Below are 115,343 nucleotides of genomic sequence, written 5' to 3'. Positions count from 1 at the left end.
CAAATAACGTACAATAAAATAGCCGACAGCCGTAAACACAATACTGTTCAAGACAGCGCCGATGACAAAATCCATACCCATTTGCTGCCAAGAATGTACGGATTCGGCCGCCTCCTGATACATGCCTTCACCCGGACGCACATCCGGAACCTCCACATTGACGCCCTGACTCGTCCACAAAGAACCTACAGCGTAATTCAAGTAGAACAAGAGTGGCCAAACGAAGGAGCCGACTCCCGCCGCCAACAAAGCCCCAGTAACACTGCCTCGCACCAGCTTCGTCAAACCGATCGACATGGCGGGACCGATCCCGAATGTCGGAAACCAACAAGGGAAAAATCCAAATACGATTCCTAATGCTATTTTTGACGCCCCTTGCTTGGAACGCAACATTTGAATCATCGTAAGACGAAATTTACGTGTCCATTTCATGCTCAGACTCTTTTTCCTATCCATAATGTGTAATATACCTCATGCAATCTTTTTTCTATGCAATCTTTTTTCTATACGCAATTTCTATTATAGCGCTCCCCGCTTTGAGTTATCTGACAAAATTGAAAGAATTGACCGTGTACCCGTTATTTTTGGACGGGTTCGGTTATATTCTGTAATAGTAAGAGATGGTGAAGGGGAAGATATGCAGTTGCGAGGAGGGATTAAATTGCGCACTTTTAACTACAAATGGCTTAACATTCTCGCCTTTGCCGCCGTCCTGGCTGTGAACACTCTGGCCGAGACCGTGCCGTTAGGCGGTAAGACGACAGGAGAAATCTCCGCCATGTTTCCCGTGCTATTTACACCTGCGAGCTATACCTTCAGCATGTGGATATTGATTTATTTGTTGCTTGCCGGATTCGTTGTTCATCAAGCGCTTCCCGGAAAGGACGACGTCACGCCTACCATACGATCCATCGGCCCTTTATTTGTTTTCAGCTGCCTGTTCAACATCGGCTGGATACTATTGTGGCATTACTTGTACACGCAAGTATGGGTGTCTCTCATCGCCATGATTGGATTATTAACGAGCTTAATTTTGATTTATAACAATCTGCGCAAAGCGGGGACATTCACGACGGTGGAACGCTGGCTGGTGCGGCTGCCATTCAGCATCTACTTGGGCTGGATCTCTGTAGCGACGATTATCAATGCTGCAGTCGTCCTGTATGATACGCAGTGGAACGGCTTCAGCTTCAGGGAGGAGGCCTGGACTGTCTTGATGCTGGCGGTCGGCGCGCTGCTGGCTTGGGTCGTCGGCGGACCGAACCGCGATCCGGCGTTCGTGCTCGTCTTTGTGTGGGCTTATATCGGCATTGCGATTAAGCAGCAGGACATCGCTACCGTTGCCTATACCGCTTATGGTCTTGCTGCCTTGTTGACGCTGCTCGCCGTATCCCTGACGTTCAGCCGGCGCGCCGATACGCATTCAGCCAGTTTGCAATAGACCGTCCCGTTCTAGCACAACTCGGAAATAAATAAGACCTCTCATCAAGACAAGGGAAATTCCCCCGTTCATTGTCCTGGGGAGGTCTTCTGTTTTGAATCGTATATACAACTTGATGTTTGCCGTTCGTCAACGAACTCCGTTTACGTACTTGCATTCTTCTGTTCCGGAAGCGGATGAAGATGCCTTCCGTCACGCAGCAGCACACGCCGGCCAAGCGTCCCCGCAAGCAGCAGCATCAGCAGCCCCAGCACGGAGGCAAGCCCCCACGTCTGAACCCATGTCGGCGTTCCTTTCATCCATTCAAAGACCAATCCACCGAGAATCGGGCCCAAAAATGTCGCAAAACCGGTAATTGCTGAATACATCGCAATAAACATCGGCCGCTCACTCTTCGGCGTGTCGCCGATAATGAAGTTAAATGCAAGTTGGTTGAACCCGCCCGTACCGATGCCGACCAGCGCATGTGCAACAATAAGCGCCACAAACGTCGGAATGATTGCGATCAAAGACCACGATACAGAGGACAAAGCAATAATCGGCAGCGTCCACAGCAGCAAATATTTATTGCTGTATCGCGCATTCAAGGTCCCCCATAAATAGAGGCTGCACATACTGACAACCGTCTGCACGACGGTAATGATCGATACGCGGTCATAGCCTATTCCGAGCAGTTCAAGCATCATATAGGAGTAGAACGGTAAAATTGTATTTTGCAAAAAAAGCCACGCTGACAAAAAAAGTACCGCCTTCATAAATCCCCTGTCCCGAAGCGGCTTCTTCAACATGGACACCATCTTGCTCTCCGTCGAGCGCGCGAGCGGCAAATTCGGATAGAACATGAACATGACGATATTCCATAAGCTGAACACGAATATAATCGTAAACAGAATATGAAATCCCGGACCTCCAGGGTATGCTTCAAGCACTTGCCCCCCGATGAATAACGTGAGGCTTCCGATAGCGCTGACAATCGTATTGCGAATACCGAAATAACGTCCTCGCACCGAGGCAGGCACGATGTCCCCCATTAAATTCGTCCAAATGATCCCCGCTCCTGCGTTTGCCAAAAAAGCTATCGTGTACATAACGATAAATGCAGTCACCCATACACTCTTGTCGAATAGAAACGGAATAAGACCAGTAGCGGTCCACATGAGACGGTGGATGGCAACGAGTCCAACCATCGTCCATTTCGGCGAACGAACGTGCTGCAGCACATAGGCGATTCCAAGCTGCGTAATATTGACGATGCACTCCCCTATTCATGATGGCAAACCGATCAGGAAACGGTTTCAAGCTATGGAATTAAGGTCATTCTACATCCGGCCTCATACATCGTCAATCGATATTGCAAGGCTATAACTATGAAATACAGTCGTTATTAGAGCGTACGCCTTGAAAATAAAATGTGTTCGCTTTTTAGAACTTAAAATCGGAGCATTTCGAGCAATTGCATCGCCTTGTTGATCAGAATGTCACTGTGTTTCGTATGAGGTCGCATACATATCGTATAGCAGGAAAATTTACGCAGAAAAGGCGGCTTATCGACATGTCACGACGGAAAGTATGCCCTATCCGATCCTCGAAATTTGATTGATCAACTTCCGCCGTTAACCCGTGCTCATCCGCAGCTTCTAGGAAGCGATCCAAAGAGGCATCCAATCGCAGCGCTTACGAAGCAGACGATCTATTTTTGGCGTCTTGGCCACCGTTCCGCCTATGCTTCCACCAGGCAAGCAGCAACAACAGTGCTGGATATACAATCTGCACCGTTCCTGAGAACAGCGGCTCGCTCGTCATGAACAGATCGTTCATCTCTTGAATGCTGTCCGCTATCCAGAAGCTCATCGCGATGATAAGAATCCCGATAGGGAAGACGAGGGGGCGATAATCGCTCAGCTTGAAGCACTGCGCCGTTCCTATGACGAGCGCATAGTACCACACTGCCATCTGGACGAACCCGCTCATGACCCACAGTACCATCACAATCGCTTCCACGTGCTCGAAGAAATTACCCAGACTAATATAGCGGGAAGCCACAAAGATCGGAAAGGTGAATAACGACGTCAAGTTGCCGAACAGAAACAAGCATGTCAGGTTGGTAACGAGCATAGTTACAAGCATTAACACGATGGAAATAATAGTCCATCTCCACTTGTTGCGCTTCCCGGTCGCATAAGGAATGACGAAACCGATGAGCGCAAATTCCATAAACCAGACAAGCGGAGTGACCGCCCCCTCGAATACCGGCTTCCAGCCTTTCTCAAGCACCGGTGTAATATGGTGAACGTCGAGTTCGGGGAGCAGCAAGACCGGAGTCAGAAAAATAAATCCCGCAAACAGCGGAGCGATCAATAAAGAAAACTTTCCAAGTACTTCAATTCCTCCGCGAATCGCTACAGCGCACACAAATGTGAGACAGATGCTCACTACGAATTCCGGAGTCCGCAGCAGCACCGAGCCGACGATGAATTCCCCGTATTCCCGCACGATAAGCCCCGCGCCGTGCCAGAGGAAAAACAACCATACGAGATTGGCCGCTCCACCTATCCATCTGCCAAGCAACCGCTCTCCATACTGTATAATCGTCTGCTCCGGATAATAATGATGAAGCTTAAGCAGCAGGAACATCGTGAGAAACCCTGTGCTGGAGCCGATGATGGGAGAGATCCACAGATCATTCCCTGCAAATTTCGAGGTAATGGCAGGAATGATCAATACAGACGTAGAGCCTACCGCCAAATACATGAGCATGCACAGCTGCGGCCATGTAATGCGCCCCTTTTCCACAAGAATTCACCTCACTATCGTATCGTCCAATTTAAGTAACAAGCGTGCGCTCGGACATATCACCGCATTCTTAATGACGCTGGACGGATGGCTGCCATTATGGTCCACTATGTTGCCGAGGGCGAATCGGGCCGTTCTCGATACTTCGTTTCTCCGGTCTTATGCTTCCACCATGCGATCAACAGAAGCAGCGCCGGGTAACAAATCTGTACCACAGCGGCAAACACCGCCCCGCTTGTCGCGAATAGCTTCGTCATCTCCGATAGATCATTCACAATCCACAAGCTCATCGCCACGATAAGAATGCCAATGGGAAACACTAGCGGACGGTAATCACGGATATGAAAGGACTGGGCCGTTCCGATGACGAGTATGTAGTACCATGAGCTAATCTGCACGAATCCGCCCATAATCCACAGCACCATTACAATCGCTTCGATATGTTCGATGATGTTGCCCAAGCTGATATATTTTGCCGCATTGAATACGGAAAAGGTATACATGGAAGTCAAATCGCCGAACACGAACAGGCATGTCAAATTCAGCAATACCATCGTGCCGAGCATTAGAATAATCGGCAGGCTAAGCCACCTCCATGGGCTCTGCTGACCGGTCGCATATGGGAGCATGAAGCTGACGAGCACATATTCCATGAACCACTCCATCGGCAGAATGGAGCCTTTCAGCACCGGCTTCCAGCCGTTCTCGAGCACCGGAGTAATTTGCAGGACATCCATTTCCGGCGTCAACAGCAGCGGAATGAAGATGACAAATCCCAAGAAGAGCGGGGTAATCAGCAATGCAAACTTGCCGAGCACCTCAATGCCCCCGCGAATGGCCAAGGCGCATACGAAGATGAGGCAGATGCTCACGACGCTTTGCGGCGTGCGCAGCAGGACCGAACCGACGATAAATTCCCCATATTCCCGCAAAATGACCCCTGTATTCTGCCAGAGGAAGAAGAGCCATACGAGATTGGCCGCCCCGCCGATCCACTTGCCCAATAAATGCTCTCCGTACTGAATGATCGACTGATTCGGATAATACCGATACAGTCTGAGCGCCATATAGATCGCCACAAAGCCAACCACTGAACCGATGAACGGCGTCATCCACAAATCCTGATGAGCATACTTAGCCGTCACCGAAGGAACGATAAGCACGGAAGTGGCTCCCACCATTAAATACATCAACATGCCGAGTTGCGGCCAAGTAATGCGACCTTGTTCCATAACTCCCTCCTCAACCATTCAGCCACAAGTAGACCGGCATAAAGATGAAATCGATTAAATCACGCGGTGTCGGGCCCTTGTAAAAAATGGCCATATATAAAATGACGATCCAGCCCAACGCAGATAAGACGAAGAAGGCGCGCAGCTCTCGAATAGGCGTCTTTCGCCGTCTCTTCCACTCGAACAGGCCGTTCAATAATAGGAGAATGCACATGGCTACGAAAAAGGGGTACGTCATTTAGCGCTCACCTATCTTTTTTAACTTTTCCCTAATGCTCCCTGGGTGGACGATAAGCGACTCCACAGTAATCTCCGTATCCATATCCTTATAGATTCGTTCCCAATTCTGCTTTATCGTCCGGTTCCACTCCTTCGCATATTTACGGTGGACATCTTTTGCGAAGCCGAACACATCCGCCTGCCATTGTTCCTGCGAAATCTTAATGGAATGCTCGATGATGCGCTTAATCTTCTGGTTGGTCTTGAGCTGTGCCTGATGCGTCTCTTTAGCGTTGGATACGTCAAACCGACTGTTATTCTGTATGGCGTCCATGTACGGAAATACTTTGACGCGCATCGTCAGCCTGCGTCCGTCCCAATGCGGTTCGATATCGATCTGGTTCTGCCTGAGGCGCAGCGTCAAACAATCCTGAGGGGTCTCTCCTTCCTCGCAATACGAGACATTCAGCCGTTTTTCACCGCGCAGCAGCATAATCCCCAGCATATCATTTCCAGCCATTCCGCCGATGTAACGGTCTTTTTTAATGATGGCCAGCTTCTTCACGGAAGGGATCTGGACCCCAAGCTCGCTGCTGCTCCATTCAACAAATGGCGCATAAGCCGTTCCTGAATCTCCGCTCAGCATTTTGACCATTTCCAGCAAGCTGATCTTCCAGACGGCACGTGATTTCCCCAAATCCTCGAACAGCTCGGCCACGTTGTTTTGCAGCTGCGGCAGTGATTGGAGGAATTCGCTCGCCTGACCGTCGGCGACGAAGATAAGCGCACGTTCGCGCGGACTCTGGAATCGCTGGAAGAAATCGAAGTGCTCCAACACCCCCTTGGATGCCAAGTCTTTGCTAACGACGTACACTTCCGCATGTCCCCAAAAGATATAGCGCGGCATTTTATTTTGCAATTCGAACAACACGTGACCCAAAGTAGGTCCCGATGCAGAAAAAACCGTTGTCTGTCCCCCGCCTTCACCGCCCTTTTTCGGCTCGCTGCCGGACTGCTGTCCGCCACCTCCGCCTTCCTTCGGCACGAATACCTGGAGCGTCATTTTCACGCCGCCGTTTCCGTCCGAATCGAGACCGGCAGCCAAAATAATAGACAGCTGCTCCAGCTCGGTGCGATCCCAGCAACCGGTAAGCGTCGTTAGCAGCAGCATCGCGATACCGAATGACACCATGCACCGGCACGGCACACGAATCGCTTTACGCATCATGCAACCCCCTCCATTACAGGTTCAGCCCAATCCATTCCCTTGATTTGCTTTGTCTGATGATTGCTCTGCGTTTTGCATCTGATCGGTTTCTTTGGTCATGTTCTCCACCCATACCGGTTGCCGAATCAAGATGTCCTTCATCATGGAAGATCTAAACGGAGCGACGCCGGTTAAGTAAGGCACGCCGAACGATTTCAACGTCAGCAAATGCGTCACGAGCAAAATGAAGCCCATCATCGTTCCGATGAGACCGAGAAATCCCGACAGCAGTATAATCGGGAACCGAAGAAGCCGCACGGAGATGCCTAAGTTGTAGTGCGGCACAATAAAGGAAGCGACACCCGTAATCGCCACGACCATGACCATCGGAGCGGATACGAGTCCAGCCGATATCGCGGCTTGACCAATGACGAGCGCGCCCACGATGCTTACCGCAGAGCCGACCTGCTTCGGCAATCTGGCCCCGGCCTCACGCAGCGCTTCGAACATCAGTTCCATCAGCAGCGCTTCCACCAATGCGGGAAACGGCACTTGGGCTCGCGCCTTTGCCATCGTCAGGATGAGAGCAGTCGGAATCATTTCCTGATGATAAGAGATGACGGCCACATATATAGAAGGACCGAGAAGAGCCACAAATATACTAGCGTATCTCAACCATCGGACAATCGTCCCAAAGAAGTGGCGCTCGTAATAATCCTCAGGAGACTGCAGGAAGGACACCCACAAGGCCGGAGCGATAAGCGCAACCGGGGATCCATCCACCAGAATGACGACTCTTCCTTCCAGCAAGTGAGACGAAGCAACATCCGGACGCTCAGTCGTCAGGAGCTGCGGGAAAGGAGAATACGGATTGTCCTCCAGACATTGTTCTACATACCCGCTGTCCAAGATGCTCTCCAGCGTGATGTTATCCAGACGCCGCTTTACTTCTTCCAGCAATTGCTCGCTCGCCAAGCCTTCCATATATACAAGATTGATCGTTGTATGGGTCAGTTTCCCCCGTTTAATCGGTTGTATCTTAAGCTTCGGAGAACGGATGCGGCGACGCAGCAGACTCGTATTCGACTGCATCGTCTCGACGAAGCCATCCCGCGGCCCCCGGACGACGGATTCCGCATCCGGTTCTGTCACGCTGCGCTTGTCGAACTGGATCGCTTCGATTGAGAAAGCAGTGTCGCTCTGATGCGGAATAAGGATCGTCATGCCAGACAGCATCAGCTCGACTACTTCCTGCATAGTCGTATGGGTCTTCACCTTCACCGCCGTCAACGTTCGCCGGACACTCTCGACCGTGACCCCGTCCTCCTCCGAATCTTGCTCATAACGAGTAACGAGCGGCTCGATGACATGCTCGTCAATCTGTAAATTGTCCACCATACCGTCGACATATATTAAAGAAGCCTGTTGTCCGCCCTGAAATGAAAAGGAAAAGAACACAATATCCGAACAATGATGAAATATATTTTCTAAATTTTTTACATTTTCTTTCCCTTCAGAGGACCAGACCATATTCGCATCCGAAGCCTCTTGCAACGGCATTGCCGATGGCACAATGATCACGCCTTTCCTTGTCATCCTTTCATTTCCATGATAGGGTTCCATAAATATCCGCAAATTATAAGTTGACAGCTTGAGCGTCATATGATAAATTAATCTCGTATTCAAGATATTATTATTCGAGACATTAGCAAGAGCAAGTATAAAGGTGGTGAATAACCATGCATGAGAATCGATTGGAATTGATGGATGCCGATGTGCAGCAATCCCTTAAATTGTTCGTCGTGCTCTCGCGAGCTTCGAAGACGCTAATGGATTATGCGCAGCATGACATGAAGCATTATCAGCTTAATCCGTCAGAATTCGCAGTGATGGAAATGCTGTATCATAAAGGCTCCACCCCCATTCAACAAATTGGCGGCAAAGTGCTCTTAGCTAGCGGGACGATGACTTACGTAGTTGATAAGCTTGTGAACAAAGGATATATCAAGCGACGTCCTTGCGAACAAGATCGCCGGGTCATCTATGCGGAATTAACGGAAGAAGGCGAACGTGTCATGACAGCCATTTTTCCAAAGCATGCAGCAGCCATTCATGAATCCATGAGGGGATTGACGGCAGACGAGAAGCAGCAGTTAATTGAGCTTCTGAAGACGCTGGGTCAGAGCGCAACCTCTCCTGAGTAGCCCTTCTTTTTCACAGAGGGCTCTTATTAGGCACAATATCTCGAATTCAAGAATCTTTATTTAAACAAACTTTGTTTGATACAATTTGAGGAGGAACATAATGATGTTGGCAGATTACGGTTTATTGCTTATACGAGTTATTATCGGAGTAACGATGATGGGGCACGGCGCGCAGAAATTGTTCGGCTGGTTCGGCGGTTACGGTGTAAAAGGCACTGGCGGTTGGTTCGAATCCATCGGAATGCGGCCGGGTGTCGCAATGGCGCTGCTGGCCGGAATGACTGAATTGATTGGCGGCCTTCTGTTCGGTCTCGGGTTATTTACATGGGTCGGCGCCGCGCTTATCGTCGGCACGATGTTGGTTGCGATTGTGAAAGTTCATGGGGCCAATGGCTACTGGGTCACTCAGAACGGGATTGAATACAATGTCATCCTCACTGTAACGGCCATAGGAGTCGCTTTAATCGGGGCAGGTTCTATTTCTTTAGATGCTTTGCTGCAAGGGTGATTGGGAATAGCGGATGAACCGTTCCCAACTCGGAAACTCTATAATTTTCAGGAGGCATCGTTATGAATGAAACAATGGATCGCTCGATTCGACGGGCGAATGAACGCTATCACAATGACCATGGATGGTTAAAGACACACTTCAGCTTTTCTTTTGCCGATTACTATGATCCAAATAATATACAGTTCAGCGCGTTACGGGTATTGAATGATGATAACATTGCCCCGGGAACTGGCTTCGATCTTCATCCGCACCGGGATATGGAAATTGTTACCGTCGTGTTGAAAGGCCAACTGGAACATCGGGATACAACAGGTAATCGGGAAATCATCGTACCGGGCCAAATCCAGCGCATGAGTGCCGGCACCGGCATTTATCACGGCGAATTCAATGCTTCGGACACCGAATCGCTGCAGTTGATGCAGTTGTGGTTTCTGCCGGAAAAGATGGGACTTCAGCCATCCTATGAGACGTTCACCTATGGCATGGAATCGATACAGAATCGACTAGTTCCGGTCGTGTCTAATCGCGCGGACGAACTCGGAACTGCACGAATTCATCAGGATGTAACGCTGCAGCTAGGACAATTCGCGGCAGGCCAGGAGCTTGCCTACGACACGAAGCCCGGCCGTTCTCTATACTTGTTCATCATCGAGGGAGAAGTCCGATTCGATGACGGCATGACACTTCATCGCCGCGATGACGCCCGCATTCGGAACGCTCATTCGCTTAAGCTGCAATTCGAGCAAGACTCTCATATCATGCTCATCGATTTGTCGTAACGTGAACTGCATTCTGCTTACCACATAGTCCACCTGTCTGCAGATCTTTCCATCTGCAAGCGAGTGGTCTATTTCTTTTTTGCACATCATACATGCAGTCATATAGCCGTACCCCGACTGCGTACGATAGAATTAGTGCATGATTTTTCACATGCAGAATGCTGCAAATTCCAGTACAATAGATCAATGCACAGTAAGATGAATTGAAGGAGGCAATCAACGAATGGATACTGCACTTCGTGCGCAACAAAATTACGACGCGTGGTTACACGATCCTCATATCGACGAGACGACAAAAGCGGAACTGCAAGGCATCGCCGGCGAGGAACGCGAAATTACGGATCGCTTCTATAAAGACTTGGAATTCGGCACAGGGGGGCTTCGTGGCGTAATCGGGGCGGGCAGCAACCGCATGAACGTCTATACGGTCGGCAAAGCGACACAGGGACTTGCCCAATACTTGAAGCAAACAACGGCTTCTCCATCAGCTGCCATTGCATATGACTCCCGGCATTTCTCACCAGAATTCGCGCTTGAGGCGGCACTGGTACTGGCCGGAAACGGTGTAAAGGCATATGTATTCGAGAGCTTGCGTCCGACACCGGAGCTGTCGTTCGCGGTGCGTCAGCTGCAAGCAAGCGCTGGCATTGTCGTTACCGCCAGCCACAACCCGCCGGAATATAACGGCTATAAGGTGTATGGCGATGACGGCGGACAGATTACGCCTGAGACTGCCGCCCGTGTCATTGCCGAGATTCGCGGCGTGACTTCGTTCGCCGATATCCGTAAGTTAAGCCGCGAGGAAGCAGAAGCACAAGGCATGCTCGTATGGCTGGGTGAAGACATGGATGAAGCGTACATATCGGCTGTTGCGCAAGTAAGCCAGAATGAAGAGCTAGTGCGCAAGACAAGCGATCAATTCCGCGTCCTCTATACTCCTCTGCATGGCACAGGCAACATGCCGGTGCGGCGTGTGCTGGAGCGCATCGGGTTCCAGCAGGTGCGCGTAGTACCGGAACAGGAGCAGCCGGATCCGAACTTCTCTACTGTGAAATCTCCGAATCCGGAGGAGCGTGAAGCATTCACCATTGCCATCGAACAAGCGAAGGCTTGGGATGCTGACATCATTATGGGCACAGACCCGGATGCCGACCGAATGGGTACCGTCGTGAAGAACGCGAATGACGAGTATGTCGTCCTGACCGGGAACCAAGCTGGCGCCATTATGGTACATTATTTGCTCGATGCAATGAAGACGAAGGGCACGCTGCCAGTTAACGGCGCGGTTATCAAAACGGTCGTAACGAGCGAGCTTGGGGCGTCCATTGCAAAATCATACGGCATGACCGTATTAAATACGCTGACTGGCTTCAAATATATCGGGGAGAAAATGACGGCGTTCGATCAAACCGGCGAGCATACGTTCATCTTCGGTTACGAAGAAAGCTACGGCTACCTGGCCGGCAATTATGCACGCGACAAGGACGCGGTCATCGCCGCCATGCTTATTAGCGAGGCGGGCGCTTACTATAAAGCACAAGGCAAGACGCTGTACGAAGTGCTGCAACAATTATACGCCCAGCATGGGTATTACTTGGAAGGCTTGCAGACACGCACGCTGAAAGGTGTGGAAGGCGTGGCCGTTATCGGCGGCATTATGGAGAATTGGCGAGTCCAAGCACCAGACACGGCCGGTGGCATCCGAATCGTGCGCACGGAAGACTTCGCTCAAGGTCTGTATGATCTGCCGAAGGAGAACGTGCTCAAGTTCCACTTGGAAGACGGAAGCTGGTTCTGCCTGCGTCCGTCCGGAACGGAGCCGAAGATTAAGATGTACTTCGCAGTGAAAGGCACATCCGGAGAAGACGCGCAAGCAAGATTGCAGCGCGTTACCGAAGACGTCATGTCCAATATCGACGCCTTCATTGAAGCCCAGAAATAATCTGCTTGCACAAAGAGGCTGCCGACATATGTTCGTAACGTTGGCAGCCTCTTTTTTGTTAATGAAGGTTTGGAGGCAGGCGGTTATCCTTGTCTATGCATAGTATCTGCAAGCTCCTAATCGCGTAATTCAGGAGATGAGATGGAGGGCCAACTCCCCCTTATGCGCACTCTCCCCTTTAGTCAGGGTAATATTCAGATGAAATCACCCTTTACATAAAAATGGCAGCGTAACCGCGAACACCTATACTTGCGCATTGGCCGCCGACAGCTTAATTCGAAGCTTAGCGGCATAGCTTTCGACATTGCTGCACATCTTGATGCTTCAATATGGCTTCCTCACTCTGACGGAACGGTTCACAATGGACCCCGACCTTAGCCGATCACTTCACTACGCTCATCTTTTGAGCCATCTGCTTCACTGCAGCCCCGGCTCTGATCTATCCCAATCACGCAGCCCGGGCCCATCCCCTCAAGAGGACTGCATTCACAGTTCCTGATTGATTGGGATAATGAGCATATGAAAGCAACCAACGAATGACTTCATCTTTTGCAGCATATATTTCGTCACCCTTCTTGTGTTCCAACACCAAGCATGACCTCTACCCTTACATCGAGCTTTCCAACTACCGGTTAAACGGACAAAAATGACGGCGACAAGCAAAATGATCTGCCAGATGTTCATCTTCATGATATGCGTGTCCTTCAATGTCGGTACGACCACCCCGAGCGAGATCGTCGAAATGATGAGCGTCATCAGAAACACGCTGCTAATTAAGCCTGCCCATGATGCAATAAAGTTCCTCCTTTATATCCAGCTCTTATTTTTTTGTTCTCATCATGCACCATCATGAAATTGAAATAAAAATCAGGTTTCTCCTTCTCATTTCAAAGGCTTGCATCCTCAATTGGATCGGTTCATACTTAGGTTACATAATTATGCGTTTATTACGAAAGGAGCATCATTCAATGCAGCAAGAAACGTTAGATTTATTCCGCACCTTAACAGAGTTCCCTTCCGCTCCCGGCTTTGAACGAGAGCTTCGTGCCTTAGTAAAGCAAGAACTGTCCCAATATACGGATGAATTCGTCCATGATGCGCTCGGCAGCATCTTCGGCGTTATGCGTGGCGATGAGCAAGGCCCTCGCGTCATGGTGGCTGGCCATTTGGATGAAGTCGGCTTCATGACGACCCAAATCACACCGAACGGGATGCTGAAATTCACACCACTCGGCGGCTGGTGGGGGCAGGTCGTTCTCGCGCAGCAAGTGGAAGTCATTACGCCGAACGGCCCGATTCCGGGTGTCGTAGGCTCGATTCCGAAGCATTTGCTTGATGAAGCAACGGCGAACAAGCCTGTCGACACGAAGCATATGTATATCGATGTAGGTGCGGACAGCCGTGAAGAAGCGGAGCAAGCCGGCATCCGTCCAGGACAGCAAATCGTTCCGGTCTGCCCGTTCACCCCTCTGCTCAATCCGAAGAAAATTATGGCCAAGGCATGGGATAACCGCTATGGCGTCGGCCTCGCGATTGAGCTGATGAAGGAACTTCACCGGGAGCAGGCTAAGCTGCCGAACATCTTGTTCGCCGGCGCGACCGTACAGGAAGAGGTCGGCTTGCGCGGAGCACGCACGGCGGCGAACCTGATCCAGCCCGACATTTTCTACGCGCTTGATTGCAGCGCAGCGAACGATATGACTGGCGATCCGAACTCGTTCGGCCACCTTGGCAAAGGCGCATTGCTCCGCATTTACGACCCGACGATGATTACGCATCGCGGCCTGGTGGAATTCATCCAGGATATTGCGGATACACACAAGATTCCATATCAATACTTCGTTTCCCCAGGGGGAACAGATGCGGGACAAGTTCATTTGAGCAACAAAGGCGTGCCTTCCACCGTTATTGGAGTATGTGGACGCTATATCCATACTCCGGCTTCCATCGTTCATACGGACGACATAGATGCGGCGAAGGAATTGCTTATTCAGCTTGTGAAGCACACAGACCGCACGACGTACAACACAATTGTGGAACGTGCGTAACGAATAGATGAATTAACGGATATTTTCAACCCGCTCAGCCGGGATTCAAACAGCGAATATCGAACACAGAGCGCGGCCCCTTCCAGACGGAAAAGGGCCGTTCTCTTTATTTTGAGAAATCAACATCAACAGTTCTTGGCAGCCACTGCCGCTCGCGTTACACTAATAACACAATCTATGATTTTTCCTAACAAGGAGGCTAACACTGATGTCTTATTCACAATCAACGAACACTTCAGAGGAGAACCGTGCGCCTGGTCCATCGACATGCATTGAGGCAGCGACGTTCGCTGGCGGCTGCTTCTGGTGCATGGTTAAGCCGTTCGATCAATGGGACGGTGTGCACAGCGTCATATCCGGTTATACGGGAGGACACGTTCCGAACCCGACATATGAGCAAGTGAAGTCGCAAACGACAGGGCATATCGAAGCGGTGCAGATTACATTCGACCCTGCCGTCATAACATACGAACGTCTGCTTGAGCTATTCTGGGGACAGATCGACCCGACAGACGCCGAAGGTCAATTTCAAGATCGGGGCCATTCGTATACAACGGCCATCTTCGTTCATTCGGAGGAGCAACGGCGCAAGGCCGAAGCCTCCAAAGCTGCACTTGCTGCGTGCGGCGGCTTCGACAAACCGATCGTCACACCGATTGTAGACGCCAAGCCTTTCTATCCGGCAGAAGATTATCATCAAGACTATTACCGCAAAGAGCCGGAGCATTACAAGGAGGACCGCTCCAAATCAGGCAGGGATGAATTCATTGCGAAGCATTGGGAACCGTAAAAGACTCCCGTTCGTCGCTGCGCAGATATCGCCTGATACTGGCTGAAACAAAACAAGCTGACGTCTGTACTGGACAGACATCAGCTTGCAGCCAACAGACCTATATCGGCCGGATCGCTTTCTACATGTGTTCGGGATACTTACAGCAGTTCCTTGCGCAATTGCTCTGGCGACTTTGGAGACATCAGGCCGAACGGAATGTCGAATTATGTACAGGGTTACGATTAGCTAAGAAAATAGCAGTATGATAGGGTGTTTCTCGTTTGGATTAAGATTATTTCGGATTAGTTCAGTTACAAATATGGTCAAAAATATGGTCACGAATGAGTACAAGGAACAGGGCGTGTGTTGAATCGAAAAATAGTTTGATTTTGCTGGGCCTCGGATTACTCCGGGGCCCACCCATTTTACCATTAATTTCATAGAGTTTGCACCCTCGAAATGATACAATACGACCAGATAACAATTTCTGGGAGGTTCTACGATGGGTGTCGATAAAACTAAAAAGCCTGTATATAAACGCTGGTGGTTTATAGTGATTGCTGCCTTTTTTATTCTTGCTGTGATCGGCGCGGCGTTAGATGATGGAGAGAAGCCGAAGGTATCGAAAGAAACCCCAGCCGTTGCGCCAGTGGACGACGGAACGAAGGAAGAGAAGATGGAAGAAAAGAATAATGAAATACTTGTTACACTGGATGTAAAGGAGAACGTCGAGGCTGGAAAGGTAGGATTTGAAGGAACTACAAACCTGCCTAGCGGCACGGAATTAATGTTGTCTCTTACAAACGACAGCGGTTATAACGCCCAAGCAAAAACAGCAGTAAACAGCGGTGAGTTTAAAACAGAACAGTTTTCTAATAAAGGAGAAGCGTTAGAAACAGGTACTTATAGTGTGAATATCACAATGCCGATCGCCTCTGTACAACCTGAGGACGTGCAAAAAGTTATTGGTGCGGACTTAGAAAACTTAAAAGGCGATTTGGTTAAAGATGATGATTTCGGAAAAGTGGTTAAGTATTCAAAATCTATTGAAATTGAAGGCGCTGAGAAAATCGATCATAGTGCATTAATTAAAAGCTTCAAAGAACAAATAAGTGCATATTACAATGATATTAACAACGAGTATGATAAACATAAAAAATCATTAGACCTTGCAACTTGGGGCGAATTTGCACGGGGTTTTAAAGAAGGCACGACAGAATTGAGAAATGAAATAGACCAATCCGCTTTAAGTCAGATCGAGCAAATCCAATTAAGTCCAGCTTGCGGCGATCTGCAAATACTCTTAACTTCTTATGCAGCGAGTTTACAAGGACGCGGCGATGACGAGGATATTAAGAGGTTAAAAAAACAAATAGAAGAAGCAATAAAATGATGTAGTCTTAGAAAAAGCACGGCCCCGGAGCAATCCGGGGCTCGTCTTTTTCCATGTGCTAAAATGAATACAAAGGAGGCACCTATGAAAAAGCATTTATACATAGTGATTGGGCTTATTTTGGTGCTGCTGCTCGCGGCCTGCTCTCCAACCAGCCTACCAACAGCAAACCAGACCACGCCACCGCAGCAAGCAGCAGCTGGCACGCTCCAGGTTTACTATCTGGATGTCGGCCAGGGCGATTCCACACTAATACGGACACCAAAGAATCAATTCGTACTTATTGACGGCGGGTATAACAGCCAAGGCAAAAACGTAGTGAAGTACCTGGAACAACTTGGTGTGAAAGAACTGACAGCTGTGATCGCAACGCATCCTGACGCCGATCATATTGGTGGACTGGACACGGTAATAGATGCAATTCCGGTCAAGTCCGTATATGCTCCGAAGGTGAGCCACACAACGAATACATACAAGGATTTTCTGATGGCCGTCAAAAATCGGGGGCTAAAAATCAAGTCAACAAAGGCAGGCCTTCAGATACCACTTGATGGGGTCACAGCGGAATTCGTCGCTCCGGTCGGTGAATATGGAAAGGATCTAAATGCATGGAGTGCAGTATTACATCTGTCATTTGGCAATACATCCTTCCTTTTTACCGGAGATGCTGAAAAGAAAAGCGAAACGGATATGCTGGCGCATCCGAATAAGCTGCGCGCCGACGTGTTAAAGGTAGGGCACCACGGATCGGACACGTCCACATCGCCGAAGTTCCTGACTACGGTAAATCCCAAGTATGCGGTCATTTCTGTCGGGGAAGGAAATAAGTATGGCCACCCGAAAGAAGCGGTAATGGAGCGTCTAAAAAAGGCAAAAGTATCTGTATACCGTACTGACAAGAACGGAACGGTAACAGCAATCAGTGACGGAACAAACATCAAATTCGAGACTGTGAGGTAACGCTAATGATAAAAGGAGTAATCGATCAAATCGAGTGCGATATCGCCAAGATCGAAATGGAAGACGGGCATACAATCGAATACCCGAAGCATCTGCTTCCAACCGAAGCTGAAGTTGGCGATGTGGTTCAAATCAGTGGGAACGCTATAAGCGTTGATAAACAGGCTACTGCAGCACGTAGGAGCGAAGTGAACAAATTGATGGATGAACTGTTCGAAGATTAACGGATAAGAGCCGTGGGATTCTTCCCCAACGGCTCTTGTTCTTTCCCTTTTAGTTGATGCATCCGCTAACCTTTTTTGAATCAACCCACTCATAAGTATGTGGTTGGCCCTTGTCAGAATAACACGTTTGCTTATAGTAAGTATTGGTAATAGTATATCCAGTGCTGTGATCGCAGAATGTTTCTGTTTTTGCTATATATTTGGAATCACATTTTGCTGCCTCTGTTTGACTAGGGAAGCTGAGTAAGATAAAAGATGCACTCATAAGAATTCCAGTGAATTTAATTAATTTTGACACAATTATCACCTCCTTTAATGTATATGTTCTACACACAAGTGCTAAATCCTCCCATATAAAGAAAATATATTTATATTAAATCATAATGTGGATATCACAATCACACTCCAAACCACTGATTTATCGATGTCTAATCAATATAAAAAGAGCCGTGGGATGCCTTCCCTACGGCCCTTTTCTGTACCAATTCTTTCGGATACAATTCCAGTATACACCATTTAAATTTTTTTCGAAATGGTTACCTTTCGCTCCTTCCCATTCCACTGTACCTTTGCGTCTGCTGCTTCCGCAACGGCCCGTACTGGAGCGTATGCATTACCATTGATCATTTGGCAACCTGGTACGGGCTTTCCTCCAATGGTGGCAGATTTTCCGTCCCAGCCTACTCGACAGCCGAGTGCTACCCCGACCGTCCTAACCGGTGCAAATACATAGCCGTTTATAAGCGGCCCTTCGGCAATCTTTTTGCCGTTGACCTCTATGCTGGCTTGCTCCACCTTGCCCATCGTGTCGTACTTTTGCAGACCATGCTGCTCGATTAGATCAATGAGCAGTTGCGGATACCCGGGATCCGTTGCATATGTCCCGCGCCAAATCTCGTAACAGGCCGTTTTATAATCGGCGTGCAGCACCCCATGATAACGCTTCGGCTTGTCTTTCGTACCGTTTAGGATCAGCTGTGAATGGTCCGCAATACTCTCCCCCCAGTTGTTGTACTTTCGGAAATCGGCTTCAATCTGGTATGATGTCCCATCCGGTCGATACTCTTTTGTAAGCATCCTCACCGATCCTGCTGGCCCTCGTCCTTTGATGCCGAACAGGTTTTTTGCCTTCGTAGTCAGTCCACTTTCGCCCCAATTACTTTCCAGTGCCGCCTGCGCGATAGTTAGGGATGCAGGTATGCCTGTCCGCTTCATATCTTCAACAGCAGCTGCTGCAATCTTTGAAATAAAGTCCTTTTGTTTCACGTTCCCCGTCCCCTTTTCTTGATTCAGATGTTTTGCCAAGTATTCACCGGGATTCGTGTGACAATCGAAACCGAATGACGGTGCCGATTTTGTACGCACTTCGTAGTGCAAATGAGAACCCGTGCTGCGCCCTGTCGTGCCTTGCTTCCCGACTTCCTGCCCTGCTGCTACCTTCTGGCCTACCTTTACGCTGCAGCTATTCAAATGGGCGTAACAGTGCAACGCACCGCGTTCATCCTTCAAAGCTACTACAATCCCAAAATTACCGAAGCCCGTGCCCGTCTGGCCTTCTCGTGCATGTACAACCTCGCCGCCCATAAACGCAAAAATAGGCGCTTTATGCGCCTTTACAAGGTCAATGCCTGTATGAAATGTTGGTTTCCCATTAAAGGGATCCTGACGCGTTCCGTATGGGCTTGTAACGCGGAATCCATGCTTGCTCCAGTCAAACATCTTTCTCGCCGCCCTTCTTGGCTTGCTTTATCGCCTGATGGCCAAACACGGCAAATGCCCCGGTCAGAATGCCCTGTATCAGCGCCTCTACACTCCAACCGAGCAATCCGATCGTAAACAACACTGCCAGTGCAACAACGATATATACAATGCTCCAATCAGGTACAGCAGGTGTTTGCTTGAGGATGTATCCTATCACCCAACAAGCGCCTACAACGATAAATAAAGCCGGGTCAATCAGTTCAAAAATCATGTTCCATTCCATAGTTCAACACTCTCCCATTAAGATAATTTGATAGCTGTCACAATCGCGGCAGCAACAATAGTAATCACAGAAGCGACAACGGTACGCCGAAACCACTTCTGGCCGTCTTCGATACGGTCTAGCCGATGGTGCGCCGCCTTTGCTGACTGTATCGCCTCAATCGCTACATCACGGGCATTGATCGCCGAGTCCAGTTTTTCTTCGATGTTGTCTATCTTTGTTTCAACTCGCGTCATGCGCTGCAGCGTCTCAACTTGTGGATCTCCCACGCCCACTCCCCCTAAAATTCAAATAGCCCCCACGCTGCCGTGAGGGCAAAATAAAAGCGCCTGCTCTAAGGCTAGACGCTTACTTAGTTTCTGCCGGATACTCTTCGCCGGTAATGTCCTGGTATTGCTCCGGTGTTATCTCCCCGAAAGGATTGGTTTCAGTCTTCACCGCCGCACACAACCCCTCAGCGTCGATCCACCGACATTCAAAAGCAAGTTTCCAAAAATTCATGCTGTTTGCTCCCCTTTCATGGCTATGATTTCGAGTTTAGCTTTGGTTAGCTCTTTCCCAAGGCCGTCTATAACCGCTTGCTGCTGGATGCCTTTCAGCTTCATTTGCGTTAGCTCTTGGCCCAGCACATCAGTCTGTGAGGGCTCGGGCTTCGGCTGCAGCGCGTCGATCTCGTCTTGCGTGAGGCCGTTGCGCCAAAACGAAGGGCCGTCTACAGGGCTCGGCGGCTGCGGTTGCGGCTCCTCTCCTTCTGGGTCATACTCGGCCATGGCCGCGATATATTCGGCGTATGCGGCCTCGTAGTCCGTCATGGCTTGTCTGTATCCTTGTACGTCGAATGTCGGTTCATAGAGTCCAGCAGGCAGTGGCACGGCGACCATATACCCGACATGGACGGTCTCCGGTTCATTCGGCTGCTCGTCGTCCTTCTGCGGCAATTCCTGTGGCTCTTCCTCGTTCGACTGGACAGGTTCCCGCCGATCAAAAACGCCCGTCACGGAGTCCGCAACAAGCGTGGGTTCAATGTATCGACCGTTAAGGTCGGTTATATACGCGTATTTCATGATTTTTTCACCTCCAGTCCTTCAATTAGTAACCCTACTCCGTCAAAAGATATATACGTATCTGCTGTTCCGGCATTAATCCTCATTATGCCACTAGTCGTTATAGAGCATTGCAAGGGCTGTACTGTATTCGCTCCAGTCCACGTTATACAGTTCAACCAGCAACCATAAGCTGTTTTAAGAGTGATTGGCAAATTAAAAAGCTGCGTAGTGGTGGCAGTTGTGCCACCCTGCAAAATGCCTTCAATGTATAGTAGGTTGCCTTTTACTCTAAATCGCAGTGGTTTTGCTGCGTAATGTATCCACCCATTTAAAGGCGGAACCTTTATCCAACCTGTATCCTCTACCGCATCTGCCTTCTGCATCTCCACCACGGATAGCCGCCGCTCCATGTCTCCCGAATACTGCACCAAGTCCGATACAGTACCGCGTAGGTTGGTCGCTATGCTGCCGCTTATAGGAGCCGCAAGCGTTGGTTCTAGCATCGTGTATGTTACGTGATAGACTGCGGTAGGGTCGTAGTAGGAGTTGCTTAGATAGGCCCTTTCGTTACCATAGGCGAGACTTATGTTTTCTACCGTCCACCTCGAATCCTTGGTTGCACCTTCGTAGATATTTATAATTTTGTTTGCTTTATGCTGAAAGCGCGTAGATTCCCAAGTAACAACCCCGTTATTTATAAACCAACTATCATTCTCCGAATAATACGAAGGGTTCGCCTTCTCCCGCAGCACAATACCGCTTCCTACCTCGACCATGTTCGATCCTGCGGAAAGTGTCGCGCCCAACTCGTAATTCTGGACGGGTTCGACGGTTGGCTTCGCTTTGAGATATTGTAGACGGTAAGGGGTATATAGTCTCCCATTGGTATCGGTTCCTGCTGGCACCGTGGGAACTGTTGTCCGTGCGTCAGATGTCTGGGTAGCCCAAGTGCCATCAGCGCCACGACAGGTCAGCTTAACCCACGCTTTTCCTACGCCTGTATGTGGATTGCTAGGGTTAATGTTGTCATACATCTTCCAACCCAAGAAATACGCCTTAATCTCGTCTGCATCCGGTGTATAGTCTGGCCCCCATCCGCTGTCTGTGTTGGCGATAGAAAAGTACACATTCACATGGTTTATACGAACTAAATCAGCGGCTAACCAATTCGCTATTGGAATGTCTGACACAGTAAGCTGTTTGCCATCAAACTTAGTAGCGAATAACTTACCGTAATCATCGTCGTCCCCCGGGGAGGCGCTACCACTAGCAAGGTTGCTTATCAACACAGACTTAAAACCTGTATTAGTGACTGTAGTTTTTTCATAAGTGTACCGGCCATCTAGAACAAGCGTCCTCCACTTCTCCAGCACATATTGCAACCCATCCTCACCGACGAACAATAAGTCTGGATTCGTACCGTCTACCGGATTAGCTGCTAGTTCCGTCTCGAAAGCGATCATGCTGCGTTGCTGTGGAGTGAATGGTATTGGTTTGTCACCAGGAACGACCAGCGGTTTTTTTATCGTGTATATCCCGGCCTTGTCGAATCGAAGTCTGATCGACAAATAATGCGTTTGTGCTGTTGTGGTAAAAGTAACAGTCCCTACAGCCACTCCGCCGGGGACGCTACGCCAGTACCCGTCTTCGATCTCTCCAGCAGGATCACCGTCTTTTCCGTCTTTGCGTTCGATGATTTGCAATCCATTGCCGGGGATTGCGTTACCCTCACTTGATATGGTGTATGTCGTGTCAGGCAGTACTGGTATGATTGTCCTAAGCGGTGCTTTCGTACCGTCTGATGTAATTTCGGCAACCGCTTCGTATGGGCTTACCGCTTTTGCCATGGCGTTCGGCTCGGTTTCCCACTCCGTAAAAGGCGGCAGCAGATTACCTCCCGTTACGATGGCATAGGGGTTACGGACGTTTGTCATGCTGTCTACGTAGGGGTAGAGTCTATCAACTTCGTCTCTGTCCATGTTGTTGATGCTGTCTATCAAGGCATTGTCTATCGTATCGGCTATTCGGTACACTCGAATGCCGTCAACATAGGCTGTATCACCGTTCTGACCTGTGACGCGGATATGCATGTCGAACGTATTAGGTCCATTTTTCGATCGCGAGAAGGCTTTTCGTACCGTCGTAAACTTACTGTCCGTAACCGGGAGATCCCCTATAAAGATGCCTGAAAGAATCTCTACGCTCGCCCTTGTGGCCGTTCCATTCCGTACCCGGGCGACGAGAAGAAAAGAGGCTCCATCTTCCCCGATGGTACCAAAATTGATTCTGTCCCGTAGGTTCCACGATGCCGTATACTCTCCTGGTGTCGAGGCCTTTACCGTTGCCTTTAGGCTCGCTGATCCTTGGTCGGTTACGTCCGTGACCAGTTCCAAGGCCGCACCGGTTGTATTGACCTTCCACCGTTCAAGGTTTCTCAAACCCGTTGACAGGTTTATAAGTGTACGCCCCTTGACTTCGCCAAAATTAAACGGCGTGTCATTATCTACCTCAACCACCTGGACGCCGGGGGATAGTGCCAGATCCTTTGAGTGCGTTTCGGCAACCGCGACGGCTGCGCTGTTCCATTTAGGCCGCTCTGTATCGGATACGTGTTTTTGGGTGTCAGATACGTGTGTGTCTAATTCCTCCGCGCTAGCGTCCTTCGCCCTCTGTTCTGCTTGATTGGCGTATGATTTTGCTTCTTCCAAAACAGTTGTAATGTCCGTCTTTTCTGCTGCCTTCTCTTGTAACTCTTTCAAAGCTTCAAAGGTTCGGTTAGTCTGCCAGTTTAGCCAGTCGGCCGGCGGTCTGTCTTCTATTTCCCACCCCTTCACTCTTTTGGATTCGGGTGGCTGTATACCTGCTGCTTTCCATTCGGGAAGCTCTTTCTGAAATGCCATCGTGTAAACCCTCCTCAAATCGGCAACTCGTAATCATTGCCCGGCATAAATACAGTGCCGAGCGTGCCGCCCGTTGTCATTTGGATATCTGCAAGGCCAAACTTGCTCTTTTCTACTTCTGAACGTTTCGAAGAAAGCAAGAACGTTCCTGATAAATCAATTTGTGCAACTCGCACGCCTGCAGCAACCGTCTTTTGAATTATTTGCGCAAACTGATATGGCGACATCCCGACTTCGTTTAACCTTGCTATAGGGACGCGCATAAGGGAAAGCGCAGCCGGTTCAGGTTCGTTCGGGTCCATATACTTCTCTTCAATGCGGATTTCTGAAAAGTCACAATCGAGCGCCAATGCCAAAACTTCAATGATCGTGTTTACATCCGTCTTTGATAGATTACGAGCGACTTTGGATTTCAATAATATCCTGTACACCTCGTCCGTCGCCTGTCCGCGCGGCTGCACTACGTTTTCCCCAATCCTATCTAGCGTCGTTCCTCGCGCCCGATCAATGTCCCGCCAATCTTGTATGGTCTCAAGAGTATTTTCTACACTCTGTAATTGCTCGTGAAGGATTGACACCAATTTTCCTAAGTTGCTATCAGGCTGTTTGTTATAGGCATCTGTGAACCGGCTGAGCATGTCTTTTAAGCTAAACATGGCTGCTCACCTCAATATCAGCAGCGCTAATACGGGCCACCTGATAAGGTGCTATTTCTATATTTTTCGAATCCCCTGAAAGAGTTAGTTCGACATCATCAACCCCTGATACTTTATATACTGCGCTTATGGTCTTGTTATAGACAACTTGCGCGCCCATGGATAAACCGTTGAAATAGCTACCTTCATATTCCCCACCTATATAACGGATGATTTCGGATTTTACTTGTTCATCTCCATCTGATGGATATTGAGATGTTCGTTTTATATTCGCATGAACTGATATGTTAACCACTTCGGCGCGGCTGAATTTTACATTGTGCCTGTAGCCTGCTATATCCGTTACTTCGCGGGCAATATCTCCATGGGTCTCTATCCCTGCTGCTTTTGTTTGAAAAATTGCATCCGCAATCTCCTGTTCATCACCGCCCAATACATAGCATTGAAACGATTTCCCCGGCCTTCCTTCGGTGTCGCTAGTCAGAGAGGTATTTTCTATCACGGCCACCGCGCGGACGCTTGGAAGCCGCAACAGCGTCCCGCGCAAAGCGTCCACCGAGGCCGCGCCACCGCCCGCGACCGACTGCTGAAATCGAGCGCGAAACTCCGCGTCCGTCTCCCGTTCACGTCCACCTGCGATCGGGGCTGGATTGGTGATGCTTGTCACATTGGCATCTGGATTCAGCAACACCGTGATTGTACGAGCTGCCACATTCCAACCGCTGCCCGCTTCCTGCGCCGTGATATCTGCTGCCGCTTTTCCATCGTCATCCAGAGTCACATCATCGTTTAGCACAAAATATCTGGTACCTGTGCCTACCACGGTTCCCTCCGTTAGGGTATGACCAGGTGTTCCTACAATGGCTATTTCCCCAAAAGAAAATTGTTCTTGGAACCGTTTGATACCGACTTGCGGCGCAATGCGGTCCAGACTGATACCGGTAGCTGTATCGCGGTATGCGCTATAGTATACTTGTTCCACCCCTTGCCACACGTAAGCCAGAAAAAAGGCGAATATACGCAAAAGAATACCTAGCGGAGATAGGGCAGAAGTGGAGACGTTCTCCCCATACTTTGCCCGAGCCTGCTCTTCCATCTGTTCGAGCAAGTCGCTATACCGCATCCTTTTGAAACCTGTTGCATCAAGCATCCAAACTCACCTCGCTTTCTACCTTTTCCCCATCTACGGCAGTAGCTGTAAAGGATATATAGAGCATCCGATTTTCACGGTCAAAACGGATATCCAAAGTTTCAACCTTTCGTATTTGTTCCACCTGTTCTAGTGCTGTATAAACCACCTCGCGGATCGCATCTTCGTTTGGTTGTTTCTGCAGCAAAACATCATAGTTCGTGCCAGCGTCCGGGTCCAAAAACCACTCGTTTAGATTGGTACCAAGTATCACTCGCGCAGCTTGCGCGATTTCTTCTTGCCCGGAGACCATTTTTAACTCTCCACCTTCAAAAACAAAGTCCCCGCTGCTATCCAATAATAAATTCACGATGTAATCACTCCTACCACAACCGCATCCGTAAGGCTATGCCTGCGCCGTGAATCCGGGAATGCCATTGCTCCATTAAGGCTCTGATCCATGGCGCGCTCCGAACATACGAGCAACACCACATCGCCTGTTTTCAGTATAGGGATATACTCCTTTTCCACGCCGTCCACCTCAAAACGCTGGAACATTACAGGAACGTCCGTCATCACCGCGTGCGGGGTTGGAGGCTTCCCCATCACCTTCTGCATAATGAGGGGCTGCACGGTCGCCCGACGACGTGATTGGTCATATGACTCCACCTTTCCAATGGTTGCCGTGTGAAGTTGTCGCAAGGCGTTTTCGAGCCATCCGCTCAAAGACTTATCTAGTTGGGCCACTACACAAACACCGCCTCTACATCTGTTGTAAAATCCGTCCCGCTGGATGAATGTCGCCCGCGCCGCACTCGAAGAGAGGCCTCAACAACGCGGCTTTCTAAGGTAATCAGGCTGCCGGTAGTCAATCGGTGATTAAGTAGGCATTGGGCCTGATACCCCGCGCTGCTGTCATCTGAAAAAAATGAAGGCGATCCAAGCAGTCCGGTTTTTGGGGAAAGGACAAAATTCGTTCGGTCCCCTTGGGATAGAGGGCGTATATACAGTTTCCCTTGCAAAATGTAGAAGGATGTCTGACAGTCTGCAGCCACGTTTTTTATGGCATCAACAACGGAGCCCTCGACCGTCATGCCCTCCGTGTAAACGACATCTTTGACCAAACTCATAACCGCTACGCTCAATTTCCCGCGCTTTAGCAAATCTTTGATAATCGTTGATGCCTTCGTATTCTTCGCATACGAAACGCTCGGGATAGTCCGTTCATCCAGTGGTTCGGAATCCAGGACGCTAAACGTTGTGATCTTATCAGGCCCATCCCAACGGGTTTCGTAAAATGAGATGTACCCAGAAAGAATGGTTCCGACATCGCCTTTATACCCGGCATTTAGCACTACCTTCGAATGGTGAGTGATATTATTTACCGTGTTATCGCTTAGGTTGTAAATCTCAATCCTCGCCTCGTTCGGGTCCGGGTCGTCATCGAATGGTACGTCAAAATGAATTTCCAGATCGGGCGTTTTCAAGGTCTGTCCGCCCACTATTAACTCCGTCACGCGGCCATAAGATTCACTCATCCTCATCCCCCTCCCCTTCGCCATATGCGAGAAATACAGTCTCCCCAAAGTTATCCCAGTTCACCGTTGATTCCCGGCCAGCTTCATCCACCGGAAAGATAAGCGGCACAGGAAAACGGTGGTCCTCGATGCCTTCAAACACCGGAACGCCGTATACAAGTTTCGCTCCCTGAACCAGCACTTGATCATCCTTGATTAAATCGATAGTAAAAAAATCAAAGCGCTCGTTGTAGTTCACTTCGATTGTGAAAATGTCTACTCCGAGCGCAATATCAAATTGATATGGAATGTTCTCTATCTCAATCGGTATAAATTCCATAGGCTCCTCCTAGCCGACGATGACAACCATACCGGCCTTGAGCCTGGTTCTTTTCGGTATTTGCGGATTCCACGATCTCAAGGTTTTTAAGGCTACTTTGTAGGTATACGCAAGCGCCTCCCATGTTTGGTTCTCTCGCACAGTGTGCTTCTTCCCAGTCGGGCCTTTGTTTTTAGGTTTCTTTCCTTTACTCTTACTATTCTTTGTCGTCTTCACTTGTTTTCTACCGGCCGTCGTCATCACCTTTACAAGAGTTTGTGTTTTGACCGGCAGTTTCTTTGAAAACAAGGGCTTGACTTTGCGAATCTCTCGAAGTTGCATCGTAAATGACATGCCGTTCGATGTCTTGTACTCGTGCCCACTCTCAAAGGACTCTATAATGCAACTCACAAAGGAGTTGCGCCCGACATACTTGACCATTTCCCCGGCGTTCATTCTGTCGAGGATTTCTTTTCTCTTTTTCGCCGCATCGTTACCGACTAATAGTCCAGTAAGATGTAGCGTGACAAGCTGCGGCTCGACGTGATCCGTTATGGCCGCCCCGCCCTCAATAGGGTAGGATGATACCCGGACGGAATACGATGGTCTTTCGTTTGTCACATGGATGGAAATGCCGTCGATGGTTGCGATCTTTCCTCACCCCTACCCCTCGATAAATTGCGGATTTTTCATGCCAAACGAGCGGAACAGATTTTCCATTTCTTTTTTAACTTCTCGTGCAACATCTTTCGCTGCACTTGTCCCGTCTCCGCCTTGAATCGTGATTTCAATTTTAGGTGCAATCACGTTTTTACTCTGCACTGAATTATGGCTGTAAGCTGGCGCTAACCCTTGCTGCTCTGGTTGTGGCGCTTCTGGTGTTGTGGTAGCCGTCGCCATGCTGTTGATAGCATGTGAAATTTCTGGAATTTTGTCCTGTATACCGATTGTAAAACCCTCGGTTGTAAATCTACCAAGTTCCTTCATGACGCGGGAAGGAGAGCGTATATCCAGCGCATCCTTTATTCCGTTCGTCACGTTGTTGGCGACGTTGGTAACCGAATCCCCCACAGCATTAGCGGCGTTTTTGATGCCATCGACAAAGCCGTTGATTGCATCTTTCCCGTACTGCAACATGCGCCCCGGTAGGTTGGCTACCCAATCCAACGCTTTCTGGATGCTTTCTATCATGGCATCCCATATAGTGCCCGCCAAGTTCTTGATACCATTCCATGTGTCTGAGAAAAATGTTTTCATCCCATTCCATGCGATTTCTGTGGCGGTCTTCATCGTTTCCCACCCCATCGTGAGATATCCGCCAACCGCCTCCAGCGCACCGGAGAAAATCATTTTGATGCCTTCCCAAACCTTTCCCAAAGCACCCTTAATGTTGTTCCAAATTTGGATCGCATGTTCTTTCATACCGCTAAAATTCCCGGTGAAAAGGTCTGTAATAAGAAGAATCGCACCTAAGAAGATATTCTTAATCACTTGCCATGCTCCGCTAAAATAAAGCTTTAACCCTTCGAAAATTGTCGTTACACCGTTTTTGATTCGCTCAAATGAAGCTTTGATGTTATCTATAAACGGAGCAATGATTGCCATTACCGTGCTTACAATTCCATTCCACAAGGAAACCGCAGTCGTTTTAATGGCGTTCCACGTATCCGTGAGAAAACCCGTGATAGCCTTCCATGTGGAAGAAAAAACTTTTGTAATAGAACCCCATAGCTTCTTGAAAAACGCCGTAATAGGCTTCCAATACTTTATGATAAGATACACCGCAGCAGCAACTGCCGCCACCGCTGCAATAACGCCTAGCATCGGGCCAGATAGCCCCATAATTAACGGGCGTACCGCTGACAACATTTTGAATCCAGCCACAACATTGGGAATAAACGAGACGAGAACTGTTAAAGCCCCACCTAGCAGCAGCACCGCACCTGCTATCGCCGTAAAAATAGCAATAGCTTTTTTGGCCCCGTCCGGCAGTCCATTGAAAGCATCAACTAATTTATTAATAAAAGTTGCCGCATCCGTAAGGATAGGGATAAACGTATCACCCATAGCTAGCTTTGCGCCCTCCATGGCTGAGTTCACTTTCTCCATGGCTCCATTCAAGTTGTCCAGTTGCCGATCCGCAATGTTTTTTGCGACACCGCCGCTTTTTTCTAGCGATGCCCGAAATCCTTCTAGAGCCGGTTGCCCGGAATCCATCAAGGCCAAGAAAGCGCTGGCCGCTTCCGTTCCGACAACGGTTGATACTGCGGCAAGTCTTTGCGCGTCTGTCAGTCCTTTTGTCTTCTCCACAAACTGCCCAACGACATTGGAGAGCGGCAATACCTTACCTGACTGATCCGCAATGCTAACACCCAACTGATCAAGTACCTTAGCTGCCTGTGTAGGAGGTTTCGCAAGGCGAATCATGGACGCGCGGAGTGCAGTACCCGCTTCACTACCCTGTATCCCCGCATTCCCTAGCATGGCAGTTGCAGCGGCCATTTCTTCAAGCGATTGTCCTGACGCTTTCGCAATTGGCGCTATATACTTCATTGTGTCGCCGAGCATATTAAGGTCTGTATTAGAGTTGGTGAAAGTTGCAGTCAGAATGTCAGCAACCTTTGATGTATCCTTTGCCGCGACACCAAAGCCCGTCAGAATGTTCGACGTTATATCTGCCGCGCGGCCAAGGTCAATCTGACCTGCCGCCGCAGTATCCAGCAGCCCCGGCATGGCCTCAATCATGTCGTTCGTTTTGAATCCAGCCATAGACAAATACTGCATGCCTTCTGCAGCTTGGGATGATGTGAACACTGTTTCGGCCCCAAGCTTCTTCGCCGTATCCGAGAGGCGTTTCATTTCGTCGCCAGTTGCCCCAGAAAGAGCGCCTACCCGCGACATCGAGGATTCAAAGTCTGCAGCCAGCTTTATTGACGAACCAATTCCAGCCGATAGGAGACCACCAGCGGCCCCCATGGCAACACCAGCCGAGCGTATATTCCCAGACGCTTGGTCGATTTTATCTAGCGCCTTTAAGGAGCCATTCGAGAACTCGCCGTACTTTTTACGGAGTTGGTCAACCTCTTTTGCTGCACGCTGAACGGCTTTACTTTGCCTATCAACGGCCTGCGAAACACCAGTTGATGCCTGTTTAACCCTATTTCCTGCAGCGGCGGCGGCCTCTTGAGCGATCCGAAATTTTTCGTCCGCTTTCTGAGCCCGTACCGCCGTTGTAATCGCCTTTTCATTGGCAGCATGGGCGCGCTGCATAGCCTTGGTAACTTTGTCTTGAGAACTGGTTGAAACTGCGGCAACCTCTGCAGCGCGCGCCGTTGCTGCCCTTGCTCTCTCAGTCGCCTTGGCGGCTGCATCATTGGCCTTCTGCAGCCGTTCGGCGGCCTTCGTCATCCGATCGTTTGCTACGGTGGCCTTGTCAGCAGCTTTTGCCGCCTGTTCCGTCGCTGCTTGTGACTTGGAAACGGTTGAGGCCATGGCACCTGATTTACTCGCCACACCCTGCATGGCCTTCCCAGCCTTGCCCATGCTCATTTCCATGCGATCAAACACTTTTGAATTTGTGCCTGATAGCTTGTTCAGGCGTTTATCCAAGGATTCAAGAGGGCTAGTGCTTATGTTGTATCCTACATCAACTGTCATTTTGCGGAGTGACACGCAACCGCCCCCTTACTTATTCCTAGTTTTTTTGCCTTTGCCTTTTTGACTTTGTTGCGCCTGTAGGATATCAATGGCGGCGTTAGCTTCGTTCAACTCGTCCCAATCCATTTCACTTGCGTCACCATAGGTAATTCCTCCATCGGACAAAACAACGCGCCAAAAGGACCAATTATCCTTGGCGCGCTGTTTGTATTCCGCATTACTTGTCGCTGGGCGGGTTTAGGAATTCGACCGCCGCTAACATAACGTCGTCAAACGCTTCTGGATACTCGTCAAAGTAATCCCAATTCACCTTTGGTTGCACGATAACGTGCGTCATCAGCTCCTGATAGTATTTTTCCTCGACGAGCTGGCCATTTTTATTTTTGGACCGATCCCGTAGGCGGACGGACTCGCGAACGCCGGGATGCTGGAATGTGTACTCTGTACCTTGAATTTCCGTTGTCATTTGTTTTTTAGCCATGTTTAATCACTTCTCCTCGAATGTTTTTGGATATAAAAATAGCCGCCTTGGTTGGCGACTTAGGACTCAACTGTATAATCAAACACCTGTAATTCAAACTCCCGATCCTCAGCCTCATCCGAATAGCTGGCCGTGGCTGGCTTTTTTATGCGGGCTCGACTTCCGCCGAATTTTTCCTTTGGCGTACCTCCGTATATCACCCAGACAGGCACCGTCTTTTTAGAGTTCGCCAGTTGGTTAAGGAACGAAACAGACGGGGAAGTTTGCTGCAAAGTAATTGTGATAGTGCCGAGCGGATTGTTTACCTCGGACACGACCACATCCCCTTGCGCTCCGACAGATGCAGAAAAGTTTTCCTCGTCCTTTTCCCCTTCCACCATAGAGCCCTCTGCAAAGCCGGTGATAAAGGTACCATCCACCGTAACCGTGACATCCATTGCATCATAATTCGTTGACGTTGACATGTTCTATCACCTCACTTTTAGAATCGAATAGCGCCTTTGATTTTAACGCCATGTACTGCACCGGCCAGCTCGAATTCAAAGGAGCCTTCGTTATATTCTCGCTTGGCTCTATCTGCTGCCGAAATCTCAGCACGCTTTTTGAAATGTACGGAATAGAGCGGCATTCCGTTCTCGTCTGCCGCAATAATGCCATTGTTGAACGCATCTTTAAGCACACTCGTACATTGCCCCTCTATAAGGGCGATCCCAGCATCTGTGAATGGGATTTTCGGTGTATTGTTCAGAAGCTGCTGCAATTGGTACTCCATATTGAACCGTACGTAGTCCTTGGCGTGAATGATGTCGATGTATACCCCTGTCGAAGTTTTTCCTTCGCTCGTTCCGCCTCGCCCGGCTTTCTGGACATATGTCACTGCCCCAGCGTCATGGATCTCCTGTAACTCCGTAGCGGAAATCTCAAGGGGGCTCAAACCTTTGATTTCTTTAAACTTCCACGTTACGGAACCGACCGGAGCCGCCGCGACAGCGCCGATCCAACCGGCTTCTGGATAGGCGTTTATATCTTTGTGGTAAAAGACAATGGTTCGTTCCTTGTCTGCGGTCTTAATTGCCTTGGCATCTTCCAGATTGTCGGTTCTTGTAAGGAACATTCTCGAACCGTCCAACTCGATTGCATCCGATATTTTTAGTACTTCTTCTTTGGCATTGCTCGTGCAAATCAGGAAATACCAATCCTTATCCATCAACTTAGAAAGATGGTCCGCAAAATACTGCTCTTCTTCATTGGCCGTATCCCGACATGCAATTGCTATCTTATCTGGCCGCTTGTCGCCTTGAGCAAAAATCATCTTGGCGGCAAGGTATTCAGGCGAATTGTCTTGAAAGTCCTTCTTCACCGCCTCGAGCTCGTAATAATATGTGAAATCATGCCCTTTCGCCTTGGCCCCATAAATCAATGGCGTGCCAAAACCCAACCGGCCTATGGGTTGAATTAGGTCAATGCTGACCGTGACATCTTTGAGTGCGCTCAATCTACCTCACTCCTTCATTTGAATTTTTTCGATCATGTCTTCCTCGTACTCAATCACATCCGCAAGCCGCAGATGAACATCAAAACCAACCTTGCGCTCGTACTCATACGTAAGTAGCGTATCCCGTGCTGTTGTTGCTTCTAACCGAACGACAACAATGCCAGCATCTTTCAACAGAATACGGCCCGCGCCTTGAAACCAATCCCGCGCCCGCCCTGATAGCTGGTACGCTTCCGCTCCTGACTTGCTGTGACAGGTCATAGAAAGCGTCACCGCAGCCATTTTTTCGATTCGATGCCGCTCACCTACTACCGAGTGGTTACCATATGGAGACTTATCGACGTATGGCGCGACAAACGTAACACCGATGAACGGGTACGGAGGTTGTGGGGCTGCTTGGTCTTGCATTTGAATCGGTATTCCAAGGTGGTCATGCAGTGGTCCAACAAATGCAGTCTTTAGTTTTTGGTGGTCAATCAAATAAACTCACCCACTTTAAAACATAACGATTTACGGTTGTGTAACCGGCGTAATCATTTTTATCATGCACCTGGTATTTCACGCCGCCATGGATTACCTCAGTTTGCATCGGAATAACCCGTTTTGTATACAGATGACGATCTTCCTCAGTGTACATGCCTCCAGACTGGACTACGGTTCGCTGCGGCAGGGCGACAAAGGCCCCATAGTCCGTAACTGTCTTTTCATCCTCGCCAGGAATCCAGTCTCCCGTTGTTTGGTCCCAATAGCCCTTGGATTTCACAACCACCTGAAATGGAACTTGGAAGCGTCGCAGCAGCCCTTCGAATTGCCTTGGATTCACTTCATATGCACCTCATATTCCAAAGTATCCATAAGCGTTTTTTCGTCGATAAGAGGATGATTCCCGCTCTTCAACTTCTGCGTTAGTTTAGAATTGGGAGCGAATGAACCTTTTTCGATGTGTGACTGAATATGTTTTTTAAGTTCCTTGGCCGCACGCTCCAACGCTTTCTCTGGCGTTATTGTCCCAGCGAGAGATTGTTCAACAAGCCGTTGCATGAGTTTGTTCAACGCTCCCTCGTACGCGTCATAGCCTGCCCGCAGAAACGGACGCTCCGGTACAGAAATGAAATGGGTGTCATCTCGCAGATGAACACCCATGGTAAGCAGCTTCTTTCGCATCTTGTCGGTGACGGGTATGTTCGCGCCATACTCATTAAAGACGGCCTTTAGAACCTGTTCCCGGTCTCCTATCCATCCAACTTCTGCACGGGAACTGGACAACCTCTCCGCTTGCCTCTTATGCTTCCGAAACTGCTTCTTGTCTTCTTTAATTTTGAACCTAATTTTCATCAGTACCACCGCCCCACATAGGGATTGATGAGCGATATTACCGTAGGCGGCATGTCCTTCTCTGATTGTTGATGAGCGTACGTCACAGACATTTCCCCTAATCTCTCTGTCTGTACGCCAGACGGAATGAATTGACGATCATGCAAGGATTGTGCATACAGGATGCAGGCAAACTCCAATGTTTCAGGCAACGTTCTCGGTGCCGTATCGGTCTCTTCTCCGGGCAGAACGTATCCCCCAACGTAAGTAACGGTAAGGTTATGCTTGCCGTTCGGCCATCCATTGGATCGGAACAGCCGGCCATCCCCTACGCTTTCGTAGTCGGTGATTTCTCCATGTCGTGACATGATGGAAATTACCTTATGAATGGGATAGTTCCTTAAATTGACGTAGGGAGAATCGTCATACCCGTTTAATTGCTCCGTATATGTTTGCTTGCGAAACGTGCGTTTGCAGTGTTTCTCGATGCTCTGAGTCGCGACCATCAGATACAGACGCAATTCATCATCCATGCTCTTGTCGTCTTCCGGGATGCTCATGTGGCGCTTAAACCGTTCAAGGGTGCAAAGCATGGCTTATCCCCCTTTTCCCAACTCATCCCGCAACTTCTGAATTTCCTGATTGACATATGCTTTGTCCACTAACTCAATAACTTTTCCGTCCTTGGTGATTTTCCCATCCTTACTGACGGCCAATTCCCCACCGATTACTGTCTTATCTCCGGTGGAGTAATTTTTGGTCACATATCCCACGGCGATAACCTCCTTTCAGGGAGGGTATACCCCCCCACGTCATTTATTCTGTCACTGGCACGTCTGTCAAGATTACAACGGCATCCTCGTTTGCTGGCTTACCATCAAAACGCTGAATAATCCGCGTCAGCGTCGTATCGTTATCAAAAGCGTCACTGCCTTCATCCGTTCTCTTAGCTTCAAGCAATTTGCGGTCGAAGAAGTAATAACCGACCTCAAAGTTACCGAATGCAATTTTTGTCTTGCCAGTTTCATTTTTGATATCGTCATAGATTTCAACAGGGAAACCAAACAAGGTAAATACGTCAGCTTTCGTCGGATCGGGAACAAGCACACTCTTGCCATCCGCATACTTCATGTCCGCAAGCGTCTCGGTTGCCGATGTATTCATAATGAATTTAGCCCCTGCTCGATACGAAGCATCAACCATATTTTTCAATTTGCGCAGCGTCTTGATGTCAATTTCTGCAGGACACTTCAATGTACGATATTGAGTAGTTGTAAAGATACCTTCGCAATCGTCATCTCCGCCCGGACCATAGAACACCTCGTCATTTTCCGTATTAAGTGAAATTTCGCTGTACCAATCCCGTAGTTCAGAATCAATACTTACCGCACTATCCGCCAAAAGCTCGTTTGTGACTTCAAACTTACCAGCGTATTTATGCACCTTGTATTTCACTTCACTGTATTGAGGCGTATCCATTCCTTCAATCTTTTTCTTTTCGCCAACCTTGTTCATACGCATGTCTGTGCCACGACGTTTTGGACGGCTACCGGAAAGTGTTCCAACCGGCTTTATCCCAACCAAGTTACGGACAGAGCGCTTCGTTTTCTTTTGCTTGATGATGTCAAAAGTTACGTCCTCTGGAACGAGGATGCCACCAGAAGCCTTATCCCCTTCCGCCATTGAACGAGCTTCTTCTCTCATTTTTTTCAGTGCTCGCATCTCATCATCGGATAACTCGGCCTCTCTGCCGTACTTGACGTACTTTTCAAATGCGCTGCGGTACTCTTTTTTCATATCGAAAGAGCGCTCTTCCTCAGCTTCTGGCTCTTTGACAGGCGTTGTTTCTCCGGTCGTGTCCGTTTCGCGCAGCTCCACCATCAAATCAATTTGCTTTCGCAACTCCTTTGCGGCATCAGCAGCCGCCCGGGCCTCTTCCAGTTTTCCGTCATTCGTCAGATTCCGCGCTTCATCCAATTTAGCCGCCAGTTTCTGGCGCAGTTCACGTTCTTTTTCGTCCATTTCAATTCCTCACTTTCGAATTTTGGGTATAAAAAAATCGGCCTCTTAGATTCCCAAAAGGTCGATTTCGAGTAACAATTTTTCTTTTTCTTGCTTCCTGCGCAACTCATTTTGATAGCTTTCTAAGCTGCGGCTTGATACCAACGAATCCGCCTGTACATACGCTGGATACGTGACGACACTAACATCAAAAACACGCTTGATTTTACGAATGGTTCGTTTGTACAGGCCAGATTCCTCCTCATAAATCCACTCGTCACCGTCATTTTCATAGTCGATCCTGAATGCAAAACTGGATTGATTGATGTCCCCCCGTTTCATTACCTTGAGCAGGTCGTTGGCGTAGGTGGTATCTGGCGGATCGGCGTCATAGCGTAGCCCAAATTCATCAACAGATAACCTTAGCGTGCCGGACGTTGTTCTTCCGAGAATTTTGCCACTCTCATGGTCAATTAGACAGCGAACGTCAGACACATCAGCCCCATCCAAGGCACTTGGTTCTATCCGCTCGATGAACCCGCCCAAGTCCTGCGACCACACGCCGAACCGCAACCCGTACCCAATAATTTTTGGGGCTTCATTCTCACTTTCGGCTCGCACTTCAACTTTGTTGTTCAGCAACCGCATTTCCTTGTCCTTCAACATGATCACCTCCTTCTCCCGCTTCATCTTTAGACTTCATCCCCGCCTTTAAAAGCTGGTACGCTTCCAAGATGTCCAACGTCGTGTAGTTAAGACTCATGTAGTGCTTGTCTCCCAACGGCCCTATATTATCTTCGTCTTCCAGTTCGAGCACTTTATTTATTGAAAACGGGCCTAATTGGATCATGTTTTTATAGAATTCTGAACGACTCTTCGAATCTCCACGCAGCTCACTAGTCACATTGAATTTTGAATAGAATACGCGCCGCTCGGATTCGGTGAATAGTTTCCAATCAATTTCCTGTTCCCAATTCGTTATGATTGGCTGCAATGTGCTTTTTACATATTCGAGAGACAGATTTTCCATATTGCTGTATTTCATATCAGTAAGTCCGAGTTTGTAAGGCGGGATCTTATAAATTTTTGCCACTTCTGAAATGCCGAATTTCGCTGTCTCAATGAATTGCGCATCCGCCAGCGGCATACCGATACTTTGATAGTCAAATCCAGCATCCAAAATAGCCACACGATGGGCGTTGGTCAGTCCCGAGTTAACCTTTTGCCATTCGTCCCGTACTATATCCTTTGCTGGTTTATCCAACGGACTTGGAGTTTTAAGAATGCCCCCGGTGGTAGTACCATTCCCATAAAAACTACCAATAAATTTCTTTTGGGATTGCTGTGCACCAATTTCCTCACGAATAACCTGGATTGGAGTAATACCCTTCAATCCTGATTTACTAATGGATTTAAAGTGAAGGACGTCCCAATGCTTCAACTTACGCGTTTCGCCACTCGGCAATGTTGTAACATACCATAGTTCACCCGTTACATTGTCTACATGAACATCTGTTTTAGATGGATCGAGAGGCCATAACGCCTTGGGTTTACCGTTATTTTGTCCACTTGTATGCCATTCGATGTTGGCGTAACCGTTCCCCCAAGCCACGACATGAACCATCATGAGTTCCTTGAATGTGTATGCTGACATGTACGGATTAGATCGAATTCCAAGTATCTGTGAAACAGGATGATTTTTATCTCTTTTGCGCCCGCCTTGTCTCTTTTTATAAACCTGTATAGGTAACTTTCCAATGTCTCCGCCTAAGATGCTGGCGCAAGTATAAACATTACTGTTCATAAGAGCTGATTCACTCGTTACTCGCTCGCCGCTAGATGTCTTGTTACCCCTAAAGAAATCCAAGAACCACGACTTAGGATTTTTCCAATCCGATGTGTCCGATCGTTTTTGCAAGAAGGGGAGCCATCCCATTCGGAACAATTTACTTTTTCGCAAACTTTCACCCCCTCCCTAGAACGAAAATTCCCCGCTTTGAACGTGCTTATTCAAATCCTGATGACTTCCTGAAGCATACACTCTGACATGTGCATTTATTAATGCAGCTGCAGGGTCGATTCGTTCGACACTCTTAGCCTTATCAAGCATGATATTGCCTTGTGCGTCTTCCTTAACAATCGCATTAGCCATAGCCCATCCAAGTACAGGGTCATTTTCATGGATTACTGCGCCTTTATAAACTCGTTCACGGAAGTTTTTCGTTGGCTCGTTTAGCGTTTTGATTCCCTGCCTTATTTCAATCATTACGAATCCTTCATTTGTCATTGTTGTTGAGAAGTGCGTTGCATTGTATGGGTCATAACATATTTCTTTGATGTTCCAGCCTCGCCGCTCTGCTTCTTGCGGGATATAGGCCATAACAAAGTCATAGTCAACTACTGCACCAGGTGTCACCGTTAACCAATCTTGCTCTATCCATAAATCATATGGCATCTTGTCCGACTGTTTCCGTTCAGCCAACTTTTCCTCTGGAATAAATGAGTGACTAAAGACGGCTATACGTCCGTCCGACAACTCTATATCGAAGCTGCAGCTGGTTAGGTCAGTCGTGCGTGACAAGTCGATTCCAACAACCGCATCTAGTCCGCTAGTATCTGGCATCGGATTCTCCTTCGTAGCACCGCATGCTTTCCACTTGCCCATGTCCATGTAGCCACTCAACTTGGCATCTACCCAGACATTCATGTTTTTAATTTTAAAAGTGACCATCTTCTCAGGATCAGCCAGCGCCATTTTTAATTCGCTTCGCAGCATCTTGAGTCCAGCCGGATAACTCGCAACGATAGGGTTTGCTTTTGACCAGTTGCGTTCATCGGTAATGTCGTCGTCTTCGTCTAACTCGTTAACCATGGCAAAGTATTCGTCGTTTTCAAGATCCACATTAGGATCTAGTAACTTAGAAACAAAATTGTACTCTATCCGATAACATGGATAGTTCAGATGGCGCCCGGCAGTCGTAATAATCATGAGCAATGGCTCTTCACGAGCGACCATACCGGATGCTAGGACGTCGTAAAACTCTGTGGTTTTGTGCAGGTGATATTCATCTACAATGCCGCATTGTACATTTGTCCCGTCGCCTTCCTTGCCGTCCTCTTTCGACAGAGCTTCCATAAAGGATTCTGATTTCAGGTGCTGAATCTGACCATTAGCTATCTTGATGGTCCCTCGTCTGGATAGTTCTGAGCAACCTTTTAACATTGCGGCGGCTTCGTTCCAGACAATCTTGGACTGTTTCTTTTTAGTGGCAGCACAATAAACCTCAGAGGCATACTCCCCAAAGGCGATCGTTTCATATGTTCCCACGCAGGCGAGGGATTGTGACTTGGCATTCTTACGTGCCACTTGCCAGTACGCTTTGTTGAATCGGCGTAAACCAGTGTCTCGGTGAACCCATCCGTAAATATTACCGAACACGAATTCCTGAATGATATGAGGTTCGATATTCTGACGCGCCAATGCTCCTTTACGGTGCTTGAATAAGCGCATCCAATCAAGAAACCGTTCGGCATAATCTTCAATAAATACATACGGGAATTCATCTATATCTTGCCGCGCTAGATCGTTCAGGAATCGTTGGCAGGCTTGTTTGTGTTTCTTGCAGGCTACGACTTCACCACTCAAAACTTGCTTTGAGTAATGAACTAACTCTTCAAGAATCATATGTCACCAAATCGTTTTCCGATTGAGTCTTGCTCCTTCGGCTTTTCATCCTTGAGCGCAATCTTTGTTCGGTCGTAAATGGTGAATCCGAATTTGCTTTCGTATGCCTGCAGCAACTTAATAGTCGAATTTAGGGCCGTTAGCGCTGGGTTAGTGACGTAGGTAATCCCGCCCCGTGAGTTTTTATTAACAAAAGTGTAGCCGTTTTCCTCAACCTCTTTACGTAGTCCCAGCATTCGGGAATGAAGGTCGCAATAATGAGCCAACCCATTCACATCAAGATTCGTCAACAGTTCCGTTTCTTCTAGTTGTTTGACTAAGTGGCGAAACATTTTTTTAGCCTGATCGTCCAACCATGTTGGCGGTCTAATCTTGTCCCGTTTCAAGCGGCTGTTCATTTCCTGCTCTTTTTCCTCGCGCTCCATACGCTGCCGTTTAGTCAAATTCCCTTGAATCAGGTGCAGCGGCTTCGGATTTCTCCCCATCGTCACATCACCTCCTTGCGTACCCTAAATTTGATTTCAGGAATTTTTCGTGCGCTTGAGGGGGCAACGCTCAACGCCTCAGAGCCCTACGTTTTTGCCCATAGGGGGGGTGTTCTGCATCTGCTTGGGCATTCGGTACTACTCTACCTTCAACGCCCCTACACCCCCTCTACGTTCGCCTGATAGATTGCAAGCTTATGGACGCTATCTCCCGAACCCTCCATCTTCTGTTGCTGTCTTCTTATCATGACAACGCTTGTTCATAGGCTGATGGTTAGCAGGAGCCCAGAACAATTTGTAATCTCCCTTGTGCGGTTGGATATGGTCCACTACATCAGCCGGTAGTGGAACCTCTCTCCTCTTGCATTCGTCGCACACGCATAGCGGATGTTTGTCAAGGTATTGCTCTCTATACTTGCGCCAGCGCCGCCCGTACATCTTAGCGTATGACCGACTTGGTATTGCTTGCGAAGCGGCTGCTTGATGCTTCTCGCAATATCTTTCTCTTGTGAGTTCTGGACACCCCGGCTTGCTGCATGGACGTTTAGGTTTAGGTGGCATTGGACTCCGCCTCCTTTACGCATTTTGGCATGAGACAATATTGCTTCACTCCATCCCATCGGCCCCATACACAACACTTGCATTTGTTTGGCTGCTCCCATTCCTTTTTAGTGAGCAGCGGCGCTTCATGTCTTCCTTCCATGCCTACGTTCACCTCGGTTCCTTGCTTCCTCTGTCTCTCGATACGCCGTCAATCGCACCAACCATGTAAGGAGTCTCATTGCCTCACCTTCCTTCTTGGCAAAATAAAAAGCCGCTGAATGTTCAGCGACCACATATCATGTCATATTCTTAAATGCGGTATTTACATAGATATCTATTTGCGGTTCCGAATTCTGGAAGTGCAATGCTCTCATATATAAGTGGCTTTTGTATGTTGTGGCTCGTTTATGTAGGACTTATTCGATTATAGACACGGGCAAGGATTTGCACCTTGCATGACATGGGCGGTCTGATAGCGGGCTGCACCCTTACCATGTCCGTTATTGCCCTTTAAAATCAGTTGTGCGTCTACCTATTCCGCCACCGTGTCCACAGACTCCGAGATCAATAATCCTGTATCCAGGTCTTGTTGTAACCTCGCGCAGGTCTGTATAGCGTGATTACCTAATGGTATCACTGTGACAGCGCCGTTCCCATACATAAACGACATCATCACACTAACACCATTAATCCCCCGTATCACACAATCGCAATACAGCTAAGGTTGCATAGGCTGCAACCATTCAGCGTGACCGAGTGCCTACGACGATGATAAGGGTACAGTAGACATCACCCAGAGCATGTGTTCCCTTGCTCTGTTTCTACTGTACCTCTCAACCACCGACAAACAGTGGACATGAAACCGACATACTACAGACAGGTTTCGTCTACTTGTCCAATCAGCTTCAAGGTGTTCGCCACTGATTCAATGCCAGCATTGATATACCTGTCTACCGTTCGATCCGTCACCCGATTCCATCGCATTAATGTCTGCTGCCGTGTATGGTTCTTTATGAACCTATATTCTGTAATCGCCCTTACTTCATCATCCTGAATAAGCCTTACAGCCATTTCGATGTTTTCGACCTTTCGCTCGATGCTCTCCTTAACTTGCTGCTCTCGCTGCGTGAGCAGCTGTCTGGCGGCCAGTTCTTTCAAAGTCTTAGACAATCTAGGGTATTGGGTCATGAGCGCTTTAACGGCGTTTTTCTCGCTCTCTGTAGCTAATGAATAAAATTCAGCTTGTCCCATGCTCCCCCTCCCCATTTACCCGCTCCTTATCAAAAAAGCATCTCCTAAGCCCCTTTTAATGTGAATGGCAACTTCATGCCTGGTGGTATAATCCAAATGTGATACATATTAGCTCCGTCCACTAGCTCGCTTTCTGACGGGAACACTTCAATGGCCGTTCTGCTACTACCAAACAATTCATTCTTGATCCGCTGCTTTTCCGCCCAAGGAATGTCAGTACCGCTGATATTACGAATGCACGCATGAATGACTTCTCCCCACTCTGTAGTTACTGGCCTTGTCATTACTGCGTATTCGCCATCGATATAAGCTCTGTTCAGTTCTCTATACCATCCTGTCCCGACATGCATGCTCTTTGGTGATGGTTTGCCGACCCATTTACTCATCCCTGCGCCCTCCTCTCGATTGCGCATTACACTTCTGCTGGACGGTCAGCAATGAAGAAGTTTCCCCACTCGTCCCGCTGCATTCTTATTTCAGTTGCTTGACGGACGAACAGACGCTGACCGCACTTACGGCATTTTATCTCCGGTTCATGCCCTTCGATGTAATCGTTGCTCTTGTCCCGGCAGTCCGGGTTTTTGCACCAGTACCGGCAACGGTAATGTGGAACGCCTTCTTTGTACTTGATGCCTGTTTTATACCACTCTGGCTGTTGTTCCGATGATTCAGCAGCTGCAACTAGTTTCTCACCGATTGGAACGGTAAGGGAGCGATCCGAATTGAGAAGCGGAGGCTTTATCACCTTTGGGGGCTCCGTTTTCTTTTTGATTGCTGTCCCGATGGTCTTTCTGATTTCCGAAGAAGCAGGCAGTTTCGGCTTAATCTCATCTATGGATACAACCGTTTGGCTGCTCTTTCCCTTGCCTGCCCAATCAATACCGACAACCTCCTGTTTTGATTTAGATATCCCGAATACTTCGAAGAATCCCTTAATCAGATCTGCCTTGTGTTCGTGGCTCGCCTGATCCATCTCCATCTCACCGTTTAATGCTCCATTTTGAATGTTCATTCTAATCCAACTCATTGAATACCCCTCCAAATTAAGAATGTATGTTCGATTTTTGGAATAGACGTGTGCGCACTCTACGGCCTCGCAGAGCCTCTATGATGTCTGGATGATAATTTATACTAGAGTGAATTTTAAATCGCTAGAATGAATCGTTATGTCCGTCTGATGATGATATTCGTGCCTTGGCCCGTTGGAATGCATCTTGCATATCTGTCCGTACCCGTGGTGTATATATGCGTTTGGATTGTGTCTGAATGGTCTGCTGCGCCTTTGCTTTTATTTTCCCCATCTCGGCCATCAATGTTTTTTGCCGAGTGATAAGCTCATATAATGGCTTAATCAACTCGTTCTCTTCTTTGGCCTGCCGCCGCTTCCTGCGGTTCTCTTGGAGCTGCTGTGCGAGTTGAAAACCCTCTTCTGGGCCAAGCTCCATAAACTCCAGCGCGTGGGTAAGATCCAAGTATTCGTTCTCGTAATAGGCCATGTCGCCTTCGTTCTGCTCATAAGTGAATATCGTCCATTTCATGATTTCATGTATCTTGTGGGTGGCGTCTTGCGCGTTGACATCTATTGTTCTCGCCCCCAATTCACGCCAGATCAACGAATTTGCTGTAGTTTTTGAAGTACACCATTTCTAACAGGCCGGTTCCCGTATTCCTGCCCTTGGCAACATTGATTTCGACAATGTTCTTTTTCTCGGATTCTGCGTTATAGTAATCATCCCGGTACAGGAACATAATTTGATCCGCATCAAATTCAATTTGCCCCGACTCACGTAGGTCAGACATCATCGGCCGTTTATCTTGGCGTTGCTCGACGCCACGACTTAGAGAACTAATGACAACGACAGGACAGTCATTCTCCCTAGCAATCTGTTTTAACTGTCCACTTATATATCCGACCTCTTCCGTCTTATTCCCGAACCGCTTCCCGCCATGAATCAATTGCAGGTAGTCGATGTAAATTATGATTCGTCCATGTTTCTTCTTAAAAGCTTGAACCTTGGCCCTGATTTCTTGAATGGTCGCCCCCGGGGAATCGTCGATGTAAATAGGCAATGAGGCGATCATGTCACGCGACATCGTGTATTTACTCCAATCGTCATCTTCAAGAAAGCCTGTTCGAATTTTCATTCCGTCAATGTTCCCTTCGGCTGTTAATACCCGCTCTGATACGGGTAAGTCTGGCATTTCCAAGCTGATAATACCAACCGCGTCCACAGTTCCCGACTTCGCCGCTTCCCGTGCATCATTCAGCATAAACGCGGTTTTCCCGACCGAGGGGCGAGCGGCGATGATAATCAAGTCTTGATTCTGATAACCGCCTGTTAATCTATCAAGTACCGCGCTCCCCGTTTTTACGCCTGTCAGACCCTTTTTACTTTGCCGCTCAATCAGCCTATCCTCATGGTCGGTTAATATCTCACCAATAGGGCGGAATGTCCTCTCGGGCGCGATTTCCTTCAAGAGCACAGATGCACTTTCCTGAATCGTCGCTATAAGCTGTTCGGCGTTGTCGGCTGACTCACTCTTGTTTAGCAGTTCTTTAAGCGTATTAACGGCTGTCCGCCTAATGCTTGCTTCCCTGACTCGCTCGATGTAAAAATCAAATGTCAGAATCGAAGGCACGGCCGCCCTCAACTGCAAGAGATACGAGACGCCGCCAACGTCTGTAATCCGTTCTCCAAGATGCTGGGCTATGGACATAGGTTCGATAGGCCATTCATTCTCTTGCATCTCGAGCATTGATTCGTATAATACTTGGTGTCCGGCGCTATAGAAGTCCTCGACCTTCAACTTGCACTCATTCAGCAGTTCTGCTTTTTTCAGAATGCTACCTAACACAAATTGTTCGGTTTCAAGGTTCACGATTTCGTTATTCATTCCTGTTGCCTCCCTGCCGGTAAGGATGCTTGATTTCCCCATTTAGTCAGTAGCGCCACCCGCTCCGCCGTCTCTCGCTTCTTCCTTTCGGCCTCACTATGACCACCCTGAACAATCTCTGCAATAGTGGGCGCATACTTGCTTGTCAGTATGTGTTTGTGAAGGGCTTGGCTGGCATCTTTGAAGTCAATATTGCGCAGCATGCTTTTCCATAGCTCCACATATTCATCCGTGATTTCTAGCATCGGGTAAGCTGTTGATATCACTGATAGAAGCTCTATCGTTTGTTCCTCGTTCATGTAGCACCTCCGCCATTTTGCGTTGTAATAATTCTTTATTGCTACCCGCTCGACTTGTCGAAGATTTTTGCTTAACTTTCATTTTCATAGCCAGGTCTGTGTATTTGTCACGAAGCTTTTTAGGGCTTAAAATGTTTGTTGACCAAAATGAATCGGTCGTACACCAGTCAATGACTTCTCTTAACTCCTTCGGGTCCCGTTTATCTAGTTCCATGATTTTGCGGAAATCATCTGCCCATTTTTGAAAATTCGGCTCTTTCACAAGATGAGCAACCTTATTCGCTTCTGCATGCTCCATGACTTTGTCGTGAAAATAACGTGCCATCTTCATGTAGCGATCATCCTCGTCATACCGTTGACGAGTAAGGTTATTAATTACTTTACTTTCCTTTACTTTACTTTGTGGTGTTACTGTATCACCTGCGTTGCATTTATCAGGGTTAATGTATACATTAACTTCCTTACCGTCAGCATTAACTACTTTTATAGGACTATTGACCTGTGTCTGTGCAACTACCGGATCGAGTAGTAAATACTCCTGAATGAAGGTGATGAATTTACGTCGTTTAGCTGCTTCAAGATAGCGTTTCTGGAATCCACTTGAGGTCAACACCTGCTGAGATGATAATAAATCTTTATTAAAGAATCCCCACGCTGCGCACTCGTTTACGACATCGTTAATTAAGTTAATGTCAACATTTACTCGATTCGAGAATAAATACTGTTCGCGTAGACCCCACGGATAGAAGTATCCGTTTTTATAGATTTCAGACATGAGCCGAATAATAATTCCTAACCCTTGCATTCCGAATTTACCAAGCGGCACGATTAATTTATCATCTTGGTCAAAATCTACATCAAGCGGAAAGTAATCAAGACCTTCCTTTGCTGGCCGTGCCATGTCCGCCACCTACCTATTTCTGATTGATTGTTCCTAGTAAATCATTGATAAAATCCAACTCACGGTTAAGCAGTCTATGTTCCAACGCCATGAGCCTATATACACCTGTTCTGGTAACGTCGTTATCATCATTATCAACCTGCTCCAATTCGAGCATAAGGTCATTTAACTCCCGCGCCCGGTCCTCCAAGTCAGACCATCTTGTTTGCAAAGTTGCACAAATTTGCTCTTCACTCACGACCTATCCCTCCCCCGAACGCAGCGTCTAAGAACCGTTCTAATGCATCGTCGTTGTCTAATATCCGGTAGATGATCTGGGCATAGCAGTCATGCCGCTCCTCTTCGTCAAAGCCCTGCAAGGCGGTAACGATAGCGCGACTAAGGGCATCAGATTTAAGCGAATACTCTCGCCAGTTGAATCCAAGGTGATGATATTTGCCCTGGTATTCCTCGGTGTCCCGCTTCGATATCTTCCCTATGAAATTTAGCAGTTCCCTCGTATCCGTTTGCGCTTGAGTTATTGCCAAAACGCCCCCCCTTTCGATATCCGTCATTTATGAAAGTCCATGCCCGCAAGACTTGTCTATTTGCTTTAGGAACCTGCAACCGGCTACAAAACCACGAACATATTTTTCTTCAGCCTCTAAGCTCGATGCAACATTCATTTTGTCTTCCAAATCAAAAAGCAGATCTTTATACTGCATCCCTACAGAGTTAAGCGCAGCCTGAAAAGCATCACTTGCAGCGCTCAGGGCTAATTGCATTTCATCTAGGTAGTCATTCAGTGTTTCCGGCCTTTCTTCCAAGTATTTAACACTTGCAATCTTCCGGATCACTTCCATCACGCCTTGCTCTAACTGACTATCTATAGACATACCGATCTTATGTGCCCCCATGTTTGCTTCCATACTTTACACTCTCCCGTAATGGCCCCTTGCGCAACAAGAATCAATTATGTATAATGATGCGCAAAGGGCACCTAAATTTGTTTTTTTCTTCCTTAACGTCCCGGCCAAGGTTGGTTAAGGTGAAGGGTTCTATACGCTTACTTCTGCAGGTGCTTCTTTTCTTTTTAATTCAATGGTGTACCAAGCACCGCCCGGATAAGTTATTTTCTCGACTTGATAACCCGCCTTCAAGTGTGAATCAAGCTCTTCGAGGGCAAGTTTTAAATTCGATCCGTCAGCTTTAACCTCAACAATTTCCTCGTTCCGTTCTGAATCATACATCTCTTTGAAACGTTCGTATTCACTAACAATCATGCACATCATGTCACGGTACATAGCTGGTTTCTCCTCAGCAGCATATTCCAGTACACGGCCGACAATCGGTGATACATAGTCTTTAACGTCGCCCCAAAATACGTCATCTCTCTCTGCTGCATGAAGCAGGTTCTTTATGTCGTTATCAAACAGAAATTCATCTGAACACCCCGTCATGAAAGAATTGAATGGAACTGGCTTTCCTCCTTCGGTTATAGTTGGAACAAGATTTTCTAAGTCGATGTAAGCTTTAGTTGTGGTTGGCATGTCCTTTCCCTCCTAATCTAAATTCGTTGTCATTTGCTATCATCAATTGGGATGCTCATTCTTTTACAGCCTTTAAATTTGGTTTATTGGGTGTCATACTAACCACGTCGCCATATTCATCAAATTCGGCCGTAAATGTCTGCACTGGCTTACCAGTGATGTCCTCAAGGACTTGGAATGGATCTATTGCCTTCTCACCTGTTTGTCGTTCATATTCCTCTTTAACTTTGAAGAAATGAATCATCCAGCTATCATGGAGATAATCGTCATAATCCGCTTCAATTCGCTTTTTAAGAATGAGATCCTTGAAGGTATTGAAATCAATCTCTTCCGGAATACCTGCAACTCTCTTTTCATATGGCTCTATTAGGCTGCCGTCCCAGCATTTCCGAGATTTATCTATCGTAATTACCTGTAAAAAATCATCCCGCTTCACTGTGCGTCCGCTTGAAAATAACACCTCAACAAGTTCCCAGTGATCCAAATCGTTACTAACCAACCCCTGAGCCAGCAATTCTTTAATACTATCCCTGTATACGACGATTGATGGTTCGAAATCGACTGAATATTCAGGTTGTTCCCTTGCCAATAAATCGATTTCCTTCAACTCTCTCAGTAACTTTCTCAGAGGCTCTTTAGCAATGTGAAATCCTGAACTCAATTTACTTAGCTTTCGATGGTGAATACGAAGTACTGCCAACGGATCCAATGCATTGTAAGATGGCAAGCTGCGCATTTTCTCGAAATCGTATATTTCATTAAGATGTTTAGTATGCGTATCTGCAAGAACAGCCTCGTCTGGCGACAACGATCTAACAAACACAGTGATGAATGAGCGAAGAATGTTAATGTTAGAAACACAAGCTTTCAGGCTCGCCTTATCCTTATGCTTCAAGAACTCATTTCCTTTCTCATTTGCTTGTTTAGCCCATGCCGTTAACTGCATTTTCAATTCAGCTTTCGATAGTGTTTTCATGCATTTCGTTCCCTTCGAATAATATTTTTGACGATGATTGTATGCTGCAGAGGACTACGGTCGAACCAAATGCGGGCCAGGTGTTCAAGTGTCATTCCCTAGCGACTTCCCGTTTAGGAGACCAGCCGCGAACAAAATCCGAGGCCACAGCAAAATCCTTACGTGGTATTTTGTCGTATTTCCCAACTCCAAAGTGAGTGTTCAACGCGCTGTATAATCCTTGGTAATGAGCAGTTTCATATCCCATTCTTCTGAGTGCTGCAATTCGGGACATGACAAGCCTTTTGATTTCTGATTTTTGTATCTCGGTCAGCCATACTTCACTATCCACCACATGCTTAATTTCGCTCACTTCTTGCCGGGTTTCAGCTATTTGGGCTTTTACTTCTTTAAGGCCCTTCATAGAAGCAATTACTGCATCCTCGATTGCATAAGGATTATATGTCTCCTGCGGCAAGAAAGCGGCCGCCAGTACATCCTTTGCCTTCAATTGGTACTCAATCAAGCGGTCTGCAACTTCTGGTTGTCGTTCCTGCATGTTCGGAGTGATTGAAATCTTAGCCAGCCACAACGGAAGAAATTCAAGCTCGATAACTAAAACATCTTGATTCCCGCCGTTTGTAGGGAGGGTTAAATTTCGCCCCCCTTTTTGAAGGACAACATCTCTCTGAATTCGGCTCCGCTCATTCCTTGCTTGATCCTCTGTGAGGCCGATTCCGTTACAAATCCAACGAACGCCTATATATACCTTTCCATCATTCGCTTTAACTCCTAAAATCTCAGTTCCGTTGAATGGAACCATCTTTTGCTCAACCGGATAAATACTGCTTGCTTGTTTCTTCTGCTTGTCCATCCAGTTATCCATGGACGTATTGAATTGATCTTTGTTCATATCCTCTCTCCTTTCTGCTTGGTAAGGGCCTCCTCAAAATTGAGGACACCTTATTTCATGGTCTGTCCAAGTTTGGACACCCCTCTTGCCATTAGTCCGCTATCGACCAAAACGATAGCCATTTATTAAATGTTCACTTATTCAGATTCACCCCACACCTGAACGTCGTTGCTTGCCATTAAGCTCCTGAAAATGCTTGTCCAAGAATGCCTTCATTCCTGCAGCCCTGAACATCCAGCGGCCACCTTCTCGGCCGTTTGAGATAAGCTTCATCTCTTCCTTGAATTTCGGGTTCAGAAGAATGTTGTCAATAAGCCAGTCCCGTTTACGGCATGTTTCTGCTTCGAGCCGCTTTAAATCCCACCACGTACCGCCGCCAGCTTCTTCGACAATGCGTATGACCTCTTCTTTCGCAAGTCGTTGAACAAAGGCTTGGTCTACAATCACTTTAAATACAGGAGATGATTCCAAGGTTACACCCCTCCCTCTTATGGCTGTAACTACCAGAACTATTCGGTGACAACTTCGAATACATCATCAAATGCCACTTTCAATTCTTCACAAATTAGCTTTGCAATTCTCGGACTCGGATTCCTTTTACCATTACAAATCTGAGACATTGTAGTTGAGGAGACATCTAAAGCAATACCAAATGAACGTTTAGAAAAGCCGTTAAGAACTAGAAGTTTATTAAGCAGTTTGAAATCCTTCACCAAAATTTTCATAATACCACCTTTCACTTTGCAACATTGTTACTGTGTTACATTATAGATCGGAATTTATCACTTTGCAACATCCAGCTAACATTTGTTTTACTTTGTAACATTTTTGGTTATAATAAAAGTGGGTGATTATAAATGGAACATAAAAATATTGACGAAAATTTAAAAGAAATATCAGAGGAATTTGGGAACTTTATAAAACAAAAAAGAAAGGAGAAGGGACTTACATTGGTTCAATTAGCGCAAGAGTCTGGGTTATCTCATTCTTACTTATCCCAATTAGAAAACGGAAAAAGAAATCTTCCACCGATGCCAACCCAAATAAAAATTTGCCGCGCCCTCGGTGTATCAATTTTAGAACTTCCAACTACAGAAGAGCATTATTACAGTCACGAAGAACTAGAGCGTTTTTCTAAAGAAGTAGAATATGAAGAAATTGCAAAAGACATTAAAATCTTGAGTAAAGATGCTGATAATTTTCGTGATGAAGTAATCGGAGATCCAAGCTTCAAAAGGGCCATGCAAAATTTTGTAAACGAAGTTGGAATTACAAATTATATTGTCACTCCTTCGAGCTTACTTGAAGACTTGTCAGAAGTAAGCGAGGATACATGGAATTATTTAAACGATGTTAGAGACCAAATAGCTGATTTAGCAGAAAGGTTCTCTAAATATAATCAGTATGTAACTGTTGAGACAGGAGAAATACTAGAGTTTATGAATAGACCAAGTATTAAATTTGATGGTAAGTCACTCACAACCGAGGAAAAAGAACGAATAGTTAACATGATAAAGCTAATGTTTCCAAACAAATAATTATCACGCTAATAAGGAGTGAGCACATTGGCCAGCTTCCAAAAGTACAAAACAAAAGACGGTTACAAGTGGTTGTATAAGTATTATTCAACCGTCAATCCATCAACGGGTAAAAAGAAACAAACTACTAAGAGAGGCTTTAACACAAAGAAAGAGGCACAGCTAGATGCGGGACAAACAGAGCAGGATCTCGCGAATGGAACATTCGTAGAAGAGGCCGAGAGCTTAACCTTTGAAGAGGTTTATAAGCAATGGTTAGCAACGCATTCACCAACAATAAAGCCAAGCACAAGAAAAACAGAGGAGTATAAATTTAACAAGCATATCCTGCCCAACTTCGGCAAATTGAAGATCCGAGATATATCAAAACCTTACTGTCAAGAAATAATAAACAGAATCGCTAAAGAACTTAAAACAGCAGACGCCATGAAGATGTACGCAAATCAAATTTTCAAATATGCCGTTAAGATGGATATTGTCCTCAAAAATCCTATGGAACATGTTGTTGTCCCAAAAAATGATTCTGATTTTGTTGTTAGTGAAAGCACTGAGAAAAGAAACTATTGGGAAAAACATGAGATTAAACAGTTCCTTAGCATTCTAAAGGAGGGACAGTCATTCATGGATCATGTGATGTTTCATTTGTTTATTTACACGGGTGCTCGCAAAGGGGAAATCTTAGCGCTTCACGAGTCGGACATAGATTTTAAAAACAAAATACTCACATTAAACAAAACTCTGTATCATGAGAACAAAGCATTTTCTTACCAGACGTCCAAAACAGCCGCATCTAAGCGTTCTATAAGCTTAGACGATGTAACGCTCCGCTTATTAAGAAAGTGGCTTACACATAATAAAGAACGGCACTTGTCGGAAGGTATGAGAACAGACTCAGATAGTTTATTATTTGCGCGCTTCGATGGTACCCCACTTAGAATGGCATATCCCAATGATAGACTGAATGAAATTATCACAAAACACAATCTACACAAAATAACAGTTCATGGTTTAAGACATACGCATGCATCATTATTATTCGAAGCAGGAGCCAATATAAAAGAGGTCCAAGAACGCCTTGGTCACTCTGACATCAAAATGACGATGAACATTTATACGCACGTTACAAAGACGGTCAAAGAACAAACTGCGCAAAAATTTCAGAAGTTCCTTGAACTGTAGAAAATATATGGTCAAAATATGGTCACGAGGATTTTTTAATGAAGTAAAAGCCCCAAACCAAAATTCGATTCAGGGCTGTAAAACCTTGATATATAAGCTAAAGAAGTTCCTTGCGCAATTGCTCTGGCGACTTTGGAGACATCAGGCCGAACGGAATGTCGAATACCGTACGCGCCCCGGACTCTCCACGCGCAGCCAGCTTAGAGACAGCACGTGCGTAAGCTACGAGCACACTTGCGGTAAACTCCGGATTGCTGCCGAGGTTCAGGCCGAACTCCATAATTTGCGCAGTGCCTTCACCCGTCATGCCACTGCGGAATACGAGGCCGCCGTGCGGCATCGCAGAGTGGTTCATCTTCAGCTCTTCCTCACTGATGAAGTGTACGATCGTGTCGTAGTCAGCGAAGTAGTTCGGCATCGACTTAATTTCTGCTTCAATGCGCGCTTGATCCGCATCTGCTTCCGCCACGATGTAACATTCGCGTACATGCTTGTCCCGTGTCGTCAGCTTCGGATTTTCCCCAGCACGGACTTTCGCTACCGCCTCATCGGACGGAATCGTGTATTGCACGCCGTTCTTGACACCTTCCACCCGGCGGATAGCATCGGAGTGCCCTTGGCTTACGCCGCGGCCCCAGAACGTATATTCATTGCCTTCCGGCAAGATGGATTGGAACAAAAGTCGGTTAAGCGAGAACAAGCCCGGATCCCAGCCCGTCGAAATGACGGAGACGTGTCCGTTCGCTGCTGCTGCGGAATTCACGGATTCGAAATATTCTGGAATGCGTGCGTGCGTATCAAAGCTGTCGACGGTGTGGAACATACGGGCAAGCTGAGGCCCTTGCTCCGGCAGATCCGTTGCCGAACCGCCGCACAGAATCATAACATCGACTTTACCTTTGTATGATTCGGCCTCGTCCAACGAAACGACCGGAACGTGCGCTTGAATAGATTGCGGATCGCGACGCGTAAAGATGGCGACGAGCTCCATATCTGAATTTTGGCGAATCGATTTCTCGACCCCTTTGCCGAGGTTGCCATAACCTACGATACCAATGCGAATTGCTGTCATGTGGTGTTGCTCCTTTCCTAATCACAGATCTTTCTCTAGTATAATATGGATTTCCACAGTCCGACATAGATTATTGGAAGAACATATTGCACTTCATGTGCACTACACGTTAAGACTGCACCGTCTCCCTGGCCGGGAGCGTGACCGTCACGCAAGCTCCGCCTACGTCGAGGTTGGATGCTAGGATAACGCCGCCGTGCTTCTCTGTCAGCAGCTTCGCCATGTACAGGCCTAGTCCGGCGTGACCTTTATGGCGCGAACGCGACGTATCGCCTTGAACAAATTTATCGAACACGATGTCCAGCGCGTGCGCCGGGAATCCCGGCCCGGTATCCATAATTTGCATAACAAGCTTATGCTCCGCTAATTCCGTTCTCCATGAGATGGTTCCTCCTGCCGGCGTAAACTGCACGCTGTTGGCAAACAAGTTATCCAACAATTGCGACAGCCTGTCCGGATCGAACAGTACGGAAGCCTGCTCTTTGCGTTTGTCCTCCAGGTCATATGTGAAATGAATGTGCTGCTCCCCGCACAGCCGTTCGATGTCGGACGCCTTCTCTTCCATAAACACCCTGACGTCCACAGCACGCCGATTCAGCCGGAACTCCGGCGTCTCCATTGCCGATACCGTATTCATCTCCTGTACTAACCGCGCCGCGCGCTTCGTGTTTTTGTCAATCGTCGCCAAATAGCGATACAAACGATCCGGGCGCTCCGCCCCGCCTTCCAGCAGTCCTTCCACATGGCCTTGAACAATGGCAAGCGGCGTTCGCAGATCGTGGGCTAAGGCGGCTACCATGTCGCGCCGCTCTTGCTCGAGCTTCCATTCGCGCTGCAGCGATAAATACAGTTCCCGCCGCATCTCATCGAAAGCTTTTACAAGCTGGGCGATCTCGGACGTGCCTTCATAAGAGAAGCTGAAGTCCAAATCACGCCGCTGCACCCGCTTCGTTCCCTCGATCAGCTCTTGAATCGGCTGGTTCAGCTGTCGGCTGAATCTCCTGCCGAACATCCAGGTAAATACAATAATAAGCAGAAATGGTAAAAGTATAATAAGCGTTCCCAACAGGCTGACGTACGGATTGCTTGCCTCATCGGTCGCAGTGACCGCAAGCACATAAGTCAGTACGACCGCCCCTTCGAACTCACCTGCCGCATTCACGATTGGCATCATTGTCCGCGCATGATTGGAATCAATCATTTTGGTGGAATTGAGCCGTTCAATCAATTCGCGGCCACTGTCGATTCGCGGGTCTGTCAATGTGCCATACACAGGTGTCCCGTATCGATCAACTATCGCGTAAGATATCCCTGTGCCGTCGATAACCTGCTCTAACGCTGACCTACCGCCCTCTTGCAGCAGATTGTCTCCCTCCGCCGCCACAACCTGCCAGATGCCCGGTATCTTCTTCTCATAATAATTAGCAGGTCTAATCCAATCCGCTTCTCCCTGAAACATCAACCACACGACCAGCCCCCATACGGCAGCAGTCAAGATAAAGCTGAGTCCGATAACTAGACTGAAATAAAAGATGAATTGGCGTTTAATGGAGCGTGTCTTCACGAACGGTCCCCCCATTTGTAGCCAACCCCCCACACGGTTTCGATCCAGCGCGAATCCGGATCGGCGGCAGCCATTTTGGCCCGGATATTTTTGATGTGCTCCGTTACGGTAGCATCATCTCCGAACGCATCCATCCCCCACACCTGCTCATAAATGTGTTCGCGCGCGAATACTTGTCCCGGATGCAAGGCAAGCAGCTCTACAATGGCAAACTCACGGTTCGTCAACGGCAAGGTCTGTCCTTGGCAGCGCAGTTCATATCCCCTGACATCGATCGTATAGGAGCCGAACTTAAGCAGTCCGCTGTCCCGGCGCTGTATGCTGCGACGTTCCCGCCTGAGGTGCGCTTCAATGCGTGCCTTCAGTTCCCGTAGGCTAAACGGCTTGACGATATAGTCGTCGCCCCCTGCCGCCAGTCCGTAAATCCGATCGGCTTCGCTCTCCCTTGCGCTAACAAATATAATCGGGCAATCGACACTATCCCGCACTTGTTTGCAAAATTGAAACCCGTCCGTGCCCGGCATCATCACATCCAGCACAATCAAATCCGGCAGCCGCTCTGATATGAGCCGTTCCGCTTGCTCCACGTTATAAGCTGCCCTCACCGCATAGCCCTCATCCTCCAGCGCATCCCGTACGAACTCAGTCATCTCTTCTTCATCATCAACAAGCAAAATGCTCGCTCTCATCATATCCTCTGTCATCCCCCGCCGAACGTTCTCCTTCTGTTCAGTGTAATCCAAACTTCTTCTGCGGGGCAAATGAGCGCGGACTTTATACTTTCTTGAGAAATGCGTTGTAAGCTGACAGATAGACACTGCAAAATGTATCTCTTGTGCACATGAAAGAAAGGACGATATTAAATGAATTCAACCGCAAATGCAATTTTGAAAAAAGAGGCCTTCTTGTACTGCGTGCTTGTGCTCGGCTTAACCTTGGCCGCGAACTTGAGCGGCGTGTTCGAGCTTATCGCCGTCAGCCAAGCCGCACCGCTCATCACAGTGTTGCTGCTGCTTCTGTTCCGTCCAAAGCGGAAAGAGACACTCCTATCCACTGGCATGACGAAGCTCGGCGGACTTCGCTGGTACGTGATTGCACTGCTGTCCGGCATTCCGGTCATAATAGGTTTTGCCGCAGCCTGGGGACTCGGCTTCATCGCGTTGCCGTCCGCCCATGAATTTAGCAACGGCATGACCATGGCCGCCTACTTCCAAGTCATCGCTCAGAGCTTCTTCAGCCCGAACATGCTCATTGTGATGACATTGTTCTCCTTCGCCGAGGAGATCGGCTGGCGCGGCTACTTGCAGCCGAAGCTGACGCAGGCTATGGGTGCAAAGAAGGCGATTCTGATTACAGCGGCCGTGTGGGCCGTATTCCATTACCCATTCTACTTAAACGGCTACAATGAGGACGGAATTCCGCTTGTGACGATTGCGCTATTCACAGCGATGATATTTCCGTTATCCGTCGTAATGGGCTAGGTCCGGCACAAGAGTGGCAGCCTATGGCCTGCCGTCATCATACATACGGCTATCAACCATAGCCGCAGCTGGTTCGAAGCGTTGTTCTATCATAAGCAGGAAGGCTGGACGTATGTAGCGGGTGAGTCCGGCATCGCCACGCTTCTCCTGTGGATTATCGCCGCCGTGCTCGTGTGGCGGTCGCTATCCGGTTCCGGAGCGGATGCCTCCAAGTCCGGACAAATCAACGATGTCGCCCTATAGTGGATGCCTAATCCACCGCCATGGATTTAATATGGGGAGACGATGCACAGCACCTTGTATTGAACAAAAAAAGTGTGTAGATCTAGTATCTTTCGACACCTTATCTACACGCTGAATGCTATTTTAACACCACCAACCCACCCAGCATATTGTAATGAAAAGGAGTGGGGTGTTATGCCACAATATCGAATCATTGTCGATTTGTCGGATCGCAAGCTGTATCTCTTGGACGGAAATATCGTAGTCAGAGAGTTCCCCGTCGGAATCGGAAAGATGCTCACCCAGACTCCGACAGGCGAATATACCATAATCAACAAGGAGCCCAATCCGGGCGGACCATACGGTGCGTTCTGGATGGGCTTGTCGAAGCCGCATTACGGCATTCACGGAACGAATGATCCTTCCTCGATTGGAAGACTGGTATCTCACGGATGTATCCGAATGTTTAACGAAGATGTGCTTCAATTAGCTTCGCTTGTGCCCATACACACCAGGGTAACCATTCGACCGTAGATAGTTCCAATTCTATCAGACCTTTTTATCAATCCTCGAGAAATTCTATACTCCATAACAACTGTAATTCCTATCGTCTGCCTCAGGCAAATCGTCATGTATTCCATCATCATTATCAGCACGTCAGTTGGAGTTGTATGAATTTTATGTTACCCTTGCCATCCCCACTGATGAAATGATAGAGTGATTGGACGGCCTGCCCGCACAGGAATCCACCTATAGACAATTCGGTTTCCATCCTGGCTTTTTTCCTCGACGTCGCTTTTTTCACCACCGAATTCCTTTTTTCGGAATTAGGGATTTATTTCTGCTCCCCTTCTTCATATGATCAATTGAGGGATATGGGTGTAACACATCCCTTTCCTTATGGCGCGGGATATCGGAAAGTGCATTAGATTACTTAGGTTTTTGTTTGCAGTGAAAAGCCTCGGATTACTCCGGGGCTTAATTTGATAAGAACATGGATTTTTTCGGTTACCGCTCAGGCGCTGCCGATCTTTTACAGGTGCAGTTGGATGCTGATTGTTTTCTCTTTTCCATTCCAGTTGACTTTTGCACCGGCTGCTTCTGCTACTGCCCGTACTGGAGCATATGCCTTCCCGCCGATCAATCGCCCACCGGCAACATTATTTCCGTTTATTGATGCTGTTTTACTGCCATTGTCCCATACGACTGGCGCACCGATCGCCGCACCGATGTCCCGTATTGGTGCAAAACAAGGTTGTTTACGAATATGCTCTTCCTTAACCATATTAATGAACTTGCTCCAATACGGCAGCAGTTGCGACGGGCACAGCTTGCCCGACCACTTCTGGTGCGGAACTACGTGCTCAGCTGTTAGCTTATGACGATTAATGAGAAAGGCTGCCAACCAAGCTGCATTCCGCCAGGCGACCTCCGTCTTCATACCGATGAACATGCACACTTCCATACCGAGGCTCGTCTGATTCCCTGGGCCGTCACCATCTCCAGCATGCCACCCCTGTTCGTTATCGCGCAGGTGCTGGAAAATATCCACATCGTCCACTGTGTAGTGCCATGATGCCTGCCTGCCGCCGCTGCCGTCCAAAATGTATCGCGCATGCGACTCCGCCGTGCCTGTGAGATTGTCCGTATTATGGATGGTGATCCATCCCGGAACCATGGGCTTGTTAGGCTTGTTCGGACGTCCGTCCGGAAGCAGCCGTTGTTTAATCTCGATGCTCATTCTCCATCAACTCGCTTCTGAAAAAGTATGTGGTTGTCCTGACTGGATTCCAATAAGTAGCCGCCAAATCAAAAAAAGCGTTCAGTAAGTTGAACGCTGCAGCGATGACTAAATATGCGAGGAATAGTGTTGTTTGAATTCCAATTTTATTTTAGAAGCAGCTGCCCTCTGCAAGGAATATCAGTAACTAATCCCCTGTCAATTGGCTCAGTTCAGGTCAGTTTCTACCGTACTATAGTAAATGTTATGATAGCTAGAATCACAGTGCCAACTATAGCTGTACCGGGGCAAAGGCTTGTTTTAATAAGAGTTCAAAAAAGTTGAAGAATTCATGAGGCAACGAACGGGAGACTTGCTAATCTAGTATAAGGAATTATTGTTGCAGCGATTAGAAAAAATTGAGAACGAAAGTTAGTGCGTCTCTATACTTCTCCAGAACAACGTTATTCATTTCCTTTTATGTTGTACAAAGTGGATAAATAATACCTCCTAATCATCATCCCACCTCTGCTTATTATCTAAGAAAAGCCGTCGATTACTCGACGGCTTAAATGCATATACAGATTGTTAGTGATTAAAACAATTTAGGCTCTGCAACTGCTGCATATGTAGAATCATATCCTTCAAGGAAATACCCGAATTCGCCGAGAAAATCTGGAAAGACGGGACGCATGACCGGATTAACGAGGCGACCGGCAGATCAGCCGGTATGCTGCTCTACGGCTATCATTTTGACTTCAAAGAGGATGGGGGCAGACGTTATATGATGGGATTCGATCTTCCAGTAGGAAGCGATGCCCCGCCTGAGTTCACCGTTCTGCACGTGCCGGCCCGAACGTACGCGGTATTTGAAAGCCGAGAGACGTTGACAGAGGACGTCGATAGCGGCCGGGAAATCCAGAATGTGTGGCGTCGTATTTATTCCGAATGGTTTCCTTCGACAAATTTTGAACAGGTAGAAGGTCCATGCATTGAAAAATACTACTGGGTGGATGATAGACAGGTCGAATCGATTTGCGAGGTATGGATACCAGTCAAAAGAAAAAGCTAAGGATATAATGTGTAGCCGCAGGATACCTTCCTGCGGCTTTTCTCATATTTTCTTTTTAAAGAGACGATAATCACTCCATGAGGGAAATTCTGGTATGATGGATAGGCGATAGGATGGCTTTATGGGCGGTCGGCTACTCTCCCGGAAGGGAGGTGAATGCCTGTGGAGGTTAAAGATGCTTTGCTTATCATGATTGGTTTCGGTTCGCTGATTGTCGGGCTACTGGGATTAGTCTTGACGATCATTGCTCTTGTCCTGCACCAAAAGAAATAGGCCGCCCCAGCGAAGGAATCGGCCTATCTGGTGAAACTTTCGTATTGAGCCACCGCCTTTGAAGCGGCTGTTGCACTGGAGTCGTGTTACCCGCACGGCTCCTTTTCTATTTATATCTTATCATGCATGGTTTTATACGTCTACTTTGATGCTACGGGGGCTTAGCGGCCCCCTCCTATACGCTCCTTGGCGATGCAATTGACTCGCGATGGGCAAATATTGGCCAGTCATGTTACTCGAAAAAATAAAAAACGGACCGGCCACAGTTTGTATCTTGGCCGATCCGTCTGATGTCTTTAGCAGACATTTAAGCAATGAGATGAAAGAACTTCCAGTCGGCCAGCAGGACGATGAAACCGACAAGAAGCACCGCTGTAGCCATTCGGAACACTTTTTGGACTTTGGATTGCGGATGGTGTCTGCCTTTAAGGATAGAGATCACAAGCAGCAAGCCAGCGAGCATTGCCAGTATCCAGTTCATAATAATTCCATAATTCAGCTGATTAGTGGTCACGTTTTGATTGCCGATGGCGTTCAGGAGCAGGAACAAGACGTTTAATACCAGGGCGGTTCCGCACACAATGACGCCTGCGGACAAATGATTAGCTGTGCTTGAAGACGAAATTCCTTTTCTTTTCCACTGGAGCAAGCGAATGATCAGCACAAGCGGAGCCAGCAAAAAGAATACAATAGCTATTGCGGCAACAATCAGATAGGAAATCAATGCCGGGACGGAACGGCTTGGCTTGAGCGGAAGCATGTCCATCGCTTGTCCGCCGCTTAACCGCGTTACTTTTCCTTCTGATTTTTCAGCATACAACATAGGCGCACTCATCTGAATACTCTTACTGTTGGTTTTATCCAGTTTGTATACATAGGGGCTGATTTGTTTATACTCTCCTGATATTCCACGCCCGGTTAAGGTAAGGTCATGTTCGCCCTTCGCTTCCAGATTAACCAACGTCAGGTAGCCCATAAACTCCTGGACAGTGGTAAAGGTATTGCGTGATAGTACATAGTGTCCGGCCACTTCGCTTGACGGCGGCAGGTTTTTACTTGGCTGCACGAGCTCCTTTGCCTTATTCCGAATCAGCAGGTCAATCAAACTAGGCACAATATCGCGTTCGCCCTCTGTGTTGGTTAATACGACAACACCAAGCTTTTCTTCAGGAACAACAGCAAAATTACTTGAAAAGCCCATGGTGCCTCCACTGTGTCCAACAGTACGGGGCTGTGCGTTGTATTCCCAGAATCCATGCGCATTGGAAAGAAGGTCCTTGTGTGGCGTATAGCTTTGGGTAAGCATCGTTTGCAGCGTCTGCTGCTTGGCGAACAACGGGCTGTCAGCGGTTGTCAATGCTATGGCAAACCGTGCGAGGTCTTCCGCCGTTCCTTTCATTGCTCCTGCAGGATAGAAAGGAATATAATAATGTGCTCTAGGTTCGAAGCCTCCTTTCGCTGTAATCGCATAGCCTGTAGCTTCTGCATCCTGCAAATCCCGGTGATCAGCCAGTGTCGGATGGCCTGAGGTATGATTCATCTCCAGCGGGCGTAAAATCCGCTTCATTTCGTAGTCGGAAAAAGGTTCCCCACTTACCTCCTCCACCGCAAACCCTGCCAGGGCTGTGGCAAAGTTAGAGTAAGACATGACTTTGCCAGGCTCAAATATTTGCTCGGGTTGAGAAGATAACAGCACTTTTTCCAGTGATTCCAGCTTCTCCGATGACTTTATAAATAGGCCGCCCGAATATTCCTCAAAGCCAGCGGTATGGCTCATTATATCCAGCAGCGTAATCGGTTTGTCGTAGCGAAGCTTCTCTGCAAACTCCTGCGGAAAATACGCCCTGATGTCTTGATCCAGCTCCATCTTTCCTTCTTCTACCAATTGCATAATGGAGGCCCAGACAAATAGCTTGTTAATTGAACCGTAGCCAAACACAGTGTTGGCGGTGTCCACAGGGATTTGCTTCTCCATATTGGCGTAACCATAGCCTTTGGAAAAAATAATCTCGTCGCCTCTGGTTACCACAACCGCAGCACCGGGAGTTGATTTTCCGATATATGAATTCACATAGTTGTCGATCTCTTGCTCAAGCTGGGTGTAGGGAATACCGGAAGGTGTCCGATCTGAGCTTGCTTCCTCTGCGTAGACAGGGATCGAAAAAGCAGTAAAGAATAGCGCACTCATCAAGAGCGCGATTATTTTGTTCCATTTTTTCATGTTCATGCTAGTGTTCCCCCATATTTTACAAATAGATAGATTAAATTACATCTATCTATGAGCTGATATTCAAAAACATCACAGTTCGTCTGTGGCCTTTAATAAGCTGCTGCCTATCTACTCCGTAATCAATCCATACGCTGTGATTCTCTTGATTCTGCGCGACACTAACATCGATACGAGATAGACCAGTACAACAATGGCGATGCAGAGTGTAACAATAAGCGGAACATGTATGATGAATTGCACATTGGAAATGCCGGCATCTGAGAGCAGCAGCTCAAGCACGGAATTGGTGTACAGACTGCCCAGCACACCGCCGACGATTACGCCTGCAATTACAATAGGAACAAAGCTCAGCGCGATCTGGGTCATAAGCTGGAACGTGGTATAGCCTGTCGCTTTTAGAATCCCCAGTTCCCTTTTTCGCTTGAGAATCGTCATTTTGATGACCAGATAGAGAATCAATACAACTACCAGCACGGTTATCGCCAGGATCACAACCATGACAGCAAATACTGCCGATATATATACCCGGGTTCCGCTCTCTAGCGATTCATCCACATCCGTTATAGTCTGAATCATGCTTCCGTACTCCGCTTCGACATCACGGATAAAGTCCGATTTGTTGACACCTTCCAGGTATACATTAATGGACATTCCTTTATGGTCAGGAATCAGGTGATGCACACCTGCCATGGTTAAAGATGCTCCATTCCGCCCCGCATTAAACGATTGGTTCAGCCCGGTTATCAGAAACGGATGGGAAGCACCTCCCACCCCCACTTTAATCGTATCGCCAATGTTTTTGCCGAGCAGTCTGGCTAGTCCTCCGGTAACAACAATCTCGTTGTCGTATTGCGGATAGCGGCCTTCATAGACCGATTTGTTTTCCAGCTTTCCGTAATCATCAGAAAAATCCGTATTCACCAACTGGCCATCAATCGTCGTTGTAATATAGTCCAGAATATTGGCCTTTTCCACACCTGTCATCTGTTGAATCTGCATAAGCAACTGCTCGCTGTCTTTACCGGGTTCAACCTGAATTCCGACATTAGGCGTTTCGGCACCAAGCATTTGGAAAAACGCCGTTTTATCTTCAGCAATATTGTAGTACAACACAACCGAGAAGACCGAAGCAAAGGTAATCGCGACAATAATGCTGCCGATCATTAGGTTCTGCCGGCTGTTCGCAAGCATTGTTTTGCAAGCAAGCACGAATTGGAGGCCGCCTTTGGCCTTGTCCAGCGGGAGAAGATTTCGTCTGAAATTATGGGTCATGATTCCTCCCCGCAATGCTGCGACAGGGGAAAGCTTATGGATGCGCATGGAAGAGAGCAGCGCCACTACCAGCACCAACAGGGTTACAATCAGGACACTGGCCAGATCTGTTCCCATGTGGGCGTCCCCCGTCCATAGCAACCCCGCCAAAGAAGAGATCACTCCACCGAACGCGGGCATTACGGCATAAGAAACGGCTGCACCTGTGACACTCGCGGCAACTGCGATCAGCATAAACTGCAAGACAATTGATGTGTGAATCTGCAGGCTGGTATAGCCCACCGCTTTAAGCACGCCAATGTTCACCATACCATCGTCGATGCTGTATGATATACGGAACTTGATCACAGTAAGCGACATCAGCACGATCATTGCCGCAAACGCGACCAGAATCATGGCGACAATATTAACGATTAAAGCGCTGCTGCTTTCTGCCGTCTGCATGTCCGCCCCCCAAAAACTGGGATCCACAGCCTCATTGGATTGTGGAAATTGATTGTTATAGTCACTTAATAAGGCGCCTGATTGTTCACTATCCGTAAAAATTGCAGATATAAGGGTGCCATCGGCCGCAGGACCCAGTTCCTCAGACAATTGACGGTAGGCCGCATCCGGCAGATAAAATTTCAGCATGGCGAGTTTGGATGTGCCCATCAAAGTCGACTCAAAAAAACCGGTTACACGGTAACTATATTTCTTATTTTGATAAGTAAGGGTGAAATTGTCTCCTAGTTGGTAGCCGTTCCTCACTTTTAAGCCATAAGGGATATAGATTCCCTCTCCTTTGTCAGAAGCCGACTCCTCAATCAGCTTCAGCGGCGCAACGGTCCGCTCTGCATCCGCATTCAGCAGCGCAGTGCGAATACTAAAGTCGCTCTTGTCGAAACGAATCGTGGCCGTGGGCAGCAATATCATTTGTTCCGTTTCTGTCTCTTTCACTCCTGAATAGGATTTGAGAAAATCTCCATAAGGCTGCTTATAGTTTGCGCTTTTCATAACGATGCTTACATGCGCATCGTGTAATTCTTCGACCTTGTCTTCATAAAAGGTGCTCATTTTAGACATAACCGTCGTGCCTATGTTCAGCAGCAGTGCGGCAATAAAAATCAAAACAAACAGGGAGAAGACCGCGCTTTTTCCTGTTTTGATATTGGCTATGGCCAGGTTAATAATTCTCATCTTACCATCCCATTTCAGACAGGAACGCATTTAGCTTCTCATGCCTTGCAAGGTTGTGATCCGCATGAAAAGCACCTAGATCCAGATCTCCACAAATAATGCCGTCACGCAGGTAAAGGATTCGGTTGCCCCGCAAAGCCGTTGTGATATCATGTGTGACCGTGACTATGCTCTGTCCATTCCGGTTGACCTCGGTCATGACGTCCAGCACACTGTCGCTTGATGCGGAGTTGAGTGCGCCGGTGGGCTCATCTGCGAACACCATTTTCGGACTGTTGATCAGGGCGCGCACGATCCCGGCCCGCTGTGCTTCACCGCCGGATAACTGGGAGGGGAATTTCCCCCACAAGGTTTCATTTAATCCCACCTGGGCAAGCAATTGTTTGGCTTTGGCAGCAACAGCCTGCTTGTTCTTGCTCACCAGCAGACCGCTCGCCAGCGCATTATCCAGTACGCTCATGTTGTCCAGCAAGTGGATTTGCTGGAACACAAACCCGCAATTATTTCGGCGAAAAATGGCAAGTTGGTCATTATTCAGCTTGGAGATATTTTCACCCTCAAAATGAATTTCCCCGAGCGAAGGTTTGTCCATGCCGGAAAGTGCATAGAGCAGTGTCGATTTGCCTGAACCGGAACTGCCCATAATAATCGTAAAGTCTCCTTCCATCAGGCTGATGTCCAAATTTTTCAGCACATGCTGCTGAATTCCGCCAGTGGAGAACGTTTTGCATAATTTCTCTGTTCTAAGTATCGTATCTTGCACGAGGTGATCATTCCTTTGTTGATAGATTGCAGAATGGATTACAGTCCTATCATACAAAATCAATTCTTATTTAATCTTTGTCCAATCCTTAACCGTTCCTTAAATCGTTAGACGAGCTTGATTCGGAGGGCGACGGTAAAACCGTCATCGCGATTATGGCATTCAATATCGCCCTGCATGCTCTGCATGAGATAATTGGAGATGAACAGTCCAAGCCCTGCTCCGGTTTGGCCCGCGATGTTATTGCCCCGGTAGAATTTGTTGAACAGCAGCGGCAATTCATCCCGGCTGACGCCATTTCCATAATCCATAATCTCTATTTGCAAATGGGTAGGGGTAATAAAAGAAGAGATTTTAACAGCGGTACCCGCATATTTGTAAGAGTTGCTCAGGATATTATCGAAGACTTGCTGTAAGCGTGTGACATCGGTGAGGATAATACAATCCGGGATGGGGTCACAGGTAATTTGGTCATCGTAGTTCACATTCGCGATAATTCCCTTCAGAACACCGCTGTATTCCTCAGTCACATTCACCTTCAGTTCTTTCAACTCCTCAAGCGTCGCATGGAACATATCCGTCACCAGCAAGTTAATTTGCTCTGCCTTGGAATAGATCATGTTCAACTGCTTGATTACTTTCTCATCGTTAGCTCGCAGCAGCATCAGTTCGCTAACCGCCTTAATGGAGGCGACCGGTGTTTTGACGTCATGGCTTAGGCTGGCCACGAGCTCTTTCTTACTGCGGTTGGCCTCATATTCACTCTGCCGCGCCGCCGCCAGCTCCTCGCGCATCATGTCGAAGCTTTCGGTGAACGCGCCGAACGGATTGTTTTTATCCATGTTTAAAGGAATATCCAAGTTCCCTCTGGCCACATTCAGGGCAAAGCTTTGCAGCTTTTTAAACGGCGTGATTACGGCACGATTCAAAAATATAATATAGAGTACGCATAGCACGGTTAACACGGTAAAAGTTATCAAGATTACGGTCACAAGCTGTTCCTTGTTGCGCTGCATCTTTTGGTCATAATCATCATGGATGATGAGCTTTCCTGCGGGAGTTCCTTCCACCATAACATCCAAGATCGAATCCCTGTTCCGGATGGCATCATTAATGGTCATGGACAGTCCGTCTGCCGTTTGGTAGCGTACGTTCCCGCTCTGATCCAGAACGACAAATTGCTGCGTGATGCCGCTGTAATCGCCTTGCTCAATCTGCTCCCAGTGGCTTTCAACCGTCTTCAGTACCCTGTTGGCCATGACAATATCCACATCCGTATTTACTTCGGTCCCAATCACCTGCACAGAAAGAATAATACCTGCAATAAAAACAACAAGCATCGTCAAGAGCCTTCCCTTGGCTTTCATCGCTTGCCATCCTCTAGAACATATCCCGTTCCCCACACCGTTTTGATATATTGCGGTTTGTTGGGATTGACCTCTATTTTTTCACGCAAATGACGAATATGTACGTTTAAGGTTCCATCTCCAGTAAAAGAGTCACCCCACACCTTGGCGAACAGCTCTTCCTTGGACACCACCCGGTTTTTATTTTGTGCCAAATAGCAGAGCAGCCTGTATTCCAGCGTTTTGAATTTGATCTCTGCACCGTTCACGCGAACACGGGAAAGCATACAGTCGATCTGGACCTGACCGAACTCCAGCATTTCTGCCGGACTTTGTTTTCCATATCTTTTGAGCACAGCTTTAACCTTGGCTAGCAATATGCTGAGCGTATACGGCTTTTGGATGTAATCGTCTCCGCCGATGTTGAGGGCAATCAGAATATCGTCATCGCTGGAGCGAGCACTGATGAACAGAATTGGAATCTGCGTAGTTTGCCTCAGCTTTTTGCACAGATCAAAGCCCGAGCTCTGACCCAGATTGATATCCAGAAGAATCAGGGAAGTTTCATTCTCCTGCAAAAAATGCTCGCACGCTTCCGCGCTGGTCACATAAGCTGATTGGACCTCGAACATATTAAAATACTCACATGTTGTTTCCGCAAGAATACTCTCGTCATCCACAATTAAACAATCATAGTTCATACATATTCTCCATTTGATCACCAGAATTAGAATCGATCCGTTCCACCCATAAGATACCATGAAAAAGGAGCATGTGGTAATTTGCTTGCATCATCCATAATAGAAAGGTAAATGCCTTCATCACCTGGCACGAAAATAAACAAGCCGGCGCAGGAACAGCATCCCATGCCATTAACAAACACAACAATAACAAAGGACCGTTCAGCAGTCGTAAAGACTATGTGATTTTCGATAAGATTTTATCGTTTGAAGTAAACGAGTATTCGATAAAGTAGTGCAAAAAAAGCCGTGGGAACTATCCTGCGGCTTTTCTCATATGTCTTTTTTAAAGAGATGTTAATCTCCTTCTTAAGTGAAAAATATGGTAAGATAGTTAGGCAATAGAATGGCTTTATGGGCGGTCGGCTAATCTCCCGGAAGGGAGGTGAAGCCTGTGAGCGTATACGAAGCACTATCCGTTATGTTCCAATTTGGACTTTGGATATTCGCGTTATTGACGTTTGTCGTAATGCTGCTGATATACATGCACAAAAAGAAATAGACCGCCCTCACTAAAGGTATGCGGTCTATTCGTGACACCTAATTAAAGCCTGCCGCCCTTAAAAGCGGCTATTGCACTGGAGTCGTGTTCACGCACGGCTCCTTTTCTATTTATATCTTATCATGACGGAAAATATACGTCTACTTTCTTTGGCATCTGTCCCCTACGGATCTTTTTCCGTGTAGCTATCGCTAAAAAAGGCGGACGGTTCTCGTGGGGTATCATGCGTTGTTAGAAGTTACGTTAGAAGAAAATTCAATTAAAAAAGCCCCGGATTGCTCGAGGCTTTAATAATAAACTTTATCGGGTTTATCCCACAACATACGCATTCACATCAGTTTAAATTTATCTTCGATGTATGCTTACTCTCCCTGAGTAACGCTGCTTTCCGAAAACGTGAGCCGCACGAGTGAAGCTTGGTCTTGGGCGTTGTGAGGAAGACCGGGGCGATTCGCTGCCCACCGAGGTCTAACTATAGTTATAAGTTCTTTTTAGAATAAATGCGTATAGATACAGTCATAGATATTAGGCCTATTACCAACGCTAGTAAAAAAGGAAACAAATCTTGAACGATTTTCGGAAAAGGAAGCATCATTTGGAAACTAATATTATTGGCTTGCACTACCTTTATTATGAAGGGAAATACAAACGGTGTTATAAAAATAAAAAACATGAATATATATTTGGATTTTTCATAACCGAAGTAGTATTGAACCGGTATAATTGCCCCAAAAATAATAGATAAGATTAATAATGATAATCCAGATTCCGAAATGCTCAGCATCTCTATCTTTCCCGCAATAAGTAAGGCAGTAATTGTGTATACGATATAACAGCACACAAAAATGGCCAATATAAATAAATACTTGGATTTTACTAATGCCTTGCGTGTATAAGGAGTTGCGCATAGGAGCGCAGAACCTTTGTATTTATATTCTAACATCGATACTGAATTGAACAGCAGATACTGAATATAAAGAGTGCTTAGAAAAAATGGAAAAAAACCTCCGCTTAGAAAATCAACTTTGAAGGTCATAAAAATGGGAATCGCAAATGAAGCGATAAGCATCACTTTCATATATCTTTTCGAGAGTAGGAAATCCTTTTTTACAAGATGCAACAACATCTCAATTACCTCCTTACATAGCCCAACATAATATCTTCAATAGTCGGCTTTTCTATTAGCACATTGTTCATTTGCTGCCTTACGGCATGTTTGCTGTTTGTCAATCCTTCAAACCCATAATTGGTTTCGCGCAACGTTAAAAATAATTCTCTTGTTTGGTCATTAAGCGCCATTTTTTCTCCTTTTACTAAGCCATGCGTGTCAAGCAATACATCCTTTTCCTCACTCAATATGATTCTGCCCTTATCAATTAAAATCAGTACATCAGCTACTTTCTCGAGATCAGAGGTAATATGGGAAGAAAAGAACACACCTTTTCCGCCATTCCCCATAAAGTCCAATAATATTTCCATCAATTCACTTCGTACCAGTGGATCAAGTCCGCTTGTTGGTTCATCCATAATCAATATGTCGGCATGATGGGAAAGCGCTAATGCTATGGCGTACTTCATGCGCATGCCTTTGGACAATGTAGAGATTTTCTGATTAAGTGGCAACCTAAAGTGTTCCATGTACTTATGAAAAACGGATTCTTCCCAATTTGAATAGGCAGGTGCAATAATGCTTTTCATTTCTGCCAATGTCAATTCTTCATAGAAATATCCCTCATCAAATACGATACCAATATGATTCTTTAGTTCCCGTTCATTCAGGTTCATGTCTTTGCCGAAAAATTCAATGCTTCCCGAATCCTTCAACACCAGCCCAAGGATTGTTTTTATAGTTGTGGTCTTACCGGCCCCATTTAAACCAATGAATCCAGTAATGCAACCTTCTAATAAAGAAAAGCTGACATCCTGCAAGCTAAAGGTACCCAAATCTTTTTTTAGTCCCTTAACCTCTAAAATCTTATTCATTTTCGCCCTCCTCAAACAGTAAGCCCATCATTGAAATCAATTCTTCTTTGCTAATCCCGAGCGAACAGGCCGCATTCCAAGCCTCGGTGAGCTTTACTTCGACCATATGCCGCCTTGATTCCAACAGAAGTTCCAGGTTTTCTTTTGCCACAAATGAGCCTTTGCCCGCTTTGGTTGTAATAAAACCCTCTGACTCAAGCTCGTCGTATACTCTTCGGGTTGTAAGAACGCTCACTCGCAGATCATTGGCTAGTGCCCTGATAGATGGAAGCAGTTCGCCCTCTTTCAATTCACCATAAAGTATCGCATCCTTTATTTGTTCTTTTATCTGCTGATATATAGGTGAATCGGATGTATTGGAAATAATAATTTTCATTTAACCTCCACCAAAATTACAACTGTGTATTTCATACATACACATCATATACAGATATTTCATCACTGTCAATAATACAACATCTGAGTTTATATTCAGGCAGAAAGGGTGCAACTGGACCAGAGCCGGAATGCTGCGTAGTCCTGTCTTTGTGGATTTTGTAGTATGAAGAGAACCGCGGGAGCTATCCTGCGGTGTTTTAATAAAAAAAATAACCTGCCATTATAACAGGTTACTCGTCTTCCACATATTCGATTAAACCTCACCGCCGCTGAATGAATTAAGCAGCAGGACACTCGGCAAAGAATTCTATGATATTGACTTTATCCACCCGAAGATCGTTCAAGAACGACTTGGCCACTCTTCGATACACGTAACACTTGATACCTATTCTCACGTTATTCCAAACTTGCAGGAAGCGGTACTGCGAAACGTTGGAGACTAGTATCACGGGAGGAAAAATTGAGAACGGAAGTTCGCTTTATCTGGATAAAGGTTAGAAGAATGTTAGAAGTTCATGTTTTTACACAAGAAAAGCGCGGCCCCCGGATCCCCGGAAGCCGCGCCGTTATCGACATGTAAGTGGTGCTGGTGAAGGGAATTGAACCCCCGGCCTACGCATTACGAGTGCGTTGCTAAATGGTTTTGTTGGGTTTTATATGGTTCTGTACGGTTTTCGTGGGTATCCTATGTCGGTAGATGATTGGGTAGATGTGCATTTACTAATTATTATGGGAAATCATTAAATAAAAAGCCTCGGATTACTCCGGGGCTTTACCTATTGATGCATCATATTTCGATTTACTTCGGTTATTAGAACCGATCAACACTTTCGACTTTCATGACATCAAGAAAAGGTATTTTCGTTACCTCTCCTCCACCCATGACGTGCACCAACCTTGTCCGTGAGTCCAATTCAGTAACCCTACCGCATACGCGTTCATCCCATCCCCACACGGTCAAGGCTACCTCTGTGTTCTCCTGTTTCGCTTCTACTAATTGGTTACCCAGTTCCTCAAGTTCGAACTCATCTCTGGTTGGTCTTTTTGGTACAGCTTTCTTCGCCATGTCTGTCCCCCCAGTAACCACAATATTACTTACATTGTATCCAAATATATGTTCTCATACAAGAATAGAAGCCTCGGATTACTCCGGGGCTTTAACTGAATGCATCATATACCCTTTTATCACATCGGATACACATATATACTCCCTGTACCCATTTACCCTTCATGCCTGCTTTACAGTTACACAAATGAGGCTGCTGCTCGGTAATGATTGGTTTATATACCGATTTAGACGCGTGCTGCAGCCCCTCCCGCCAATCATTCATACGATTCCCACCTTGAAACGTCATCTTGAAGCAGTTTGACTCGTTTTCCAATCATGTCTATGTCCACAACGACGCCGATCTCCTCGCGCCGTTCGAACGGGTCAAACAAATCCAACTCAACAGGCTCTCTGTCCTCCATGGAACGCTGAAGAAGGTGACCTATCTGTTCCCACTCTTGCTCATCGAGTACAGGACGCGGCTGACGGTTCTGCTCATGCTGCTGTTTCATCCACGCTTCACGGTGTTCCGGCATGATGAATCTGGAACCTTCCCAAAGCACATTCCCCGAAAGTTTCCCTTTCACGCTGTTCTCCCCTTAACTGGCTGCCAAGACAGAATTCTCTCCAAACGAAACGGCCGCCACGCCTTCGCTGTCAAACACGTTGCGTGAACCACGTCGTCCCGTACACTTCGGACCACAATGCGCCGCTGCGTAATCTCGCCATTCCTATCCTCATATATGATCTCAACTGTTCGCCCAATGTAATGTTCCAGCATTATCCTCACCTCGAACATTTGTTTGGTTATATTATATGCGAATATTTGTTCGGTATACAATGGAAAAAATAACTGAATTATTCTACATACTAGTTCAAAACGGATAAACTTCTGAAAATTTAAAGACATCAGTCCAGCAACTTTTTCATTGCGCAGGAAGGAACTTAGATGCCCTACAAACCAAACGGATTTATTTGATCATGTTCATTTCTATAAAAGTCACTCAATAAATCCGATATAAAGAGTTGTCCAAAATATAAAGGAAAGGGTGTTTTACATGAGAAGATATAAATATTTGTTTTTAATCTTTTTATTTACTGTTGTAAGCTTTTCAGTATCAAATGAAACAAATGCAACTCCGGAGTCAATTAGTCTTATACCTAAGATGGAGTCGGCTAATTCACCATCAGGTAAAGCTACAGCTAGTGAAGAGTTTAAAGGCCTCCCAGCTTATAAGGCTTTTGACGGTATTCCTCACTATAGTGTTGATGGAATATTTACTTCATGGGGAACTAGCTCACAGACAGGTTGGTTAAAATATGAGTTTGATACTGAAAAAGTTGCAACTAAGTATGTTTTATACAAGGGAGGATATGGAACTAACAACGCGTTCCCAGACGTAGTGCAGCCGGCTAGTTGGACTTTTGAAGGGTCAAATGATGGGGATACTTGGATAATTCTTGATGATATAAAAGAATACACTAGTTGGATAGAAGGTCCAAATGAATTTAGCATTTCAAACGATAAAGCATTCAAACACTATAGACTCAATGTATCGAAAAACACTGGGGGTGCTAATTATCAAGTAAACTTATCTATACATGAGATGGAAATATGGGGGTACAGTCCTGAACAAGTCCCTGATCCTAAACCTGACCCAGAAGAACCAGAACAGCCTAACAGAGCAATTCTTGTTGTTACAATGATAACAGGCTTAGAAAAAGAATTCGATCTTAGCATGGAAGAAGTTAATGCCTTCATTACCTGGTACGAAAGTAAACAAGCCGGCTCAGGAACAGCATCCTATGCCATTAACAAACACAACAATAACAAAGGGCCGTTCAGCAGCCGTAAAGACTATGTGATTTTCGATAAGATTTTAACGTTTGAAGTAAACGAGTATTCGATAAAGTAGTGCAAAAAAAGCCGTGGGAATTATCCCGCTATCTTCTTTTAAGAACCACTTCTAACGAAGAAAAATATGGTATGATAGTTAGGCAATAGAATGGCTTACAAGGGCGGTCGGTGATCCTTCCGGAAGGGAGGTGATACGATGGAGACATACCAAGCTTTGACGCTGATGATTTCATTTGCGACACTGATTGTGTTGATCCTTTCATTTCATAAAAAGAAATGAGCCGCCCTTGGAGTAGGTTAACGGCTCATTTATGCTGTTTAACACCAACCGCCCTTAAAAGCGGCTATTGCGTGGGAGTCGTGTTAGCCGCACGGCTCCTTTTATTATATGATAGCATTTTGCTTTCTAAACGTAAACTTGAAAAAGATTGTCTTTTTCAAGTACCGTACGAGCTCATCTAAAGCTAGTGCTTTCCCAACGGCTCTTTCGGTGATCACCGGAAAATCCAGCTTGACAACAGTATACCAAATAAAACCATGGAGCTAAAGTCCTTTAGAAATAAGAAAATGGCCGTCCAAGACGGCCCGCTGATAAGGAGGCAAGGAACTCGTCATAGTATGCCCTTGTATTATTGAGGCACCAATACAAGAACCTTAAAACTAAAGAGTCATTTAAATGCCTGAAATAATTTGATTTTATTGGTATTTGTTATATTTAACTTCCTTATTTTTTCAATTAGTGATACAATAGGGATTAATAATATATTTTATAATAATAAACTAAATATTTCTTCTCTAGATAGTCATAATGATAGCAACAAAAATCAAATTATTGAGAGTTGAAAAGGTAGAAGTCATATTCCTGTTTCTATCATTTATGAACTATAAATCAGCGTTAGTTTTTCTTCGAAAGCTGAGTTCATGGATATAACCTATTTTCTTTACAGCCTTGATCTAACTTTATGGTTAGCAAGTTTATTCCTTGAGTCCGGGCGAATCTGGCATTCAGAAAAACAAAACGCTAACAAATTATAGGAGGTTATTAAGCGTGAAGAAAATTATGGGACTTTGCTTGGCCATGGTATTGATCTTGTCCTTCTCCTCATCTGCTTTTGCATCAGCGATTTTGATAGACAATTTAACACACCGATCAACATCTGATTTCAAGGATTCTTTCACATTAAACGAGAAAAATGGCAAAACATTGAATGTTCATGTGAAGAATAGACATTCTACAGACCCAGTCTATCTGACTGTAACAGGTTCATCAGAAAAAAAAATTAGAGCAGAAGAAGAAATAACAGTTCCAGTAGAAGTTAAGGGAAAGGAAAAGAAGATCAACATCAAAGTGACCAACAAGACTGGGCATAGAATGGACCTCTTTATTCATGCAAGACAATTTTAAGACCCTAAGAAAGTTGTCTCTAAATGGGAAACGTATGCTGTAAGTAATTAATGATAAATACGACTTTCATTCATTGTTTTGAATGAAAGTCGTATTATTTTACCTACAGACCCCGCAGGTTAGTCCGATATAAGTACCTTCCGTTCCTTTGTATCCCATTTAACTATTGCCCCTGCAGCCTTCGCAACTGCCCGAACATAAACATATGCGCTGCCGCCAATCAACTCTCCCGGTACAGTCACGCCATTGATTGATGCCGTTTTGGTCTGCTGGTTCCAACCTACTCGGCAGCCAAGCGCTTCGCCTACCGCTCGGACCGGTGCGAGGACCGTTCCATCGACTAGCGGCCCCTCGCCAATCTTTTTACCGTTGACTTCGATTGAAGCCATTTCCGCCGAAGCTCCTGGGGCATCCGCCTTCATCCCCCGCATCTTCGAAAGCTCGTCCACCAGCCGCGAGCCGTATGTCGGAGACGGAGCCCATTTTGTGCCCAGAGACTCCACCGTCCGCGCTGTGCCATGCAGATAGGCAAAGTGCCACGGATCGGGAGTATTGGCCCGCGGATATCCGCCTACACGGTGGTAAACTTCACAACTTTTTAGGTGGCTGGGATATTCGGAAACACTGAGTCCGCTCAACCTCGAGAGAAGCTGAGAATACTATCCATAAAAGTACAGGTAATACAAACATATACTTGTATTGATGGAGAAATAATATTAAAATACCTAAAAAATAATTATTTTATATATTAATATCCAAATTGTATTGACAAAATATATTATTATAGGTAATATCAGGGTGATTCATCATACAGACACATAGCTATTCTACTAAAAAGTGGTGAATTAAACTTATCATTTTTTGGGAGGTAATACTATGTTAAAAGAGCTTTCTGTTTCAATCCTTGCAGCAACTACGTTGTTCTCTGCTGGTTCTGGTGCAGTTCTTGCGGAGCCGCTTCAAGCCTCTACTGTTGAGGCAAAAGCAGTAAGTCAAGCCGCAAGTTATGAAACCGCCGAGGTTAGGTGGAGCTCAGTACCCGGTGCTGCTTATTATAAAATTGCCATCAGGGATTTAACTACCAACCGACTAATTGTAGAAGTGCGCCAAGATTATGGTAATTATTACAAAACACCTTTCCTGCAAAGTGGTCATAGATTCAGATTTTGGGTTGGTGCATATAATAATAATGATGTATTGATAGATCATGGCCAAACAGAAGCTTGGGTGTATGGAGGTGAGGATATATTGGTTTATATATGATCGAAAATAATAGGAATTATGCCTTGATTGGCCTCAATCCTCTCAAGGTTTGGTGCTAATAATTCTTTTTTTCAAGGTAAGAGCCGCAGGAATGATCCCGCGGCTCTTATCGTATAACAGGGAACAGACTCGGCCTAAGCCCTTATTTCCCCATCTGCTTCAATACCCGATCCACCACCACGGCCACCTCAGCCCGAGTAATCGGCTCGTTCGGCGCGAATCCAGTGTTACGACCGCCCATGATCCCCGCGTCCATCACACGCCGAATAGACGCCTCGGCCCAGTGGTCAGCATAATCCGCTTGCTTCGGCTGTTCCATTGCTTGTACCTCCTTTAAATACTGCACTAATTTGTGTCCATAAGTTGACGATGGGGCCCATTTACCGCCGAGTGCTTCCACCGTCCGCGCCGTACCTTTGAGGTACGAGAAATGACGCGGATCGGGAGTGCTATCCCGATATAGCGCGAGGTGGTCAAGGTGGGCCGTTATCCCCTCACGCCAATTGGCAAAGCGCTTGTGTGCGGCGGCCTGCGTATCGCCGCCGCCAGCGGTAACCTTCAAGCCGCATGGATTGCAGTACGTGGCGTCAATCCCCGCCGCGCTCAGGCGCAAGTAGCCAATATAGATCGGCGAGTGCAACCAATTCAGCGGGAGCATTCTTCGATTTCGCCCATGCTTTGGCCTGCTCGACCGTAGCCGATGCTGGGCCAAGGATGTTGGTCGCTCCGCTCGCTGGCGGCTGCTGTGCTTTCTTCGGCTGCAGCTTCAGATACTTCGCAACCCCGGCCACATGGCCGATAACAATCGCCTCAATCACTTCTGGCCGCTTTAATCTGGCCGCATCAGCAGCCACATCGACGAACAGATTTTCAGTGAGTACGGCCGGCATGAGCGATTCCCGGCAGACATGTAGATCCTTCTTCTTCTGCCCCCGGTCCCGGACTCCGAACGGTTTTAAGCGGTTCATGATTTCGGCGTGCAGCACGTCTTGAAACGCCGCTGTAGCAGCATCTTTCGTCCCGATGTACGTGAATGATTCAAACCCACCAGCGCCGCCGCCCGCGTTGCAATGGATTGATATAAATAGATGGGCCCCTGCTGCATTCGCTTTGTTGGTTCGCTCTGAAAGGGATAGATAAACATCAGAAGAACGGGAAAGAAGGCATTGGACACCTTCGTAGTCCCGTTCCAATCGCTTCGCCGCTTCTGTTGCGACTTGTAAGGCGATGTTCTTTTCAACGACTCCATTCCCACTGGACCCGGGATCTTTTCCTCCGTGGCCGCCATCCCATAATACCTTTTTCACTTCCTCAATCGCCGCTACCATTACTTTTCACCGCCCTTCTTCGCTTGTTTCACAGCTTGGTGCCCAAACACTGAAAACGCCCCCGCTAGAATGCCCTGTATCAACGCCTCTACGCTTCAACCAAGCATTCCAACAGTAAACACCACCGCCAACACAACGACGATGTAAACGATGCTCCAATCGGGCACAGCGGGCGTCTGCTTGAGCATGTACCCAATCACCCAACAAGCGCCGACAACGATAAATAAAGCCGGGTCAATCAGTTCAAAAATCATGTTCCATTCCATAGTTCAACACTCTCCCATTAAAATAATTTGTTATTCCTCAATCCGATCCAGACGCTTATGCGCCTGCTTCGCCGATTCCTCAACCCGTGTAACGCGCTCTGCCAAAGAATCAAACCGTTGTCCTTGCGTCTTTTGTTCAATCCTCACGTCATCAATCCCGCGCTTGATGTATTCCATATCAGTGCGTAGGCGGGCGTCGTTCCCGGCTTCAATTGCTGTATCCTGTCTAATTGTGCGAGATCTACCTAGCCAGCCTAAGAAAATACCGGAAATGGCCGCTGCCACGGATATTAGAGCCGTGATCGTCCCTGCATCCATCTCATCACCCCTATAACTCAAATAGCCCCCGGACTCCCGAGGGCATAAAAATAGCGCCTTCCGATTTACGGGGCGCTTACTCTGTTGTTCCGTTGATCACTTCGCCAACAACATCCTTAAGATTATAAAGCTTGGGTACTTGCTCGTATTTGTATGTGCCCACCATGACCAATCCAACCCAAACTTTTACCAATCCGCTGTCCCTCGTAAATACCATTTCGATCATCCTCTCTTATTGTTGTGGCGTTTCTATCAATATTGTAAGTTCAGCAACTGATTGTTTCAGCTCGTCAACCTCTTCACTTAGTGGCTTCCCCTCACTCGGCGGTTCTGGTGATGCTACATAGTCGTAATAAAGCTCTTTATTTTCGATCAACACCATAAGTAACGGTGTCAGGCTATCAATTGACTCGTATTGAGGAATTTCAAGAAGAGCTTTACAACAAAATTGGCGTTACGGAACCTTCACAACTCACGATCGAGGATATTTCTTTTCGTATGAACGTTTGGATATATTATGGAAGTTTCAGAAGCGAGGCGTTAGAAGTGAAGTCAGGAATGTACACTATGAACATTGATTCGCGTCTCGAACCCACTCAGCAATGGTTAGACTTCCTGCACGAGCTATGTCACTTATTGAGGCATGCTGGCGATCAAAGTACTATGCCCGAACAGTTCACCCAGGCGCAGGAAGACGAGGCCGATGCATTCGCATTGTATGCCTCGATGCCGTTTGGTGCTGCGTAACGTCGGTGATTCGATAACCGGACACCAAATCGACAGAGAAAATCCGCTTTATCTGGATAAAGGGTAGATGATCGGTAGATGAAGCCCCTAAAAAGGAAAAAAGCACGGCCCCCCGAATCCCCCGGAAGCCGCGCCGTTATCGACATGTAAGTGGTGCTGGTGAAGGGAATTGAACCCCCGACCTACGCATTACGAGTGCGTTGCTCTACCCCTGAGCTACACCAGCAGTTTAACAATGAAAAATTATATATAATTTTGCGGAAAGATGCAATACCTAGATCGTAGTTTCTATATTTTGCATAATGATAAAGTGTATCTGCTGCAATCTATGCAAGCCGGAGCATTTCCTTCATATCCTCCTGCGCATTGCCAATGAGCTTTAAGCCGAACAGATCAGTAAGCACGTTCATTACGCCCTCTGAAATAAATTCCGGCGGCTTCGGCCCGATGCGGATATCACGGATGCCCAAGCTGAACAGGCCGAGTAAGATGGCGACCGCCTTCTGCTCGAACCACGACAGCACAATCGACACCGGCAGCTCATTCACGCTGCAGCCGAATGCGTCTGCGAGCGCTTGAGCGATCTTGACGGTGGAGCCGGAATTGTTGCATTGGCCCAGATCGATGTACCGGGGAATGCCCGTATCCGCGACCGTTCCATATTCCACATCGTTGAAGCGGAATTTGCCGCAGGAAGTCGTGAGAATAACGGTATCGTTCGGTAAGGACGTCGCCAATTCGCGGTAATATTCGCCGCCTTTGCCCGGCGCATCGCAGCCTGCGATGACGAAGAAATGCTTGATCTTCCCATCCTTGACCGCCTGGATAATTTCCGGCGCAAGCCCGAGCACCGTCTCGTGATGATACCCCGTCGTCAAGGTTTGTACGCTGTCCACGTCCGCCGCAGGCAGCGCAAGCGCCCGCTCGATGAGCGGCGTGAAGTCGTCGTTTACGATTTTGGCCACTCCTTCGAGCCCGGCCACCTCATAGGAGAAGAACCGATCGGCATACGTGCCTTTGATCGGCATGACACAATTGGTTGTAGCCAAAATAGCGCCCGGATATTGCTCGAACAGACGGCGTTGATCGTACCACGCTTTACCGATGTTGCCCTTCAAATGCGGATATTTTTTCAACGCTGGGTACCCGTGTGCTGGGAGCATCTCAGAATGAGTGTAAATGTTGATGCCTCTGCCCTCCGTCTGCTTCAGCAGTTCCTCCAGCGCATACAAGTTATGTCCCGTCACGACGATAGACTTGCCCTCAATCTTGTTCTGCGGGACGGTAACCGGTTCAGGAATGCCGAAATGCCCAGTGTGAGCCCGATCCAGCACATCCATAATGCGTATGGCTGCGCCTCCTACCTTCATCGCCATTTCGAGATGCTCCTGCACATTGAAGTTAGAGTTGGTCAACGTCATATAGAGCGCTTCATGCGTAATCCCGTCAACCTCCTCATCGATATAGCCAAGCTGTCGCGCATGCGTCGCGTAAGCCGCGATGCCTTTCAAAGCAAACACAATCGTATCCTGAAGACTTGCAATCGTTTCATCCTTGCCGCACACTCCGACGACCTTGCAGCCGCCCGTAGGCGTCTGTTCGCATTGATGACAGAACATTCGCGCTTCCCCCTGTCAAAATGGATTTCTGACTCCAACATACTAAATATGGAAGCCCCGTCGTGTGAGCACGATCACAAAAAAGATGAACAATTTAGCACGGAATCCCCGGATTTTCTATACAGGCATACCGTTACTCTTATTTTTGAATAGTCAGTCCTCCAATTCGAATGCGGCTGCTCCATTGAACCGGATATTCCTTCTCCAAGCTACACCAATTCCGACATAATTGCTGCGACCATCTTCTCTAACGCTACCTGATCGTCTTCGTTGAATCGATCTGTCAGCGGGCTGTCAATATCAAGCACGCCGACCAACTTGCCATCCTTCACCATTGGGACGACGATTTCGGAACGAGAAGCCGCATCACATGCGATGTGGCCTGCAAAAGCATGCACGTCGGGAACAATGAGCGTGCGCTGTTCCTTGGCCGCCGTGCCGCAGACACCGCGCCCAAGCGGAATGCGCACACACGCAGGCATACCTTGAAAGGGTCCGAGCACAAGTTCACCTTTTGCCACGTCCATCAGATAGAACCCTGCCCAATTAATATTCTTCAAGCCTTGCCAGAGCAAAGCCGATGCGTTCGCCAGGTTCGCAATGAGATTCGGTTCCCCATCAATCAATGCGGATAATTGCTGTGTTATTACCGGATAATCCTTCTCTCTGCTTCCGGTGTACATTGTTGGTGTAAACATGTGTCCAACGCCTCCTCACTGCTTGTCATGCTGTTCCATAGATAGATTATAACGTATCATATCACAAGAGATGCCTCCGGCGAATAGCTGACTCGCACGGAGATGACACAAAACTATTCATAGCTTTATCGATATGTCCCTCACTATAATGAAAGTAATAGGAGCAAGGACAGGAGGCATCTCTCATGTTAACGAACACGTTTACGTTTACCGATCCACAGCGTGTCCATGTGTATGTGTATTGCTGGACGCCAGAGAATGCGAATGAAGCGAAGGGAGTCGTGCAGATAGCGCACGGCATGACGGAAACGGCGCGACGCTACGAACAATTCGCCGAAGCGCTCACTTCTGCTGGATATATCGTATACGCTAACGACCATCGAGGTCATGGGAAGACTGCGGCTTGCGAAGAAGATTTAGGCTATGTCGGTGAAGACGGCTTCAACTGGATGGTGCGCAACATGGTTCAACTGACTGAAATTATTCAAAAAAACCATGAGCAGCTGCCAATCTACTTATTTGCCCACAGCATGGGCTCTTTTCTCGCGCAACAATACATATCGGAGCATGCAAGTCATATCAACGGCGTCATTCTATGCGGCAGCAACGGGCCACGCGGCCCAGAACTATTGGCAGGCGTCGGGGTGGCTAATCTGCTATCCGGCGTACGCGGCTCACGCCACCGCAGTTCATTTATCGACAAGATGGCCTTTGGAGCCTATAACCGCAAATTCAACCCTAGCCGCACACCATATGACTGGCTAAGCCGGGACGAAAAAGAAGTCGATAAATATATTGCCGATCCGCATTGCGGCTTCTTAAGCACGGTCGGCTTCTATCGGGACTTCTTCAAGCTGCTGCGACATATACATCGACCGGAAACGATGGAGCGAATTCCAAAGGGACTGCCTATCTTCCTCATAGCAGGAGATGCCGATCCAGTAGGCATGTACGGCAAAGGTGTGCACAATCTGGCGGACCTCTATCGCCGCATCAATCTGAAGCACGTCGAATGCACACTATACCCGGACGCGCGCCATGAATTGCTAAACGAGACAAACCGCGAAGAAGTAACGGCAGACTGCATCGATTGGCTGGACCGTGTCGTACAAAACCACGGACAGCAGCAGCTCGAATAACTGCATCGTAAAGCATAAACAGCAAAAACGCAGTGCATACAGCTGTCCTATTTGTTTCATGCATACATGCAGGGGTATAATGGGATTGGAACAATAACCATGAACATATGGAGGGATTTTCCATGCCCCGTTTATTTGAACCATTAACTTTACGCGGTATGACGATACCGAATCGAATTGTGATGTCACCAATGTGTATGTACGCTTGCACCGAAGAGGACGGCAAGGTGAACGATTGGCATCTCGTTCACTATACGTCCCGGGCAGTCGGTCAAGTCGGACTGATTATGGTAGAAGCGACAGCCGTCACACCGGAGGGACGCATCAGTGCGCAGGATTTGGGCATATGGAGCGACGAGCATGTCGAGGGACTGCGTCGATTGACCGACATGGTTCATGCCCATGGCAGCAGAATCGGCATTCAGCTCGCCCACGCAGGACGCAAGGCGACCGTGCCGGGCTTAATTGCGCCTTCTGCCATTCCGTTCAGCGAGGATTATGCACTGCCGGAAGAAATGACGCAGGAGGATATACGGCGGACGATTAAAGCATTTGCGGATGCGGCGCGGCGCGCCGAGGAAGCCGGATTCGACATCATCGAGATTCATGGCGCGCACGGATATTTGATTAATCAGTTCCTGTCCCCGCTCACGAATCAACGGATGGACGGTTATGGCGGCAATGCAGAAGGCCGATACCGCTTCTTGAGCGAAATTATTGATACGATACGCGTAACATGGAACAAGCCGCTCTTCGTGCGAATTTCCGCGAATGAGTATGCAGACGGCGGCAACGCCCTTGAGGCATACATCGACTATGCTCGACGCATGAAGGATCAGGGCGTCGACTTAATCGATTGCAGTTCTGGCGCAGTCGTTCCGCATCCAATCGACGTGTTCCCAGGGTACCAGATTCCGTATGCGCATGCCATTCGCCAATCGGCGGGTATTGCCACAGGTGCCGTCGGGCTCATTACTGAGCCTGCACAGGCCGAAGAGATCGTGCATAACGATCGGGCGGATCTCGTGTTCCTCGGACGCGAGCTGCTTCGCAATCCGTATTGGCCGCGACACGCCGCTCAGGTTCTGCGGGCCAAGCTTGCAGCTCCGAAATCGTATCAACGCAGTTGGTAAGCAGCCGTTGCTATTAAAGTGATGAACAGCATGCATTGCGCGTTAAATTATGGAATCAAAGACGAAGGGCGGCCTATGGCCGCCCTCTTTTGTATGCGATATCGTACTAATAGACGTACCTTCTAATGGTTCGTCAGAACATACGGCCCTTCAACCTAGATTGCTTGACTGCCACAGCAAGCTGATGTCACTACATGTTTTTGACGGTCTTGACGATGTCCGCTCCAATTCCCAGCTTATAGCCCTGAGATTGATAGCGAATTCGATATTGTTGATCCACAATGAGAACGAGCGGATACTCTTGGCCGTTCCATTCCGTTATGGAGGGTTGAATGGCTTGCAAGCACGCTCCCTCCGCATCCTCATCGTAAGACGTGCGTATAGGCAAGCCTTCCATGTTGAATTCACCACGGTTCCGCTGCTCTTCAACCATCAGAGCAATCCGACCGCCCCACTCATCCAGCTCCGACTTCAGCTCGCGCAGCTCGCGAGCAATGTGCTTCGAAGGCTCCCGTTCCGGATCAAGCCACGCCAGCACGAGGCCTTGCTGCGGAATCTCGAGTGCTGCAGCTTCCGTGATTACTCTCCATTGTTCTTCGGTCACCGTTCCGAGCACCGGAACGTGCACCTCTTCCTTGCGGAACACGATCGGCACCAAGGCTACATCTTCGACCGGTACCGTGAAGCAGGACAGGCGGACCAACACAGTTCCGTCCGACAGGCGCGTACCCGTCGTCAGCCGGTACTCCCCGCTCATGACCTCAATTGGCTTATCGTATACGTCCTTCTCCCCGAACGGGAATGTGAGCGTTCGATAAACACCATTTTCGAGCCGCGCAATCGTAAAGTTCTGATAATATGCTGCCTCTTGTTCGCCCTCGTTGTCACTGCGGCTGAATTGAATACAGCCACCCGCCGCTTCTACCGGGGCAGCACCCGCTTCCTGACGTTCAGTATGGAAGCTCGCATCATGCCATTCACCTGCTTGCCAATATTGCGGAAGGGCGTTGAGCGGCTCTAGACGAGCTGGAATTCCCAAGCTTCTCGCCATTGCGACGAAGCAGATATCGCGACTCAATCGATCGGCGCATTTCAATGCAAAGGTGCCCTCCGGTGCCGCCATGCCCGTATATCTGTCCAGATCGTTAACGATCTTGATCTCTTGTGCCAGCCGCTCCGCCAAGGCCTGTGGCTTCTCCGTGTACAACACTTTATCCGCATCGGAAATCTCCTGTTGGAAAAACGTACGGTAAGGCGCAATCATCTCGAAATGAACCCGCGGACAAAGCACATAAGGCACAAACAGTGATTCCTCCATTGCGCGATCACGATATGGGAGCGCCCCTTCCAAATGATCGACCAAGGACGGAACCATCGTGTCTTGCAGGTCCTTCTCGCGCAGCGACTCCAACAGCTTGAGCGCCCATTCACCATGACGAGGCGTCTGCTCCTGTAGGAACGAAGCGATTTCAGGACAGTTTCCCCTTGCTGTCTGCAAAATCTTCCACACCCGTTCAGCCGGCAGCCCCAATTCTTGAGCAAGCGCTTCGGCCTGTTCAGCATTCCAGAACGTATCTACGAACGCTGCGCGTGTCGCAGTACCGTGCTGCACCCGGTTGTCGTTGCTGTGACGTTCTTCGTCCGTCATCATGTCATCGCTCTTATCCGGGATTTCAGGCGGCGGCACCATGTCCCAATCCAGTGCTCCCGCATGATCCAGATTCGATTCAATTGCAACCTCGAACACATCCGCCTCACCGACCGAGATTTTTCGATAACTGTATCCTTGATCGTTCCGAACATGAATAAGCAAATCTCCATATCCCGTCGTGAACTTGACTACCCCATTTTCATCCGTTGGCAATGTCGAGACAGAGTAGAACTCAGCAAAATTATACATTTGAAAATGCACTTCGGCTGGTGTCGGCTTCCCTTTTTCATTAACGACCTTAATCGTTATCGTTTTATGAGGAGCGTAATTGCCGAGAAGATTGATTTCCGTATACCAAGGATGATTCGAGCACGTTTCTTCTGGCCCGTTATAATCGGCGGACACGCGCGTATTGACGAGCATAGCCCGGCGCGAAGGGGCCTTGAACCAGCCTTCATTCAAACGTCCTTCCGGTTCACAGGCGCCGAGGAAATACCATTCTCCATCCGCCCATGCCTCGACCCACGCGTGGTTCGAATCGCAATGGGCCCAACGCGGCGTATAGCATTGGCGTGCCGGAATTCCCATACTGCGCAGCGCGGCGACGGCAAGTGTCGATTGTTCTCCGCAGCGGCCCAGTGCCGTTCGCATCAAAGTCAGCGGCGAGACGGTGCGTTGGTCCGTTCCGACATAAGTCGCCTTTTCATGACACCAGTAGTTCGTTTCCAGAATAGCATCCTTCATAGACTTGTCTTTGACGCGGCCATACAGCTCGTGGAAGATGACTTCCCGGTTGCCGTCGATATTCTCGTTATTCACACGGTAAGGCAGTACAAAATTCATGAACATGTAATCTGGAATCCGGCTTCCCCAAGGTACTAGTTCACGTGTCTGCAGGGTGCGGCGCACATGCGCCAGGAAGAATTCACCGTCATAATCCGCCAGGTCGTGAAGCGGCATATACGCATATAGAAACTTCAACAGGACGCACTCTTCATCTGTCAGTGCTTGCTCGAAGACACCGAACAACTCCCGTTCCCGGTGCTTAGCCAAGTTCCGTTTATATTGAAACTTTTCTTCGATATGTTGAAGCAATTGTTCATCTATCGTGCTTGTCATCATTTAATTCACCAGCCTCATACGTAAAATGTCAATCATGACAATATCCGTTCAACCATAGGCAGCAACACGTCAGCTCTATGCAAGCTTCGTTATTCGTGCCACACTTTCCCGTCTTCCTGAATCCGAATCCAACGCTGACCGTCATGTGAACGCGCGGAAATTTGGAACATACCGCCCGTCGTCTCTATAATCGGATCGATGCTCCACGCATCGTCATGCTTCAGAACCGCAAAATCATTGCAGTAGCATCCATGTTCCTCAAAATGCTGCCGCTCCCGGTAGTAAAGCTTGCGCAGCTCCCATTTAATAAGCTCGTCCTTTGGCATTTCGAACTCCAGTGGCTCATCAGCAAACTGAACGAATCCCCACAGCTCAGGATAATGCATATTAATAATTCCTTGCGGGCTCCACACCCAGTTATCTTCCGGGTACGGGGCATTCGTCTCCGGATTGAGCGTCTTCACATACTTCCCGTCCTTGACCTCAGCTCTCCACTCGACACGTGAGAAATTGATGCGCCAATACTCCCCGTGACGCGGCTTCCGTCCCTCTGGCGCACATTCTTTCAGCACGCTCCAAGGCATGGCAACCTCGACGCTCCAACCTCGGTTGTCCACATCGGGATTGTTGACCTCCCCATCGATGTGCACCGCGGTCTTGATGCCTCTGATATCCCAAGAGTTAATAGGCGGTCCTCCGTCCCGATAAGGCTTCGGCAGCAGCAGATCCCATATCGTATTGAAGGCATTCATCTCGAACTCATAATAGTTATGGGTATCTCCATCAGGATCGATGAAGATCTCAAAATCGTTATCGTAAAAAATGACAGAATCCCGCTCCGTCAACGTCGCCCAGATCTGATCCTCTTCCATATCAGCGCCGAAATACAAATACTCGTTATCCCAGAGCATTTTCACGCGGGTCCGCTTGTTCGGCAACGGTTTCAAATCTCCTTCGATGTCGACAAAGTCATCGGTCCAAGGGGCTTGCTCCCAGAACGGCTTGTTCAGCCGTCCATCCAATTCCAATGGCTCCGTGGCTCGCCGGCATACATAATGCTTCGGCATGAACGCCGTTATGGGCTCGGGTACACCGCTTCTATCCATCGCTAAATCCTCCTCAAGGCTGAATAAATGTGATGTGTTGGAGAAAAAAATATTGCTAATTCACCTTAATACTAGATGGATATGAAAGCATATTCAATAGAATGAGGCACATTTCCAGAAAAAAAGTTATCGATAGCTCAAATTGTAAAAAGCATACACTCTTCACATTATGATGAACCGTACTCATCAGCAGGTTATTCCTTATTTCGATCGACAGCTAGTAAATTTCCAGATTATCATTCCTGCCCGGAGCCTCTCGAATCCAAGAATCCAAGGGCTGCTCTCATCCCCTATACTGTGCTTTCCAGAGACATACTATCACTATAGCAGCCCTTATTACTACTCTCCCAATGACTCAGAACGTCGAGTACTTTCAAATTAAGCGCCCCTGTCGATAGAGCATCCGGTAAAAAAGATAACAATAAAGTGATAATTCCTTGAAATGGGAACTTTTGTTTGTTATAATGAATAAAAGAACGTATGTTCTCATTTTATTTAAGGGGGATGTCTTTATGGATGCGTGGCTATCTGTCGACACACTGGAGGAACTGCAGCGTTATTTTTCTACGGAATCTTCGTGTGTGCCCTTCCTGTTTCAGTTGAAGTGGCCGCAAGGCTTTGCATGCCCGCGCTGTCGGCATCCCCATGCCTATGTCATCCGTACACGGCGGCTTCCTCTATATGAGTGCCGCGCTTGCAGCCATCAAACCTCACTGACTGCTGGCACGGTTTTGGAGGGCAGCCGGACTTCCCTACGCAAATGGATTTCTGCGTTTTGGCTCGTTTCACATACCAATGCCGATAATGGGATAAACGCCGTTAAGCTGAGCTCTCTCATCGAGGTGACGTACAAGACCGCTTGGTCTATGCTGCACAAGATCAGAGCAGCCATGAGCCATGGCGAAGCCGATCGGGTGCTTGAAGGCGAAGTTCATGGCTTCGTCGCTTTTTATGGCCATTCATATCGCTCGAGGACAGACCTAACAGACATTCATCCCCGGGAATATCCCCTCATCATTGCCGAATCCCTCACTCCAGACGGACAGGCTATGGGCGTGAAGATGAAGCTTGTAGATCGGGATCACGTTTCTCACAAAATGCTGCTGCGTCCTGCATGTGACCACTTTATTGATCTTCATGTCTCGCAGAGTGCTTCCACGATATCTCTCATTAGGCAGCCGTTTCGGGTTCATCGCGGCGGACGCCTCTATAATACATTCAACCGAGCACGACGCTGGATGAATAGGACGTTTCACGGGATAGGGATTACGTATCTGCAGAAGTACTTGGATGAATTTTGTTTTCGCCAAAATGCGGCTGCCTGCCTTACATCCGTATGGGAGCAGTTATTGCACTTGTGCATGTCTTTTTCCTCTGCCCACAAGCCTGGTCTCTCCTTCTATCACACTAACCACCGTGTTGCTGCATAAATGATATCTGGACGAATTTGGCTATAGAATGTAACCCAAATGCAATTATACCGACTTCGATCGCAGCACAGTGTCTGCCCTATGTGCGCGGTTAATTGATCGTCTAATCATACGATATTTCATGAGCTTATACATTCATAGCGTATCGAGTGCTTCTGTCATGCAGTGCATGTCACATTTATTTGTGTGCATAGAAGATGCTCATTCAGTATGCAATTCCATTCTTCACATCGTAATCTAATCGGATTCACATTCATAAAAGCGGGATTCGATCAATCACTCCTGTAACGCACCTGAGCTAATGGGAGAATGGTACTAAGCACTTATTGCTAAGGTTATCTCTACGATAATGAAGCAATCATAATATAAAAAAGCCCCGGTGTTGTCCGGGACTCTGCGCAACAAACTACACAGGCTATAGAGCTTAATGAGCTACATAGATTGCATGGGATGAACCGACCCGGCCTTAATTAGGGTCACATAGATTCGTTCATGCTCTACCGGTTCATCCGTAATTAATTTCAACAGCTGCTCGGAGGCGAGCGCCCCCCATTTGCGCTTGGAATAATCAATCGTAGCGAGACGCGGCTGCACGAATTGTGACAGCTCCATATTATCGAATCCGATGACGTGAATATGCTCGCCAATCCGATAAGACGAATCCTTCACCACATTGTATAATCCGATGGCCATTTCGTCATTAAGGCAGAACACGGCCACAGGCTCCGTATATTCTTTTATAATCTGTTGTGCTGCTTCTTCTCCGCCAGTTTTGTCGAAATTGCCTTGGATTTCAATATATTCGATGGACTGATCCCTTTCATCCGATTCGAGAGGCTGGTTCCGTTCGATCGTTTGCTTTGCAGCCTGCAGACGTTGATTGGAATCGAACGATCCCTGAGGTCCCGTCACGACGTAAATTTTCCGATAGCCTTCCTCAATGAGGTATTCCATGGCCAACGTGGCTCCCGCTTTGTTATCAAGCAGCACCTGGTTCACATTCGGGTGGTCCAACTCCCGGTCCAGTACGACCAACTTATGCCCACGATCAGCATATTGCAGCAGTTCCTCACTGGAGAATGACGCGTCCAGCACAATCGCGCCATCAATTGTCCGTTCCGGCAGCAGTCGATGAGACTGGGAGCCACTGCATACAATCAGGTCATAGCCTTTCTTATTCAGCACTTCCTTCATTCCTTGCAGCAATTGACCGTAAAACGCCCCGTCAAAGTCCGTCAAAAAGGCGCCGATGATTTTCGTTTCCCTCTTCTTCAGCGTTCTTGCCGCGGCATTCGGAACATAATTTAACTCTTTGGCTACAGCTAGTATTTTGCTGCTCGTTTCTTCCGTCACTTTGGGGCTCCCGTTCAAAGCATAAGATACTGTCGAGATTGAAACCCCGGCTTTCTTGGCGATATCTTTAATACTGACCACAGCACTCGCTCCTATCGTTCACTCCATCATTTCCCTTACTATAACAAATCATGCGGCGACCCCGAAAGATCGCCGCGCATTCGATTACATATCTATAACAATGACATTATGTTGATCGGTGAGATATTTGTCTAACTCTTGCCGATCGATACGCACGCCTCCCTGACGGTAACGGTTCGCTGTCGTTGTTGTCTTGGCTTCCTGTCCATTGATGATGATACGGCTGACAGACCGACCGCTAAGGCGATATTCAAATTGAATGGAGCGTCCCATCATCGTAAAATCGAACCGGACACCGTCCAAATTCAATGGAAGTACCGGATCGATGACGAGATCTCCGCCTTCTTGACGTATTCCGAGGCAATTTGAAATGAGCTGATTCATGTAAATCCCCGGGCCACTGGAGTAAATTCTCCATCCGCCTTTGACCGGAACAGTTCCTTGCCGCAGCTCGTCGAACCGGCGGTGGGCATCATAGCGGGAGTTGAACTTACCGTCTGAGCTGCTGAAGTAAGCATTGCTTTGTCTCAGTTCGGCATTCGGCACGACATCCCGGAGCCCGATCGGATTAATCATCTGCAGTCCATTCCACGCCTCGTCCACCTTGCCAAGCTTGGCCATCGCCTCGACATAACGAATGTGGGCGTGAACATATTGCAAGCCGACTTCTCGGCCGAAGTTGGCCGCCTGCTCTGCACGCTTAAAATGGATGCTGACGCCGCCTTCATATTGGGCAGGCCGATTCATTAAGCGGACGCCGTCCGGACAGAACAATTCTCTCTTAATCAATTGATAATGGGCTTCTGCCTGTTCTTCGGTCAGCAACTCGCTAATCATGCTGCGCGTCATGGGAAGCAGCCGGTATTGAATGCCAGTTTTCTTATCCGATGGATGCAGCATCAGTTCCGCCTTGCCCGGTTCTTCCATATAGACGAACCCAGGAATGACGCCGGTCGGCAGCATGTAGCGGTTGAAATCCTCCCTTATACCTGATGCCAATTCCTGAAGTTCGGTCGCTGCAGCTTCGTCGTAATCCGTCAGGACTGCGGATAAATTATGAAACACTTGATAGGTCAGCGCCACAGTCCAGCTGCTTGCCATATATCGTTTGAGCTGCGCATTGGCAGGCTGCAGCGTATCGTCCCAGTCTCCATCCCCATACGATGACAAATACGTATCATGCAGAAAATGACGTTTCATATATTCGATTTCTTTTTTGGCGTGTTCAAGCAAGGTTGCAGTGGTGTCCGTAAATTCGAAGCCGTCTCGCTTCGTATACGGAACCGCTTCTTCCAGAATGCCGTAGTCCCGGGTTGCGTGCAAATAATCGCTCAACACTTTCAGCGGCCATACGATAATGTCGCCATGGCTTTCTTCTTGTTGAATCCGATAATATTGATCGAACATGAACCATTGCGGCCAATTTCCGTCGTCCTCATATTGATGAGCGTATACCATCTTAAGAATATCACGCACTTGATCATATTTTTGCGTCGCCATGAAGTATTCTGTCGGTCCCTGACAGACATCGCGCGTCCCCCATGCAGCGCCTCCGTATTGTTCGAGACCGTGTGGTACGGAGTAATGAACCAGCATATTGTGGGTATACCACCAAGCAAGTGTATTTACCTTGTCAAGCTCAGACTGCTTCGCCCCTTCACGATGGGACAAGCGGAAGCTGTTCATTATGGTCTCATAATAAGCGCGGTAACGTGGAATCTCGGATGCTGCGTCCAAGTCCCGGATCGGCAACTCTTCCCCCTGAAGCAATCCTTGCACCGTGAGCTTCCATTCACTGCTCTCACTCAATTGGAGCACCACAAGCGATGCCGCCCCCGGGTGGACATAATCGGCCAACGCAGCTTCGTCCTTCACCGTCACATCCGCTCCAATTACATTCATACGATAGCAGAGATGAGGCAGCGTAGAGGCGCTGTCTGATACAGTGTCCGCATGGAACGACAAGAAGGTTCCATCTTGTCGCATGTGATACGGCGCCTCATATTCATTGTTGTTCATCGTGATTTGGTTAGTAACGATGAATCGGTACGACCGGCCGCTGTCAGAACGGACATGAAGTTGCAATTCCGGCGTATCCAAAGCCGTAAAGTTCGTAATGATGATCGTATCATCGGCTGTCTTGTAGAACCAACGGGCGTAATTAAAGCCCATCTCGAACATGGACGGCATCGTCAACAGGCGGTATGTGCCGTTCATGTCGACATAGATGCGCTGTCCCGATGTTTTTATCACATTGAGCGCATTGCGGGCATTGGACAGCATTTTGTTGAACGAGGTGTTCCCTAGTACCAGTTGGGAGTTAAATATCCCGTACATATAGGAAGTAGATGTGAGAACTTGTTCGTTCAAGCGAGCATTGTGGCCCGTCATGACGATATGACCGTGCGGGCGTTCAACCCGCAGCTCTTTTTCCTTCAGCACGACATGCTCATGCGTTTCCGTGAAGAAAGAGAGCAATTCCTCTCCATCCCATTCTTCTTGATGGCGGTTCGGAAAATATCGCCCGATGTCTTTATTCGTCATCGATTCAGTATGCAATGGCGCTCCAATATGCGCGGCAAGGCTGGCCTTGTCGATATGCCGCCCCATCGCTGCCGGTTGCGCATCCGCTTGCTTCCATGCATGCAGCACTTCCGCTTCGAACTCCAACGATGTAACCGCAGCCTGATGATCCGGCTTGAACAAGCCATAAAATACGAACCGCGCCGAACCATTCAGGCGAATTCGCTCTGACTGCAGTGCAGTGTACGCGAATTCGTATTGGTACACTTCATTGCTCAGTACATCTCGAGTCAATGCTTCCGGTTCATTCGTGTCCTTATACGACAAGCCGAAAAATTGATATCCATCCGTGGAGTATGCGACCGCCTTGGTCAAAGCACCCTGCTGCAAATAAGGAAATGTCCCCTGCTGCGGTTGATTCTGCCGCGAGCAGACGACATAGCCCTTCTGTTCGTCTTCGAACACGGCATGGTCGATATATTGGGATAGATATGCTTCATTGCTGCGGACAGCCCCCTTATCCGCCAGACCGAGATCTTGTCCGTAAATCAAATCTACTTCCACGTCATACCCGTTGAGGCTAACATCCCAAAACCATATGTCATTCGGAGTCAATGTAAAGGTCACTTTATACCGAAGCCCCTCCACTTTGCCTTCCCACATCACTTTAGAATCTGAGTACCGTAACTGGCTGTCTGATCGCAGGCCCAGCAAAGGCACGACTTGAATTCCGCCGTCCCGGTGCAGACGCAAGTATAAGTTGTTCATTGAGCCGTCAATCGGGTTGGACACCACTTGGTTAATCATCGTAGTGCCATGGGTAATATCCCGGATATCACCGCTGTCCAGAAACGTGAATCTCAAATCACCCGTTTGAATCGGGACAAGATGATTCGTCGTCGTTGTCATGATTTCCACTCGCTTTCTTTACTTCATCAATGTAAATCGAAGCTCCTGTACATCCCGGCTGTTCGGACCAACATAGACGGCAAACTCACCGGCATCGCTTATATATTGCAAATCCGCATGGTGATAGCGGAGCTGGCGTTCCGTTAAGGAAAATGAAATCTCATGGCTCTCGCCCGGCATTAGTTTTATTCTGCGATAGGTCTTCAGTTCTTTCACAGGCCGAACGACTTCTCCCGCCATATCGCGCACGTAGAGCTGCACAATCTCTTCTCCCGGTTGATTCCCTGTATTGGTCACACGTACTTTTATATGAAGAGGCTGCTCTACGGTCATCTGTTCCGAGGAAAGGCTAATCTCGCCATATGAGAAGGACGTGTAGCTCAGACCGAACCCGAACGGCAGCAGCGGTTCATTCGGTATGTCCAAATATTGCGATACATAACGCACTTGGGCGTCAGGCGCTCCCTGCGGACGACCAGTGTTGAAATAATTGTAATAAACCGGCACCTGGCCGACAGCATAAGGAAATGACATCGTCAGCTTCCCAGACGGGTTGGCCAAGCCATATAGCAGTTCCGCAACGGCTGTCCCGCCTTCGCTTCCCGGGTACCAGGCTTCCAGAACTGCACCCACCTGATCATGGATACCGTGCAGGTCAAGCGGTCGTCCGTTAAAGAGCACGGCAACCATCGGCTTGTTCAGCGGCTTCAAGGCGGCAATCAGTTGCCGTTGTATTTCCGGCAAGCGAATATCGGCCCGACATCCGGCCTCACCGCTCATGTCAGAGTGTTCGCCTAACGCGAGCACAATGACATCGGCGTTCTGCGCAGCTTCGAGCGCAGCCTTCCATTGCTCCTCCGAAGCGCTTTCAATGCCGCAGCCTTCCGCGACGGCAACCTGTAACGGCTCAACGATTCTCGTGAAGCCTTCATATAACTGTACAGCTTCCTCCTGGGAACCAAGCCAGGACCACGGGCCAAGAATATCGCCGTTTTGGGCAAACGGACCGACAAGCGCAATTTTCTGCTCTTTCGCTAGCGGCAGAACGCCTTCGTTCTTCAATAGGACGCAAGACTTGACCGCAGCTTCTCGTGCCGCTTGGCGATGTTCCCCGCAGAACAAAATCTCTCGCTCCGATTCGACATTGGCCCCCCGTAACGGATTGTCGAACAGTCCCAGCTTCTGCTTCAGCTTCAAGATGCGAAGCACCGCTTCGTCAATTAAAGCTTCGTCCACCAAGCCGCTCTCGACAAGCTGCTGCAAATGATTCACATAGCAAGAGGTCATCATTTCGATGTCAACTCCTGCGTGGATAGCCTTGCTCGCAGCCTCCGCTTCATCTGCCGCCACACCGTGGGGAATCATTTCCTTCACTGCGCCCCAATCTGAAATAAGAACGCCGTCAAACCCCCATTCATTCCGCAATAAATCTCGCATCAATCGTTTATTTCCGGTCGCCGGAACACCATCCACCGTATTGAAGGACGTCATGACCATCTCGCAGCCTTCCTCCAGCGCCGCTTTGTACGCCGGCAAATAATACTCTCGCAGCTGCCGTTCCGACATGTCGACTGTATTATAATCACGTCCGCCTTCCGCAGCTCCATACGCCGCAAAGTGTTTCACGCAGGCTGCAACCCGATCGGAATCCCCGCTCAAATCACGGCCCTGAAACCCGCGCACGAATGCCCGGGCGAATTCCCCGTTCAAATAAGGGTCCTCTCCGGTTGATTCCATCACTCTTCCCCAACGCGGATCGCGAACGAGATCCACCATCGGCGCAAACGTGACATGCACGCCGGATACCGCGGCTTCTTTGGCTGCGATTGCCGCGCATTTCTCCGCGAGCTCTGCATCCCATGAACACCCCAGTGCCAATGGGATCGGAAATATGGTCTTATATCCATGAATAATGTCCGCCATGATGAGCAATGGAATTCCGAGGCGATTATTCCGCATGTGCGCTTGCTGGACGGAAATGACCTCTTCTGCCCCTGTCAGACCTAAGATGGAGCCTGTATTTCGCACCATGTTCTCCGTAATGCCCATGGATGCCATGGGACCGGTGATTCGGCCTTCGCTCTTTGCTCCTTCAAAAAACGGAGTTGCCAGCTGCAGCAGTTGAGCGATTTTCTCTTCCAGAGACATCTGCTTCATCAGTGAAATCAATTGCTGTTCTGTCAATTGAATAACCTCCATGTCATGGCTTGCTTCCATGCGACATTGATTTCAGATATGAATCAATAACAGTTCTATCATGCTTACAATCTTATTCGAAACGTTTCTATTACTATAAATCGAATTATAATGTTCTTTCATTTTAGAGTCAACAGCAGTTAATCGGGTGCTTTATTCATATTCGAAACGTTTTTATTATAGAAAAAAATCCGCTTGAATACGATTACATGATGGTATATAATGTGTATCGAAACGTTTATAAAACAATAATAACACCTAGATTTTCTCTTTTTTGTTTTATTCGAAACGTTTCACATAGGATTGCTATTTCAATCCTGCTGTTATGTTTAAGCATGATAAGGGGTAAAGATTTTGAAGATACGGAGGTGTGGTGTTTTCTGTCGGTTGGATTTACACGCACTGCGCATGAAAAGGGTTGAGAAAGACCCACCATATTCAGAAGGAAGCCTTGGGAGGAGTAGTTAAGATGCGGAAAACATTAGCAACCGTATTGGCCACCACTTTAATCGTTATGGGAATTCTGACAGGCTGTTCATCATCTTCATCATCTAATGAAGCAACAAGCAGCGGCAAGAACGGACAAGAAGAAAAGGTTGAGATCAGTGTATGGGCCATGGGCAATCAAATGAAAGAGTTCGCTCAACAATTCGAGAAAGAGAACCCGAATATTAAGGTCAACGTGCAGACCATCCCTTGGGGCGCCGCTCATGACAAGCTCCTGACAGCCGTCGCTTCGAAGAAAGGTCCCGATGTTGTCCAGATGGGAACGACTTGGATTCCGGAATTCGCGACTGCCAAAGCCTTAATGGACTTAACTCCTTATCTTGATAAATACCCTGAATTCGGTCCTGACAACTTCTATCCCGGCTCAGTGGAGACGGCGACATTCGAGGGAGCGTACGTAGGCGTTCCTTGGTATATCGATACCCGCTTCCTATACTACCGAACGGATCTGTTGAAAGAAGTCGGTTACGACCACGCCCCCGCTACATGGGAAGAACTGCAGGATGCCGCACTTAAGCTGAAGCAGCGCGGGGATAACAAATACGGAATCCTTCTAGACCCGAAGGAATCATCACTCGGCTTTATGTTTGCGCGTCAAAACGGTTCCAAGCTGATTGACGATACCGGTAAACCATTGTTCAACGAGCCTCAATTCGTCGAAACCGTTGATTACTTAAATAGCTTCTTCAAAAATGGATCCGCGCCGTTAGATCTTGGCATCGACATGATTCAAACCTTTAAGGGAGAAGGCGTTACCCCTATGTTCATCAGCGGTCCTTGGATGGTGAAGATGGTCCAAGATCAAGCTCCTGAATTAGAAGGCAAATGGGCTACAGCGGTGCTGCCTAAGAAAGAGAACAATATCTCCACATTGGGCGGCTCGAACTTGTCAGTGTTCCAGTATACGAAACAGCCCGAAGCTGCCATGAAGTTCGTCGCATGGATGAGCCAGCCGGAAACCCAGCTCAAATGGATGGAGGTTGCATCGGAAATGCCTGCCGCGAAGAAAGCGTGGGAGACCGAGAAGCTGCAAAGCGACCCCAACTACAAAGTCATTGGCGAGCAATTGAAATCGGCTAGACCGCTGCCGCTCATTAAGCAGTGGGAAGAGATTGCTCAGAATTACATGGGCAGCTTTGAAAAGGTTATCCGAGCCGGCGACGATGTGAAGCAAGAGATGGATGCCTTCAATCAGAAGGCCGATCAAATTTTAAACAAATAATAGGGTCTAGCGCGCTAACCGGCCTGAAGCCAGTTAGCCGATATCCGTCCACTTGCGATGGGCGCAAGAGTAAAGGAAGTGATGAATCGGTATGAAAAGTTTCTTTAACAACAAGGCACCTTACTTCTTTATAACTCCAACGTTGATTCTGCTTGCCCTGTTCTCCCTTCTGCCCATCGCGGTAGCGTTGGTGATCAGCTTCACCAACATGGACTTGGCAGGTCTGGCAGACTATTCGAACATTAAGTTCGTCGGATTCGAGAACTATGTAAGCGTCATTTCAGATCCTGTCTTTATGCAGTCGATTTATAACACCTTATTTTATGTCATTATCGGCGTACCGCTTGTCATCGTATTCTCACTCGGTATCGCTCTATTGATTAATATTGGCACACACCGTATATTCAAGGCGTTCCGGGTCGTATATTACTTGCCATCCATCACCAACGTTGTCGCGGTTGCGGTGGTCTGGAGTTATCTGTACAATCCGAGCTTCGGTCTGTTCAATTACGTGCTTGAACTGCTCAATCTCCCTGCCATCCCTTGGCTGACTGAGCCGACTATAGCCAAGATCTCGCTTATTATGCTGGCTCTATGGAGAGCGATCGGCCTGAATATGATCATATTCATCGCTGCGCTGCAAGGCATTCCAAAGAGCTATTATGAAGCTGCACAGCTTGACGGCGCCAATACGTGGCAGCAGATTACGAGCATAACGATTCCGATGCTGCGATTCGCCATCTTCTTCGTATCGATTACGACCATGATCGGCTGGCTGCAGTTTTTTGAAGAACCGTTCGTGATGACACAGGGCGGGCCGCTTGACGGCACCACCTCGGTGGCTCTGTTCATTTACCGCAACGGCTTCCAATTGAGCAACTTTGGATATGCAGCGGCAGGATCCTTTGTCCTGTTTATCGCGATCATCGCGATCACGCTGTTCCAGTTCTCTCTGCAGCGCAAAGAATCGGATCTAACGTAAGCAGGAGGTGTACCGATGAATTCAACTACCGCATCGTCCGCTAAGGTGGGCAGCAATGTGACGCACAAGTGGTTCCAATGGATTGCAGGTACGCTGTTGACCATTGGCGGCATTATCTTTATGGTGCCGTTTATATGGATGGCTCTATCTTCATTCAAGCTGGAGAAAGAGGTTCTGCAAATTCCGCCGACACTATGGCCGAACGAGTTTACATTAGACAACTTCAAGTACTTGTTTAACAACATGAACTTCGGCGTATATTTGAAGAACACGCTTATTATCGTGTTGTGCTCTTTCTGCGGCTTGTTCCTGAACGCGATGGCCGGATACGGCTTTGCCAAATACCGCTTTAAAGGCAGGGACTCGCTGTTCATACTCGTATTGGCCACGATGATGATTCCCGGTCAGGTGACGATGATTCCTGTCTATCTCATTCTGAACTCAATGGATTTAACGAATACGATGCTTGGGATTGTGCTTCCGGGGCTTGCCGGCGCATTCAGCATCTTCTTGTTCCGCCAATTCATGTCGACGATTCCGAGCGAGCTGCTTGAAGCGACCCGTATAGACGGCGCAAGCGAATTGCGCATCTTCCTGCAGATCGTGCTTCCGATCTCGAAGTCGATTATCGCCGTGCAAGCGATTTTGGCGTTTATCGGGGGCTGGAACAGCTTCCTATGGCCGCTCATCATCGCGAATGACGAGAGCCTCTACACGCTGTCTGTCGGCCTCTCCTTGTTGAAAGGGCAATACGGGGGAAACTACGCGCTTCAGATGGCTGGCGCGACCTTTATGGTGGTGCCGGTCATGGCGATTTTTATTTACTTCCAGAAGCATATTATTGATAATTTTACGATATCGGGGATTAAATGATGAGTCTGTAGTTCTAAACGATCAGTAGTCCACAACAGGGAAGCATCCTAATGAAGGTGCTCCCCTGTTCTCATTTTTGGGCATAGGGTCAACCCATCTCCGCATACTCCTAAATCGATGGAAACAAGAACTGCTGAGTCTGAAGCCAACAGCATCGAACGGGCATCCGTATCCCGAAGGAGGGAGAACATTGTTTAAACGCATCAATCGATTGGTTATTGATCTGCCCGCGCCGAAGCATGGCGATCCCAATGCCGCTGCCGCGGTGCAGGAGCTGCTAGGCGGTCGGTTCGGGGAAATGTCCACGCTGAACAACTACATGTTCCAGTCGTTTAATTTTCGGCAGAAAAAAAAGCTGAAGCCGTTCTATGATATCGTCGCCAGCATTACCGCCGAAGAATTCGGTCACGTGGAGCTTGTCACGAACACGATTAATCTGGTGCTCGAGGGAACGACCCGTCCAAGCGCTCCGGATACGACACCGCTTGCTCCGGGAAAAAATGTGCGCAACACTTATCACTTTATCGCCACGGCGCAGACCGCCGTCGTCGGCGACTCCATGGGCAGGCCGTGGGCCGGAGACTATGTCTTTAACAGCGGCAACCTTGTATTAGATTTGCTGCACAACTTCTTCTTGGAATGCGGTGCGCGCACTCACAAAATGCGTGTCTACGAAATGACGGATCACCCGACCGCGCGGGAAATGATAGGCTACCTTCTTGTGCGCGGGGGCGCACATATTCTTGCTTATGCCAAGGCGCTGGAAATCGCGACCGGAGTAGACATGACGAAGCTGATCCCGATTCCGAATCTGGACAACCGCGCATTTGACACAACACGCAAATTCGAGGATATGGGGCTGGGTCGCAAGCTGTATACTTGGAGCGACAACGATTACCGCGATATCGGGCTGATTTGGCGCGGACAGCACCCGATCGACGGCGGACCGCTTGAAGTCATAGAAGGCACACCTGCCGGTGCGCCGATTCCCGATTTCGACGACTTGCCTGAGGAATTCGCGCCGGGCATCTCACAGGAAGACTTTATGGCGATTGTGCGCCGGCTGCAGAAGTCAGCCGGTATGTAGAACACCGTTACCGCTATTCCTCGTGCAATTTCGCGATGTTGTTCACCCTGACGATGTTATTCACCTTGTTGCCGCATAGCCACATAGCCGCTCATCGCGCCCGTGATTACGGGCGTTTTTTGTATATATCTTAATGCCAATGTGAATCTCCCGCTCGCACCGCAGCAATTCCGGCACATGAATGTGGTATGCCGGTGTGACATGTGTGCGTGTTTTCGGCCATCCGGCCTTATTTCTTACAATTTCCCCCTTCCATTTCACCTTTTTTTAATGAGTTCGTTTGATCTTATTTTAAGAGAATGGCCTCCTCTTCACCATGGCGGATCTTTTCATGCGTTGGTGTTTTTTTAAGGTGAAATCAATTAAAAATCTTGTCTATTTCTCGTGAGATTTATCACCTCAAGCCTATTTACATACCCTATATGTTGTAGTATATTTACATATGCACAACAACATATAGAATATTGATAGGTTCTAACGTTCAACACCCCCTCGTGGATTGAACCGGAGCTTAATAGGGAAGACGATGCAATTCCGTCGCGGTCCCGCCACTGTAAAAAGTGCCGAAGGGTGCCTTTTGGGCCCTTGGCTACTGCCCAGGTGTCGGCCCAATCTATACGATACATACGGCATGCTGCCGTTCCTAATCCTATTCCGGTAAAGGGACGGTTTTTTCATGGACGCGGAACAAAAACAATATAGACTGATGGATGTTCGAGGAGGAAGAACACGGATGAATACGACCCCAACTCATACGGTTCAGACCGTTTTGAAACCCAACAATCGCTCGCTAGCCTTCGATCCGGAGCGAATTATGCGCTACGGCGAGCGAATTATGAGCCCTTATCCCCATCTGAACCGCGAACGCTGGCATCGCGGCGTGCTCTCCAAGCTGCGCCACAGCACGGTTCAAGCTGCCGAGATTACGCAAACATGCATCATGACGGCTCTGGAAATGGTCACGAAGGAAGAAGCCGAATGGAAGTTCGTTGCGGCGCGTTCATTGATGACGAAGCTGTATAAAGAAGCCGCTTTGCACCGCAATTACAAGGCCTATCCAGACAAGCCTTACGGAGATTTCTACAAGCTCGTCAAGCAATTGGCGGACATCGGCATTTACCGTCAGGAACTGCTCGAAGCATACACGGCAGAACAAATACGCGATCTCGGCCAGGCCATCACACCTTCCTGCGACGAGTTGTTCGATTATATCGGCCTCTTAACCTTGGCAGAACGCTACTTGGCGACGGATTTCGAGGGCCGCACGATGGAGCTCCCGCAGGAGCGCTATATGATTATCGCCATGTACCTGATGCATCAGGAGCCAGTGGAACGCCGCATGGAATTGACGAAGGAAGCGTATTGGGCAATGAGCAACCTGTACATGACGGCGGCGACACCGACGATGGCGAACGCGGGCAAGAAGGTTGCCGGGCAATTGTCGAGCTGCTTCATTGATACGGTGGACGACTCGCTCGAGGGCATCTTCGACTCCAATACAGACGTAGCCCGCTTAAGCAAGATGGGCGGCGGCATCGGCGTCTATCTCGGTAAAGTGCGGGCGCGAGGATCTGATATACGCGGTCACAAAAATACGAGCTCAGGCGTCATTCCGTGGATCCGCCAGTTGAACAATACAGCTGTAAGCGTAGACCAGCTCGGCACGCGCAAAGGCGCGATTGCGGTCTACTTGGACGTGTACCATAAGGACATTCTGTCCTTCCTTGATTTGAAGCTGAACAACGGCGACGAACGTATGCGCGCACACGATATTTTCCACGGCATCAGCCTCCCCGACCTGTTCATGGAAGCGGTGGAGCAGCGCGAGGATTGGCATCTGTTCTGCCCGCATGAAGTGAAGAAGACGATGGGCTGGAAGGATAAGAACGGCCGCCCCCTAGGCTTGGAAGACTTCTACGACGAAGCGCCAGGCCAAGGCTCCTTCCGAGAGAAATATGCGGAGGCGGTGGCGAACCCGAATCTGTCCCGCATTACGCTGCCGGCCATCGACATTATGAAGCGAGTCTTGAAATCCCAGCTTGAGACGGGCACGCCGTACATGTTCTACAAGGATTCGGCGAACCGCGCCAACCCGAACAAGGGACACGGCACTATTTTCTGTTCGAATCTCTGTACAGAAATTATGCAGAACATGTCACCGACAGTCATCGAGCAAGAAGAGCTCGTTACGAACGACGGACAGACACGCATCATCATTAGCAAAATTCCAGGCGACTTCGTCGTCTGCAACTTGAACTCGATTCACTTGGCGCGCGCTGTTCGCGCAGACGTGCTCGATCGGCTCGTTCCGATTCAAGTGCGCATGCTCGATAACGTAATTGACATCAACAATATCGAAGTGCTGCAAGCACAGTACACGAACCGCCGCTACCGCGCCATCGGACTAGGCACGTTCGGTCTGCATCACCTGCTAGCGTTGGAAGGCATCGCGTGGGAAAGCGAAGACGCCGTGAAATACAACGATTATTTATATGAACGCATTAGTTATTTGGCAATCCAAGCAAGCATGCAGCTCGCACAAGAAAAAGGCGCTTATCCGCTCTTTGCAGGATCGGAGTGGGAGAACGGCCGTTACTTCACAGACCGTGAATATACGACAGGCACCCGCCCAGGTCCAAAAGTGACGACCGAACAATGGCGTGAGTTGGCCGAGCAGGTCAAAACGAATGGCATGCGCAACGCTTGGCTGATGGCTGTCGCACCGAACGGTTCGACGTCTATTATCGCAGGCTCTACAGCCAGCATCGATCCGGTATACGAGCTCTTGAGCTATGAAGAGAAGACGACCTATAAGATCGCGAATCCGGCACCAGACCTCTCGGAGAAGACAATCTGGTACTATAAGACGGCATTCCGTCTCGATCAACACTGGTCGATCGATATGGCCTCTGCACGCCAGCGCCACATTGACCAAGGACAGAGCTTCAACTTGTATGTGCGCCCAGACATTAAGGCGGTCGACTTCCTCGCACTGCATCTGCACGCTTGGAAATCAGGCCTGAAGTCCACCTATTACGTGCGCAGCCAAGCCTTAACCGTGGAAGAGTGCGAATCCTGCAGCTCGTAAGCTTACGTGTGCGCACCATGGATCGGTACAGCATCCACCCTTAAGAGGTTATCAAATAAGTTCCCTTTTGATCACGAAGCATCCTAAGATCCGATTCGGCATCGAATCTTGCATTCACTCTCGAAGTCCGGTGCTCATGTAGTCTCCATCTACACTGCGCTCCTCCTTCTTCGAGTTCTTGCAACCTTCTCGGTGCTGAAAAGGGACCTTTTTGATCACGATCTTTAACAGAAAAGGAGAGTCATGATGACACTACTCGATCGCGAGCTCAGCCGTCAGCTCATTTTCAATACGGAAGCACCGAACAAATCGACGCGCATTATTATGGGAGAATGCTCCGGCGTGTTGAACTGGGACGACATTCGCATGCCGCATATGTATAAATTGTATAAAGTGCTTTTGCTCAACCACTGGATCGCGGATGAAATTCCGATGTCCAAGGATGCGCAGCAATACCCGCTGCTCGAGCCTGAAGAGCGGAATGCGTTCAAGATTAATATCTCGCTCCTGGCGGTGCTCGATTCCATGCAGACGATGTTCGTCGGAGATGTGAAGAAATACTTCACCGATTCCTCCCTGGAGGCCATCGCAGCCATCATTGCGCAGCAGGAGGTCGTTCATAACCAATCTTATTCTTACGTGCTCTCTTCCTTGGTATCTGACCAGGAACAGAAGGAGATCTTCGAATATTGGAAGCATGACCGCGTGCTGCTTGAGCGCAACCGGTTCATCGCCGACATTTATCAAACATTCCGCGACGACCCGACGCCTCAGACGTTCTTCAAAGCGCTCGTCGCGGACTTGATTCTGGAAGGAATCTTCTTCTACAGCACATTCGCCTTCTTCTATAACCTGGCGCGCGATCAGAAGATGATGGCGACAAGCCAAATGATCTCCTATATTCAGCGGGACGAGAACCAGCACTGCTACTTCTTCGGCGAAGTGTTCAAGCAACTGCTGCGTGACTTCCCAGAGCTGAACACGGAAGCGAATACGAAGTTCGTCTACGAGACGATCGACCGGGCCGTGCAGTTGGAGACGAACTGGGCGCACTACACGCTGCAAAATGTACGCGGCATCGACTTGCGCGAGCTGAGCGATTACATCAAGCACATCGCCAATCGCCGCTTGAACCTCATAGGCATGGACAAAGCGTACGACGGCGTGGACGTGAACTGCATGCCGTGGATTAAACCATTCTCCGACGAGGCGCTGAATGCGACGAAGACCGACTTCTTCGAGGCGAAGTCCCGCAATTACGGCAAGGTCGGCGACGATAACGGATTCGATGAGCTATAATACAAATAGATAGAGCACGAGCAACCAAGCTGTCCCTCACATCAATGTGGCCGGGACAGCTTTTTTATTAGAGATTGTTCAAAAAGTATCCTTTTGAACATGCACATTAACTTTCTGATTGGCCTTTTTATATGCGCCGCTGCATCTCTTTACATAACTTTTATATACATTTAACAAAGCGTGCATTGTTCCCCGCTCCCCCTTGTCTTACGATCAATTTACAGCAACTCAACAGAAACCCAAAAAACGGAGGTCGGTTAGAAAAATGAAAAAAATAGGCGTATCCGCAGTGTTGGCAGCACTCATTACATCCATATTTGCCGGGTCCTTATATGCGGATCCCCTGCAGCCCATCAACCACGTTCAATGGATGCAGGAAAAGAGCTATATTTCCGGCTCGGGCAACGATGTGGCTCTGGAACGCCCGATTACGCTTGCCGAAGCGGTCGTAATGCTGGCGCGTGTCCAAGGAACGGAACAAACGGTGACAGCCGCCGATCCTTCTATCCGCCATTGGGGCGCCAAAGCACTCACCTGGGCCAAGCAGCAAAGCATCGTAAGCGCAGAACAGTGGAAGCAGCTCCACCAGCCTGCCGACGCAGTCATGCTGCAAGCTGTAGCTAAAAAGGCAGGGCTTGAGCTGCAGTTCGATAGCAGTCAGACGGGACCGATTACTCGCGAGCAGTTCTTCAAGACGCTGGGTGATGCCATTACGGTCCATGTTACGATTGGCCATACGAATGATGTACACGGCCACATTCTGGACGATGAAAAAGCTAAAGAAATGGGCTATGCCAAGCTGGCGACACTCATGAAGTCGCTGCGGGAAGAAAATCCGAACACCATGCTAGTCGATGCGGGCGACATGATTCAAGGAACTATCTATGTCAACCTGTCTCAAGGTGAGTCGGTTGCCCCAATCGTCAATGCCATTGGTTATGACTTCATGGTCGCCGGCAATCACGAATTTGACTTCGGTCATCAGCAGTTGACGAAGGCCAGCAAGCTGTTCAAGTTCCCCGTGCTCGGCGCCAACGTGTTCGACGAACAAGGCAAGCCGCTGCTGCAGCCGTATGTCATCAAGCAAATCGAAGGTAAAACATTCGCCTTTCTCGGCCTCATTACCGAAGATACGCCTATCGTCACCCATCCAGACAATGTGAAGGGGCTCACATTTACCAATCCGGTGGAGGTTGCGAAGGAGTGGGTGCCGAAGCTGCAGAAGCAAGCGGATCATGTTATTATCGTCTCCCATTCCGGGTTGACGGAAGACCGTGACATCGCGAAGCAAGTGCAGGGCGTTGACTTGATTATCGGGGGGCATTCCCATACACGCATTGCAGAGCCGGAGCTCGTGAACGGCACCTATATTGTGCAGGACTGGGAGTATAGCAAATCGCTTGGCCGGGTCGACTTGTTCTACCATGACGGCGCGCTTGTCCACTTCTCAGGCGGATTGCTCGAATATGACGAGAAGACTGCACCGGATGCAGGCATCGCCAAGATGGTCGATGATTTGAAGAAAGAAACCGATGGACTTTTGAATGAAAAAATCGCGACGGCAGCGGTTGCGCTTGAAGGGGACCGCACCAAAATCCGTGCGGAAGAAACGAATCTGGGCAATCTGATCACGGATGCAATGCTGGAGCGGACACGCAGCATGCCGGGCTTCGAGGCAGATGTGGCGCTGACGAATTCCGGCGGAATCCGCACATCCATCCTCGCCGGAGATGTAACGAAGCGGAATCTGTATGACGTGCTGCCATTCCCGAACACGCTTGCTGTCGTGGAAGTGAGCGGCAGCGAACTGAAAGCCGCGCTGGAGAACGGCGTGAGCGAACTCGACTCTGGTTCCGGGCGCTTCCCGCAAATTAGCGGCATGTCCTTCTCCTTCGACAAGAAGCAGCCGCAAGGCAGCCGCGTAACCGACGTTAAGGTCGGAGGCCAAGCACTCGTTGCGGATAAATCATACCGCGTAGCGACGAATGATTTCCTCATTGCCGGCGGCGACGGCTATGCCACGTTCAAGGACAAAAAGTCCCTTGATACCGGCGTCACTCTCTATGAACTCGTCGAGCAGTTCATCAAGTCGAAGAAAGAACTGACGGCAAAGGTCGAGCAACGCATTCGTCAATGAACGCCCCTAACCATTAATATAGCTAACTTCCTCAACCCACCCCTCCGGTGCTTACGACAGGACACGCATGGCCTCAATTTCCTCCCGGCCAACGTGTCTTGTTTTCGTTTTAAGGAAATTCGTATCCCAATTACCACAAATAGCAAAGAAATTCGCTATTCGGCTGCACTCCAGTTTTCCTATAATAATATTGGTAGGTAATGATTGGAAAACAACGCTGCAAGGAGGAGTATATTATGGCACAACAAAAGTCCGAATGGGAAGCTGATCTCGTCATCATCGGCGGAGGCATGGGGGGCTGCGCCGCGGCATTGGCCGCCTGTCGATTGGGAAAGACGGTGCTGCTCACGGAAGAGACCGCCCGCATCGGCGGACAATTGACAAGCCAGCTCGTTCCACCGGACGAACATCCGTGGATTGAGCAGTTCGGCTGCACGGAGACGTATCGGCAGTTCCGCAATGCTATACGCCGCTACTATCGCGAGCATCTGCCGCTCAACGCGAAGGCGCGCTCGAATCGGAACTTGAACCCCGGGAACGGCAACGTGAGCCGCCTGTGTCACGATCCGCGCATTGCGCTGCACGTGCTGGAATCGATGCTGTTCCCTTATGTGCATAGCGGCCGGCTCACCATCCACACCAGATGCCGCGCGGTTGGCGCCGAGGTCGAAGGCGACCGCATTCGTGCCGTCACCGTACAGGATGCGGAAGGGAACGCATATACTTGCACGGCGCCCTATTTTCTCGATGCGACCGAATGCGGCGATTTGCTCGCCTTATCCGGTACGGAATATGTCACTGGAGCGGAATCGCAGCGTGACACTGGCGAACCGCATGCCGTTCCGGGGGCCGCTGAGCCGCAAAATATGCAGGGCATCACTTATTGCTTCGCCGTCGATTACGAAGAAGGCGAAAACCATACGATTGCGAAGCCGGATCGCTACGATTTCTGGCGCCAATACAAGCCATCCTTTTGGCCAGATCGCCTGCTGAGCTGGACCGGTGTCAAGCCGTCTACCCTAGAGCCGGTGAAATACTCTCTCTTTCGCGAACAAGGGTCGTTCCCGCTGTTTCATTACCGGCAAATCACCGATCCTTCGCTGTATGATCAGGCTGCCGACTCCATTCCCCAAGCCGTGACGGTCGTCAATTGGCCGCAGAACGATTACTGGCTCGGCTCCATTATCGATGTTAGCGAAGCTGAAAAAGAACAGCATCTGAACGATGCGAAGCAGCTCAGCCTGTCGCTGCTGTACTGGATGCAGACTGAGGCGCCGCGGCATGACGGAGGCTGCGGTTATCCGGGCCTGCGACTCCGCAAGGATGTCGCGGGGACAGCGGACGGGATGGCGATGTACCCCTACGTCCGGGAATCGAGACGGATTCAAGCCGAGTTCACCGTCTTGGAGCAGCACATCTCAACCGATTTCCGCCCAGGACAGCCGGCGGAAACGTTCCCGGATTCGGTCGGCATCGGCTGCTACCGCATCGATCTTCACCCTTCGACAGGCGGGAATAATTACATAGATATTTCCTCCCTGCCGTTTCAGATTCCACTTGGGAGCCTCTTGCCCGTCCGCATGGACAATCTCATACCGGCCTGCAAAAATATCGGCACCACGCACATCACTAACGGCTGCTACCGCTTGCATCCAGCCGAATGGAACATTGGCGAATCGGCCGGCGTTCTTGCGGCATATGCCTTGAACAAGGGCATCGCGCCACGCGCGGTGCGAAGCCAGCAGCAGCATCTCGAAGCGTACCAGCGCCTGCTGCAGCAGTTAGGTATCGAATTGCAGTGGCCGTCCATCCGTCCCGTCTAAGCAGCCTGCTTTTGTCTCCCCGCTTGCGTTGGTGTTAAGCGGGGGGCCTTCCTTTCGTATTTCCGCAAAAATAAAACGGGGATACCCCGCCTGTTTAGGATGTCCCCGTCGTCTTATTTGTTCAGTTCCGCATCCATCTGCCCCAACAAGACGATACTCTGCTCTTCCAACGCTTTGACCGACTGTAAAATCGTGATGGCGCGTCCAGCCTGCTCCGGTTCGTTCGGTTCTCCCCCGGCAGGGAACGGAAACATCTGCTGCAGCTCCTGCAGCTGCTCGGCCATGCTCGCATATAGCCCAGCCGCTTCCTTGCCTAGGTTGCGGAGGCGATCATCTGCTGCGGCATCGCCGCCCTGCCACGTGTCACTCAACTCATTCAGGAACTGTGCCGCGTAATGTCGGGCGTCCTGAACGACGGCGATGTTATATGAATTGCCGTTCGGTTCGACCGTTCCACCGCGGAAGGCCTCCACCCAGACATCATAAGCGGCCAAGCCATGTACGCTGTACTGGGGCTGCTCTTCCCTGCCATGATAGTGATCCAGTATCAATTGCAGCGCACCCTTTAGTTGGCCGCGTTCATCCGTTATACATGGCTCATCAATAGCCAGCACGAATAAATCCTCGAGAATCCCCCGTCCCAAATGATCATAAGGAATATGTTCCTCTTTGCCGCACTCCACAGCCGTAAGCTTTCGCGCTCCATCATCATAGCCATAAATGAGGCCGAACTCAGGTACGAATAAATCCCACGACAGCACGGGCAGCCCCCGATCAATGGAATCGTGAATCAGATTGAGCGCTTCGGGAAGCGCCTCGTGCAGCTTACGCTTCGCTTTCGCCTCCGGCGTGAGCATGGACGCATCCACCAGATTGGTGTTCGGCCCAAGCTTCAAGGGCATAGCGTCGACGATACGGGCTCTGAACCCGAGATTGCGCAAGCCTTTTGATAAAATATCCCTGAAATCGTAAATAGTCGGGCCAGCAATGTTGACGTCGCCTCGGCAAATGTTGATGCGGAACGCATATCCGCTCAATCCCATAATCCTCGTCAGCGACTCCTCCTTGTCCGTATAGGACAGCAGGCCGTGCAGGGCCGAAGCGGCGGACGTCCATGTAAATGTTTCGGCTAGCGTGCCGGAATTAGGCAGCAGCTTTGTTTTCATGCACCCCATATCCTTCCTGTTCATGACATAGTGGTCAACAGACACGCGGATTTTTTCTTGAACGACTTTTTTTCGGGAACGAGATAAGATTTGATATACATTGGCAGTTGACAGGTGGAACAGCTTGGCAATTTCCTGAGGAGACAAATGATCGAAGAAATGAGACTCGAATATTTGCCGTTCCTTCCGGTTCAAGCACCGCAGCATGCCGCCAATCGTCTCAAGCAGTTCCTTGCGCATGAGCCTCTCTTCGGGGGTGGCTTCCTGCGCGTTCCCTTCTACTCCCGAACGGGCAAGCCGGAGCATAATATAATCGAGATTGTGCCACTGTTCCTCTTCCGACTCCGCTTCCACATCCCGCATCAAGCCGGTGAACGTCCTCTCTTGGGCGATCGGCTTGCTCCTCAGCTTCGTGTACGCCTGATTGCGCACAATCCGATGGATCCAAGGCAGAAACCGTGCGGCATCCACCAGCGAACCGAGATGCAGAAAAGCCCGGATGAGCGCATCCTGCACAATATCCTCGGCCAGAAATGGTTCCTGCGTGATAGATCGGGCGTAGCCGTATACTTTGGTCCGATGCCTGCGCACCAATTCGCCATACGCTTCCCGATCGCCCTGCTTCGAGCGCTGCACCAGCATGCTGTCGTCCAGCTCATCCAGATCAGGAGACCACTCATCCCCTACATCTTGTTTCCACTCCGTAACCGGCACGTCGTTCATTCAAACACCTCGTTATATGGATGACCTACTGCATTGACTCCAGAAAGGAATGATCTCTGACATTTTAACAAAAAGGGATTTGAAATGTCCTCCATCGTTCATTTGACACGATACACGTTGGCGAACCTGCCTGGTAGACGTAGACGACATTCTAGACGACATTCTCTATACTACTTTACCTTTAGCTCCATTCTCCCTTTCAGTCAGAGGACTCACTTTACACTGAGTCTCCTCACCACTCCTACACTCCGCTTCTGAACCGATGGAAGAGTGTGACTAAGCTCAAAGGGATGAAGTAACTGCTTCAGGCACGTGCGGTGCCAATATCATTTCCCACCTGAACCAGCAGGAGAGTGGAGCTAAACGCGATTGTATGGGATTCGTCAGCTTCAGGCAAGAGTTGCAGCACGCGTCGGAGATGGAGCCGTGATTGGCATTTCTATCGACATGTGGTACAAGAGCGACAAATGCGAGAAACACATGAAAGAGACTGCAACCGCCCAATGGATACCTGGCGGTGCAATCTCTGTTAATGGAACGCATTCTTTTATTTTAGCGCTTGGCATACCACTCGTTAGCGGCCTTCACCATCTCCTCGCCGCCCTGAGCGCGCCATTCGGTGAGAAACTGATCGTAATTGTCGAGCGGCTCCGTCCCGCTGATGAAGTTGATGAATGTGTCCTCCTGATACTTGTTCAGCCGCTGCAGGTTTTTCGAGATGTCTGGAATCGGCGGCGCCGCGCTCATCGGATCGATGACGAGCAGCCCTTCGGCGTTCTTTTGGAATGTGGCGAAATAGCTTTCCACGACTGGATTTTTCTTCAGGCGCGCCTGCCAGTAAATCGGATAGTTCTTCTCGTCCACTCCCGTCAGGAACGAGCTCGCGTTGCTGCGCTCATCGGCGAACTTCGGCATAATCGGCGTATAGACGCCGTCCTCGAACTTGTGATGTGCGCCTTCCTCACCGATGGCGATGCCCTTGAAGATGTCTTTGTCAAACTTCATGTCGAGCCATTTGACGGCTTCTTCCTTATGCTTCGCGAACTTCGGCACTGCGATGAAGTAGTTAATCGTATTTCCAGCAGAGCCTACTCGTGCCACGCCCGCCTTATCCTTCAACACAGGTACGATCCCCAGCTTTGCATCCGGGAAGTTCTTCGCCAAGGCGTTCACGAGGTTCGGCGCTACCCACCAGCCCGGACTGTACATGGCCGCCTTACCGCTGGCTACCTTTTCAATCGATTTATCTGCCGTGTTAATGCCCCACTCCGAGTCGATGAGCCCCTCTTTATACAGCGTGCTCATGAAGGCAAGGTATTCCCTCATCTCTGGCGCTTCGACGGAATGAATGATCTTGCCGTCCCGTTCCATCCATGCCGTCGTTAAGCCAAAGACGCTTGCGATGTCCGGATGCACAGGTACTTTACCGCCCGTCAACGGGATTACCTTCTTTTTCTCCTTAAAAGCTCTCAGTACGGTGACGAATTCGTCGAGATTCGTCGGCGCCTTCATGTTCATTTCATCGAGCCAATCCTGGCGCACGACAAGCGCGTACGATGCCGTGCCGCTACCGCCTCCCGTTTCAGGGATGGCATACGTTTTTCCTTCATAGCGCGCGCCTTCCCAAGACTCGGAGCCGATGACCTGCTTCATGTTCGCCCCGTACTGTTCAATTAAGTCATCGAGCGGCTCGAGTGCCCCAGACGACACAAGCTGATAATATTGCGCCGGAGCAAGCTTCAACACATCGTACGGCTCCTTGTTCGCCATAAGCAGGTTCAACTTCTCATCGGCATTCTCCGCCGGCAGCATTTCATACTTAACCGTATAATCGGTCTTCTCCTTCAAATACTGCGCCACCGCGTCTCCGTTCGGCTCGAACCGTTCGAACGGCATCAGTTGCCGCAGTTGCTTCCCGTCCCCTTCTCCACCGTCCGCGCCTGCGCCTGACTTGGAGCCGTTGCAGCCGATAAGCGACAGCACCGCGATCACCGCCACGATTGATAACCAGATCTGATTACGCCGCATGAACATTCCTCCGCTCTTTTCTTTTGTTCTCCTGTAGCAATCCTTCACGCCGTTAACCTTTAACGGAACCAATTAACACCCCTTTCACGAAATACTTCTGCAGAAACGGGTAAACGAGCAAGATAGGCAAGGTCGCCACGAGAATCGAAGCGGCTTGAATCGCCTGCGGTGTCGTGTTCATGACGGCATCGATGTTCGGCACATGCCCTCCGTCCTGATAGGTGATGTTGGAGTGAATAAGCAGCTCCTTCAAATACAGTTGAAGCGGTTTCAATTCAGGCGAGTTGATGTAAATCATGGAGGCGAAATAATCATTCCAGAAGCCGACCGCATAGAAGAGCGCAATCGTCGCAAACACAGGCAATGATAACGGCACGGTAATGCGAAGCAGAATCGTCAGGTTGGTTGCGCCGTCCATTTTGGCTGACTCCTCCAGCTCATCGGGAAGCGACTCGAAATAGTTTTTGATGATTAACATATTGAACACGCTAATCATACTCGGCAAAAAGAGCACCCATAGCGTATCGATTAGCTCAAGCCGGTGCATGAGCAAATAAGCGGGAATGAGTCCACCGCTGAACAGCATCGTGAACACATACATCAAAATGAAGAACTTGCGCCCGCGCAAGCGCGGCTTGGACAAGGGATAGGCGGCAATAGCCGTCATAATTAATCCGATAGCGGTGCCCGCCGCCGTTATCGTAACGGATACCATGAAGGCGTTCATGAATTTGGCATCACTCAATACATACAGATAAGTGCCAAACTGAATGTCGACCGGAAACAAGGACACGCGTCCCGATAACACTGCCTCTTCGCTGCTAAGCGATTTGGCGAGCAAATTGAGGAACGGAAACAGCGTCGTCCATGACACGAGGGCAAAAAAGATATAGTTCAGCGCGTGGAAGACACGCTCTCCGGCCGATATGCGGATCGTTGACGGCTTCGTTGTCGTCTTCTTTAGTTCCGTTTTCATGCCGTGCCTCCTTTCTTCAATAGTGGCGCCCCGCTATTTGTCTGTCCTTCCCTCTGTTGCTCGGGCGCGTTGATTCATCCACGCTGCGCTCTCGACTACGCCGACATGCCGGGCGCGTCACGCTCTCTACCAGATGCCGCGATTGAGCGTGCGCCGGCTAATATAATTGCCGCTCATGATGAGGATGAAGCCGACCACCGATTCGAACAAGCCCACAGCAGCCGAGAAGCTGTAATTCTGTTCCCCGAGACCGGTGCGGTACACGTAAGTTCCGATGACGTCCGATACGTTATAGACGACCGGGTTATACATGACGAGTATTTGCTCCGTACCGGCTTCCAGCATGTGGCCAAGCCGCAGGATGAACATGAGCAGGATAACGGGAACGAGCCCCGGCAGCGTAATGTGCCAAATCTGTCTGAACTTGTTCGCGCCGTCCATCTTCGCCGCCTCGTACAGCTGCGGATCGATGGAGCTCAAGGCTGCCAAATAGACGATTGTGCCCCAGCCCGCCTCCTTCCAACCGGCCGTACCGACGAGCAGCCAGCGAAAGACGCTGTTATCGAGAAAGAATTTAATCGGCTCTCCCCCGAACCATTCAATGATCCGATTGACGAGACCTCCATTAATGGACAGCAGATCTATGAACAAGCCGCTGACGATGACCCAAGACAGAAAGTGGGGCATGTAAATAATCGTCTGCACCGGGCGTTTGAACCACATTTTCGTCAGCTCGTTCATCAGAATGGCCAGCAGGATCGGGAGCGGAAATAGAAGCACGATTTTCAGCACCGAAATGATGAGCGTATTCCAAAACACCTGCGCGAACTTCGGAGATTGGAACAGCCGCGCAAAATGCTCCAATCCGACCCACGGGCTGTCCGCAATGCCGCTGAAGATGTTGAAATCCTGGAAGGCAATGACGACGCCATACATTGGGGTGTACTTGAACAAGAGAAGAAAGGCGACGCCCGGTATGAGCGCGATGTATAAGTCCCAGTCCTTGCGCACGTCGCTCCACAGCTTGCGCCAGTAATGACGCGTCGGTGAGCGCGGAGCATTGTCCATCTCTTTCGTATCCATCTCCCCCATCCTTTCCTTGACTCCGCATGCCTCAATCTTGCATTCACTCTCGAAGAGTATATGCTTCGAGTTCTTGCAACCTTCTCAGTGCTGAAAGCGTTCTTTTTGAACTCGCACTTATAGCGTACGGGAAGGCAGCCTTCAGGAATACAGGAGAGTCATGACTTCTTCTGGTAAATTGATAGCAATGCGGCAATTGCTGAGCTGCCCCCACGCCTTCATCATCCTCGCTTCCATTCACTAGGCGTGACTCCCCAATATTTACGGAACACCTTCGTAAAATAGCTGACGTCACGGAAGCCCGCTGCGTGGGCGGCATCATACACCCGATCCCCTTGGAAAAGCACATCCTTGGCGCGCTCCATACGGCGCTCCAGCAAGTAGGCGGAGAACGGACGGTCCATCTCTTGCTTGAACAGCCTGCTCAAGTATGAAGCGTTCATGAAGAGCCGATCCGCCACTGCCTGCAGCGTAAGCTCGGTATGAAGCTCCCGCTCAATCAGTTCCTTCACTTCTGCGACGAGCCGATTGCCGCTGCGCCGCCTGACCATGCTCGCCTGCATGCCGATTCGCCGCACCGCACTCCGCATCCAGTCACCCCATTCCTGCTTCGTGCGCAGTTCCGCGGAGTGGTGGAACCACTTCGCATCCTCCTGCATGACCTCGTGCATCGACCATCCCTGCTTGCGTATCCAAGTGACGATCCAGGATTGCAGGAACATCATCTGCTCCTTGAGTGTCTCTGCCTGCTCCACCGCGCACACAGCGCCGATCCAAGCCTCTGCAATATCGGACGCAAGCGGCTCGTCGCCCGTACTCCACGCGATATCAAGCTCGCGCTCCCACGGCTCGCTCTGGAGGACTGCGGCTGCATTATCGGGCGGCCGAATAAGTCCGTCTTCCCGATACGGAATGACGATATCCCCCCCATGCACGAGCCGCTGGCTCAGGGCGAACTGCGC

Annotated in this window: 117 protein-coding genes, 1 tRNA gene and 2 pseudogenes (2 of these 120 only partly in view); 35 read left to right on the top strand and 85 right to left on the bottom strand. The window is 48.6% G+C overall.

The genetic code is table 11. The features are described 5' to 3' along the window. On the bottom strand, nt 1-432 hold the 5' portion of the coding sequence (locus tag LQV63_RS04405; RefSeq protein WP_233695801.1) for a DUF2062 domain-containing protein. The gene continues 69 nt to the left of window position 1, outside the view; the window shows 432 of its 501 coding nt (coding positions 1-432); it begins with the start codon at nt 430-432; its stop codon lies beyond the left edge, outside the window. A gap of 229 nt (nt 433-661) precedes the next feature. Between LQV63_RS04405 and LQV63_RS04400 the strand changes: the two genes are divergently transcribed. Further along, nucleotides 662-1,441 (top strand): tryptophan-rich sensory protein, encoded by a 780-nt coding sequence (locus tag LQV63_RS04400; protein WP_233695800.1) that lies wholly within the window; start codon nt 662-664, stop codon nt 1,439-1,441. Between the two features lie 143 nt (nt 1,442-1,584). Here the strand turns inward: LQV63_RS04400 and LQV63_RS04395 are convergent, their stop codons facing one another. The 6 genes from LQV63_RS04395 to LQV63_RS04370 form a co-directional block, all read right to left on the bottom strand. Continuing rightward, nucleotides 1,585-2,661, bottom strand: coding sequence for an MFS transporter (locus LQV63_RS04395; RefSeq protein ID WP_233695799.1), 1,077 nt, complete (start codon nt 2,659-2,661; stop codon nt 1,585-1,587). A 454-nt stretch (nt 2,662-3,115) separates the two neighbouring features. After that, nucleotides 3,116-4,234, bottom strand: a complete 1,119-nt coding sequence (locus LQV63_RS04390; protein WP_233695798.1) for a GerAB/ArcD/ProY family transporter — start codon at nt 4,232-4,234, stop codon at nt 3,116-3,118. Nucleotides 4,235-4,341: 107 nt separating this feature from the next. Then, complete coding sequence (locus tag LQV63_RS04385) at nt 4,342-5,466, bottom strand: GerAB/ArcD/ProY family transporter (protein ID WP_233695797.1); 1,125 nt, start codon at nt 5,464-5,466, stop codon at nt 4,342-4,344. Between the two features lie 10 nt (nt 5,467-5,476). Then, nucleotides 5,477-5,704: a hypothetical protein gene (locus tag LQV63_RS04380; RefSeq protein WP_233695796.1), complete on the bottom strand. Its 228-nt coding sequence runs from the start codon at nt 5,702-5,704 to the stop codon at nt 5,477-5,479. Next, complete coding sequence (locus LQV63_RS04375; protein ID WP_233695795.1) at nt 5,705-6,913, bottom strand: Ger(x)C family spore germination protein; 1,209 nt, start codon at nt 6,911-6,913, stop codon at nt 5,705-5,707. Between the two features lie 21 nt (nt 6,914-6,934). Next, the gene (locus tag LQV63_RS04370; RefSeq protein ID WP_233695794.1) at nt 6,935-8,488 is read right to left on the bottom strand and encodes a spore germination protein; all 1,554 of its coding nucleotides are present in this window, start codon (nt 8,486-8,488) and stop codon (nt 6,935-6,937) included. Nucleotides 8,489-8,631: 143 nt separating this feature from the next. Here LQV63_RS04370 and LQV63_RS04365 point away from each other — a divergent pair, with 143 nt between their 5' ends. The 4 genes from LQV63_RS04365 to LQV63_RS04350 all read left to right on the top strand — a co-directional run bounded on the left by LQV63_RS04365 (nt 8,632) and on the right by LQV63_RS04350 (nt 12,328). Further along, nucleotides 8,632-9,096 (top strand): MarR family winged helix-turn-helix transcriptional regulator, encoded by a 465-nt coding sequence (locus LQV63_RS04365; protein WP_233695793.1) that lies wholly within the window; start codon nt 8,632-8,634, stop codon nt 9,094-9,096. A gap of 100 nt (nt 9,097-9,196) precedes the next feature. Beyond that, a complete protein-coding gene (locus LQV63_RS04360) occupies nt 9,197-9,604 on the top strand; it encodes a DoxX family protein (RefSeq protein ID WP_019419760.1) in 408 nt (135 codons plus the stop codon). A 62-nt stretch (nt 9,605-9,666) separates the two neighbouring features. Continuing rightward, nucleotides 9,667-10,386 carry a pirin family protein gene (locus tag LQV63_RS04355; protein WP_233695792.1) on the top strand — a complete coding sequence of 240 codons (720 nt, stop codon included), beginning with the start codon at nt 9,667-9,669 and terminating at the stop codon, nt 10,384-10,386. Between the two features lie 223 nt (nt 10,387-10,609). Next, nucleotides 10,610-12,328, top strand: a complete 1,719-nt coding sequence (locus LQV63_RS04350; protein ID WP_233695791.1) for a phospho-sugar mutase — start codon at nt 10,610-10,612, stop codon at nt 12,326-12,328. Between the two features lie 486 nt (nt 12,329-12,814). Here the strand turns inward: LQV63_RS04350 and LQV63_RS04345 are convergent, their stop codons facing one another. Further along, nucleotides 12,815-13,084, bottom strand: a complete 270-nt coding sequence (locus LQV63_RS04345) for a hypothetical protein (RefSeq protein ID WP_233695790.1) — start codon at nt 13,082-13,084, stop codon at nt 12,815-12,817. Nucleotides 13,085-13,296: 212 nt separating this feature from the next. Between LQV63_RS04345 and LQV63_RS04340 the strand changes: the two genes are divergently transcribed. From LQV63_RS04340 to LQV63_RS04320, 5 genes are all read left to right on the top strand, one after another. After that, nucleotides 13,297-14,376: a M42 family metallopeptidase gene (locus tag LQV63_RS04340; RefSeq protein ID WP_233695789.1), complete on the top strand. Its 1,080-nt coding sequence runs from the start codon at nt 13,297-13,299 to the stop codon at nt 14,374-14,376. 208 nt (nt 14,377-14,584) lie between these two features. Continuing rightward, nucleotides 14,585-15,166 (top strand): peptide-methionine (S)-S-oxide reductase MsrA, encoded by a 582-nt coding sequence (gene msrA / locus LQV63_RS04335; protein WP_267933878.1) that lies wholly within the window; start codon nt 14,585-14,587, stop codon nt 15,164-15,166. Nucleotides 15,167-15,650: 484 nt separating this feature from the next. Continuing rightward, nucleotides 15,651-16,541: a hypothetical protein gene (locus LQV63_RS04330; RefSeq protein ID WP_233695788.1), complete on the top strand. Its 891-nt coding sequence runs from the start codon at nt 15,651-15,653 to the stop codon at nt 16,539-16,541. A gap of 84 nt (nt 16,542-16,625) precedes the next feature. Then, complete coding sequence (locus LQV63_RS04325) at nt 16,626-17,501, top strand: ComEC/Rec2 family competence protein (protein ID WP_233695787.1); 876 nt, start codon at nt 16,626-16,628, stop codon at nt 17,499-17,501. A 5-nt stretch (nt 17,502-17,506) separates the two neighbouring features. Then, nucleotides 17,507-17,725 carry a DUF3006 domain-containing protein gene (locus tag LQV63_RS04320; protein ID WP_233695786.1) on the top strand — a complete coding sequence of 73 codons (219 nt, stop codon included), beginning with the start codon at nt 17,507-17,509 and terminating at the stop codon, nt 17,723-17,725. Between the two features lie 49 nt (nt 17,726-17,774). On the opposite strand, the gene LQV63_RS04315 is transcribed toward LQV63_RS04320, so the two are convergent. The 45 genes from LQV63_RS04315 to LQV63_RS04090 form a co-directional block, all read right to left on the bottom strand. Beyond that, entirely contained in the window at nt 17,775-18,023 is a 249-nt protein-coding gene (locus LQV63_RS04315; protein ID WP_233695785.1) for a hypothetical protein, read from the bottom strand. A gap of 218 nt (nt 18,024-18,241) precedes the next feature. Next, nucleotides 18,242-19,444, bottom strand: a complete 1,203-nt coding sequence (locus LQV63_RS31970; protein ID WP_407672884.1) for a glucosaminidase domain-containing protein — start codon at nt 19,442-19,444, stop codon at nt 18,242-18,244. Continuing rightward, nucleotides 19,437-19,709 (bottom strand): phage holin family protein, encoded by a 273-nt coding sequence (locus LQV63_RS04295; protein ID WP_233695784.1) that lies wholly within the window; start codon nt 19,707-19,709, stop codon nt 19,437-19,439. The genes LQV63_RS31970 and LQV63_RS04295 overlap by 8 nt, the downstream gene beginning before the upstream one ends. Nucleotides 19,710-19,726: 17 nt before the next feature. Beyond that, a complete protein-coding gene (locus LQV63_RS04290) occupies nt 19,727-19,978 on the bottom strand; it encodes a hemolysin XhlA family protein (protein ID WP_233695783.1) in 252 nt (83 codons plus the stop codon). 79 nt (nt 19,979-20,057) lie between these two features. Then, entirely contained in the window at nt 20,058-20,210 is a 153-nt protein-coding gene (locus LQV63_RS04285; protein WP_233695782.1) for an XkdX family protein, read from the bottom strand. Continuing rightward, the gene (locus LQV63_RS04280) at nt 20,207-20,773 is read right to left on the bottom strand and encodes an XkdW family protein (protein WP_233695781.1); all 567 of its coding nucleotides are present in this window, start codon (nt 20,771-20,773) and stop codon (nt 20,207-20,209) included. The genes LQV63_RS04285 and LQV63_RS04280 overlap by 4 nt, the downstream gene beginning before the upstream one ends. After that, a complete protein-coding gene (locus tag LQV63_RS04275) occupies nt 20,770-23,655 on the bottom strand; it encodes a hypothetical protein (RefSeq protein WP_233695780.1) in 2,886 nt (961 codons plus the stop codon). The genes LQV63_RS04280 and LQV63_RS04275 overlap by 4 nt, the downstream gene beginning before the upstream one ends. 14 nt (nt 23,656-23,669) lie before the next feature. Continuing rightward, nucleotides 23,670-24,311, bottom strand: coding sequence for a hypothetical protein (locus LQV63_RS04270; RefSeq protein WP_233695779.1), 642 nt, complete (start codon nt 24,309-24,311; stop codon nt 23,670-23,672). Further along, nucleotides 24,304-25,461 (bottom strand): baseplate J/gp47 family protein, encoded by a 1,158-nt coding sequence (locus tag LQV63_RS04265; protein ID WP_233695778.1) that lies wholly within the window; start codon nt 25,459-25,461, stop codon nt 24,304-24,306. The genes LQV63_RS04270 and LQV63_RS04265 overlap by 8 nt, the downstream gene beginning before the upstream one ends. Then, nucleotides 25,454-25,810 carry a DUF2634 domain-containing protein gene (locus LQV63_RS04260; protein ID WP_233695777.1) on the bottom strand — a complete coding sequence of 119 codons (357 nt, stop codon included), beginning with the start codon at nt 25,808-25,810 and terminating at the stop codon, nt 25,454-25,456. Before LQV63_RS04260 ends, LQV63_RS04265 begins: the two co-directional genes overlap by 8 nt. Continuing rightward, nucleotides 25,807-26,187, bottom strand: a complete 381-nt coding sequence (locus LQV63_RS04255) for a Gp138 family membrane-puncturing spike protein (RefSeq protein WP_233695776.1) — start codon at nt 26,185-26,187, stop codon at nt 25,807-25,809. Before LQV63_RS04255 ends, LQV63_RS04260 begins: the two co-directional genes overlap by 4 nt. Continuing rightward, nucleotides 26,187-26,978, bottom strand: a complete 792-nt coding sequence (locus tag LQV63_RS04250) for a phage protein (RefSeq protein ID WP_233695775.1) — start codon at nt 26,976-26,978, stop codon at nt 26,187-26,189. The genes LQV63_RS04255 and LQV63_RS04250 overlap by 1 nt, the downstream gene beginning before the upstream one ends. Continuing rightward, a complete protein-coding gene (locus tag LQV63_RS04245; protein WP_233695774.1) occupies nt 26,971-27,297 on the bottom strand; it encodes a phage baseplate plug family protein in 327 nt (108 codons plus the stop codon). The genes LQV63_RS04250 and LQV63_RS04245 overlap by 8 nt, the downstream gene beginning before the upstream one ends. 9 nt (nt 27,298-27,306) lie before the next feature. Continuing rightward, entirely contained in the window at nt 27,307-27,897 is a 591-nt protein-coding gene (locus LQV63_RS31710; protein ID WP_233695773.1) for a LysM peptidoglycan-binding domain-containing protein, read from the bottom strand. 42 nt (nt 27,898-27,939) lie between these two features. Then, the gene (locus LQV63_RS04235) at nt 27,940-30,948 is read right to left on the bottom strand and encodes a phage tail tape measure protein (RefSeq protein WP_233695772.1); all 3,009 of its coding nucleotides are present in this window, start codon (nt 30,946-30,948) and stop codon (nt 27,940-27,942) included. Between the two features lie 202 nt (nt 30,949-31,150). Next, nucleotides 31,151-31,414, bottom strand: a complete 264-nt coding sequence (locus LQV63_RS04230; protein ID WP_233695771.1) for a hypothetical protein — start codon at nt 31,412-31,414, stop codon at nt 31,151-31,153. A gap of 59 nt (nt 31,415-31,473) precedes the next feature. Continuing rightward, nucleotides 31,474-31,878, bottom strand: coding sequence for a phage structural protein (locus tag LQV63_RS04225; protein WP_233695770.1), 405 nt, complete (start codon nt 31,876-31,878; stop codon nt 31,474-31,476). Nucleotides 31,879-31,895: 17 nt separating this feature from the next. Further along, entirely contained in the window at nt 31,896-32,909 is a 1,014-nt protein-coding gene (locus LQV63_RS04220; RefSeq protein ID WP_233695769.1) for a DUF3383 family protein, read from the bottom strand. Between the two features lie 6 nt (nt 32,910-32,915). Continuing rightward, nucleotides 32,916-33,389: a phage neck terminator protein gene (locus LQV63_RS04215; protein ID WP_233695768.1), complete on the bottom strand. Its 474-nt coding sequence runs from the start codon at nt 33,387-33,389 to the stop codon at nt 32,916-32,918. Then, nucleotides 33,382-33,732 (bottom strand): hypothetical protein, encoded by a 351-nt coding sequence (locus LQV63_RS04210; protein ID WP_233695767.1) that lies wholly within the window; start codon nt 33,730-33,732, stop codon nt 33,382-33,384. Before LQV63_RS04210 ends, LQV63_RS04215 begins: the two co-directional genes overlap by 8 nt. After that, a complete protein-coding gene (locus tag LQV63_RS04205) occupies nt 33,729-34,244 on the bottom strand; it encodes a hypothetical protein (protein ID WP_233695766.1) in 516 nt (171 codons plus the stop codon). The genes LQV63_RS04210 and LQV63_RS04205 overlap by 4 nt, the downstream gene beginning before the upstream one ends. Next, the gene (locus tag LQV63_RS04200; RefSeq protein ID WP_233695765.1) at nt 34,244-34,816 is read right to left on the bottom strand and encodes a phage head-tail connector protein; all 573 of its coding nucleotides are present in this window, start codon (nt 34,814-34,816) and stop codon (nt 34,244-34,246) included. The genes LQV63_RS04205 and LQV63_RS04200 overlap by 1 nt, the downstream gene beginning before the upstream one ends. A gap of 3 nt (nt 34,817-34,819) precedes the next feature. Further along, entirely contained in the window at nt 34,820-34,996 is a 177-nt protein-coding gene (locus tag LQV63_RS04195; RefSeq protein ID WP_233695764.1) for a hypothetical protein, read from the bottom strand. 43 nt (nt 34,997-35,039) lie between these two features. Then, nucleotides 35,040-36,245 (bottom strand): phage major capsid protein, encoded by a 1,206-nt coding sequence (locus tag LQV63_RS04190; RefSeq protein ID WP_233695763.1) that lies wholly within the window; start codon nt 36,243-36,245, stop codon nt 35,040-35,042. A gap of 45 nt (nt 36,246-36,290) precedes the next feature. Next, complete coding sequence (locus tag LQV63_RS04185; protein WP_233695762.1) at nt 36,291-36,890, bottom strand: HK97 family phage prohead protease; 600 nt, start codon at nt 36,888-36,890, stop codon at nt 36,291-36,293. Further along, nucleotides 36,847-38,184 (bottom strand): phage portal protein, encoded by a 1,338-nt coding sequence (locus tag LQV63_RS04180; RefSeq protein WP_233695761.1) that lies wholly within the window; start codon nt 38,182-38,184, stop codon nt 36,847-36,849. The genes LQV63_RS04185 and LQV63_RS04180 overlap by 44 nt, the downstream gene beginning before the upstream one ends. A gap of 15 nt (nt 38,185-38,199) precedes the next feature. Beyond that, nucleotides 38,200-39,909 carry a terminase large subunit gene (locus LQV63_RS04175; RefSeq protein ID WP_233695760.1) on the bottom strand — a complete coding sequence of 570 codons (1,710 nt, stop codon included), beginning with the start codon at nt 39,907-39,909 and terminating at the stop codon, nt 38,200-38,202. Next, on the bottom strand, nt 39,906-40,394 hold the full coding sequence (locus tag LQV63_RS04170; protein ID WP_233695759.1) for a phage terminase small subunit P27 family: 489 nt from the start codon (nt 40,392-40,394) through the stop codon (nt 39,906-39,908). The genes LQV63_RS04175 and LQV63_RS04170 overlap by 4 nt, the downstream gene beginning before the upstream one ends. 204 nt (nt 40,395-40,598) lie before the next feature. Next, nucleotides 40,599-40,832: an HNH endonuclease gene (locus LQV63_RS04165; RefSeq protein WP_325175849.1), complete on the bottom strand. Its 234-nt coding sequence runs from the start codon at nt 40,830-40,832 to the stop codon at nt 40,599-40,601. Further along, on the bottom strand, nt 40,724-41,038 hold the full coding sequence (locus tag LQV63_RS31705) for a hypothetical protein (RefSeq protein WP_325175853.1): 315 nt from the start codon (nt 41,036-41,038) through the stop codon (nt 40,724-40,726). Before LQV63_RS31705 ends, LQV63_RS04165 begins: the two co-directional genes overlap by 109 nt. A 769-nt stretch (nt 41,039-41,807) precedes the next feature. Continuing rightward, nucleotides 41,808-42,188: a hypothetical protein gene (locus LQV63_RS04160; protein WP_233695757.1), complete on the bottom strand. Its 381-nt coding sequence runs from the start codon at nt 42,186-42,188 to the stop codon at nt 41,808-41,810. A 44-nt stretch (nt 42,189-42,232) separates the two neighbouring features. Then, the gene (locus LQV63_RS04155) at nt 42,233-42,574 is read right to left on the bottom strand and encodes a DUF7694 domain-containing protein (RefSeq protein ID WP_233695756.1); all 342 of its coding nucleotides are present in this window, start codon (nt 42,572-42,574) and stop codon (nt 42,233-42,235) included. A gap of 26 nt (nt 42,575-42,600) precedes the next feature. Continuing rightward, entirely contained in the window at nt 42,601-43,215 is a 615-nt protein-coding gene (locus LQV63_RS04150) for a hypothetical protein (protein ID WP_233695755.1), read from the bottom strand. Nucleotides 43,216-43,339: 124 nt separating this feature from the next. After that, complete coding sequence (locus LQV63_RS04145; protein WP_233695754.1) at nt 43,340-43,726, bottom strand: hypothetical protein; 387 nt, start codon at nt 43,724-43,726, stop codon at nt 43,340-43,342. A 61-nt stretch (nt 43,727-43,787) separates the two neighbouring features. Then, nucleotides 43,788-45,083 carry a replicative DNA helicase gene (gene dnaB / locus LQV63_RS04140; protein WP_233695753.1) on the bottom strand — a complete coding sequence of 432 codons (1,296 nt, stop codon included), beginning with the start codon at nt 45,081-45,083 and terminating at the stop codon, nt 43,788-43,790. Next, complete coding sequence (locus tag LQV63_RS04135) at nt 45,080-45,382, bottom strand: replicative helicase loader/inhibitor (protein ID WP_233695752.1); 303 nt, start codon at nt 45,380-45,382, stop codon at nt 45,080-45,082. Before LQV63_RS04135 ends, dnaB begins: the two co-directional genes overlap by 4 nt. Next, entirely contained in the window at nt 45,309-46,283 is a 975-nt protein-coding gene (locus LQV63_RS04130) for a DUF4373 domain-containing protein (protein WP_233695751.1), read from the bottom strand. The genes LQV63_RS04135 and LQV63_RS04130 overlap by 74 nt, the downstream gene beginning before the upstream one ends. Nucleotides 46,284-46,296: 13 nt before the next feature. After that, entirely contained in the window at nt 46,297-46,521 is a 225-nt protein-coding gene (locus LQV63_RS04125) for a hypothetical protein (RefSeq protein ID WP_233695750.1), read from the bottom strand. Next, the gene (locus LQV63_RS04120) at nt 46,514-46,810 is read right to left on the bottom strand and encodes a pyruvate-formate lyase-activating enzyme (protein ID WP_233695749.1); all 297 of its coding nucleotides are present in this window, start codon (nt 46,808-46,810) and stop codon (nt 46,514-46,516) included. Before LQV63_RS04120 ends, LQV63_RS04125 begins: the two co-directional genes overlap by 8 nt. A 27-nt stretch (nt 46,811-46,837) precedes the next feature. After that, nucleotides 46,838-47,191 carry a hypothetical protein gene (locus LQV63_RS04115; protein ID WP_233695748.1) on the bottom strand — a complete coding sequence of 118 codons (354 nt, stop codon included), beginning with the start codon at nt 47,189-47,191 and terminating at the stop codon, nt 46,838-46,840. A 129-nt stretch (nt 47,192-47,320) separates the two neighbouring features. Next, nucleotides 47,321-47,812 carry a hypothetical protein gene (locus LQV63_RS04110; RefSeq protein ID WP_233695747.1) on the bottom strand — a complete coding sequence of 164 codons (492 nt, stop codon included), beginning with the start codon at nt 47,810-47,812 and terminating at the stop codon, nt 47,321-47,323. A gap of 55 nt (nt 47,813-47,867) precedes the next feature. Continuing rightward, on the bottom strand, nt 47,868-48,788 hold the full coding sequence (locus LQV63_RS04105) for a hypothetical protein (protein ID WP_233695746.1): 921 nt from the start codon (nt 48,786-48,788) through the stop codon (nt 47,868-47,870). A gap of 91 nt (nt 48,789-48,879) precedes the next feature. Next, entirely contained in the window at nt 48,880-49,680 is an 801-nt protein-coding gene (locus LQV63_RS04100) for a phage antirepressor N-terminal domain-containing protein (protein WP_233695745.1), read from the bottom strand. A gap of 147 nt (nt 49,681-49,827) precedes the next feature. Next, complete coding sequence (locus LQV63_RS04095; RefSeq protein WP_233695744.1) at nt 49,828-50,151, bottom strand: DUF771 domain-containing protein; 324 nt, start codon at nt 50,149-50,151, stop codon at nt 49,828-49,830. Nucleotides 50,152-50,189: 38 nt separating this feature from the next. Continuing rightward, nucleotides 50,190-50,405 (bottom strand): helix-turn-helix transcriptional regulator, encoded by a 216-nt coding sequence (locus tag LQV63_RS04090; RefSeq protein WP_233695743.1) that lies wholly within the window; start codon nt 50,403-50,405, stop codon nt 50,190-50,192. A gap of 132 nt (nt 50,406-50,537) precedes the next feature. Here LQV63_RS04090 and LQV63_RS04085 point away from each other — a divergent pair, with 132 nt between their 5' ends. After that, nucleotides 50,538-51,218, top strand: coding sequence for a helix-turn-helix domain-containing protein (locus LQV63_RS04085; RefSeq protein WP_233695742.1), 681 nt, complete (start codon nt 50,538-50,540; stop codon nt 51,216-51,218). Nucleotides 51,219-51,236: 18 nt separating this feature from the next. Continuing rightward, nucleotides 51,237-52,397 (top strand): site-specific integrase, encoded by a 1,161-nt coding sequence (locus tag LQV63_RS04080; protein WP_407672883.1) that lies wholly within the window; start codon nt 51,237-51,239, stop codon nt 52,395-52,397. A 97-nt stretch (nt 52,398-52,494) separates the two neighbouring features. On the opposite strand, the gene LQV63_RS04075 is transcribed toward LQV63_RS04080, so the two are convergent. The 3 genes from LQV63_RS04075 to LQV63_RS04065 all read right to left on the bottom strand — a co-directional run bounded on the left by LQV63_RS04075 (nt 52,495) and on the right by LQV63_RS04065 (nt 55,722). Next, a complete protein-coding gene (locus LQV63_RS04075) occupies nt 52,495-53,469 on the bottom strand; it encodes a diaminopimelate dehydrogenase (protein ID WP_233695740.1) in 975 nt (324 codons plus the stop codon). Nucleotides 53,470-53,578: 109 nt separating this feature from the next. After that, nucleotides 53,579-55,048, bottom strand: a complete 1,470-nt coding sequence (locus LQV63_RS04070) for a sensor histidine kinase (protein ID WP_233695739.1) — start codon at nt 55,046-55,048, stop codon at nt 53,579-53,581. Then, the gene (locus LQV63_RS04065) at nt 55,030-55,722 is read right to left on the bottom strand and encodes a response regulator transcription factor (protein WP_233695916.1); all 693 of its coding nucleotides are present in this window, start codon (nt 55,720-55,722) and stop codon (nt 55,030-55,032) included. Before LQV63_RS04065 ends, LQV63_RS04070 begins: the two co-directional genes overlap by 19 nt. Before the next feature lie 174 nt (nt 55,723-55,896). Here LQV63_RS04065 and LQV63_RS04060 point away from each other — a divergent pair, with 174 nt between their 5' ends. The 3 genes from LQV63_RS04060 (at nt 55,897) to LQV63_RS04050 (ending at nt 57,270) form a co-directional block, all read left to right on the top strand. After that, nucleotides 55,897-56,514 (top strand): CPBP family intramembrane glutamic endopeptidase, encoded by a 618-nt coding sequence (locus LQV63_RS04060; protein WP_233695738.1) that lies wholly within the window; start codon nt 55,897-55,899, stop codon nt 56,512-56,514. An 81-nt stretch (nt 56,515-56,595) separates the two neighbouring features. Further along, the gene (locus tag LQV63_RS04055) at nt 56,596-56,757 is read left to right on the top strand and encodes a hypothetical protein (protein ID WP_233695737.1); all 162 of its coding nucleotides are present in this window, start codon (nt 56,596-56,598) and stop codon (nt 56,755-56,757) included. 174 nt (nt 56,758-56,931) lie between these two features. After that, nucleotides 56,932-57,270, top strand: a complete 339-nt coding sequence (locus LQV63_RS04050; protein WP_019419771.1) for a L,D-transpeptidase — start codon at nt 56,932-56,934, stop codon at nt 57,268-57,270. A gap of 499 nt (nt 57,271-57,769) precedes the next feature. Here LQV63_RS04050 and LQV63_RS04045 read toward each other — a convergent pair whose 3' ends face one another. Then, nucleotides 57,770-58,477, bottom strand: a complete 708-nt coding sequence (locus LQV63_RS04045; RefSeq protein WP_233695736.1) for an N-acetylmuramoyl-L-alanine amidase — start codon at nt 58,475-58,477, stop codon at nt 57,770-57,772. A 604-nt stretch (nt 58,478-59,081) separates the two neighbouring features. Here LQV63_RS04045 and LQV63_RS04040 point away from each other — a divergent pair. Both LQV63_RS04040 and LQV63_RS04035 read left to right on the top strand, forming a co-directional pair. Continuing rightward, entirely contained in the window at nt 59,082-59,528 is a 447-nt protein-coding gene (locus LQV63_RS04040) for a GyrI-like domain-containing protein (RefSeq protein ID WP_325175848.1), read from the top strand. 156 nt (nt 59,529-59,684) lie between these two features. Further along, complete coding sequence (locus tag LQV63_RS04035; protein WP_267933877.1) at nt 59,685-59,801, top strand: putative holin-like toxin; 117 nt, start codon at nt 59,685-59,687, stop codon at nt 59,799-59,801. A 307-nt stretch (nt 59,802-60,108) separates the two neighbouring features. On the opposite strand, the gene LQV63_RS04030 is transcribed toward LQV63_RS04035, so the two are convergent. The 5 genes from LQV63_RS04030 to LQV63_RS04010 all read right to left on the bottom strand — a co-directional run bounded on the left by LQV63_RS04030 (nt 60,109) and on the right by LQV63_RS04010 (nt 67,292). After that, complete coding sequence (locus LQV63_RS04030; protein WP_233695735.1) at nt 60,109-62,028, bottom strand: serine hydrolase domain-containing protein; 1,920 nt, start codon at nt 62,026-62,028, stop codon at nt 60,109-60,111. A 111-nt stretch (nt 62,029-62,139) separates the two neighbouring features. Then, on the bottom strand, nt 62,140-64,482 hold the full coding sequence (locus LQV63_RS04025) for an ABC transporter permease (RefSeq protein WP_233695734.1): 2,343 nt from the start codon (nt 64,480-64,482) through the stop codon (nt 62,140-62,142). A 1-nt stretch (nt 64,483) separates the two neighbouring features. Further along, nucleotides 64,484-65,245: an ABC transporter ATP-binding protein gene (locus LQV63_RS04020; protein ID WP_233695733.1), complete on the bottom strand. Its 762-nt coding sequence runs from the start codon at nt 65,243-65,245 to the stop codon at nt 64,484-64,486. Nucleotides 65,246-65,352: 107 nt separating this feature from the next. Further along, entirely contained in the window at nt 65,353-66,612 is a 1,260-nt protein-coding gene (locus LQV63_RS04015; protein ID WP_233695732.1) for a HAMP domain-containing sensor histidine kinase, read from the bottom strand. Beyond that, complete coding sequence (locus LQV63_RS04010) at nt 66,609-67,292, bottom strand: response regulator transcription factor (RefSeq protein WP_233695731.1); 684 nt, start codon at nt 67,290-67,292, stop codon at nt 66,609-66,611. Before LQV63_RS04010 ends, LQV63_RS04015 begins: the two co-directional genes overlap by 4 nt. Before the next feature lie 101 nt (nt 67,293-67,393). Between LQV63_RS04010 and LQV63_RS04005 the strand changes: the two are divergent. Both LQV63_RS04005 and LQV63_RS31965 read left to right on the top strand, forming a co-directional pair. Beyond that, nucleotides 67,394-67,567: pseudogene (locus LQV63_RS04005) on the top strand (ran-binding protein 10); the annotation flags it as partial. A 149-nt stretch (nt 67,568-67,716) separates the two neighbouring features. Next, nucleotides 67,717-67,833, top strand: a complete 117-nt coding sequence (locus tag LQV63_RS31965; RefSeq protein WP_407672882.1) for a putative holin-like toxin — start codon at nt 67,717-67,719, stop codon at nt 67,831-67,833. Between the two features lie 478 nt (nt 67,834-68,311). Here LQV63_RS31965 and LQV63_RS04000 read toward each other — a convergent pair whose 3' ends face one another. From LQV63_RS04000 to LQV63_RS03980, 5 genes are all read right to left on the bottom strand, one after another. Continuing rightward, nucleotides 68,312-68,959, bottom strand: coding sequence for an ABC-2 transporter permease (locus LQV63_RS04000; protein ID WP_233695730.1), 648 nt, complete (start codon nt 68,957-68,959; stop codon nt 68,312-68,314). A 5-nt stretch (nt 68,960-68,964) separates the two neighbouring features. Then, the gene (locus tag LQV63_RS03995) at nt 68,965-69,816 is read right to left on the bottom strand and encodes an ABC transporter ATP-binding protein (protein WP_233695729.1); all 852 of its coding nucleotides are present in this window, start codon (nt 69,814-69,816) and stop codon (nt 68,965-68,967) included. After that, nucleotides 69,809-70,192 carry a GntR family transcriptional regulator gene (locus LQV63_RS03990; protein WP_019419784.1) on the bottom strand — a complete coding sequence of 128 codons (384 nt, stop codon included), beginning with the start codon at nt 70,190-70,192 and terminating at the stop codon, nt 69,809-69,811. Before LQV63_RS03990 ends, LQV63_RS03995 begins: the two co-directional genes overlap by 8 nt. A gap of 813 nt (nt 70,193-71,005) precedes the next feature. After that, a complete protein-coding gene (locus tag LQV63_RS03985; RefSeq protein WP_019420212.1) occupies nt 71,006-71,260 on the bottom strand; it encodes a YolD-like family protein in 255 nt (84 codons plus the stop codon). Nucleotides 71,261-71,517: 257 nt separating this feature from the next. Beyond that, entirely contained in the window at nt 71,518-71,829 is a 312-nt protein-coding gene (locus tag LQV63_RS03980; protein WP_233695728.1) for a YolD-like family protein, read from the bottom strand. 471 nt (nt 71,830-72,300) lie between these two features. Between LQV63_RS03980 and LQV63_RS03975 the strand changes: the two genes are divergently transcribed. The 3 genes from LQV63_RS03975 to LQV63_RS03970 all read left to right on the top strand — a co-directional run bounded on the left by LQV63_RS03975 (nt 72,301) and on the right by LQV63_RS03970 (nt 74,505). Further along, nucleotides 72,301-73,158, top strand: a complete 858-nt coding sequence (locus LQV63_RS03975; RefSeq protein ID WP_233695727.1) for a discoidin domain-containing protein — start codon at nt 72,301-72,303, stop codon at nt 73,156-73,158. Between the two features lie 138 nt (nt 73,159-73,296). Then, entirely contained in the window at nt 73,297-73,380 is an 84-nt protein-coding gene (locus LQV63_RS31960) for a putative holin-like toxin (RefSeq protein ID WP_407672891.1), read from the top strand. 768 nt (nt 73,381-74,148) lie between these two features. Further along, complete coding sequence (locus LQV63_RS03970) at nt 74,149-74,505, top strand: hypothetical protein (protein WP_233695726.1); 357 nt, start codon at nt 74,149-74,151, stop codon at nt 74,503-74,505. A gap of 119 nt (nt 74,506-74,624) precedes the next feature. Here the strand turns inward: LQV63_RS03970 and LQV63_RS03965 are convergent, their stop codons facing one another. Next, nucleotides 74,625-74,894 (bottom strand): copper amine oxidase N-terminal domain-containing protein, encoded by a 270-nt coding sequence (locus LQV63_RS03965; protein ID WP_233695725.1) that lies wholly within the window; start codon nt 74,892-74,894, stop codon nt 74,625-74,627. A 487-nt stretch (nt 74,895-75,381) separates the two neighbouring features. On the opposite strand from LQV63_RS03965, the gene LQV63_RS03960 reads away from it, so the two are divergent. Next, nucleotides 75,382-75,768, top strand: a complete 387-nt coding sequence (locus LQV63_RS03960) for a hypothetical protein (RefSeq protein WP_233695724.1) — start codon at nt 75,382-75,384, stop codon at nt 75,766-75,768. Nucleotides 75,769-75,910: 142 nt separating this feature from the next. Here the strand turns inward: LQV63_RS03960 and LQV63_RS03955 are convergent, their stop codons facing one another. From LQV63_RS03955 to LQV63_RS03940, 4 genes and pseudogenes are all read right to left on the bottom strand, one after another. Next, nucleotides 75,911-76,426 (bottom strand): S-layer homology domain-containing protein, encoded by a 516-nt coding sequence (locus LQV63_RS03955; RefSeq protein WP_233695723.1) that lies wholly within the window; start codon nt 76,424-76,426, stop codon nt 75,911-75,913. After that, complete coding sequence (locus LQV63_RS03950; RefSeq protein ID WP_233695722.1) at nt 76,356-77,096, bottom strand: N-acetylmuramoyl-L-alanine amidase; 741 nt, start codon at nt 77,094-77,096, stop codon at nt 76,356-76,358. Before LQV63_RS03950 ends, LQV63_RS03955 begins: the two co-directional genes overlap by 71 nt. Further along, a pseudogene (locus LQV63_RS03945) lies at nt 77,096-77,362 on the bottom strand (phage holin family protein). The gene LQV63_RS03950 and the pseudogene LQV63_RS03945 overlap by 1 nt, the downstream one beginning before the upstream one ends. Before the next feature lie 30 nt (nt 77,363-77,392). Further along, the gene (locus tag LQV63_RS03940; RefSeq protein WP_233695721.1) at nt 77,393-77,701 is read right to left on the bottom strand and encodes a hypothetical protein; all 309 of its coding nucleotides are present in this window, start codon (nt 77,699-77,701) and stop codon (nt 77,393-77,395) included. Nucleotides 77,702-78,085: 384 nt separating this feature from the next. Between LQV63_RS03940 and LQV63_RS03935 the strand changes: the two genes are divergently transcribed. Next, on the top strand, nt 78,086-78,427 hold the full coding sequence (locus LQV63_RS03935; protein WP_233695720.1) for an ImmA/IrrE family metallo-endopeptidase: 342 nt from the start codon (nt 78,086-78,088) through the stop codon (nt 78,425-78,427). Nucleotides 78,428-78,578: 151 nt separating this feature from the next. Here the strand turns inward: LQV63_RS03935 and LQV63_RS03930 are convergent. The 3 genes from LQV63_RS03930 to LQV63_RS03920 form a co-directional block, all read right to left on the bottom strand. Further along, nucleotides 78,579-78,653: transfer RNA gene (locus LQV63_RS03930), tRNA-Thr, on the bottom strand. 100 nt (nt 78,654-78,753) lie between these two features. Continuing rightward, nucleotides 78,754-80,046, bottom strand: a complete 1,293-nt coding sequence (hcp, locus tag LQV63_RS03925; protein ID WP_233695719.1) for a hydroxylamine reductase — start codon at nt 80,044-80,046, stop codon at nt 78,754-78,756. Between the two features lie 209 nt (nt 80,047-80,255). Continuing rightward, nucleotides 80,256-80,744 (bottom strand): GAF domain-containing protein, encoded by a 489-nt coding sequence (locus tag LQV63_RS03920; protein ID WP_325175846.1) that lies wholly within the window; start codon nt 80,742-80,744, stop codon nt 80,256-80,258. Nucleotides 80,745-80,929: 185 nt separating this feature from the next. Between LQV63_RS03920 and LQV63_RS03915 the strand changes: the two genes are divergently transcribed. Together LQV63_RS03915 and namA are read left to right on the top strand one after the other, a co-directional pair. Beyond that, nucleotides 80,930-81,883 carry an alpha/beta hydrolase gene (locus LQV63_RS03915; RefSeq protein ID WP_233695718.1) on the top strand — a complete coding sequence of 318 codons (954 nt, stop codon included), beginning with the start codon at nt 80,930-80,932 and terminating at the stop codon, nt 81,881-81,883. A 122-nt stretch (nt 81,884-82,005) separates the two neighbouring features. Continuing rightward, nucleotides 82,006-83,016: an NADPH dehydrogenase NamA gene (gene namA / locus LQV63_RS03910; RefSeq protein ID WP_233695717.1), complete on the top strand. Its 1,011-nt coding sequence runs from the start codon at nt 82,006-82,008 to the stop codon at nt 83,014-83,016. 190 nt (nt 83,017-83,206) lie between these two features. Here namA and LQV63_RS03905 read toward each other — a convergent pair whose 3' ends face one another. Further along, entirely contained in the window at nt 83,207-85,789 is a 2,583-nt protein-coding gene (locus tag LQV63_RS03905; RefSeq protein ID WP_233695716.1) for a transglutaminase domain-containing protein, read from the bottom strand. Between the two features lie 89 nt (nt 85,790-85,878). Then, complete coding sequence (locus LQV63_RS03900) at nt 85,879-86,895, bottom strand: carbohydrate-binding family 9-like protein (protein WP_233695715.1); 1,017 nt, start codon at nt 86,893-86,895, stop codon at nt 85,879-85,881. 512 nt (nt 86,896-87,407) lie between these two features. Here LQV63_RS03900 and LQV63_RS03895 point away from each other — a divergent pair. Continuing rightward, complete coding sequence (locus LQV63_RS03895; RefSeq protein ID WP_233695714.1) at nt 87,408-88,325, top strand: transposase; 918 nt, start codon at nt 87,408-87,410, stop codon at nt 88,323-88,325. A gap of 432 nt (nt 88,326-88,757) precedes the next feature. On the opposite strand, the gene LQV63_RS03890 is transcribed toward LQV63_RS03895, so the two are convergent. From LQV63_RS03890 to LQV63_RS03880, 3 genes are all read right to left on the bottom strand, one after another. Next, a complete protein-coding gene (locus LQV63_RS03890) occupies nt 88,758-89,759 on the bottom strand; it encodes a LacI family DNA-binding transcriptional regulator (protein WP_019419303.1) in 1,002 nt (333 codons plus the stop codon). 84 nt (nt 89,760-89,843) lie between these two features. Continuing rightward, nucleotides 89,844-93,191, bottom strand: a complete 3,348-nt coding sequence (locus LQV63_RS03885; protein ID WP_233695713.1) for a GH36-type glycosyl hydrolase domain-containing protein — start codon at nt 93,189-93,191, stop codon at nt 89,844-89,846. 18 nt (nt 93,192-93,209) lie between these two features. Next, nucleotides 93,210-95,390 (bottom strand): glycoside hydrolase family 3 N-terminal domain-containing protein, encoded by a 2,181-nt coding sequence (locus tag LQV63_RS03880; protein ID WP_233695712.1) that lies wholly within the window; start codon nt 95,388-95,390, stop codon nt 93,210-93,212. Nucleotides 95,391-95,856: 466 nt separating this feature from the next. Here LQV63_RS03880 and LQV63_RS03875 point away from each other — a divergent pair, with 466 nt between their 5' ends. The 8 genes from LQV63_RS03875 (at nt 95,857) to LQV63_RS03840 (ending at nt 108,405) form a co-directional block, all read left to right on the top strand. Next, entirely contained in the window at nt 95,857-97,116 is a 1,260-nt protein-coding gene (locus LQV63_RS03875) for a sugar ABC transporter substrate-binding protein (protein ID WP_233695711.1), read from the top strand. A gap of 91 nt (nt 97,117-97,207) precedes the next feature. Then, entirely contained in the window at nt 97,208-98,098 is an 891-nt protein-coding gene (locus LQV63_RS03870) for a carbohydrate ABC transporter permease (protein WP_019419307.1), read from the top strand. 15 nt (nt 98,099-98,113) lie between these two features. Further along, nucleotides 98,114-98,971 (top strand): carbohydrate ABC transporter permease, encoded by an 858-nt coding sequence (locus tag LQV63_RS03865; protein ID WP_233695710.1) that lies wholly within the window; start codon nt 98,114-98,116, stop codon nt 98,969-98,971. A gap of 190 nt (nt 98,972-99,161) precedes the next feature. Then, nucleotides 99,162-100,058, top strand: a complete 897-nt coding sequence (locus LQV63_RS03860) for a manganese catalase family protein (protein ID WP_233695709.1) — start codon at nt 99,162-99,164, stop codon at nt 100,056-100,058. Nucleotides 100,059-100,791: 733 nt separating this feature from the next. Beyond that, the gene (locus LQV63_RS03855) at nt 100,792-103,146 is read left to right on the top strand and encodes a ribonucleoside-diphosphate reductase subunit alpha (RefSeq protein WP_233695708.1); all 2,355 of its coding nucleotides are present in this window, start codon (nt 100,792-100,794) and stop codon (nt 103,144-103,146) included. A gap of 246 nt (nt 103,147-103,392) precedes the next feature. Next, nucleotides 103,393-104,445, top strand: a complete 1,053-nt coding sequence (locus LQV63_RS03850; protein WP_233695913.1) for a ribonucleotide-diphosphate reductase subunit beta — start codon at nt 103,393-103,395, stop codon at nt 104,443-104,445. Between the two features lie 265 nt (nt 104,446-104,710). Continuing rightward, a complete protein-coding gene (locus LQV63_RS03845) occupies nt 104,711-106,582 on the top strand; it encodes a bifunctional metallophosphatase/5'-nucleotidase (RefSeq protein ID WP_233695707.1) in 1,872 nt (623 codons plus the stop codon). Between the two features lie 236 nt (nt 106,583-106,818). Next, nucleotides 106,819-108,405: an FAD-dependent oxidoreductase gene (locus LQV63_RS03840; protein WP_233695706.1), complete on the top strand. Its 1,587-nt coding sequence runs from the start codon at nt 106,819-106,821 to the stop codon at nt 108,403-108,405. A 113-nt stretch (nt 108,406-108,518) separates the two neighbouring features. Here the strand turns inward: LQV63_RS03840 and LQV63_RS03835 are convergent, their stop codons facing one another. The 5 genes from LQV63_RS03835 to LQV63_RS03815 form a co-directional block, all read right to left on the bottom strand. Next, the gene (locus LQV63_RS03835; RefSeq protein ID WP_233695705.1) at nt 108,519-110,294 is read right to left on the bottom strand and encodes an RNA polymerase sigma factor; all 1,776 of its coding nucleotides are present in this window, start codon (nt 110,292-110,294) and stop codon (nt 108,519-108,521) included. Between the two features lie 552 nt (nt 110,295-110,846). Further along, nucleotides 110,847-112,322, bottom strand: a complete 1,476-nt coding sequence (locus LQV63_RS03830) for an extracellular solute-binding protein (protein WP_233695704.1) — start codon at nt 112,320-112,322, stop codon at nt 110,847-110,849. Nucleotides 112,323-112,374: 52 nt separating this feature from the next. Then, on the bottom strand, nt 112,375-113,298 hold the full coding sequence (locus tag LQV63_RS03825; RefSeq protein WP_233695703.1) for a carbohydrate ABC transporter permease: 924 nt from the start codon (nt 113,296-113,298) through the stop codon (nt 112,375-112,377). A gap of 126 nt (nt 113,299-113,424) precedes the next feature. After that, complete coding sequence (locus LQV63_RS03820; RefSeq protein WP_019420862.1) at nt 113,425-114,381, bottom strand: ABC transporter permease; 957 nt, start codon at nt 114,379-114,381, stop codon at nt 113,425-113,427. 221 nt (nt 114,382-114,602) lie between these two features. Beyond that, nucleotides 114,603-115,343: the end of a response regulator transcription factor gene (locus tag LQV63_RS03815; RefSeq protein WP_233695702.1), read on the bottom strand. The gene runs 891 nt beyond the window's last position; the window shows 741 of its 1,632 coding nt (coding positions 892-1,632); the start codon falls outside the window, past its right edge; it ends in the stop codon at nt 114,603-114,605.

The organism is Paenibacillus profundus, assembly GCF_021369635.1.
GTDB classification, from domain to species: domain Bacteria; phylum Bacillota; class Bacilli; order Paenibacillales; family Paenibacillaceae; genus Paenibacillus_B; species Paenibacillus_B profundus.
The sequence above is the reverse complement of the archived record's forward strand: the minus strand, read 5'-3'. Positions and strand labels throughout refer to the sequence as shown.

Coding starts and splice junctions, on each gene's coding strand:
- LQV63_RS03900 (WP_233695715.1), bottom strand. CDS start 86,895: ATGGATAGAAGCGGTGTACCCGAGCCCATAACGGCGTTCATGCCGAAG.
- LQV63_RS03840 (WP_233695706.1), top strand. CDS start 106,819: ATGGCACAACAAAAGTCCGAATGGGAAGCTGATCTCGTCATCATCGGC.
- LQV63_RS04265 (WP_233695778.1), bottom strand. CDS start 25,461: ATGCTTGATGCAACAGGTTTCAAAAGGATGCGGTATAGCGACTTGCTC.
- LQV63_RS03995 (WP_233695729.1), bottom strand. CDS start 69,816: ATGAATAAGATTTTAGAGGTTAAGGGACTAAAAAAAGATTTGGGTACC.
- LQV63_RS03825 (WP_233695703.1), bottom strand. CDS start 113,298: ATGAAAACGGAACTAAAGAAGACGACAACGAAGCCGTCAACGATCCGC.
- LQV63_RS03960 (WP_233695724.1), top strand. CDS start 75,382: ATGTTAAAAGAGCTTTCTGTTTCAATCCTTGCAGCAACTACGTTGTTC.
- LQV63_RS04380 (WP_233695796.1), bottom strand. CDS start 5,704: ATGACGTACCCCTTTTTCGTAGCCATGTGCATTCTCCTATTATTGAAC.
- LQV63_RS03885 (WP_233695713.1), bottom strand. CDS start 93,191: ATGACAACGACGACGAATCATCTTGTCCCGATTCAAACGGGTGATTTG.
- LQV63_RS03880 (WP_233695712.1), bottom strand. CDS start 95,390: ATGGAGGTTATTCAATTGACAGAACAGCAATTGATTTCACTGATGAAG.
- LQV63_RS04270 (WP_233695779.1), bottom strand. CDS start 24,311: ATGTTTAGCTTAAAAGACATGCTCAGCCGGTTCACAGATGCCTATAAC.
- LQV63_RS03895 (WP_233695714.1), top strand. CDS start 87,408: ATGGATGCGTGGCTATCTGTCGACACACTGGAGGAACTGCAGCGTTAT.
- LQV63_RS04165 (WP_325175849.1), bottom strand. CDS start 40,832: ATGTACGGGCGGCGCTGGCGCAAGTATAGAGAGCAATACCTTGACAAA.
- LQV63_RS04200 (WP_233695765.1), bottom strand. CDS start 34,816: ATGCTTTGCACCCTTGAACGGTTTAAGCGCCACATGAGCATCCCGGAA.
- LQV63_RS04345 (WP_233695790.1), bottom strand. CDS start 13,084: ATGACGCTCATCATTTCGACGATCTCGCTCGGGGTGGTCGTACCGACA.
- LQV63_RS03955 (WP_233695723.1), bottom strand. CDS start 76,426: ATGCTCCCGCTGAATTGGTTGCACTCGCCGATCTATATTGGCTACTTG.
- LQV63_RS04250 (WP_233695775.1), bottom strand. CDS start 26,978: ATGAGTGAATCTTATGGCCGCGTGACGGAGTTAATAGTGGGCGGACAG.
- LQV63_RS03905 (WP_233695716.1), bottom strand. CDS start 85,789: ATGATGACAAGCACGATAGATGAACAATTGCTTCAACATATCGAAGAA.
- LQV63_RS04115 (WP_233695748.1), bottom strand. CDS start 47,191: ATGGAAGCAAACATGGGGGCACATAAGATCGGTATGTCTATAGATAGT.
- LQV63_RS04025 (WP_233695734.1), bottom strand. CDS start 64,482: ATGAGAATTATTAACCTGGCCATAGCCAATATCAAAACAGGAAAAAGC.
- LQV63_RS04370 (WP_233695794.1), bottom strand. CDS start 8,488: ATGACAAGGAAAGGCGTGATCATTGTGCCATCGGCAATGCCGTTGCAA.
- LQV63_RS04060 (WP_233695738.1), top strand. CDS start 55,897: ATGAATTCAACCGCAAATGCAATTTTGAAAAAAGAGGCCTTCTTGTAC.
- LQV63_RS03830 (WP_233695704.1), bottom strand. CDS start 112,322: ATGCGGCGTAATCAGATCTGGTTATCAATCGTGGCGGTGATCGCGGTG.
- LQV63_RS03850 (WP_233695913.1), top strand. CDS start 103,393: ATGACACTACTCGATCGCGAGCTCAGCCGTCAGCTCATTTTCAATACG.
- LQV63_RS03865 (WP_233695710.1), top strand. CDS start 98,114: ATGAATTCAACTACCGCATCGTCCGCTAAGGTGGGCAGCAATGTGACG.
- LQV63_RS03990 (WP_019419784.1), bottom strand. CDS start 70,192: ATGAAAATTATTATTTCCAATACATCCGATTCACCTATATATCAGCAG.
- LQV63_RS04030 (WP_233695735.1), bottom strand. CDS start 62,028: ATGAACATGAAAAAATGGAACAAAATAATCGCGCTCTTGATGAGTGCG.
- LQV63_RS04275 (WP_233695780.1), bottom strand. CDS start 23,655: ATGGCATTTCAGAAAGAGCTTCCCGAATGGAAAGCAGCAGGTATACAG.
- LQV63_RS03855 (WP_233695708.1), top strand. CDS start 100,792: ATGAATACGACCCCAACTCATACGGTTCAGACCGTTTTGAAACCCAAC.
- msrA (WP_267933878.1), top strand. CDS start 14,585: ATGTCTTATTCACAATCAACGAACACTTCAGAGGAGAACCGTGCGCCT.
- LQV63_RS03965 (WP_233695725.1), bottom strand. CDS start 74,894: ATGGCTTCAATCGAAGTCAACGGTAAAAAGATTGGCGAGGGGCCGCTA.
- LQV63_RS03975 (WP_233695727.1), top strand. CDS start 72,301: ATGAGAAGATATAAATATTTGTTTTTAATCTTTTTATTTACTGTTGTA.
- LQV63_RS04105 (WP_233695746.1), bottom strand. CDS start 48,788: ATGAAAACACTATCGAAAGCTGAATTGAAAATGCAGTTAACGGCATGG.
- LQV63_RS03820 (WP_019420862.1), bottom strand. CDS start 114,381: ATGGATACGAAAGAGATGGACAATGCTCCGCGCTCACCGACGCGTCAT.
- LQV63_RS03845 (WP_233695707.1), top strand. CDS start 104,711: ATGAAAAAAATAGGCGTATCCGCAGTGTTGGCAGCACTCATTACATCC.
- LQV63_RS04050 (WP_019419771.1), top strand. CDS start 56,932: ATGCCACAATATCGAATCATTGTCGATTTGTCGGATCGCAAGCTGTAT.
- LQV63_RS04280 (WP_233695781.1), bottom strand. CDS start 20,773: ATGAAATACGCGTATATAACCGACCTTAACGGTCGATACATTGAACCC.
- namA (WP_233695717.1), top strand. CDS start 82,006: ATGCCCCGTTTATTTGAACCATTAACTTTACGCGGTATGACGATACCG.
- LQV63_RS04360 (WP_019419760.1), top strand. CDS start 9,197: ATGATGTTGGCAGATTACGGTTTATTGCTTATACGAGTTATTATCGGA.
- LQV63_RS04170 (WP_233695759.1), bottom strand. CDS start 40,394: ATGGGGAGAAATCCGAAGCCGCTGCACCTGATTCAAGGGAATTTGACT.
- LQV63_RS04000 (WP_233695730.1), bottom strand. CDS start 68,959: ATGTTGTTGCATCTTGTAAAAAAGGATTTCCTACTCTCGAAAAGATAT.
- LQV63_RS04175 (WP_233695760.1), bottom strand. CDS start 39,909: ATGATTCTTGAAGAGTTAGTTCATTACTCAAAGCAAGTTTTGAGTGGT.
- LQV63_RS04385 (WP_233695797.1), bottom strand. CDS start 5,466: ATGGAACAAGGTCGCATTACTTGGCCGCAACTCGGCATGTTGATGTAT.
- LQV63_RS31970 (WP_407672884.1), bottom strand. CDS start 19,444: ATGTTTGACTGGAGCAAGCATGGATTCCGCGTTACAAGCCCATACGGA.
- LQV63_RS04090 (WP_233695743.1), bottom strand. CDS start 50,405: ATGAAAATTTTGGTGAAGGATTTCAAACTGCTTAATAAACTTCTAGTT.
- LQV63_RS04225 (WP_233695770.1), bottom strand. CDS start 31,878: ATGTCAACGTCAACGAATTATGATGCAATGGATGTCACGGTTACGGTG.
- LQV63_RS04245 (WP_233695774.1), bottom strand. CDS start 27,297: ATGGAATTTATACCGATTGAGATAGAGAACATTCCATATCAATTTGAT.
- hcp (WP_233695719.1), bottom strand. CDS start 80,046: ATGTTCTGTCATCAATGCGAACAGACGCCTACGGGCGGCTGCAAGGTC.
- LQV63_RS04130 (WP_233695751.1), bottom strand. CDS start 46,283: ATGGCACGGCCAGCAAAGGAAGGTCTTGATTACTTTCCGCTTGATGTA.
- dnaB (WP_233695753.1), bottom strand. CDS start 45,083: ATGAATAACGAAATCGTGAACCTTGAAACCGAACAATTTGTGTTAGGT.
- LQV63_RS04320 (WP_233695786.1), top strand. CDS start 17,507: ATGATAAAAGGAGTAATCGATCAAATCGAGTGCGATATCGCCAAGATC.
- LQV63_RS04110 (WP_233695747.1), bottom strand. CDS start 47,812: ATGCCAACCACAACTAAAGCTTACATCGACTTAGAAAATCTTGTTCCA.
- LQV63_RS04035 (WP_267933877.1), top strand. CDS start 59,685: ATGCCTGTGGAGGTTAAAGATGCTTTGCTTATCATGATTGGTTTCGGT.
- LQV63_RS04155 (WP_233695756.1), bottom strand. CDS start 42,574: ATGAGTAAATGGGTCGGCAAACCATCACCAAAGAGCATGCATGTCGGG.
- LQV63_RS03920 (WP_325175846.1), bottom strand. CDS start 80,744: ATGTTTACACCAACAATGTACACCGGAAGCAGAGAGAAGGATTATCCG.
- LQV63_RS04135 (WP_233695752.1), bottom strand. CDS start 45,382: ATGAACGAGGAACAAACGATAGAGCTTCTATCAGTGATATCAACAGCT.
- LQV63_RS04230 (WP_233695771.1), bottom strand. CDS start 31,414: ATGGCTAAAAAACAAATGACAACGGAAATTCAAGGTACAGAGTACACA.
- LQV63_RS04295 (WP_233695784.1), bottom strand. CDS start 19,709: ATGGAATGGAACATGATTTTTGAACTGATTGACCCGGCTTTATTTATC.
- LQV63_RS04015 (WP_233695732.1), bottom strand. CDS start 66,612: ATGAAAGCCAAGGGAAGGCTCTTGACGATGCTTGTTGTTTTTATTGCA.
- LQV63_RS04340 (WP_233695789.1), top strand. CDS start 13,297: ATGCAGCAAGAAACGTTAGATTTATTCCGCACCTTAACAGAGTTCCCT.
- LQV63_RS03875 (WP_233695711.1), top strand. CDS start 95,857: ATGCGGAAAACATTAGCAACCGTATTGGCCACCACTTTAATCGTTATG.
- LQV63_RS04190 (WP_233695763.1), bottom strand. CDS start 36,245: ATGGACGAAAAAGAACGTGAACTGCGCCAGAAACTGGCGGCTAAATTG.
- LQV63_RS04145 (WP_233695754.1), bottom strand. CDS start 43,726: ATGAAATGGACGATATTCACTTATGAGCAGAACGAAGGCGACATGGCC.
- LQV63_RS04085 (WP_233695742.1), top strand. CDS start 50,538: ATGGAACATAAAAATATTGACGAAAATTTAAAAGAAATATCAGAGGAA.
- LQV63_RS04065 (WP_233695916.1), bottom strand. CDS start 55,722: ATGAGAGCGAGCATTTTGCTTGTTGATGATGAAGAAGAGATGACTGAG.
- LQV63_RS04325 (WP_233695787.1), top strand. CDS start 16,626: ATGAAAAAGCATTTATACATAGTGATTGGGCTTATTTTGGTGCTGCTG.
- LQV63_RS04350 (WP_233695791.1), top strand. CDS start 10,610: ATGGATACTGCACTTCGTGCGCAACAAAATTACGACGCGTGGTTACAC.
- LQV63_RS04365 (WP_233695793.1), top strand. CDS start 8,632: ATGCATGAGAATCGATTGGAATTGATGGATGCCGATGTGCAGCAATCC.
- LQV63_RS04285 (WP_233695782.1), bottom strand. CDS start 20,210: ATGAATTTTTGGAAACTTGCTTTTGAATGTCGGTGGATCGACGCTGAG.
- LQV63_RS03835 (WP_233695705.1), bottom strand. CDS start 110,294: ATGAACGACGTGCCGGTTACGGAGTGGAAACAAGATGTAGGGGATGAG.
- LQV63_RS31960 (WP_407672891.1), top strand. CDS start 73,297: ATGGAGACATACCAAGCTTTGACGCTGATGATTTCATTTGCGACACTG.
- LQV63_RS31705 (WP_325175853.1), bottom strand. CDS start 41,038: ATGCAAGTGTTGTGTATGGGGCCGATGGGATGGAGTGAAGCAATATTG.
- LQV63_RS04075 (WP_233695740.1), bottom strand. CDS start 53,469: ATGACAGCAATTCGCATTGGTATCGTAGGTTATGGCAACCTCGGCAAA.
- LQV63_RS03870 (WP_019419307.1), top strand. CDS start 97,208: ATGAAAAGTTTCTTTAACAACAAGGCACCTTACTTCTTTATAACTCCA.
- LQV63_RS04375 (WP_233695795.1), bottom strand. CDS start 6,913: ATGATGCGTAAAGCGATTCGTGTGCCGTGCCGGTGCATGGTGTCATTC.
- LQV63_RS04150 (WP_233695755.1), bottom strand. CDS start 43,215: ATGAGTTGGATTAGAATGAACATTCAAAATGGAGCATTAAACGGTGAG.
- LQV63_RS03950 (WP_233695722.1), bottom strand. CDS start 77,096: ATGGTAGCGGCGATTGAGGAAGTGAAAAAGGTATTATGGGATGGCGGC.
- LQV63_RS04100 (WP_233695745.1), bottom strand. CDS start 49,680: ATGAACAAAGATCAATTCAATACGTCCATGGATAACTGGATGGACAAG.
- LQV63_RS04160 (WP_233695757.1), bottom strand. CDS start 42,188: ATGGGACAAGCTGAATTTTATTCATTAGCTACAGAGAGCGAGAAAAAC.
- LQV63_RS04010 (WP_233695731.1), bottom strand. CDS start 67,292: ATGAACTATGATTGTTTAATTGTGGATGACGAGAGTATTCTTGCGGAA.
- LQV63_RS04045 (WP_233695736.1), bottom strand. CDS start 58,477: ATGAGCATCGAGATTAAACAACGGCTGCTTCCGGACGGACGTCCGAAC.
- LQV63_RS04205 (WP_233695766.1), bottom strand. CDS start 34,244: ATGAAAATTAGGTTCAAAATTAAAGAAGACAAGAAGCAGTTTCGGAAG.
- LQV63_RS04330 (WP_233695788.1), top strand. CDS start 15,651: ATGGGTGTCGATAAAACTAAAAAGCCTGTATATAAACGCTGGTGGTTT.
- LQV63_RS04355 (WP_233695792.1), top strand. CDS start 9,667: ATGAATGAAACAATGGATCGCTCGATTCGACGGGCGAATGAACGCTAT.
- LQV63_RS03985 (WP_019420212.1), bottom strand. CDS start 71,260: ATGGCGAAGAAAGCTGTACCAAAAAGACCAACCAGAGATGAGTTCGAA.
- LQV63_RS03915 (WP_233695718.1), top strand. CDS start 80,930: ATGTTAACGAACACGTTTACGTTTACCGATCCACAGCGTGTCCATGTG.
- LQV63_RS04185 (WP_233695762.1), bottom strand. CDS start 36,890: ATGTTGAAGGACAAGGAAATGCGGTTGCTGAACAACAAAGTTGAAGTG.
- LQV63_RS04070 (WP_233695739.1), bottom strand. CDS start 55,048: ATGGGGGGACCGTTCGTGAAGACACGCTCCATTAAACGCCAATTCATC.